Origin of the sequence: Gordonia liuliyuniae (assembly GCF_021738805.1) — a bacterium.
Lineage (GTDB): Bacteria > Actinomycetota > Actinomycetes > Mycobacteriales > Mycobacteriaceae > Gordonia > Gordonia liuliyuniae.
In genome coordinates this window covers 114,686-230,028 of sequence record NZ_JAKKOR010000013.1, presented here as the reverse complement: position 1 = coordinate 230,028, position 115,343 = coordinate 114,686, and the positions used below count along the sequence as shown (strand labels likewise).

Below are 115,343 nucleotides of genomic sequence, written 5' to 3'. Positions count from 1 at the left end.
GACCCGCCGACGAAGGTGGGGACGCGGAACAGGCTGAGGTCGAACATCGGTTCGCGGATCCGCCATTCGATGATCCCGAACGCGATGAGCAGGACGGCTGCGATGCCGAAGCACCAGAGGACTTTGGTGTCGGTCCACGAGTGTTCGCCCGCTTCGGTGAAGCCGAAGACGAGGGCGAAGAGGCCGACGGTGAAGGTGATCATTCCCGCCCAGTCGATGCGGCGGGCGTGCGGCGCCTTTGATTCGCGCATGAAGAAGAAGGTCATGGCGAGCGCGAGGACACCGAACGGAAGGTTCACGTAGAAGATGCCGCGCCAGCTGATGCCGGTGGTGAGCGCGCCGCCGAGAATCGGGCCGAGGGCGGTCGCGATACCGGTGACGGCGCCCCAGACGCCGAATGCGATGCCCCGGTCACGTCCGCTGAAATTGGCGGCCAGGATTGCGAGGCTGGTGGCGAACAGCATTGCGCCGCCGACGCCCTGGGCCGCACGGGATCCGACGAGCATCTCGGCGCTGGTCGCGGCGCCGCACAGTGCCGATCCTGCGGTGAAGATCGTCAGGCCGATCGCGAAAACGAGCCGTCGTCCGAAGCGGTCGGCGAGGGAACCCGCGGTCAACAGCAGCGATGCGAGCGTGAGTGCGTAGGCGTCGGTGATCCACTGGAGTTGGGTGAAGCTCGCACCCAGGTCGCGTTCGATGTCGGGCAGTGCGACGGTCACGATCGTGACGTCCAGCAGGAGCATGAAGGTGCTGATGCAGACGACCACCAGCGTCAACCATTTGCGGTCCACTCGGATTCCCTTCGGTTGCGGTGTCTTTAGCAGTCAACCAGGTTGACGCGAAGAGCGGACCACATCACCTCTCGAAGGCCTGACGACGTGTGTGCACGCCTCGACCTTCTCCTCGGACACAAATGTGCCTGTCGCCTCCCTTGTTCGGGAGGCGACAGGCACGTCACGATGCTTCTGGGCCTACAAGCCTCCGAGAAGCAGGTGCAGCACGCCTCCGACGATTCCGACAAGGCCAGCGACCAAACCCATACTCGATTCCTTTCGTCAAAGCCTGCTCAACGCCGAATTGCGTTGAGTGGCTGTCCCTTTCGGGATACGAGAAACATTATGGCGGTCGTGTTTCGGTGCCGATTCCGTCTCGGAATCGGCCTGTTTCGGTGTAAGGCGGTCGTGTTAACTTCGGTCGCGGCGCATGGACTGCCAGACTGGCATGGGGCGACCCGGTCTCAGATGTACAACGCCGGATCGGCGTACGGATCGGTCGTCGAAGCGCCGGGTCTGGACGTGGCGGCGAGGCCGACGGCGACGTGTCCGGCCGCGACGTCGCGCACCACGACCGCGTTGGCGCCGACTTTGGCGTCGTCGCCGAGGACGATCGGGCCGAGTACTTTGGCGCCTGCGCCGATGAGGACGCGGTCGCCCACGGTGGGGTGGCGTTTGCCCTTGTTCATGCTGACGCCGCCGAGGGTGGAGCCGTGGAACATGACGACGTCTTCGCCGATCACGGTGGTCTCGCCGATGACGACGCCCATCCCGTGGTCGATGAACATCCGCCGCCCGATGCTGGCGCCCGGGTGGATCTCAATGCCGGTGAGGAACCGCGAGAACTGCGAGAGCAGCCGTGCGGGCAGGCGGAGCAGGCCGCCTGCGTTCCACATCCGGTGTGACACTCGGTGGATCCAGAGTGCGTGGACACCAGGGTAGGCGAGCGCGATCTCGATGATCGACCGCGCCGCGGGATCCCGCTCCTGAGCGACCAGCAGATCTTCGCGCAGGTCGCTCAGGAGTCGGGACAGCGAGGACATCAGTCGACCAGGCCTTCGAAGAGGGCAGTCGACAGGTACCGCTCACCGAAGTCGGGGAGGATGACGACGATGGTCTTGCCGGCGAACTCGGGCCGCTTGGCCACCTGGACGGCCGCCGACAGCGCAGCACCTGACGAGATGCCGACGAGCAGTCCTTCTTCGGTCGCCGCGCGGCGGGCCCACTTGAGCGACTCGTCGATGTTGATGTCGATGACCTCGTCGTAGACGTCGCGGTCGAGCACGTCGGGGACGAAGTTGGCGCCGAGGCCCTGGATCTTGTGGGGGCCGGGTGCGCCGCCGTTGAGGATCGCCGACTCTTCGGGTTCGACGGCGAAGATCTTCACTTCGGGCTTGCGGGATTTGATCACCTGGCCGATGCCGGTGATGGTTCCGCCGGTGCCGATGCCGGAGACCACGGCGTCGACGCCGCCGTCTGTGTCGTTCCAAATCTCTTCGGCGGTGGTCTTGCGGTGGATCTCGGCGTTGGCCGGGTTCGCGAACTGGCGGGCGAGGACGGCGCCGGGACGTTCGGCGGCGACCTTCTCGGCGGCGTTGACGGCGCCTGCCATGCCCTCGGACGGCGGGGTGAGGATGAGTTCGGCGCCGAAGGCGCGGAGGAGGGCGCGTCGTTCCTTCGACATCGACTCGGGCATCGTCAGGACGACGTTGTAACCGCGGGCGGCGCCGACCATGGCCAGGGCGATGCCGGTGTTGCCACTGGTGGCTTCGACGACGGTGCCGCCTGCGGGGAGTTCACCGGAGGCTTCGGCTGCGTCGATGATGGCGACGCCGATGCGGTCCTTCACCGAGTTGGTGGGGTTGTAGTACTCGAGCTTGGCGAGGACGGTGGCTTCTGCACCGTCGGTGATGCGGTTGAGGCGGACCAGCGGGGTCCGTCCGATGAGCGCGGTTGCGTCGTCGAAAACATTGGCAGACATGGCAACTCCTATGTTGCTGAGGATCCGATGGAAAGGTCGCGAGAAGAGGTCTCGCGAGAGTTGAGGGGCTCGTGAGCGCCGGGCGTGACACGTCGACGCATCGACGAGGCACTGCTGGAGGCCGGGCGCTCTACCGACAGTGGTCGGTGAGCAGGTGAACCGTGTGTGCGAAGAGAGCGAGGGACAGGCGACGGCTGTGGTCCACCGTGTCCTCCTCGTGATCGTCGGTCCGTCGGCTGATCAGACAGCCGCTGTTCAGTCTAATCCCGTCTGCCGGTCCCGTGCAGCCGCGACCCCTCAGTCGAGTCCGCGCGCGGCCAAGGTCTCGGCGAATCCGTCGGCGGTGTCCAAGGTCGCGAGGATCGCGGGCGCGAACAGCACGCGTGGTCCCGGCCGCAGGCCCCGAGCACGTCGGGCCTCGTCGACCCGGGTGAATACTTCGGTGATGAGCGGGATGCTGCGGATGGTGAGGGCGAACGTCATCGCAATGAGGTCGGTGCGGACGCCGATGCGTGCCAGCGGCGACATCGCCCACGTGAGCGCGGCCAACATGTCGGCGGTCCGGGTGGTTAGGGTGACGACGGCGGCCAGGCAGACGGAGGCGAGCAGAATGGCACAGACGACGAGCGCGTTGCGCCAGTCGGACAGAATCCATTGCAGGACGAAGAGTGCGATGAGTATCCAGACGACTCCGCGTATCTGTGCCCACACCAGCCGGATCGGCACCCAGGCGAGTGCGAACGACACGATCGTCGCCCCGACCGCGATCCCGGCCGCCATCGGTGTGCGCACGACGAAGGTCATCGTGATGATCGACGCCGCGAGCAGGAGGAACTTGAGTCCGGCGGGCAGTCGGTGAAGCACGGAGCGTCCGGGGACGTAGACGCCGATCACGCCATGGCCCGCCGATAGAACGCCAACGCCGGACCTGGTTCGTCATCGGCGACGACCTGGCCGTCGTCGATGACGAGGACGCGGTCGTAGTCGGTGAGGAAGTCAAGGTCGTGCGACAGGACGATCAATTGTTCGCCCAGCCCGGCGAATGTCTCGCGCAGCATCAGCGAGTTCCGCAGATCGAGCATCGTGGTCGGTTCGTCGGCGACGAGGATCGACGGTCCGAGCACCATGACTGACGCCAAAGCCAGTAGCTGCTTCTGCCCGCCGGACAGTTGGTGTGCGGGTTGGTCGGCGTGCCCGTCGAGCCCGAACTCCGACAGCACCGAGAGTGCTCGCGTCTTCCGTTCGGTCTTGTCTTTGATGGTCCGCGACAGGGACAGCTCGATGTCTTCGGCGACGGTCGGCATGATGATCTGCCGGTCGGGGTCGCTGAAGATGAAACCGACGTCGCGTCGGACGGCGCGCTTGTTCTTGCGGACGTCGAGTCCGTTGACGGTGACGGCGCCGCGGTCGGGGATGATCAGGCCGTTGATCATGCGGGCCAACGTCGACTTGCCCGAGCCGTTGGCGCCGACGATGCCGATCCGCCGCTGCGTCAGTTCGAGGGAGATGCCGGACAGAACGCGACGGTCGCCGAAGCTGTGTTCGACGCCGTCGAACACGATCGACGTGTCAGGCATGTCTGCGGACGCGCAGCGGGGTGATGAGCCCTGGTCGGCCGCGGTGGACGGGTGCGGCGATGAGGGCGGCGAGGATGGCTTTGATCAGGTCGCCGACGACGAACGAACTGTTGGTGGCGAGTGCTGCGCCGACGGTCATGTCGGCCTTGATCATGAGGCCGATGGTGCCGCACGCGTAGAGCACGGCCATGCCGCCGATGAGGTTGATGACGATGCCGAGAACGATGTTGTACTTGGGCATCATCATCGCCGTGAGCACGCCGATCACGATGACGGCGGGGAGGAAGCCGACGAAGAATCCGGCGGTCGGCGCACTCAAGGAGACGAGTCCGGTGCGCCCGCCCGACAGGATCGGCAGGCCTGCGATCGCCAGGACCATGAAGATGACGACGGCGAGCGTGCCCTTCTTCGGGCCGAGGACTGCGCCTGCCAGCATGACGCCCAAGCTTTGCAGCGTGATGGGCACGCCCGCGGACAGGTTGATCTGGCCGGGCAGGCCGAGCACGGCGATGAGCGCCGCGAACACGGCGGCCTGCGTCAGGTCGGCGAGCGAGAGCGCCCACGGTCGGGCGGTGGTGGAGGCGTTGATCACCTGGACATCGTATTTCGTCGGGGTGATGCCCTACGCATCGCCCCCTGTACGTCGTACAGGGATGTGGCGTGTTCGTTGCTCATGCAACAGCGAGCGGCCGTCGGTTCGTCATATGTTCGTATGGGCGCGAGGGTAATCGCCTCCACCGTCACCTGGTGTTGGACAGACTGTTTCGGTGAGCGTGACGGAGATTGCCGGGTACCGCGTCCTTCGCCTGCTTGGCGCCGGCGGAATGGGGCAGGTGTTCCTGGCGGAGCATCCTCGTCTCCCGCGCCACGATGCCGTGAAGCTTCTCGACGCAGGGGTGTCGCGCAGCGACGACTTCAAGGAGCGTTTCCGTCGCGAGGCCGACGTGCTCGCGCAGCTCAGTCATCCGAACATCGTCACCCTGTACGACCGCGGTGAGGTCGACGGCCGGCTGTGGATCTCGATGGAGTACGTCGCCGGCACCGACGCGGCGGAGATGGTGGCCAAACGTGGTCCGCTCGACCGAGAACTGGTTCTGGCGCTCGTCGGCGGCGCGGGTGCCGCACTTGATCACGCATGGCGCAAACGCCGCGTGACGCACCGCGACGTGAAACCGGCCAATATCTTGGTCGGGCTGGACGAGAGTGACGGCGACGCTCGGATCGAGTCCGTGAAGTTGGCCGACTTCGGAATCGCGAAAGCTGCGGGTGAGGCGACCTCGCTCACTGCGACCGGGTTGACCGTCGGCACGATGCAGTACACGTCGCCGGAAGCGATCGAAGGTCGGGAACTAAACAACCGGGCCGACGTCTACTCGCTCGGCTGCACGGCGTTCCATCTGCTTACGGGGCGGCCGCCGTACTCGGGGAGTTCGATCACTGCGCTGCTCTCGGCGCACCTGCACCAGGCGCCGCCGCGGGTGAACGACGTCGCGCCGTCGGTCGACGCGGTGTTCGCGAAGGTCTTGGCCAAGGATCCGGCATTGCGGTACGCCTCGTGCGGTGAGTTCGTCGACGACCTGGCGAGGGCCCTCGACGGTGGGGCGGGGCCTGCGTTCGATCGGACGTTGACCGCAGCGTCGATGCCGCCTGGCGATGTCGCCCGCGGTGAGAAGAACCGGACCGCCGTGTACGCCGTCGCGACGCTCGCGGTGGTTCTGGCTGTGGGCGTGGCCGCGGCACTCGGCGTGTACATCGCGCGGGACGATGGTTCGCCGGCGACAGACGCCGCACCAGTGACGTCGTCGTCGCAGCCTACGCGCGTCACGCGAACCGTCACGGCGCCGGCGACGTCGACCACGGCTGCTGCGGTACCGGAAGGCACGTGGACGCCGGAGGAGGCGCTGCCGGTGACGACGACGGAAGACGCGGTGCCGTACGAGGGCAAGCCTTGTGGGCCGGACGAGTTCGGTGCGACGTCGGACGACGGAACGTTGAGATGCAGCGCGCTGGAAGGCGGGTGGGTGGACACGACGCATGAGGGGCATGCGACGGTGCAGTTCGGCGCGCCGTGCTCCGAGCCGGGCGCGCGTGCGAGGGTCACGGCGACCGAGCGGATCGTCACCTGTCGTGCCGCTGCGTCGGGAGGCAGTTACTCGTGGCAGGACTGAAATTTCGCGCTAGCCGGTTGTGATCGGTGAGCGATGCGCGGACGATGAATGTAATCTCTGCCGATCCGGGAGGTTCCCGATGACACTTCGTCTGCCCGGAGCGAATCGTCGCGCGGCGCATCAGGTGTTCAGTCAAGGGTTCTATCCGGACCCCGAGTTCGATTTCACCGTCCGCTGTGTTCTCGGCGGCACCGGATACGGGGCGGCCGAACCGGGCGAAGTGTTCGCGACCATCGACACGGCGCCGTCCGGCGACCACCAGCGTTGGTTCGACGCCTGGTCGGCGACGGGAGAGCGGGCCCGCGCGCTCGCCGACGCAGAGTGGGCGGCGGGTCGGATGGCGGCCTCGGCCGGCGCCTACCTGCGGTCCGCCACGTATTTTTCGGTGGCGGTGGACGCGGCGAGCGCCCTGGACGACGACGAGGCGCTGCACACCGCCTTTCGACGGCACCGTTCGTCCTGGGACGGTTTCGTCGAGGCCTCCGGACCACTGGCTGAAACGGTGGCGATCCCGTACGAGAGCACGGCCATGCCCGGGGTGTTCTTCACACCAGTCGCAGCGCCGGGGCCGCGCCCGACACTGGTGATGGTCAATGGCAGTGACGGCGCAATCAGCAGCATGTGGGGGCTCGGGGCCGCGGGAGCGCTTGAACGCGGTTACAACGCACTCGTGTTCGACGGCCCCGGCCAGCAGTCAATGCTCTTCGAACAAGGAGTGGGTTTCCGGCCGGACTGGGAGGCGGTGCTGACGCCGGTCGTCGACTTTCTGCTCGCCCGCGACGATGTCGATCCGGACCGGCTCGCAGTGTGGGGGATCAGCCAGGGCGGCTTCTGGGTACCGCAGGCTCTGGCATACGAGAAGCGTTTCGCCGCGGCCGTCGCCGATCCGGGGGTGGTGGATGTCTCGACGTCATGGAATGCGCACATTCCCGAGTCGCTGCTCAAGAAGTTCCGGGCCGGCGACCGGAAGGCGTTCGATCGAAATATGGCGTTCGGGATGAAGTTCTCAACCGACAGCCGACGTACCTGGCGTTTCCGGTCGCGGCCGTACGGGCAGGAGAGCTACTTCGACACGCTTGCCGAGGTCAGCCGGTACGCGCTTTCGGACTCTGTGGCCGCGCAGATCAGCACGCCGTTGCTGATCACCGATCCCGAACACGAACAATTCTGGCCGGGGCAGTCCGCGGCCCTGGCCGATCTGGCAGGCGACGCGACCCTGGTCCCGTTCACCGCTTCGGAGGGCGCCGACTTCCACTGTCAACCGATGGCCCGCAAGCTCTGCGACGCGCGCGTCTTCGGATGGCTGGAGACACAGTTTGGGGCGGTGACGGCACCCAGTCGAGACGGTTGACTGCTTTGGGTGTCAGCCTGGCATTGCCGAACAGGGCTCTGATCAGTGCGAGGCCGCCGGAAATGTCGGTGCGGGGTGGTGTCCTTCCGGTATGGAACCGGTCGTAACCATGTGGATCGTCGTGGCGGTCGCTGCGCTCGTCGCGGCGTGGACGTGGTCACGCGGAGTTCCCCTTTCTCTGGTTCGGACGTTCTCGCCTGTCCGAGCGGCGCAGCAGGAGAGCGCGGCCCGGCACCGTCGGCGGACCGCCGAATGTGAACGGTTCGAGGCGAGCGCGCGAGCTTCCGGCCACGCTGTGGAGCAGGGGCACTTCTCGGGCTTCGAGACCCTTGCTGTCGACGTGTGGATGCGGCGGGACTTCACGTTGCGTCACCGCGCGGTCGGCCTGGGCTGGATTCCGTTCGTCCCGAAGCCCGAGCATCACGAGACGCGAGAGGTCACCCGAGGTCGGCTCGAGCGCGCTTACCGGTTGAACGACGAAGAACGGACCGTCGTCCAGGTGTTGCACGCGGATGACGGGGGCCGGATCGCGATTGCCGCCGCGGTCGTCGCGGCACGAATCTATCGGTATCCCGTGTGGCACAGCGGATTGTTCGAAGACGTGTACGCACGAGTCGATCTCGCCGACGAGGTCACTTATCTGACGAGGGCCGCGACCGAGATCCGTGACCAATTCGGCCGCGCCGAAGCGCCTACCGGGCCTATGGCCTCCGACGAGGACGTCGTGGCTCTCTACATTCAGAAGTCGAATCTGTTGCAGAGTCGGCTCGATGCGCTACTCGAGCGTTTGCGCGCGCTCGACGAGCTTCGAACCGTCGTCGCACGGCTTCAGACGCGATCGGACAAGAACGATTGGCTCGATAGCGCCGGCTCGCTCGACGACGTCGACGTCGGTGCCGACGCGGTGGCCGACTCGCTCTATGCCGTCGATATCCGTGATCGGGCGAAGTCGGCCGAGGCGGCTGCGGCGATTCACTTCGAGTCCGCTCGTCTGCCGAAATTGTTGCCGGAAGCCGAGTAGGTGTTTTCCACCGCCACAACCTCCACCGCAGCCAACTCGTCGGCGCGCAGCGTCGCGTCGATCCCGGCGATCGCTCCGGTCGGCGTGAACGTCACGTCCATCACCAGGTAGAGGGCGCCGCCCTCGCCGGACGGATGTGGAACGGCGACGCCAATTGTGCCGTCGATGAGCACGGTCAGCGCGGTCTTGGCGCGGAACATGAACGCTTCGGCGATGGCCGGTGCACCGTCGACGAGTGCGGGCGCTTCGTCGTCGGCGAAGGTGCGGAACACGGCGTCGGGGTCGAGGAGGTCGACGAGAGCCCGGAAATCCCCGTCTCGTGACGCGGACAGGAATGCCGAAACAGTATGAGCACGTGTCGAACTGGCGGTCGGCGGCTGGACGGACACGCGTTTGCGCGCTCGGCTCGCCACCTGACGCGCGGCGGCAGGCGACTTTCCGAGAATCGTCGCTACGTCGTCGAACGGCACACCGAAGACGTCATGCAGCACGAAAGCGACGCGCTCGGGTGGGGCCAGTGTCGCAAGGACCGCATCGAGAGCGGAGCCCACGGCATCGGCGAGTTGCGCCTCGTCGTCGGGGCCGGCATGTCGGTCGACGGCGGTGACAGTCTCGATGGGCACCGTCTCGCGTCGTGCACGCAGCATATCGAGGCAGATGTGGGAGACGACGGTGGTGAGCCATGCCGTCGGATTGTCGATCTCGTCGTCGACTGTGGCGCTCCGAATCCACGCTTGCTGCACAGCATCCTCGGCGTCTGCCTGCGATCCGAGGATCCGGCCCGCCACCGCGAGCAGTCGCGGGCGCGCGTTTTCGAAAATCTCTGTCTGCACTTGTCACATCCTTCTCCGTTGCGGCGTCATATGTATGACGGAGCAACAGCTTCGTCTGTGACACCTGGCCCGGAGCCGGGTCGATATCGAGGAGCTCGACATGACCGCACGTATGACCAATCCCGCGATGCTGCTGCCCGGCGTGTACGACGCGCTGGCCGCGATCCAGAAAGCCGTCGCCGACACCGGACTGCCTCAGGACCTGTGCGAGATGGTGAACATGCGCGCCAGCCAGATCAACGGCTGCAGCACGTGTCTCGACGGCCATTGGCGGATCGCGCGCCGGCTCGGAGTCAGCGACGAGAAGCTGTTCGCTGTCGGCGCGTGGCACGACATGCCGTACTTCACCGACGCCGAACGCATCGCCCTCGAACTGACCGAGGAACTGACCCGGCTGGCAGACAATCCCGAAGCAGTGTCGGACGACCTGTGGGACCGTGCCGCTGACGAGTTCGACGAGGCGCAGCTCGCGGCACTCGTCGTCGCGATCGGGAACATCAACCTCTACAACCGCGTGAACCATGCGACACGGCAGCCCGGCGGTTCGTGGAAGCCGTGAGACGGCCACATCCGCCGACGTCGGTGTACGTTACTTTCAGTCACGGATTCACTGCTGGAAGAGGCATCGATGCGTCGGATCATCCTGCTCGGCGCGACCGGATACACCGGATCGCGTGTGCTCAACGAACTCGCGATCTCAGGCGGTGCCGACGTCGTCCTTGTTGGGCGCAGCCGCGAACGGCTGCAGGCGCAGGCGGACGCGTCCGGCATTGACTGTCAGATCGTGGAAGCCGATACCGCGGCGCGCGGAGCCCTCGATTCACTGCTGTCCGGTGACGACGTCGTCGTCTCGACAGTCGGACCGTTCGGGGAACTGGGTAGGGAAGTCGCACGCAGCGTCGCTCGGATCGGCGGTGTCTACTTCGATTCGACGGGTGAGCCCCCGTTCATCGAGTGGATGTTCCGTGAACTCGACGAGCGTGCTCGCGAGACCGGAGCGTTGCTTGTGCCCGCGTTCGGGTACGACTACGTGCCCGGCAATATCGCGGGCTGGCTCGCCGCACAGGACGGCGGGCCGGAAGTGGCGGCTGTCGAGGTCGGCTACTTCCTGATGCAGGGCAGTCGCGGTGGGTACCGCCCGGTGAGGTTGAGGCATCTGCCGGACGTGACGACACCGGGTACTCGGGAGTCCGCGTTCAAAGTGCTGGCCGAGCCTGCGTTCGCGTTCCGTGCGAGTGCAGGCGACCGCTTCGGTCTGGAACCGCAGCGTTCGGGCTCGAGGATGCTGCGGTTCGGGGTCGACGGTCATGCCTTGAATGCGCTGTCGATCGGCGGGTCCGAGCACTTCGGACTGCCCGAGGTACTGCCCGATATCTGCAGCGTGGACGTCGGTCTGGGCTGGTTCGGACCGGCGGTGGCGCCGGTGCATTATGCGACGCGAGCGGCCGGACCGCTGGTCACGAGTGACCTCTCGCGGCGGGTGACCGCGGCGGCCGCCGAACGCATGCCGTTCAAGAAGCGGTTTCCGAGAGCGCAGGCGCGGACCGTCGTCGTCGGCCGGACCCGAGACACGGCCGATCGTGTGCTGTCGGAGATCGTGATGGACGGGCCGGAACCGTACGCGATGACGGCCGGCCTGTTGAGTCGGGCGGCGCGGATTGTTGCGGCGGGAGACGGCGAGCCGACCGGCGTGCGTGGACCGCTAGCGGCGCTGGGAGCAGAAGAACTGGTCCGAGTCGGCGAGAAGATCGGATTCACTCGGGTGTGATCGCGGGGTGAGCCTGCGAAGTCGGTCGGGGGACACGCGCTTCCCAACGCGCCCGATACCATCGGCCCATGGACGGTGAGGACAGCAGCGAGCAGATCTACTTCGCCGGCGGCTGCCTCTGGGGAGTCCAGGCTTTCATCGCGACGCTGCCCGGAGTGACCTTCACCGAGGCGGGGCGCGCCAACGGTGCCAGCCAGTCGATCGACGGCCCCTACGACGGGTATGCCGAGTGTGTGCGAACGCGCTTCGACCCGGCCGTCGTGAGCGTCGAGCAGTTGATGGCGTACTTCTTCGAGATCATCGACCCGTACAGCGTGGACCGGCAGGGCCCGGACGTCGGTCAGAAGTACCGCACCGGCGTGTACTCCGACAGCCCGTCCCACCTCGACCAGGCGCGGGCGTTCATCGCAGCGCGCGACGACGCCGATCGGATCGCGGTAGAGGTGCTTCCGATCGCCAACTACGTGCGGAGCGCGCAGGAGCACCAGGATCGGCTCGCGCGTTTCCCCGACGATTCTTGTCATCTCCCCGCGGAGTTGCTGACCAAGTACAGCGACTGAACCAGGGGTGCGGTGGCACCAGCATCGGCGATTACCCACCCCGTGGACTTATGACACGATTGCAAGCGTGAACAACGGGTCGAGTGCACGCCGAGGCCGCCCACCCAAGGGCTCGCCGCTGCTGTCCAAGCCCGCCATCGTGCAGGCCACGCTCCAGGTGATCGACGCCGAGGGGGTGGGCGGGGTCAGCATGCGCGCAGTCGCGAGGGTTCTCGGTGTCGACCCCAAGAGCCTCTACAACCACGTCGACGGCAAGGACGGGCTGTTGGATGCGGTGGCCGAAGCGCTGCTGGGCGCACTCGATCTGCCCGATCCGACCGGTGACCTCGCGGCCGATCTGACGGCGATCACCTACGCGTTCCGCGATCGCGCGTTAGCGCAACCGGACGCCGCTGCACTAGTCCTGACCAGGCCGATGTCGTCGCTCGAGGGACTCGCACCCGTCGAAGCGGTACTGAGCGTCTTGCGAACCGCAGGGTTCGATGCGCGGGAGTCGGTGCATCTCCTCCGCGTCGTCCTCGCAACTTTGATCGGCACGCTGCTACGAGAGGTCAACGCGGGGCCGACATTCGGGTCCGATGACGTCGCCGGGCGCACAGCCGTGCTGGAAGCAAGCTGTCTTCCGGCGGTCGCGGGTGCAGCGCCGTATCTGGCGATGTTCGACGCTCAGCGAGAGTTCGACTACGCGGTTGAGCTGTGCGTCGACGCGGTGCTTCGCCGAGTACCGCGCGCGGCCGATCCGAGCGACGGCGACTAGCCGCGTTGTCCCGACGATTCTCGCGCCGCCGCTAGAAGTGTCGGGTCGTGGGCGTTGACGATCTGTAGTCCAGGGGCGTTGGACGCCAACAGTTCCCGGAGCCGCTCATGATTTTCGCGGACTCTCGGCCAGTCGAAGGCGACGGTGCGCTCCATAGCGAGCAGTCCGAGCGGCGCCTTGCCATGGCCGCCGATCTGGCGGGAATGATAGAAGGAGTCGCCTGCGTGCAGGACCCAGCGACCGTGGCCGGCGTCGACGGCGATGGCAGCGTGTCCGCGACTGTGCCCGGGGAGCGCGAGCATGACGATGCCGTCGCCGATCTCGGTCAGCTCGGTGGCGCTCGCGAATCCGCGCCACTGATCACCGGCTGCGGGTTCGTGGCGCACTAGCTCGGGGCGGTGGTCGCGCTGTGCCGGTAGGTAGCGTGACTTTTCCGCGAACGTCCGCGGCGTGAGCGCAGCGTTCGCTTCGTCGCCGGTCAAGTGGATTCGCGCCCACGGGAAGTCGGCGATCCCGCCGACGTGGTCGGCGTCGAAATGAGTCAGGACGATATCGCGGACATCGTGTGGGTCGAACCCGAGAGCCTGAACCTGTCTGACTGCGGCTTCGGCTTCGTCGAACACCGGACGCACGACGAAGCGCGACGGACCGAACAGCTTGCCGGGTTCGCTTCCGTATCGCAGACCGAGACCGGTGTCGACGAGAGCCAGCCCGGTCGGAGTCTCTACCAACAGGACGTGGCAGACCAACCCGCCGGGTGTCGCGAGCGGGCGCATGGTCCCGCAGTTGAGGTGGTGGACTTTCAACGCCGTCATCGCAGATCGTCCGGTGGCGACGTGTCGGTCAGACGCGGATCGGGTTCCGCCCCGGACATGGCCAGCGCGCCTTTGGCGACGCCGAGGAGGGTCGCCAGGTCTCGCGGGCTCTTCTTGTCCAATCCGCCAATCAGCTGTTTGAGAATCGTGAGCTGGTCGAAGTAGATCCGCTCGACGATCAGGTTCTCGTCCTCGTCGAACACGAAGTATGCGGTCATGCGGGTGCGGTGCTTGCTGCCGGTCGGCGGGATAGCGCCCAGCGGCCCCTTGTGGGTGCCGAGCAGCCAGAACTCGACGATCACCGAATCGTGGCTGTGACGGATGTCGATGATTTCGTGGTCTTGGTCGGGGAACGCGACGCGCGTGGCGTTGTAGTAGTCGCGTACCTCGTGATCGCCGTCGTGGACGATCATCTGGGCGATCAGCTCGTAGTGCGGGTGCGGGAACGTCGACAGGGTGGCGTCCCAGTCCTGCACGACCTCGTCGTGGAAGTGGTCGAGGACAAGCTTCTCGCGGGCACGAAGGACGTCTTCGGGAGGGGTGGTGAATCGGTCGGTCATCGCGGTTCTCCTGGATCGAATCGGGGCGGTGATCGGGAGGGGCGCGGTTGCATCGCAAGGAGTGATCCGCGTCGTGGGGTCGCAAGCGATACTATACCCACGATGTGGATTTAAGGCGTGGCGATGGATTGAGGTATTCGCGGCTGGCTCATCGAGTAGGTGCCTTCGACTCCGGAAACTGCTCGAACATCTGCGAGGTGTCCAGGGCTCCGGAAAGGTCGCATTTCATGAGGTCCTCACTAGTTTTGTAGCGTGATCTGGGTCTGGCGTGGTGGCGGCAGGCGTGGGCGATGTTGGTTTCACCGGCCAGGCGAAGGATTCCGATGGCGGTGTTGCGCAGGCTGGCCATGACGTGTGGGGCGTTGCCGGTGCGGACCTGGGAACGGTCTTCGTCGAAGGTGACGTCGCGGACCCAGTGCAGGCGATTCTCGATTCCCCAGTGGTTTTGGACCCATCCGGCGAGTACGGCCGGTGGTGCGTCGGCGAATGGTGCAGAGGTGATGAGGTAGACGATCTCGACGGTGCGGCGGCCGTCGCGGCCGGTGATCGTGCGACGGAGCTGGGCGACTTGGGAGGCGCCGGGGAACTCGATCCACGCCGGGACGTTGGTGCGGGTCTGGGTGGTTCCGCGGCCACGGTCGGTGCTGGTGGTCGAGGGCACGTCGGCCCAGGGCAGAGTTTTGAGTTTGCGGCGCAGAGTCGGGGTGTTGTTCTTGACGGTGAACACGTAGTCGCCGCCGACGGAGTTCGACGAATCCGAACGGACTACATACTCGCGATCCGTGAGCGTCGCCTCACTTACCGCGAGCATATCGACGACATCCGACAGATGCTCAGCCGGATCCCAATCGTGGCTGCATGTGATCTGTGCCGCCGATCCGGGTTGTCGGAGTGGTGTGCCACAGTATGTCGAAGATGTCGGAAGGTGCGAGATATGACTGATTCGTTACGCGACGATGCGACGCGTCGTGAGTTCGATCTGCGCAAGGCGATGGGTAAGGCGCGGTTCGCGATCGAGCTCAATCCCGGACTCGACATGATCGAGGAGATCACTTGCGAGTTCCGCGCCGCGGTGATCGCGTCGGCGCACCCGTCACGGGCCATCCTGCGGTTCCCTTCACTGACGCTGATGACGCTGGTCGGGCATGCGATAACGTCCTATCGGGACTACTGGGATACGTTCTGGGAAGTGGTCGGCGTCGAGCGGAGTCCGGACATCGAGGCGGCCCTTCGCCACTCGTTGAGCGACCTCTTGCAGCGATGCGGACTTGATCCGATGGTCGGCCACGTCAACGACCATCAGTACGTGATGGCTGTCGCTGCGCACGCCGGGATCCCGATGCAGTCGGTAGACGGGCTCCTGACCTCCCTGGAGGACTACGCGCGTGCGGGACACGACCTCGATGCTCCGTCGTTCATCGAATGGCTGACCGACGCGACCGTCGAACATCGGATGAACCGTCTCGACCTCCCGGTGCAGACGTTCATCTCCCGTGGCGAGACGCTCGCGGTGAATGTGATCGACCGGATCATCGACCTCGCGAAATTCACTCTCGAACAGCCTGACGTCTGGCACGAGGTTCCACTCGACACGACCACGACCGGGGTGCCCGATGTCATCCTGACGCAGATCCTGGCTCGGTTCGCTGAGCGGCCGTTCATGTCTGCGAGCGGCCCTGCAGCGGCGATGTCAGTAGTCCGCCCGGCCAAGCTTCGGTATTCGGTTGAGGACAACCAGATCGTCGTCGAGCTACCGTATCCGATCACCGAACCGCACGTACCGTGGCAGGTGAGCAGTGCGAAGGTGACGGTCGACGTGGTGGCCCAGCGTGGTTGGGGTGCACAGGCCGGTCAGCATCCGCCGACTCCTGCGCCGGTCACCGAGGTGTCGGCCGAGATAGGCGTTGCGCACGAGCCGACGCAGACGCGCAAGCGGTTCGAACTGTTCACCTCACACGAACCGTACGTCTTGTTCACCGAGGGCGGCCGTTGGCTCAAGGCGGGCGGAACACTGCCGCGCGGCCCTGTGTTTGTATTGATACCCCAGGACGCGGAGATCCTCGACTCAGAGACGGATGTCCCGATCGAATCGACGCGCCCGGCCTTTAGCCCGAACGGCTGGCGCGGATGGCGGATCCACACCCTGAACCTCGCCGGGCACGACGGCCTCTTCGTCCGCCGTGCGGGCTCGAAGGAGACCGTGGTCCACACCGAGCCGGAGGGGACGGCTGAGTTCTATTTCGAGGGTGCGGTCAGCGGACTGCGGACCGTGACGGGCCGGACCGTGTACAGCGAACGGCCGGTGGTGGACTTCCCACCAGGCCCCAGTGAAGAGCCGCAGACTTGGCTGGTCGGTACGCGACGGGTCGGAGAAATAGAGTGGACCGAGTGTGAATGGGAGTCAGGTGACGAACTGACGTCGATCGACCCGTTCGACGGGATTCCCGCACCGCTGCTTGGCGAGTTCGAGGTCCGTGTTCAGCGTGGCGCGTCGGTATTGACGTGTCGGCTGTTCATCGCGGAAGGCGTCGAATTCGAGTACGGCGAACTGCGTGTCCCGGAGTCGGGCGGTCTGAGTAATAGCGTCGTCAGCATATACTCGGAGGACCCGCTGACCGCGAGCCCAGGCTTGCTCGCATTCGGTCCGACCGAGCGCGACGCCACGATTCGCCTCAGCGACGGAGACCGGACGTTCGATGCCGTCGTCCGACCGCCGGCCGCGGAACTACGTGTCGACCGAGTGGGCCACCCAGCGGACTGGCGCGTGATCCCGGCTGCGCTAACAGTGAAGGACGTCGAAGAGCGGCATGTCATTGCCATCCGGGTTCCGGATGCTAACGCCGTGACGTTCGAGGTTCTCACCCTCGATGGCGAGGTCCGGTGGACCGGCAACGGCAAGCAGAAGACAGCCGGAGTATTCTCCACGAACTCCGAGCGTTTCCGCGACGCAGTCACGGCGTTGGACGACGCGAAAATCGTCGCACACGTGACCCTCAGCGACGGCTCGCACGTGACCGTCGCGGTCTGTAACGTCAGCGCCGTCAAACGCGTCGAAGCTGTGACCATCGTTGACGGAACGCTCCTCTTCGACGGGCTCGCCGACGTCGAGGACCCCGCCGCGTGGATCTGGTCGATGACCGCACCGTGGCGACCTGTGCAGCACGTAGACATCCACGGAGACATCGCCGAGCTGCCCGAGGAGTTGGTCGATGCGGGTGGCGTGATTGTCGACGTCTTCTCCAACGATCCGTTCGGCATCCCCACCGAGCCGAGCCGGCCCGGGCGCGGTGCGGTGATCGTCGAGCATGACGGGTGGGTGCACGAAGACGACCCCGTCCTTGACGAGCTATCGGCGTATCTGGCCGACATCGGCACATTGCCTTCCGTTGACTCGGCCATGCCGCAGGTCTGGGCTGCACTCAAGATCCTGCCGACCGAGACGTCCGATCAGCTTAAGACCCGAGCCGGACTGCTATCGCTCATCGGCCATGATCCGCGGGCCGCGCTGGAAGCGCTTGGCAGCAGCAGTCTCAATGAGACTGAACACGTTTCGATGCTCATCGAGACCTCACTGGTCGATAAGTCGTTCGCCGCGACGATTACCGAGAACCCGCTACACCTGAACCCGTGGATCGGCTCGCTCGTCGAGATCTCCGATCTCCCGTCGCTGCGGGAGCGTGCCGACGAGGTTCTGGAGGAGCGTGCCGAGACGATCGCGTACCTGGCGAAGCAGGGCGGCGCGCCGCTGATCGATCTGTTGCGCACAGGCAATCTCGAGCACCCACTCGATGGCACCTTCGACAAGTACGCACCGGTGTTCGACGTGATGCCGGCCGCCCAGATGGAGTCGTTCATCGAGGCCAGCCGACTGGTGCCCGGGGGGATGCTCGAACGCGACAGTCGGGTGAAGGTGCTTCTTGACGACTTCGGCAACCGTGGAAAATGGTCGCGGAGTCCGGCGTGCGAGAACCTAAATGTGATTCCTCTTCTTACCACGATCCGCCGGAAGCACTCGGAGGTCGCCGACCTGGTCGTGGCGCGGAACGAAGCCCTCGACGGAGTCGATACGGGTGAGTGCCGGTGGGCTACTGTTCCGATGATCTCGATGACCCTCGCCATCGCCGCTCGACTCACCGCGCACCGAATGGCCTACCACCTGGTGACCGCAGAGATCCGGGACGCGTGGGTGACCATGGCGTCGCTGTTCCCAGGCTTGGTCGCCACCGACCTGTTGATCGCAGAAGCCGCTGTCTCACACGCCAAGTACGGCGACTTGATTGGAGATGTCCGATGACCGAGCGCTTGGACCCGCTGCACACCGGCCGTGGAATCGAGAGCGACTACAAGCGTTATCTCAAGACCCTTGTCTCACCGCGGATCCCCGATCTGGCGGCCGCGTTCGATGAGGCGGTCGACTCATCGGACCTCCTGACGAAGGGGCCGCTGCTGGAGCTCACTCCGCCGTACGAGCCGAGTAAGACGGCGCGGGAACTGATCGACGACGGCGTGCTGCACCCCGACTTCGGGGTGCTCGGCGAGGGGTTCAACCTCGACCAACCGTTTTACGCCCACCAGGAATGCGCAATCCGGAAGGTGACCGCCGGGCGGAACCTCGTGGTCAGCACTGGTACGGGCTCGGGTAAGACTGAGAGCTTCTTGGTCCCGATCCTCAACTCGCTTATCGCCGAACGTGCGATGGGGACACTCGGCCCGGGTGTGCGGGCTCTGCTCCTGTACCCGATGAACGCGCTTGCTAACGACCAGTTGAAGCGGCTGCGCGGCTTGCTCGCCGAATGCCCGGAGCTTACGTTCGGCAGGTATACCGGTGAGACCGAGGAGAAGGAGCAGAGGGCCGCAGCAGCGTTCGCCGCGGCGCATCCGGGGGAGCAGCGCCTATCAAACGAGCTGCTCTCACGCGAGGAGATGCGGCGCAACCCGCCCCACATTCTGCTCACCAACTACGCGATGCTCGAGTACCTCTTGCTCCGGCCCGCCGACACGGAATTGTTCGACGGTGCGCATGCTGGCGACTGGCAGTTCGTCGCGTTAGACGAGGCGCACGTCTATGACGGCGCGCAGGGTGCCGAGGTGGCGCTGTTGCTGCGGCGCCTCCATGAGCGCGTGGCGCATGGACGGAGGCTGCAGTACATCGCGACGTCGGCGTCGCTGACCGGCAGATCGCCGGAGACTTCGGGTGTCGAGGCTGCCGGTTTCGCAACTGACCTGTTCGCCGCGCCTTTCGAGTGGGTCGATGGCGACGAGTCGCGGCAGGACGTGGTGACAGCGACTCGGTTGAAGCGTCCGGAGGAGGCGATCTGGGCGCTGTCGCACGACGACATCTTGCAATCGATCGAGGTCGAGGCGGACCGTCTTCACGAGGAAAAGCACATCGTCGCGTTACGGGCTGCGCTAGCAGAAGGGCCGGTGGACGTCGCCGAACTCCGGATGACGATCTTCCCGGGCGCCGAGCGTGCGGCCGAATTGCTCGACGGCCTGGTTGCGATCGGATCTGCGTCGATCGACGACACCGGCAATCCGGTGCTGTCGGCGAGGTATCACATGTTCGTCCGGGCCACCGAGGGCGCGTTCGTCGCGTTCGGCGATGCCGCCCCGAGCGTGCATCTGGGTCGTCATGAAATCGACCCGGTCACCTTGCGGGCGGTCTTCGAGTTCGGCACCTGCCAGCGTTGTGGTGCGGTGCACTTGGCTGGAACGCCGACCAAGGTCGAGGGCCGCGAGTTCTTCAAGCCCGCCAACAATGAGGAGTCGGTACGCTGGCTCGTCTTGACCGAGGACGGCGCCGACGGCGTCGTTGATGAAGACGAAGAGACCTTCGCGGAAGATGAGCGGCGCGGCACCAACCGTAGAACGCTGTGCGGTGGGTGCGGTGTGCTCGCGGATGGTCCGTGCACAAACCCCGCGTGCGTCGGTGGCCCGCTGTTGGCCGTGCGAGAGCATCCACAGAAGACATCGAAGATGGGCACTTGCACGCAGTGCGGTGCACGCGCCCGACAGGTGATTCGGCGGTTGCGGACCGATGTGAACGCCGCTCCGGCCGTGGTGTCGACATCGCTGTACCAAGAGCTGCCGACCGGTGAAATCGGCAGCGAGGAGACCGGCGACGGTCGCAAACTATTGATGTTCTCCGACTCCCGTCAGGCGGCGGCGTTCGCCGCGCCGTACATGGAACGGACGTACGGGCGCCTGCTGCAGCGGCGTTACCTCACCCAGGCGTTGCAGGCGCACGCGCGCAGCGACGACCACCCGGCCGATGTCGAGGACCTCGCCGAGGGCGCGATGAAGCAGGCGCAGAAGGCGTACTACTTTCACGAACTGGACAGCCGGACGACCAAGCTCCGCGCGGTGAACCGGTGGGTTATGGCCGAATTGATGGCCGTCGACCAGCGGCAGACGCTCGAGGGCGTCGGACTGATGTCGGTCGATCTGAAGCGGTTGAGGAAGGCAGTGCTGCCTCGGGGGTTCACCTCGGTTGGGCTCGACGAGGAGCAGGTGTGGGCACTTCTAACCGAACTGGTGAAGACGGTTCGGCTCCAGGGCGCGATGACGCTGCTCGACGACATCGACATCCGCGATGAGATCTTCGAACCGCGGAACGTGTCGGTCCGTATCCGTGCTCACGGCTCGGACAAGGCGTCGCGCATTCTGAGTTGGATGCCGTCGGGCGATGGTCGGTCGACTAACAAGCGCATCCAGCTCGTGACCAAGGTGCTCACGGCGACCGGTGCCACCATGGATCCGGTGCGGTACGCGGAAGGCTGCTGGACGTGGTTGGCCAAGAACGGGTACGTCAAACTCGTCGCCGATCAGCGAAACTCGGACATCTACCAGGTGAGCCACAAGCACCTGGCGTTGCGCTCGGGGCCGGACGTTCCGTGGTTCCGCTGCACCTCCTGCCGGCGTCTGACCCCCCACGATGTCGTCGGAGTCTGTCCCGAGGGAGCCTGCAACGGGACGCTCGAGACGTATGAGATCCCGCGCGTCGACGCCGACCAGAACCACTACCGATCGCTGTACCAGACGATGGTGCCGGCACCGATGTCCGCGATGGAGCACACCGCGCAGTGGCGGTCGGTCAAGGCCGCGGAGATCCAACAGGACTTCGTCGCGGGAAAGGTAAACATCCTGTCGTGCTCGACGACGTTCGAACTCGGTGTGGACGTCGGTGACCTCCAGTCAGTGATGCTGAGGAACATGCCGCCGCGGACGGCCAACTACGTCCAGCGCGCCGGCCGTGCCGGTCGGCGTGCGGCGTCGGCGGCGTTCGTTGTGACGTATGCGCGGCGAAACTCGCACGACCTGTCGAAGTACCAGAACCCGGAGTCAATGATTGCCGGCGAGATGCGGATCCCGTGGATCCCTATCGACAACGAGCGGATAGCGCGCCGTCACGTGCACTCGGTGGCGCTCGCGGCATTCCTCCGCCACAAGGCTGACAACGACGGTATGACCTGGACCTACGCCGGCGACTTCTTCTCACCCGACGCGGATGGCTCGGATGCGCCGTCGACCGAGGTAACTAGGTTCCTCCGTCCGGTGCCTGACGGTGTGGCGCAGGCGATCGACGGCGTGCTGCCGCCGGAGCTGCGCAGCATTCTCGGGATCGACGACGGTACGTGGGTCAACGAGCTCGACTCGCTGCTTGACACCGCGCGGCTGGACATCCGTAACGACATCGAGACGTACGAGCGGTTGATCGAGGAGACCAAGGAGGACAACAAGCTGCTGGGCTTGGCTGCCCGGCTGCAGAAGACGTTGACAACGATCATGCGGCGCCAGTTGATCGGTTACCTTGCCAACACGAACGTGCTCCCGAAGTACGGCTTCCCGGTCGACACCGTCGACTTGCGGACAATCCACTGCGACGGAGACATCGCACGTGAGCTTGAACTGTCACGCGACCTCGCGCAGGCGGTGTATGACTATGCACCTGGCAACCAGGTCGTGGCCGGAGGCAAGCTGATCACTTCGCGTGGCCTCCACAAGCTGCCCAAGCGGGAACTCCGGCGTGTCCAGTACCGTGTCTGCCGCAACTGCGGAGACCTCGAGGCGGGTGTCGTGATCGAAGATCGGGACAGCTGTCCGCAATGTCAGGCAGACCTCGGTCACACCCGCGTTGCAGTGTTTCCGGAGTTCGGATTCGTCGCTGACCATACGGTGCAAGAGGTGCGCCCGGAGCCACCTGAGCGGCGGTGGGGCGGCACCAGCCACGTCGAAAACCTCGGTGAGGTCGGCGATTCCGTCACCTGGCCCGCTGCGAGTGACCCGAAGATCTCGGCGCGGGCGGGTACGCGGGCGCGGATGATGGTGATCTCCGACGGCGGTGGCCCCGGCTTCCACCTGTGCGATTGGTGTGGATGGGCGACGCCGGCTTTGGCGAGAGCTCCGAAGGATCACCGTCATCCGGTCACCAACCAGCCGTGCGTTGGTTTCACGTCGGCGGTGTCACTGGTGCACCGCTACGAGACCGACGTCGCCGAGATCACACTGAACGGGGTCGGCTACACCCGCGACGACGAGCCACAGTGGTTGTCGGCGCTGTATGCGCTCCTCGAAGGCGCTTCTGAGGCGCTGGAGATCAGTGCAGACGACATCGGCGGGACCCTGTCGTGGACGCCCGACGGCGATCGCAGCATCGTCCTGTTCGACACAGTCCCGGCCGGTGCCGGCGCAGTGAAGAAGATCGTCGACAACCTCGACTCCGTCCTCGCGACCGCCCACGCCCGGGTCGACGATTGTGACTGCGGCAAGGAGACGTCCTGCTACGGATGCTTGCGGTCCTTCCGGAACTCGCGGGAGCACGAGCAGCTCAGTCGCGAAGGTGCACTGCGAGTGTTTGCGGAGTTGGGAGTGGGGTGAGTTTCCCGCTGCCCAGCGGGTCGACGAGGGATGCCGGTGGACCGTAGTACGGATGCCGCTGTGGAGCTGACACTTTTGGAGCGGTTTCGTGCGGCCGGCGTGGGAGGGAATCATTTCGCTCGTGTCGAGTGTCACTCTGCTGAGGAACGCTGCGGGCGAAAGCATTCGGCCGGATCGAAATGCGCTGCGCGACGTCTACGCGCGACTGCAGACGCTTGACTACCGACTGATGCCCCTCGGCAGGTCTGGCTTGATGGGTCTGGACTGTTGCCGTTAGATGGGCAGGCTCAGCACTGTGGCCCGGAGCGGTGACCAGTGCCATGCCCCGCCGATAGAGTGTGCGACATGTATGGATGGTGGCCTTCGTTCCAGCACTTCTCGATTCCGGGGTCACACCCAGCAGCTGTGTCTGAGGACCTCGCGTCCGTCGAAGCTCACGCGCGGATGAACTGGAAAGTACTACGCAAAAGCCCCGTGGTCGGTGAGCAGGTCGATGGAGAATGGGTTGTCGCGTATCGGGTCGACAGGGATGGGCTGCATCGGCAGAAGACTTCGCAGCGAAGGCGCTACGACAACGCGCGCAGAGGTGGGAGCCAGGGCACGCTCGCAGATTTGCCGCCGCTGTCTTCCGATGAGCTATTCGTCGCCACAGTCGACCTCGACGCTGGAGAAGCGGCCATTGACGCCGGTCCAGTGTCCGAATACCGATCGGCCGCGGAGAAGTGGGTTGAGCGCATTCCCGTCGAGGCGAGCCTGGCCGCCGTGTTCGGTTACGACTCAGACCGGTCGGTTCTCGCTGTGCGCGGCGAAGCCGACCTCCAAGGACGTCTGCATGCATACCTCACATCGATCGGACACACAGTGGTGCGCCATCGCATCAGGACTACCGATGACGTCGAACTGTTTACCGACCTGTATGACGAGACGAGGGACGTTCTCATAGAGGTGAAGAACGACGTCCAGCGTCAGACGCTCCGCATGGCGCTCGGTCAGATCCTCGACTACCAGCGGTACGTCAACGCCGCGTCGTCGGCGGTGCTGGTGCCGGTTCAGCCGGCGGGCGAGATGATCGCGCTACTCGGGCAGTACGGGGTCGACGTTGTCTGGCCCCACGGGGCTGGATTCGTCTCTGACTCGCACGTTCCGTGGTTGGCACGCTGAGTCGCCGTCTCGACAGCTATCACTCGCAATAGAGGATCCCGTCCCTCGGGGCTCGACGCTCGCAAGGCGCACGATCGAACTTCGCTCCGCCAGGAGCGCGGAGCGTCTAGGAGCGACCGTGTGACGTGATCAGTGGACAGCAGTGTTCGGTCGTAGTGGCTACCCTGACGTGATCGAACCGATACCGCAGCCAGGTGCGCGCTGGATCCTGTCAGTGTGGACGGACCTCTGCGGCGGCGTCTTCAACAAGTGCTTGACGAAGGCGTCGGCCTTTGGCGCCCGTCACGGCTCTTCCGAGCGGAGCCCTGTGTCCCCACCGGGTGACGTGCGCCGTCACATCCCTCGCCACCAGCGTCGATCGTACATTGCTGGACCGATACACTGGCCCCCGTGACGAACCCATCCGCAGACCACTCGCGTCCTGTCCTCGTCGTCGACTTCGGAGCCCAGTACGCCCAGCTCATCGCTCGGCGTGTGCGTGAGGCTCGCATCTACTCGGAGGTCGTCGCTCACGATGCGACGCTCGAGGAGATCACCGCGAAGAATCCGGCGGCACTGATCCTGTCGGGCGGGCCGGCGTCGGTGTACGCCGACGGTGCGCCGACCATCGACGAGAAGCTGTTCGACCTCGGCATCCCCGTGTTCGGTATCTGCTACGGCTTCCAGAAGATGACCGCAGCGCTCGGCGGCGTCGTCGCCAACACCGGTGGACGCGAGTTCGGCCGCACCACGTTGACCGTGTCGGGCAACGGCAAACTGCATCGCGGACTTCCCGAGACGCAGCCGGTCTGGATGAGCCACAACGACGCCGTGCAGAGCCCGCCCGAAGGGTTCGACGTGACCGCGTCGACGCCGGGCGCCCCGGTCGCCGCCTTCGAATGCGTCGAGCGGCAGATGGCCGGCGTCCAGTACCACCCCGAAGTGATGCACAGTCCGCACGGCCAGGAAGTGCTCACCCGCTTCCTCTACGAGGTCGCCGGCCTCGAGCCGACGTGGACCGCGGCCAACATCGCCGACGCACTCATCGCCGATGTGCGCGAACAGGTCGGTGACGACCTCGCGCTCTGTGCACTGTCCGGCGGTGTCGACTCGGCAGTCGCGGGCGCCCTCGTGCAGCGCGCGATCGGTGACCGACTCACCTGCGTGTTCGTCGACCACGGTCTGCTGCGTGCAGGCGAGCGCGAGCAGGTGCAGAACGACTTCGTCGCCGCCACCGGCGCGCGCCTGGTGACCGTCGACGCCGAAGAGACCTTCCTCGGACACCTCGCGGGCGTGTCCGACCCGGAAGAGAAGCGCAAGATCATCGGTCGCGAGTTCATCCGGTCGTTCGAAGACGTCGTGTCCGAAGCACTCGGCGACCGCGCAGCCGAAGGCAAGACCATCGACTACCTCGTCCAGGGCACCCTGTACCCGGACGTCGTCGAATCCGGCGGCGGCAGCGGCACCGCCAACATCAAGAGCCACCACAACGTCGGCGGGCTCCCCGAAGACCTCGAGTTCAAGCTCGTCGAACCTCTCCGCCTCCTGTTCAAGGACGAGGTGCGTGCCGTCGGACGCGAACTCGGACTGCCCGAAGAGATGGTCGCCCGCCAGCCGTTCCCCGGCCCCGGCCTCGCGATCCGCATCGTCGGTGAAGTGACCAAGGATCGGCTCGACCTGCTCCGCCAGGCCGACCTGATCGCACGTGAAGAACTCACCTCGGCCGGGCTCGACGGCCAGATCTGGCAGTGCCCGGTGGTCCTGTTGGCTGATGTTCGCAGCGTCGGTGTGCAGGGCGACGGCCGTACCTACGGCCACCCGATCGTGCTGCGCCCGGTGTCGAGCGAAGACGCCATGACCGCCGACTGGACCCGCGTCCCGTACGAGGTGCTGGAGATCATCTCGACCCGCATCACCAACGAGGTGCCCGACGTGAACCGCGTCGTGCTCGACGTGACGAGCAAGCCGCCGGGGACCATCGAATGGGAGTGAGACTTCCATAGAGTCCTACCGTCAGGCCCTCGCACCTTTGGGTGCGAGGGCCTGATGAGTCTCTCGTCCTTCTCCGGAGGCAGTAACGCTGAAACGGAGTACCGATCGTTGGCCGCGTTGAGCGCAAGAAGGAGGCTACTCAGCCTCGTCTGGCAGTTCCTCGATCTCGGCAATTTCGAACTGCGCCGAGTCCTCGGTCGCATCGTGCCCGATGTCCCGTGGGACGCTCTTACCCATTGCCCCCGCGACTAGATCGCACAGGCGACCGCGCCGTTCGGCGAAATAGAAATCGAAGTCGTCGGCTCGTAACAACTCGGCCGGCACCAAGTGAGCCTCGACCAGGCTGTCGAGCCTGGCACTGTCGATCTGGGCTTTGCGCTCGATTTGAGTAAGGTACGCGGACGGCGCGGCACCGCCGATAGTGCGGTTGGTGACCGCAGAAATCGCGGTCTTATTTACGATGCTCTCACGTCGCTCGTCGTCGATGCTGTGCGCCATACACCACTTCTTGGGGAAGATGTGGTGAATGTCCACAGCCAGATTGGTGTACTGAACTTTGTCGAGCGCCTTGTCTTCCATCCAGTCTCGTGCCTCATTACCCAGCAGCAACGCGTAGATTCCCTTGTAGGCGGCGGCGTTTCGCGTGCGCAGGGAGTGCAGACGAGACTCGACGAATGTCGCGTCGTTGACTGTATTGGGTGTCACGGCATCGGCGTCACCACGACCCCAAGCTGGTACTTGTTCAACGTCGCGGACGAAGCGGGTCTCTATAGCGCCGCCGTAGAGCTCGCCGAGAATCCCACACCAGAGCCAGCGCACCAGCTTTTCCCTCGGCCCGAGGAGGTCTGCGTCACGACCCATCGCAACCCTTATCGCCGCGAGCGGCACCAGTTGCTTCGGGTAAGGCAGGAACTTGGTGTCGAAAATGTGGCGGTCGGCGAGGAAGTCCGATGCCCAGATGAATGCTTCGCGAAGAGGGCCGACCCACTCGAGGTAGTCGGCGAGAGTCAGCTTCAGTACATCTTCTCGCTTGGCTGAAATGGCCGGTGGACGGTTGCCGACATATTCGTGGTTCCGCTTGCGTGTGGTGAGCAGCGTGACGGCCTGGAGGAAGTCCGTGTTCTCCAGCCCCGCCAGCACGGGGTACGCGGCGAACGCCGCCTGAGTTTCCTTCCAGTCGTCGTTGAGGCGGAAGTCTGTGCCGTTGGCCTCGTAGTATTCGGCGTCGCCGGCAAACGTCGCGGTCAGCAGTTCGAACACGTTGAGTGGGAGCCCGCCGACATTGACTTTCTCGAAGACCGTCGCAACTGCGCCCTTGCTCGTGTTCTTGTCGAGCTCGATAGCCGGGATATTGTACGTGCCAGCCGGTTTGAGGACGACATCGTTGAAGTCCTTCATCAGCTCGCGGTCGTCGAGATCGATTAGCCACGTCATTGCGTCATCGAAGATCAGGTTCACCGGGAACATTCCTTCTGCGCGCTGTCTATCTGCGGTGGAGACGTCGCGAACGACGTCCCTGCCAAAGTTGGTGCGTTCGATTCCGTCGGCAGGCAGCGACAGCACTGCATCGTCAATTCGGTCCTCGCCCTGGACCGCGACGCGCATGTCGATGAAGTAGCGACGATCCATCCGCTTTCCACGGCTATCCATCGTGTGCACGATGCCGTCGCCGGTCAACGATTGCGTCAACGATGTCAACCGTTGCTGGCCGTCGAGGAGCAGGGACTCCGCGGTCGCGCCGACCGGTACGTCAACACCTTCGATCGGTCGTGGCTTGAAGCGGATCTGGTCGTTTCCGGTGTTCAGCAGCATAACTACTCCCAGCGGGTGCCCGCGTAGGACTGTGACGAGCAGTTGACGAATCCGCTCGTCCTCCCACTTATAGCCGCGCTGAAAATCCGGGAGCTGGATCTTGCCGGACCCCGCCTTTTTCAAGTACTCGCTCAGCTCGTAGAGCGGCGTTTGAAACCCCATCCGGGACAACTCCTTACGTTGCACTCGACTCGCCTGTCGGCGGCCACGATTACGTGTATTACCACAGAGACACGAGGTACGAGCGGATGATTCGTATAGGCCGTTGCACGCACAGCTCGACCGGCAGGCGGCGGCTACGTTCCGCGCTCGCTGATGATGCGGTCGTAATCCCGCTTCCCGGTGATCTTCATCAGCGGGATGTCGTCGATCTGATCGAACGTGAGGACCGCGTCCGGTCGGGAGAGACGCTCGACGTCGTCCTTCGACGGCTCGGGGACGATGATGGCCGCGTCGCAGAAGTCCCAACCGTCGATCGAGTCGTGGTGCCAACGCCGTTTGCTCTCGTCGAGTTGATGATCGAGCGAGATGAACCAGTTGGCGATCAGACGACGCTGCCCGGGAAGCAACGTCCAGACCTTCTGACGGTCGATCCGAGCGTGCGCCTTGGTGCGCATCACGCCGATCCATTCGAGTTCGTCATCTGTGTTGAAGAACTGCCAGAACCGCCATTTATCCACGTCCACCATGCGTCGGAGCGTAGCCGCGACCGGTGACAATTCCGGGGGAGCGACTCCGCCCGACCGGCGGACGCCTACCGCCGCCGAATACCGCTCATCACGAGGCCGAGCCCCACCACGAGGCCTACGACGAGGATCGTCCACGGTATCGCGCTGGTCTCGGCGATGTCAGGGCCGCCGGCCAGGCCCCACCCCGCGACGAGGAGAGCGAGGACGCCGAGAACCGCGAGGAAGGGGTTGCGGCGGCCTTCGGGAGCTTCGGTGGTCTGCTGCTCGGTCATCGGACTGTCTCCACATTTCCCAGCGCAGTGTGCGCGTCGATCGTCAAAGTCGGGGTCTTCGCGTCGGGGTTCACGACCCCGTCGATGCAGTTCACTTCGCCGACGCCGGCCGAACAATTCGTGCGGACCCGGAGGTCGTTCGGCAGGAGGATCTTGATCTCGCCGACACCCTGACGGACGTCGATCGTCCGGTTCCGGTCCAGGTCGCCGACGTCGCGCAGGTCGAGCGTCGACGAGCCGACCGTCAGTTGGTATTCGTCACGCAGATCGTTGGCCGTCGGCGGATGCCACGTCCGATCGCCCACGCCGCCGTTCGGGAACGCGTCGCCGACGCCCGACAAGCCGGTGCCGATGATCGCGACCACCGCGGCGACCGCTGCGAGTGGCACCAACCCCGAACCGCCGCGACGTCGTTGGAACGACGCAGCGATCAGACCGACACCGAATACCGCGAGGACGAGCGACGCGATCCGGCCGGGCGAGAACCAGTCGACGCCCGCCGCGTTCAAAGCCGCACCGGCAGCACACGTGATCACCGCGAGGCCGAGGAAGATCGGGGTCACCGGCGACCGCGGCACACGCGGGGCAGGCGGCTCGGCGGGAACCGTAGGCTCCGGGAGGTCCCACGCGAACTTGGCTACCCCCAACGGATCCCAGCTCGGCGGCTCGTCCGAGGAACGTTCCAGCGGAACCGTGGGGACCCCATCGGCAGGCGCCTCGGTCTTCGTCATCGAGACGCCGTCGAACGCCGGGACCGTCACCTGCCCGGCGGCGACCTGCGCGTCCACCAGCTGATCGGCCGACGTTCCCGCGGGAGCCTGCGGAGTCCGCTGATACAGCAGCCACCAGCCGGCGGCCATCAACAGCCCGCCCAGCAGGCCGCTCGACCCCCAGAAGTTCTGTGTTCCAACGATCGACACCGCGATGACCGCGAGGATCGCCAACGGAATCCAGCGTGCGTATCCGTTCGCCGTGCGACGTCGCATCCACGGGCCACCGCAGCCCTTCGCCTGGCTGCCAGACGCCTGGTGCGGGTTCCGCTCATCATCGGCGGGGAACGCGATCGCGGCCGCGATGTAGACGATGACGCCGCTGCCGCCGAACAGCGCGGCGACGACGAAGGCGACCTTCACCAGTGTGGGATCCACGCGGTACCGGTCGCCGATACCGACGCACACACCGGCGATGGTGTTGCCGGAACGACGGCGCACCGGCCTGGTGTTCCACATGCTCTGGATAGTCGAAGCGTTCATGCTGATCATCTTTGCGCGCCGACTGTGTGGAGCGAATCGGGCTAAACCCTGAGATCGTCCCTGATGTGCGAACCCGCCCGAACGTGCCACTATCGAATCAATGAAGTCAGAGATTCGCACGGGAGCCGAACCGCGGCTGCAGCGACGCAGCGGCGGCAAGGTGGTAGCCGGGGTGTGCGGCGGTGTCGCCGACCACCTCGGCGTCGACGTGTTCCGTGTCCGCGTCGTCTTCGTCGTCCTCGCCGCCCTCGCAGGCGCGGGCGTCCTCGCCTACGCACTCCTGTGGTTCTTCTGCCCGTCGGGCGACGACACGACCCACGTCGAACCACGCGAACGACGACAGGCATACGGCCTCATCGTGATCGGCGTGATCGCCCTCGCCGCCAACGGAATGGTCGCCACCAGCGCACCCGCCCAATCGATGCTCGCCATCCTGTTCGTCCTCGGCGGCGCGGCGCTCGTCTGGCGCGAAGCCGACGTCACCGGGATCTCGTCGTCCCACTCCCGACTCATCACGTGGACGCGGCTCGTGTTCGGCGCGCTGTTCGTGGTCGGCGGCCTCGTGCTCATGGTCGTCTCGCCCGACACCCCGCTCGCCGGGATGAACCCGATCCTGGTGGCCGTCCTCGTCACCGTCGTCGGCAGCGTCCTGCTCACCGTCCCCGTCTGGATGAAGATGCTGCGCGCCCTCAACGAAGAACGCGCTGCCCGCATCCGCACCGACGAACGCGAAGAGATCGCCTCCCACCTGCACGACTCGGTACTCCAGACCCTCGCCCTGATCCAGAAACAGGCCGACCGACCCGACACCGTCGCGAAACTGGCCCGTCGACAGGAACGCGAACTGCGGCAATGGCTGTTCGGCGACAACGCCCGCCCCAACGAATCGCTCGCCGCCGCGATCAGCGTCGTCGCCGCCGAAGTAGAAGACACGTACGGTCCCGAAATCGAGACCGTGACCGTCGGCGACGTGACCGTCGACGAGCTCCGCGACCCGGCACGCGCACGCGACTGGGGCGCCCTCGTCGCCGCCGCCCGTGAAGCACTCGTCAACGCCGCCAAACACTCCGGCGCCGACACCATCGACGTGTACTGCGAAGTGGCCGACGGCGAAGTGGAAGTGTTCGTGCGCGACCGCGGCGTCGGCTTCGACCTGGACGCCGTCGACCCCGACCGGCAGGGCATCAGCCGGTCGATCCGCGCCCGCATGGAACGCGCAGGCGGGACGGCGCGCGTGACCTCGACGCCGGGACGCGGCACCAACGTCGCCCTCACACTGCCGCGTACGGCCGAGCACACTGCCGCCGATCCGGCCGTCGACAAACCTCGCCCCGAGAACGATCAGGAGATCGCATGAGCCTGTACCGACTGTTCCTCGTCGACGACCACGGAGTGTTCCGCTCCGGGGTGCGCGCCGAACTCGCCGGCGAGGACGGACTCGAGGTAGTCGGCGACGCCGGAACCGTTCCCGAGGCCATCGCACAGATCACCGCGACCCGACCCGACGTGGTGCTGCTCGACGTGCACATGCCCGGCGGGGGAGGCGTCGCCGTCCTGCGCGGCGTGACCGACGCCCTCGGCTCCGAGGCCCCCGTGTTCCTGGCGTTGTCGGTGTCGGACGCGGCCACCGACGTCATCGCCACCATCCGTGCCGGTGCACGCGGTTACGTCACCAAGACCATCGGCGGCGCGGAACTCGCCGACGCGGTACGACGGGTGGCCGAGGGCGACGCTGTGTTCAGTCCGCGGCTCGCGGGGTTCGTTCTCGACTCGTTCACCGGGCGGTCCGCAGTACCCGAACCGCACCTGGATCCCGAACTCGACTCGCTCACCAAACGCGAACTCGAAGTACTGCGACTCCTGGCTCGCGGCTACACCTACCGCGAGATCGCCGAAGAACTCTTCATCTCCGTGAAGACCGTCGAAACCCACGCGTCCAACGTGCTCCGCAAGACCCAGCAGTCGAACCGGAACGCGCTGACCCGGTGGGCGGTCAACCGGCAGTTGGGCTGAGCATCTACATCGTGGGCACTTACACCGTGAGCTCGTAGACCGTGGGCGCTTATACCGTGAGCACGATGATGACGGCGATGATGACCGTCAACAACACCAGCAGCGCGAAGATCGCGGCGGCGAGACCGACGTTGCTGCTCTGCTGCGGAGGCTGCTGGTAGTAGGGCGGGTAGCTCCCTGGACCGGACGGGTAGCCACCGGTCGCCGGGTAGCTCGACTGCACCGGGTACGGGTTCGACGGGTTGGACGGGTACGGCACCGGTTCCGGGGTGGCGCGCGGAGCGTAACCGCTGGCCGTCGGGGCGACGCGTGTCGGCGGGTGCGCGTTCGGACCGGACGTCTGATTCGGCGGAGTCTGGTTCTGGAACGGGCGGGCACCGGGCGTCGACGGCGGGATGATCGTCTCGCGGGCAGGAGCCGATCGTTGCGGTTTGGTCGTGATGAGCCCGGTCAGCACCCGCTCCGTGTTGCCGAGTGTTCCCGCCGCGTACTGGACCAGGAGATCACGAGCCTCCGACATCGTCGGACGAGCGACCGGTGACGGTTCGAGCAACTGCAGCAGTACCGGCTCGAGAGCACCCGCACGCGTCGGCGAATCGATCTGGGCGCTAGCTGCGCGGTGCAGGGTCGCGATGTAGTTCTCGTTGTCGCCGTACGGGGGACGACCCTCGACCATCGTGTACAGCGTGGCGCCCAGCGAGTACACGTCCGACGCCTCGCCCGGTTCGTCGCCACGGGCCACCTCGGGTGCGAAGTAGGCGGGCGTGCCGGTGACGATGCCGGTCTGGGTGAGCGACACGTCGTCCTTGGCGCGTGAGATCCCGAAGTCGGTGATCTTGACCAGTCCCACGTTGCGGCCGGTGTTCGCGATCAGGATGTTCGCAGGTTTGATGTCTCGGTGGATGATGCCCGACGCGTGCGCTTCGGCGATTGCGTCGGCGACCTGCGCGGCGATCTGCGCGGCTTCGATCGTCGGGATGGTCTCGTTGTCGCGGAGCACGTCGGCCACACTGTGCGACGGCAGATACTCCATGACCAGCCACGGATCCTCGCCGTCGAGGGCGACGTCGTGCATGCCGATCGCGTTGCGGTGCGACAGGCGCGCGGCGAGCCGGCCCTCGCGCATCGCGCGCTGACGGTTGGTGAGCGACTCCTCGTCGGACATGCCCGCCGTCGACAGCACCTGCTTCACGGCGACGTCGCGGTCGAGCAGGGTGTCGCGGGCGAGCCAGACGGCCCCCATGCCTCCCTGGCCGATCTGGCGGACCAGGCGATAGCGGCCTGCGACGAGATACGAGGGTGCAGGCGCGGCCGATCCGGTCATAGCGAGAGTCTAGGCCATGGGTGTGACACGTCCTTGACGCCGCTATCGCACATATGTTCGGATGGTTGGCATGAGTGGGTTGCCGGGGCTGGTCGCGGACGACCTCGTGCGGACCCTGCGGATCCCCGAGGCGCCACGCCTCACCGTGCACGAAGTGTTGGCGCCGACCATGCTCCGGTCGGTGACCGGCGATCGCAGGCACACGTACGAGTACGCGGTGGACCCGATGGTGCGCGATGGCGACGACGTGCGGGTGATGCTGAACGCCGCCGCCGTGCTACGCAGGGAGGTCCGACGACGATCGTGGCATCGGTCGACGGTCGCGATCGGGGCGTCCGGGTCCGATCCGTACGGGTCGTTCGAAGATCGATACCGATTGATGCCGGGCGTCATCTCGACGCTCGCCGAGTCGCAGACGCCGTTCGCGCTGCACACCGGGTCGGACCTCGTCGTGCGCGATCTGTCGCTGCTGCGCGTGGTGCGGCACGCGGTCCCGGTGACGGTGGTGGTCGCGGTGCCGTGCCTGGACGTCGACCTGTGTCGACGGGCCGACCCGCAGGGATCGTCGCCGACGGCCAGGATCGAGACCGTCCGACGACTCGCCGAGGCCGGGCTGGCACCGCATGTGCAGATCGCTCCGCTGCTCCCGCTGCTGACCGACTCGACGTCGCAGTTGGACGAGTTGCTCGGCTGGCTCGCGGATGCGGGTGCCGACCGGGTGTCGGTGTCGGTGCTGCAACTGTCCGACGACGGCTACCTCGAATGGATCGCCGACGAGCATCCGGCTCTGCTGCGGCGCTACCGGTCGCTGTACGGGCGTGGATCGTTCGTGCCCGCCGACTATGCGGTCAGGCTCCGGGAACGGATGGGGCCGCTCGTGCAGGCGCACGGATTGACACGGCAGCTCGACGACCGGCCTGCCGTCGCCGTCGCACGGCCGCCCGAGCCGTCCGACGATTCGGCGCTCACTCTGTTCTGAGTCGCGACGAGTAGGCGCAGAGTGCTGCCGTCAACAGCATGACCAGCGTGAGCGGGATGAGGATCGCTTTGCTGGGGGCGGCGAACTCGGCGAGGTCGGGCGCCCCGAGCTGTTCGGGGAGGTCGCCGAAGTACCAGCCGGGCCAGATCATCACCGCCACTGGAACGACGGCGCCGAGAGCGCTGACGACGGCGGCGATCGCGTTCGCCAGACGCGACAGTGGGCGGGCCGACGGCGCGGGCATCAGTGAGATCAACGCCGCGAGGATCGCCACGACGGACGCTGCCACGACCAGCCAACCGCGACCGTCGGGGCCGACTCCGAGGTCGGCGACCTCGGAGTCGCTCATGCCCAACCCGTTCCACGACAGATCGAGGCCGAGGCTCTTCAGGGTCGTCCAAGGCAATGCGGTGAGGGCGATGGCGGTCACGGCGGCCACGATCGTCGCGAACGGGAACAGGCGGGACGGCTGCATGGGTGCCGACTGTAGTGGATGCGGTCGGTGGTAGACGGCGACCGGTGTCGGTGAACTGCGGCGTTGACGATTGTCAGAGGCGAGCCCTAGACTATCGAACAAGAGTTCGAACACCGAGGATTGGGGAGACGATGACTCGGTCAGAGGTTGTCAATGCAGGTCAGCGCGATGTGCCGGGGGAGGTCGAAGAGCTTCGTCGCCGGCTGGCGGGCATGTCGGGAGACACGGTGTCGGAGACATCGGTGCTGCCCGTTCCGGACGCGATGACGCCGTTGTTCCCGCGTGGCGGTCTCTCGCGCGGGACGGTCGTCGCCTCCGCCGGGGCCACCACGGTGCCGATGGCGATCATCGCCGAGACGACCCGAGTGGGAGCGACGGTCGCGCTCGTTGGGTTACCGCGGCTGAACCTGGCGGCGGCCATGGACATGGGAGCCGACCTGAGCCGGGTCGCGGTGGTCACCGAGCCTGGCGTCGACCCGCTCGAAGTGGCCGGGGTGCTGCTCGACGGGATCGACCTGGTGGTGCTCGGTCCGGAACTGGGGCACGGGCGGATGCGCGGCCCGGTCGCGCCGTCGCGGGCGCGTGTGTTGGCGGGGCGGGCCCGCAAACAGTCGTCGACGCTGCTGGTCCTGGGGGACTGGCCGGGCGCCGCGGTCCGCATCTCCAGTGAGGTGACCGACTATCAACACGTTCCCGCCCGACGCAGCGGGTACGGGCGCATCGGCGGATTCGGGGTGGACGTGCAGGTGTCCGCGTCGGGCGCACGGCCGTCGACCGGGCGGTTCGACCTCGTGACCCCGGGCATGGGTGACGAACAGGGAGTTCTGCAGCTGGTGGCGGTCGACGTCGACGTGCGCGCACCAGCACGTCCGAAGCTGGCGGTAGCGAATTGAACGGGGTCGAATCGAACAGGGGCGAGCGGTTCCGGGTCATGGCCGTCTGGTGCCCCGACTGGCCTGCGGTCGCGGCAGCGTCTGCGGTCGGGCTCACCGCCGTCGACCCGATCGCTGTCCTGCACGCGGGCAAGGTGCAGGCGTGTTCGCGGGCGGCGCGAGCGGCCGGTATCCGACGCGGCATGCGGAAACGGCAAGCGCAGTCGCTGTGCCCGGATGTGGTGGTGGCCGACGCCGACCCAGCGCGCGACGGGCGGTTGTTCGATCCGGTGGTGACCGCGGTGACGCAGGTGGTTCCGCTGACCGAGGTGCTGCGTCCGGGGCTGCTCGTGGTGACTGCCGACCGTGCCGCCCGCTACTTCGGCGGTGAGGACGCGCTCGCCGAACAGATCGTCGACGCGGTCGCGGCGACCGGCGTCACCGCGTCGGTCGGGACCGCCGACGAACTGTTCACCGCGGTCCTCGCCGCACGGTCGGGGCAGACCGTGCCGGCCGGGACGGACGCCGCCTACCTGGCGACGCGGCCGATCTCGGACCTGACCGTCGAAGCGGCGCTGTCGGTGCCCGAACGTGCCGACTTGGTGGACTTGTTGTGGCGGTTGGGGATTCGGACTCTCGGGGCGTTCGCCGAACTGTCCGCCGCTGACGTGGCGTCCCGTTTCACCGCGGACGCCATCGGAGCGCACCGGTTGGCCGCCGGACTTCCCGGGCGGCGTCCCAGTCTCGCGCCGATCCCGGTCTCGCTGGAAGTGGAGCACACCTGCGATCCGCCGATCGACCGGATCGACGCGGCCGCATTCCTCGGACGACGCCTCGCCGACGATCTGCACCGTCGTCTGACGGCGGCGTCACTGGCGTGCACCAGATTGACGGTGCACGCGATCACCGAACGTGGACAACGGCATTCGAGGACGTGGCGATGCGCCGAACCGCTCACCCCGGAGGCGACGGCCGCTCGGGTGCGATGGCAGTTGGAAGGCTGGTTGACCGGAACCGCGGGAGGTGCGGGTGCACCGGACTCGCCGATCGCGCGTCTGCTGCTCGAACCCGTCGAAGTCGTCGATCCGGGGACCCTCCAGTACACGTTCGTCGGGGCCGGTCTGCCCGCTGCCGTCGGCGACGGGCTCGGCGATCGCGCCCGACGCGCACTGGTCCGGGTGCAGGGGCTGCTCGGCGGGGAGTCCGTGCGCGTCCCGATCCGCAGCGGCGGGCGCGGCCCTGCCGAACAGGTTGCGCTGGTAGCGCTCGGTGACGAACTCGTCGCCCCGCGCGACCCAGACGCGGCGTGGCCCGACCGGCTGGCCCGGCCGTCGCCCGCACTGCTCTCGCACACCGACGCCGAAGTCCTCGACGCGCAGGGGCGACTCGTCGCCGTGACTCCGCGCGGCGCGTTCACCGCCGAGCCCACCGACGTCCGGATCGGGCGCAGTCTCCACCGTCTGCGGTGGTGGGCCGGGCCGTGGCCGTTCGGCTCCGCTGCCTCCCCCTCTTCTGCGCCCGCTGTCTCCGCGAGAGCCCAAGTGCTGCTGGAAGATTCCCGCGCCTTGCTGCTCTGTTACCGGGAGCAATCGTGGACGGTGGAAGGAGTCTACGAGTAGGTATGCCCAACCAGCGACGGGTGCTTAGCTTTTGCGCCCCAACGCGGCCTCGGATTCGCCGACCATCAGGAACTCCTGGTGCATGATCCGGTTGGTCAGGCGAGGGAAGAGGTGGTGGCCGGCATCGACGAGGTCACCGAGGAATGTGTTGACGCGTTTCGGCCGATTGGCGATCGCGTAGAGGACGCGGGCGGCGGCCTTGTCGACACTCCACACACCGTGCTGAGCCTGGTAGGCATCGGTCGGCGCGATCATCCGGGTCCGCGTCAACGGGAGTCGAACGGTGCTGAACGTGACATGGTCGGACAACGTTTCGGCCGCCGTCGCCGCACTGAACGCTTCGAGGGCGGCCTTCGACGCGCCGTAGGCGCCGAACCGCGGACCGCGGCTCTGTACCGCGATCGACGACACGTTCACCACGTGCCCGGTCTGACGCGCCGTCATATGGGGCAGCAGCGCGAGCGTCATGTAGACGGCGCCGAAATAGTTAACGGCCATCGTGCGCTGGTAGTCGTGCGAACGGTCCACCGAGTTCAACGTCGACCGGCGGATCGAGCGGCCCGCGTTATTAACGAGCACGTCGACGTGGTCATGTTCGGCGATGATCGACTTCACCACGGTCTGCACCGACGACTCATCGGTGATATCGGCCTGGTAGGCGTACGCCCGACCCAGCGGGAGACCGGCAGCCGGAGTCTCGGCTTCCAGTTCGGCGACGGCTTCGGCGAGCCGATCGGAGTCGCGGGCCACGAGAAAGACGTTCGCGCCACGCGTGATGCACATGCGGGCCGTCGCCCGGCCGATGCCTGCCGATGCGCCGGTGATCAGCACGTTCTTGCCGACCAGCGGCCCGCGGGCGTCGGCGCGACGATGCCGCGCCAGATCGAGATGGTCGTACCAGTAGCGCCACAGGCGCGGCCCGTACTCGCAGAGGTCGGGCAGTTCGACGCCGAGGCCGCCGAGTGTTGCGGCCGACTCGTCGCTGCGGAAGTCGACGGGCAGGGAGACGAGGTCGGCCATCGCGGGCGGGATGCCGAGCTGGGTGACGACGATGTCGCGGGCGGCGCGCAACGGTCCGCGCGATCCGGCGGCGAGCACCGGGCGGATCAGCGCGTTGGGAACGGCGTCGAATCCGCGCGGCGCGTCGAAGGCGGGCGCCAACGCGTTCACCATGTCGGTGATCGTGGTGGGGGTCGGATCGGCCAGATGGAACACCAGGCCCGACTCGGCGGGGCGGTGGTCGACGAGCGCGACGATGGAGTCGGCGACATAGTCGACCGGCACCAACTCGATCCGACCCAGATCGGGCATCGGCATCTTCAGGAACGACGGCAGCATGCCGAGCGTCGCGAGCTGCCCGAAGAAGTAGTAGGGGCCGTCGATCTTGTCCATCTCGCCGGTCCGCGAATCGCCGACGACCGCCGTCGGACGGTAGACGCGCCACCGCAGGTCGGGAGTCTCGCGGACGATCTGCTCGGCCTCGAACTTGGTCCGGTGATACGGGGTGGGAAAGCCCTGTCCCTTGTCGAAGTCTGCTTCGGTGAAGACGCCGTCGTAGTCGCCGGACACCGCGATCGACGACACGTGGTGGAGCATGGCGCCGAGATCGACGGACAGTGCCGCGACCCGGCGGGTGCCCTCGGTGTTCGCCTCCTCCTGCGACGCGGCGTCGGCCGCCATGTCGTAGATCGCCGCCAGGTGGACGACGTGGTCGACGTCGCCGAGCCCGCTGATGTCACGGAGGCCGAGTCCGTCCTCGGTGAGATCGCCCGTCACCGTGATCACGCGGTCGCCGCCGTCGATCGATTCGAGCAGCGTCGCGAAGGACGGCACAGAACTCGACCGCACCACCGCGGTGATGCGAGCGTCGGGGTCTGCGGCGAGTAGTCGCTGCAAGACGCGCCGGCCGATGAAGCCGCTTGCGCCTGTCACGAGGTATCCGGTCACTGGAACAGGTTCTCATACATGTGTCTCATGTGGACGAACGAAGGAGTCGGGCGAGGCGGACGCTTGACGCGCCACCGCCCGCGGTGAACCGTGAAGTGCATGCCTGTCGCTGAACTGCTCCGTCTCGGAACCGCCCGCACGATCGTCCGCTGGGGCACCCCGGTCCTGCACCGTCCCGCACGCCCGGTCACCGACTACGGCGACGACCTTCAGGAACTCCTGGCGGACATGTTCGCGACCAACCGGGCGGCGGAGGGCGCGGGCCTGGCCGCTGCGCAGATCGGCGTCGACCTCGCCGTCTTCATCTACGACTGCAGCGACGAGACCGGCCGCAGGCGTACCGGCGTGGTCTGCAACCCCGAGTGCGACCTGCCGGAGGTCGGGGAGCGCCGCCTTGTGTCATACGACGAGGGATGCCTGTCGCTGCCTGGCGCGTTCGTCGAGTTGGCGCGACCGGACGTCGCGACCTGCCGCGGGTACGACCAGTACGGCGAGCCCGTGACCCTGACCGGCGGCGGCACCTTCGGGCGTTGCCTGCAGCACGAGACAGACCACATCAACGGCACCGTCTTCGGAGACCGACTGTCGGCGCGCAGCCGCAAACAGCTCTACCGGCGGTTTGACGCAGTGGCCGCGGAGTATCCCGCAGCCTGGCCCGTGACCTCAGATTCCCCGCTCAGCGTCGAGATGCCTTCGGTGGCCGATGCCGGCTCTGGGCGGGGAATCTGAGGTCAGCACAGTACTAGCCGGCCGTTAGGGCGGCCGATCGACACAAGTATCGAACGTACGTTCTATACTTGTGGGATGGGTTGGAGTAACGGTCCGCCGACCTGGTCGGAGATGGAGAGAGTGCTGTCGGGGCGGGCCCCGGGGGCAGACGACCGGCGCGGTGAGACCTTTCCGCCCACGTTCAACGGGTCCGTTCCCGGCGACGGCGGGGACTCGCCCGCGTGGTCGCGCAAACGCGGCGAGTACGTGGCCGCCGACATCGCCCACGGGACGTCACGCGTCGCCTACGCCGAACTGCACGCGCACAGCTCGTACAGTTTCCTCGACGGCGCATCCATGCCGGAACAGATGGTCGAAGAATCCCAGCGACTCGGTTTGACGGCGCTGGCGTTGACCGACCACGACGGCTTCTACGGTGTCGTCCGATTTGCCGAAGCCGCACGCGAATTCGGCATGCCGACGGTGTTCGGCGCCGAACTGTCGCTGCAGCGCGACGCGCCGCGCGCCGGAGCCGTCGACCCGCCGGGCGATCACCTCCTGGTCCTCGCCCGCGGCGACGAAGGCTATCGACGACTGTCGCGGGTCATCGCCGACGCGCACATGACGGGCGGCGAGAAGGGGCTCCTCCGGTACGACGCTGACGCGATCACGGCCGCCGCGGCGGACGGGCACTGGCAGATCCTCACCGGCTGCCGCAAAGGCGCGGTCCGCCGAGGTCTGGCACGTGCGGGACGAGTCGGCGCGCGGGATGCGCTCGGCGATCTCGTCGACAGGTTCGGCGCGTCGAACGTCGCGGTGGAGCTGACCGCCACCGGCGTCTCCGACGACGACGAACGCAACGCGATCCTCGCCGCGCTCGCCGCCGAGATGCGATTGCCGACGGTCGCGACGACGGGCGCCCACTTCGCGGGGCCGTCGAATCGGAAGCTGGCGACCGCGGTGGCCGCTGTCCGCGCCCGTACTGACATCACGACGATCGACGGCTGGCTGCCCGGCGTCGGCGGAGCGCACCTGCGCAGCGGCGACGAGATGGCGCGTCTGCTGCCCGCGCATCTGGACGCCATCGACAACGCCGTGCAGTTGGCCTCCGACTGCACGTTTTCCCTCGGCCTGATCGCACCGAACCTGCCGCCATTCGACGTCCCCGACGGCCACACCGAAGCCACCTGGCTGCGGCATCTCACCGAGGAGGGCGCGCTGCGCAGGTATGGGACGCGCACCGAACGACCCGACGCGTACCGGCAGCTCGACCACGAGCTCGCGATCATCGAGACGCTGACGTTCCCCGGCTACTTCCTAGTGGTCCATGACATCGTCTCGTTCTGTAAGAGTCACGACATCCTGTGCCAGGGGCGGGGGAGTTCGGCCAACTCGGCCGTCTGCTTCGCGCTCGGCATCACCAACGTCGACCCGGTCGGCAACCACCTGTTGTTCGAACGCTTCCTCTCACCCGAGCGTGATGGCCCGCCCGACATCGACGTCGACATCGAATCGGATCGGCGCGAGGAGGTGATCCAGTACGTGTACTCGCGGCACGGGCGTTCGCACAGCGCCCAGGTCGCCAACGTCATCACCTATCGGGGACGGTCCGCCGTCCGCGACATGGCGCGCGCTCTCGGCTACGCGCCCGGCCAGCAGGACGCGTGGAGCAAGATTCCCGACTCGGCACCCGACGACGTCCGCGACCTCGCATCCCAGATCTCGTCCATGCCAAGACATCTCGGTATCCATTCGGGCGGCATGGTGATCTGCGACCGGCCGATCGCCGACGTGTGTCCCACGGAGTGGGCGCGGATGCCGGGCCGCAGCGTCCTGCAATGGGACAAGGACGACTGTGCCGCCGTCGGCCTCGTGAAGTTCGATCTGCTGGGCCTCGGCATGCTGTCGGCGCTGCACTACGCGATCGACCTCGTCCGTGAGCATAAGGGGATCGACGTGGATCTCGCGCGACTCGACCTCACCGAGGAGGCCGTCTACGACATGCTGTGCCGCGCCGACTCGGTCGGCGTCTTCCAGGTGGAGTCGCGCGCCCAGATGGCGACACTGCCGCGACTGAAACCGCGGAACTTCTACGATCTCGTCGTCGAAGTCGCGCTCATCAGACCGGGACCCATCCAGGGCGGATCGGTGCACCCGTACATCCGACGCCGCGACGGCAAGGAGCCGGTGACCGTCGACCACCCGTCTATGCACAAGTCGCTGGATCGGACGCTCGGCATCCCGTTGTTCCAGGAACAGATGATGCAGGTGGCGGTCGACGTCGCCGGGTTCGACGCGGCCGAAGCCGATCAGTTGCGGCGCGCGATGGGATCCAAACGGTCACCGGAACGGATGGAGCGGCTGCGCAGACGCTTCTACGACGGGATGCGACAGACTCACGGGATCGAGGGCGCGGTGGCCGACCGTATCTACGAGAAGATGGCCGCGTTCGCCAATTTCGGCTTCCCGGAGAGCCATTCGCAGAGTTTCGCGTCGATCGTCTTCTATTCGTCGTGGTTCAAGCTGCATCATCCGGCCGCGTTTTGTGCGGCGCTGCTGCGGGCCCAGCCGATGGGCTTTTACTCGCCGCAGAGCCTCGTCGCCGATGCACGACGCCACGGCGTCCGGGTGCACCGCCCGGATGTGAACGCCTCACGCTCGTACGCGTGGTTGGAGAACGACGGACTCGACGTGCGTATCGGGTTGGCTGCGGTTCGCGGCCTGTCGAGCGACGCCGCGCAACGCGTCGTCGAGGCGCGCGAGTCGGGCCCGTTCACGTCGGTCGCGGACCTGTCTCGTCGCACCGAGTTGACGCTGCCGCAGCTGGAGTCGTTGGCGACGGCGGGTGCATTCGAATGCTTCGGCCTGGACCGTCGCGCCGCACTGTGGGAGGCCGGTGCCGCGGCGGGGCTGCGCGACGACCAACTCGAGGTGACCTCACCCCGCGAGGCCCCGACGCTGCCCGGCATGTCGGAGGTGGAATTGACTGCGGTGGACGCGATCTCGACAGGAATCTCGCCGCGCGCCTACCCGACCCAATACTTGCGCCCCCGGTTGGATGCGATGGGGGTGACGCGGGCCGACGGGCTGCTCGCGGTGCCCGACGGCACGCGGGTGCTCGTCGGGGGAGCGGTGACCCACCGGCAACGGCCGGCCACCGCGTCCGGCGTGACCTTCGTGAACCTCGAAGACGAGACCGGCATGGTCAACGTCGTCTGCTCGGTCGGCCTCTGGTCGCGCTACCGGACGCTCGCTCAGACCGCGTCCGCCTTGCTGATCCGCGGCAAGGTGCAGAACGCGGAGGGTGCGGTGACCGTCGTCGCCGACCGGTTGAGCAAGCTCGATCTAAAGGTCGGGACCAAGTCACGGGACTGGTGTTGATCGCGCGGAGTCGGGATCTCGCCGTCAGCGACGCGGTTCGGGGCCGACGTAGCGGGCGATCGGGCGGATGATCTTGCCTTCGGCAGCCTGCTCCAGGATGTTGGCCGTCCATCCGACGACGCGCGCTGTAGCGAATGTCGGCGTGAACATCTCGGGTGGAAGACCTACCTCGTGCATCAGCACCCCCGCATAGAATTCGACGTTCGCGTATAGCCGTCGTCCCGGCTTCAATTCGTTGATCGCGGCTTCGATCTCAGCTTCGACAGCCGTCGCCTGCCGGACCAGTGGAGAGTCGTAGCGCTGCAGCACAACAGATTTGAGGAGTTCGGCGCGCGGATCACGGGTCCGGTAGACGGCGTGCCCGAAGCCCATGATGACTTCGCCGTGTTCGATCCGATTGCGCACCCAGTCGCGAGTGTTCGACGGGTCGCCGATCTCGTCGAGAGCGGCGAGTGCCCGACTGGGGGCTCCGCCGTGCAGCGGGCCGAGGAACGCTCCGAGCGCGCCGAGCACTGACGACGTCATATCCGACCCGGTGGATGCGACCACCCGGCCGGCGAACGTCGACGCGTTAAATCCGTGGTCGATCGTGGTGACCAGGTATGTGCGCAGGGAGTCCGCCGACTCGGCATCTATCGAACCCGTCGACATCCGCAGATAGTCGGCGACGTGATCTGCATCAGGATCGACGTCGAGAACTTCGAGTCCGCGCGAGATTCGGTGGGCCGCAGCGAGAACCGTCGGAACGACGGACGCCGCGCGTAGAGCGGCGTCGACACGTTCGGTCTCGTCCATGTCGAAGAGCGGCCGGTCGCCGACGCCGAGCGCGGCGAGCGCGACACGCAGTGCGGCGAGCGGTTCGACGTCGCCTGTCACCACCGTGCGTAGCAGGTCGACGGTGGCGCCGTCGACCACACGGAGCGCACCGACACGGCGAGCGAACTCGGCTGACTGCGCCGGTGAGGGGAGCGCCCCGAACACCATCAGATGCCAGACGTCGGTAAAGGTCGCCGACCGCGCCAACTCGGTCGCATCGTATTCGCGGTAGTGGAAGAAGCCCTCCTCCCCTCGGACGTCGCCGATCTCAGTGTCGGTGACGATGACGTTCTTCAGGCCGCGGGGAACGCTGATCGGTGTGCTCATCGCTCGATCATCGCGCTATTGATCAATGTCTGCAATGTTGATTGAATCAACCGGGTGGACCAGTGGATCACCACGTCGGAGGCTGCGGCGCGGCTCGGCGTCAAACGCGGCACGCTCTACTCGTACGTGAGTCGGGGAGTGTTGGTGTCGCGGCGGCAGCCCGGCCAGTCCGAGTCGCTATTCGACCGCACACAGATCGATTCGCTGGCGGCCGCCAAGCATGACGGTCGCCGTGCGGGCGATCGTCTGCTCCGTTTCCGGGCGGTCGCGACGCGAGTGTCCTCTATCCGCGACGACCGTCTCTACCTGCGGGGACGCGACGTCGCCGAGGTGTGCGCGGCGATGGATTTCGCGGCGGCCGCCCGTTTCGTGCTTGCCGTCGACGGGCCGCGCCAGGTGGCGACCGTCGACGACGCGGTGATCGCCGCGGTCGACGTGGAACGCCGCATTCCGCTCGCCGTCGCGTTGATCGCCGCACACGATCCGCTGCGCGTCGATCGGACAGACGCGTCGGCGCGTGTTCTCGGACTCCTCCCGGCCCTGACGCGGGCCGTGCCCGAGATCGACTGGGCGCACCCGTGGGTGGACTTGCTGGCGACGACGTTGATCGACAACGGGCTCGCCGCGTCGACGACGGCGGCGAGGGTCGCGGCGTCCGCGCGGGCCGGGGTGTTCGACGCGTTGCTCGCCGGATACGCGGCGCTGTCTGGACCGCTGCACGGTGGTGCGCCAGCCGCGGCGTACGACATGGTGGATGCGGTCGTCGCAGGCACTCCCGTCGAGCGTGCGCTCGCCGACGCGGTGATCGACGGTCGCCTACCTGGCTTCGGACATGTCGTCTACGGCGGCCCGGATCCGCGTGCGCGGATCGTCTTCGATCGCATCCGCCACGACATGCCCGATTCGCCTGCGCTCGCCGCGGCAGACCAGCTCACCGCGCGCACGGGACGTCCGGTGAACGTCGACCTCGCCAGCGCCGTGGTTGCCCGCGAACTCGAGCTCGGGCCACGAGCAGGCGAAGTCCTGTTCCAGTACGGCAGGACCGTCGGGATGGCTGCGCACGTCGTGGAGGAGTACGGCGAAGCCCCGCTGCGGTGGCGGGGCAGCCCCAACGGAGCTGATCGGGCGACGTCATAGTCGGTCGCATGCCGGACCAGTTCTTCGAACGCCACCTGCGATAGCCACGTGGACGTTCGTTACACCGCGCCGTTGAACCCGTGCTGCCGCCACGCCTCGTACAGTGCGACGCTGGTCGCGTTGGCGAGATTCATCGATCGACGGTCTGGCAGCATCGGGATCCGGATCTGGTCGGTGATGAGTGGATCGCTGAGGACCTCGTCGGGCAGACCGGTCGGTTCGGGGCCGAACAGCAGGATGTCACCCGCCCGGTACTCGACGTCGGTGTGGAAGCGCGTCGCGTGCGAACTGAACGCGAACACACGCTCGGGTTGTAGCCGCTCCCAGGCAGTCGACAGGTCCGGGTGGACCGTCACGTTCGCCATCTCGTGATAATCGAGACCTGCGCGCTTGACCTGCGTATCCGTCATCGTGAAGCCGAGCGGCTCGATCAGGTGGAGCTCGCACCCGGTGTTCGCCGCGATCCGGATCGCATTACCGGTATTGGGCGGGATGCAGGGCTGGTAATACATGATCCGGAACACGGGGAGATTCTATGCGCGCACCCGGCGCGCCTCGTCATCGGCCGGACGCGGCAGTCTGGCCGCGCGGTCATCTCGGACTGTGTAAAACGATCGTGCTACCTTGTGGGTGTGGCACCAACTCGCGAACGTATCCTCACCGCAGTCGAGCCCGTCTTCGATCGGCACGGCTTCGCAGGCGTCGGCGTCGACCGGCTGACCGCGGCCGCCGGCGTCTCGTCGCGGACCCTGTACAAGCATCTAGGCAGCAAGACGGGCCTCGTCGCCGCAGTTCTCGGCGCCCGCGGCGAGCGTTTCGCCCGAGCCTTCGATGTCCTGACGGTGGACGAGCTCTTCAACGCACTGGCGACCTGGGTGCGGACCGAGGGGTCGCACGGATGTCTGTTTCTACGGGCGATGGGGGAGGATGGCGGGTCCGTCCCGGAGATCTCGGCCGCCGTCGCCGAGTACCGCGAACTGCTGTACTCCGTGGTCACACGAGTCGTGGAGTACGAGACCGAGGCCGCGGACGAACTACTTGTTGAGCAATTGCTCGTGCTGTTCGAGGGTGCGACGTCGACAGCCTCGTACCGCGGGCCGCGCGCCGTCGAATCTGCCCGGACCGCAGCGCAGCGACTCGTCGTCACGCGCTGAACCACCACCGATGTGAAACGGAGGCCGCACACGTGCACCTGATGACCGTATTCTCGCACCCGTTCACCGACCACTATCCGGCCGCAGTGATGGACGCCTTCCACGAGCCGTTTCGGCGCGGAGGGCACACCGTCGATGTGCTCGACCTGCACCAGGAAGGCTTCGATCCGCGTTTCACCGAGGCCGACCATGCGCACTTCTGGGGCGGGCCGGCACCGGACGGCATCACTGAGATGCACCAGCGGGTCGAAGCCGCAGATCGGCTGGCGTTCGTCTACCCGGTCTACTGGTGGGGGATGCCTGCCACGATGAAGGGCTGGATCGAACGCGTCTTCACCGGCGGCTGGGCCTACCAGTACGGCAGCGGAGTCGACGACCGTGGAAAGCAGCCGCTCAATGCGCTGCTGCCGAGCATCCCGACCGTGCTCATCGGCATCGGCGGCTCGAAGAAGCGCACGTACGACAAGTACGGCTACGACGAGGCGATGCGCACTCAGATCGACGTCGGCATCTTCGCCTACTGCGGCATCGATGACGTTGCGAGCCATCTCATCTACGACGTCGAAGGCGACCACAACGCACCTCACCGTGACGCAGGACTGCGGCAGGCCCGCGGCATCGCCACCGACTTCCTCGCGCCCGGTCGCCGAGCACGAACGGCGAAAGCTGATCATCTGGCGGCGCGAGCCTCGCTCTCGCCTGTAACCCTTGACATCGGCCGAACTTCCGTGCGAGACTGATATGTTCGCAGCGAACAGCGTCGACCATCTCACGGTCCGCGAGCACTGCTGCGAATCTCCTGAGGACCTCTGGGTCTAGGATCGCGCGCCGGAAGGCGCAGGCGAACCGCGAGAACCTCATTGATGTCTCGACTCCGCTCGATAGCGGAGATGCTCCGCACGACGCGGAGATACGGGCCGACTTTCGGAGCCCAAGACCCACACTTGCACAGCAGTGACGCTTTGTGTCGCTGCCACTTACTCATGCCGAGGAGGCATACCCATGTATACGACGAACGCAATCAACAACGACACGACCGACCTCGATCCGCGCCAGACCGTCTGGTTTCAGATCGACGATGCGACCGGCTTCTACGTGACCGTCGAGGAGTTCCTCGCCGTCGCGCGATCGCAGACCGTAGCCGCCTGATCGGAAGTTTCGCCGCGGCGTGGAACAATGGAACACCGTGACGGCGATTCGACTGGACGGCAAACTCACCCGAGACGAGATCTTCACTGATCTCAAGGCACGCGTGGACGTGCTTCGCGCGGCAGGCATCACCCCCGGACTGGGGACGGTGCTGGTCGGCGACGACCCGGGCTCGCAGAGCTACGTGAAGGGCAAGCACTCCGACTGCGCGAAGGTCGGCATCGCATCGATCCGCAAGGACCTGCCCGCCGACATCACGCAGGAGCAACTCGACGCGACGATCGACGAGCTGAACGCAGATCCGAGCTGCACCGGCTACATCGTCCAGCTGCCGCTCCCGAAGCACCTCGACGAGAACGCGGCGCTCGAACGGATCGCACCCGAGAAGGATGCGGACGGTCTGCACCCGATCAACCTCGGACGGCTCGTCCTCGGCAAGGAGTCGACCCTCCCGTGCACTCCGCGGGGCGTCATCCACCTCCTTCGCCGCTACGACATCCCGCTCAACGGCGCTCACGTGACCGTCGTCGGACGCGGAGTCACCATCGGCCGCCCCATCGGCCTACTCCTGACCCGTCGTAGCGAGAACGCGACCGTCACCCTGTGCCACACCGGTACTCGTGACCTCGCCGCCGAAATCCGCCGCGCCGACATCGTCGTCGCGGCGGCAGGCGTCGCACACCTCATCACCGCCGACATGGTCAAGCCCGGCGCGGCCGTCGTCGACGTGGGCGTGTCCCGCACCGACGACGGACTCAAAGGCGACGTCGCCCCCGACGTGTGGGACGTCGCAGGCGCCGTCTCGCCCAACCCCGGGGGAGTCGGGCCGTTGACACGGGCCTTCCTGCTCGCGAACGTCGTCGAACGGGCCGAGCAACAACTGGCGGCCGCGGGCTCCTGATGACCGACGACCGCGTCGACGAACTCCGGCGAGCACGACGGATCCACGGCTACATCGTGAACATCCCGTTCTACGTGGTGCTCGCGCTCGTCGCCGTGGCAGCGCTCCTGGTGCTCGTCGACCGGTGGCGCCGCGGCGCATTCGTGTTCGGCGCGGCACTCCTCGTCGCCGCGACCATCCGCGCACTCCTGCCGACTACGCGCGTGGGACTGTTGCAGGTCCGCAGCCGGCCGTTCGACGTTGCGACCATGGCAGTACTCGGCGCCTCCGTCCTGTGGCTCGCGACATCGATCGACTCGTTGGGCACTTCCTGAGCGCCATCGGCGAACCGCGCACAACCTTGGCACTCGAACCGCTCCCACGCGACACTTCGAGTGCCAACGTTCTTCAGTGCCCGTGTGACACGGTGGAGTATGCGCGAAACCACCGACACGGATCTGTACCGCCGTTGGATTGACGACCTGTGGAACGGCCCCAAAGACCGCACGAAGCTCGCCGAGATCGCCGAGGAGTTCGTCGATGAGGACTTCGTCGGACATTGGCCGACGACCGACGTGGTGGGCCCCGGTAAGCTCGCGGCCCTCATCGCGGCCGTGAAGGCGACACATAAGGGGCTCGAGTACTCGCTCGAAGTGGAGCCGTTTGGCGGCGACGGCTACGTCGCGGCCCGCTGGATCAGCCACGGAACCGTCGGCGCAGGGGAGAACGTGTACACGTCCGGCAACGACATCCTGCGCATCGCGGACGGGCGCCTCGTCGAATGCTGGGTGGCCTCGCCGGGAGTGTGAGGGCGCGCTATTGCCGCTGAGTGCGGGCCAGCACGAGCGTCTCGCGCAGCAGTTCGCCGATCGGTTCCTTCGCGGTGAGGAACCCGTCGTGTCCGGCGTCGGACGAGATGACGCGGAGACCGCCGACCGTGCCGCCGAGTTCGTCGGCGATCTGCTGCTGCTGATAGATCGGGTACAGCCGGTCGGAGTCGATGCCGCCGACGATCGCCGGGACGCCGCACCCGTTCAACGCGGCTTTCCAACCGCCGCGGCCGCGACCGACATCGTGGTTGCTCAACACCTTCGACAACGCGACATAGCTGCCCGGATCGAAGCGGGTCTTCAACTTCTCCGACTGGTAGTCGAGATAGCTGGCGATCGCATACCGACCGCCGGTCAACGGATCTTCGTCGCCCTGCGCGCTGTTCTCGAAGCGCTCGTCCAACTCGCGGCCGCTCCGGTACGACAGGTGTGCGATCCGGCGGGCGACACCCATCCCCGCCATCGGTGCCCGCGACGTCCCGTAATAGTCGCCGCCCTGCCAGTCGACGTCGTTCTCGATCGCCGCGATCTGGGTGACCTGAGTGCCGATCTGGTCGCCCGACGCATGCGCGCCGACCGCCAGGATCAACGCGGCGTCGACCCTGTCCGGGTGGGTGACGATCCACTCCAGCGCGCGCGCACCGCCCATCGATCCGCCCGCGACCGCGGCGAACCGGGTGATGCCGACCTGTTCGAACGCGATCTGCTCGGAACGGACCAGATCGCGCACGGTCAGGATCGGAAACCGCGAACCCCACGGTTTGCCATCCGGCGCAACCGATCCCGGACCGGTCGATCCGTAGCAGCCGCCGATCGCGTTCGGTGCGACGACGCACCACTCATCGGTGTCGACGGCGCCGTCGGGACCCACCAGACCGTCCCACCAGCCGGTCATCGAGAACCGTTCGTCGGCGGGGCCGGTGACGTGGGAGTTGCCGGTCAACGCGTGCAGCGCGAGCACGATGTTGTCGCGCGCCGCGTTCGGGCGGCCCCACTTCTGGAAGGTGACCGTGACGTCGGCGATGCTCGCCCCCGAATCGAGGTCGAGATCGCCGATGCGCACGGCGACGTGCGTCCCGTCCGGGGCGTCAGCCCAGTCCGGGCCGAACGTCGTAGCGGCCAAATCGGCGCTCACCGACACCCGACGACCCCGCCGTCCACGCCTGCGCCGTGTGCGAGCTTCACTTGGCGGCCTTGAAACCTTCGCCCAGGTCGGCCAAGATGTCGTCGATTCCCTCGATGCCGACGGCCAGACGCACCAGGCCCGGGGTGACGCCCGCGGCGAGCAGCTCGTCCTCGGACAGCTGGCTGTGCGTCGTCGACGCCGGGTGGATGACCAGCGAGCGGACGTCGCCGATGTTCGCGACGTGGCTGTGCAAGGTCAGCGCATTGACGAATTTCTTGCCGGCTTCAACACCGCCGTCGATCTCGAATGCGATGATCGCGCCCTGCCCCTTGGGCAGCAGTTCCTGGCCGCGCTGGTAGTACGGCGACGACGGGAGTCCCGCGTACGAGACCGAGGTGACCTGGTCGTGTCCCTCGAGGAACGCGGCGACCTTCTGCGCGTTGGCGACGTGGCGCTCCACGCGCAGGCTCAACGTCTCGATGCCCTGCGCCAGCAGGAACGCGTTGAACGGGGAGATCGCGGCGCCCGTGTCGCGCAGCAGTTGGGTGCGGGCCTTCAGTGCGTATGCCGGGGCGCCAAGGTCGGCGAAGACGACGCCGTTGTAGCTCGGGTCCGGCGTCGTGAAGCCGGGGAACAGGTCCTGGCCGTCGCGCTGCGCGCGCCAGTCGAACGTGCCGCCGTCGACCAGGACGCCACCGATCGAGTTTCCGTGTCCGCCAAGATATTTAGTGGCCGAGTGGACGACGACGTCGGCGCCGTGCTTGAGCGGGTTCAACAGGTACGGGGTGGCGACGGTGTTGTCGACGATCAGCGGGATGCCCGCGTCGTGAGCGACCTTCGCGACGCCCGCGGTGTCGAGGATCTGGTTGTGCGGGTTCGAGATCGTCTCGGCGAACACGGCGCGCGTGTTCGACTTGATCGCGGACTTCCACGACTCGAGGTCGTCGGGATCCTCCACGAACGACACCTCGATGCCGAACTTCGGCAGCGTGTAGTGGAACAGGTTGAACGTGCCGCCGTAGATACGCGGGCTGGACACGACGTGTCCGCCGTTCTCGACGATGTTCTGGATCGCGTAGGTGGTCGCGGCCATGCCGGAGGCCACGAGCAGTGCGGCGACGCCGCCCTCAAGGGCGGCCACGCGCTGCTCGACAGCGTCCTGCGTCGGGTTCATGATGCGCGTGTAGATGTTGCCCGGCTCGGCGAGTGCGAACAGGTTCGCAGCGTGCTCGGTGTTGTCGAACACGTACGACGTGGTCTGGTAGATCGGCAGGGCGCGAGCGTTGGTGGTTGTGTCGGCCACCTGCCCGGCATGAACCTGGGCGGTCTCGAAGCTCCAGTTCGCGGCGTCAGACATAGACGTCATCACTCTCTCTGTGGTCGGCGGGGCCGAAGCCCGCACTTGGAGGGTCCGACCTTCGGACCCGCGCTTGCGGCGACGAAGCTGCGCCCCGTTGCCGCCAGGTCATCACCCGGAGCACCCCACCGCGGTTGGAGGGTTGCCGGTCAGCAAGCCGGGGCTCTTCGCTGACACTCATGACCTGTCGAGAACAATATCTCACCGGCGCGGGCCCGCGGGAACGCCTCGAGCATCCTGAACTTAAACCCTTTCGCTACGGCAGTGCCGCGTGTTAGAGGGTTGGTGCGGTCAGACGATGGGGCGCCCCTCCTTGCGGGCCTGACGCCATTCCTTGAAGAAGGCCCGCACGATCACGCTCAGGGTGGTCAACGTGACGAGCGGCCACACCAGCACGTAGATGGTCATCCAGAATCCGGTCATTTGCCGTCGTCCTCTCGGGTGGTGGTCACAGGCGGAATCTCCGCTTCGAGGTCGTGCAGTTCGGCGTCGAGGTCGGGTTCGGCCTCACGTTCGTCGAAGTCGCCGGTGCGTACGGCGATGGTGGCGAAGTCGAAGCGCGGGCCGGTGTTGAGCATGGTCAGGCCGACGCACACCATGGTGCTGACCGCGTACGCCACCAGCGATCCGGACAGAACCGCGTACTGGTGCAGGAAGCCGATCGCGAACGGCGCCGCGACCACGGTCGAGACGACGCCGATCACGAGCGCAGGCTTCTTACCGAAGAAGCCGAACGCCATGAGTCCGAGCACCACGCCGATGCCGATGGTCGACAGGACGTCGAAGAAGATGCCGACGCCGCCGTCCATCGAAATCCACGAGAAGCGGACCGGGAGGAAGAAGGCGAGAGCCACGACCACCGCGACGCTGAACGACATGTTGGTGACGCGGTTCCAGTAGAACGACGAGATCACCGGGAACACGAGGGCTCCCCACAGCGCGCCGACGAAGACGAGCAGATCGAGGATGTTCAGGTTGGCGCCGGCGAACACGAGGGCGGCGCAGGTCGCGACGACCATTGTGATGCGGCCGATGAGGACCATGGTCGCGGGGTTCGCCCGCTTCTTGCCCGCGATGTTCTGTCCGTAGATGTCGGCCATCACGATGGACGCGAGCGCGGTCATGTCGGCGTCCGCCGTCGACGCGAGCGAGCCGATGATCATGATGAAGAACAGGCACAGCAGTACGGCGGGCAGATAGGTGGCGGCCATCTGCGGAATCAGGTTGTTGACGTCGCCGTCCATCGGCTCGACACCCGCGTACAGGGCGAGGACGCCGAGCATGCCGATGCCGATGATCGCCGACCCGTAACCGAAGGTCGCGGTGACGAACGTCTTCTTGATCAAATCCTCGCGGACGGCGAACAGGCGCTGAGCGATCGTCTGGTTGCCGATCGCGTACGCGAGGACGGCGGCGATGTACGGCGCGCCCTGGTTGTAGAAGGCGTCCGACGAGAAGAAGTTGCTCTGCGACTCGGTGAGGTTCACCGAGCCCGTGGTGAACAGGTCGGGTCCGCCCGCAGCGAAGAACACCACCGGGATGATGATGACGACCGCGCCGAGCATGAACACGACCTGCACGAAGTCGGTGAGCACCGAGGCGCGGAAGCCGGACCAGAGCGTGTACAGCAGGACGCCGCCGCCGATCGCGATGATGCCCTGCGTGAACGAGAACGGCGAGAGCATGGCGACGAGTGCGCCGCCCGCGATCAGGTTGGAGGTCAAACTGATCAGGCTGCCGAGGATGTTCGATCCGGCGAGCAGGAGCTGGCTCGATCGTCCGTGCCGAGCGAACATCACTTCGGCGATGGTGTGCGCGTTCGGTGCGACCTTTCGGATGCGGCGCCCGAACGGGTAGATGAGGAGGATCATCAGCGCGCCCCACAACCCGTAATGGATGGGTCCGGAGATGCCGTAGGTGTAGCCGGACGTCGCCGAGGCGTACATCGACGACGCCCAGATCCAGGTGGCGGTCATCGATGCGGCCGAGATACCGAAGCCGATCTTGCCGCCGCCGGTCATGTAGCCGTCGGCGTTCTCCTTGCGCTTGCTGATCCGCAGCGCGATGTAGAGGCTCGTCCCGAAGAACGCCACATAGAGCAGGATGACGATCGGGCCGGAGAGGGTTGTCATGTCGGTCATGGGTGAATCACTTTCACGTCGGGCGACGCTGACGCGTCGCGACCAGGCGGTCGGTCGGGATTCGTCCCACGTCAGATGTCCGGCGGCTCCGCGGGGCCGGGCGCAGCGGCTCGTGCGGCGACGGGAGCCCAAGGCATGATGGTGCGAAACATGACTGGGAGGCCGGTGACGCTGCAAGCCGTCGGCAACTGATTCCCCTTCTCTCGGGTGGTGTCACGTGGTGACATAGGCATTGGTCCTTGTACCCAACCTGCGCCGGACAAGCCAATTCATCCGGTTGGGGGACAACGCGAGAAAAGCGCGTCCTCACAGGTGGGCCGTGGTTCCGGTGAGGATTGTTCGAGTGTCGCAACTCACACAAGGTGCGACGTGGAGCGCGCCGCGGACGGCCGGTGACTGACATCACCGACGCGGCCGGGATGGACTGTCCGGGCGCACACGTTATGGCACTGTGCGTGAATCAGCTGTGAGCCTCGAAACGACCGACGTCAGGCCCGACCGAACCGTCGAACCGGCCAAGCCCCCGGTGCCTCTCGCGGTCGTCATCATCGTCCTCGCGCTCGGTGGCTTCGGTATCGGCACCACCGAATTCGTCGCCATGGGATTGCTGCCGAACATCGCGGACGACCTCGGGATCGACGAGCCGACGGCCGGGCACTTGATCTCCGCCTACGCGATCGGCGTCGTCATCGGTGCGCCCGTGATCGCGGTCGCCGCGGCGCGCATGTCCCGTCGGACGCTGCTCATCTCGCTGATGGTGGCGTTCACTGTCGGCAACGCGCTCAGCCTGGTGGCGCAGTCGTACGGGATGCTGATGGTCGCGCGAGTGATCGCCGGACTCCCGCACGGTGCGTACTTTGGTGTCGCCGCACTGGTCGCGGCACACCTGGCGGGGCCGGGACGGCGCGCGCAGGCGGTCGGCCAGGTGATGCTGGGACTGTCGGTCGCCAACGTCCTCGGCGTGCCCGCAGCCACCTGGCTCGGCCAGCACTTCGGGTGGCGCAGCGCCGTTGCGATGGTCGTCGTGATCGGTGTCGTCACCGTCGCCGCGCTCTGGAAAGTGGTGCCGAGCCTGAGTGACATGGTGACCACCGATCCACGGACGGAACTCGCCGGTCTCAAGAGTCGACAGATCTGGTTGACGCTGGTCGTCGGCATGGTCGGATTCGGTGGCTTCTTCGCGTTCTACACCTATCTCAACACGGCGCTCACCTCGCTCGGCGGACTCGCCGAGTGGACCGTCCCGATCGCGCTCGCTCTGTTCGGTCTCGGCATGGTGACCGGCAACATCGTCGGCGGTGCCCTCGCTGACCGTTTCGGCGACCGTGCCATCGCGATCGGCATGATCGGCGCTGCGCTCGCACTCGGACTGTTCGCGCTCGTCGTCACCACCGGCTGGCCCGCGCTCATCGTCGCCTTCCTCGTCGGCTCGGCGGGATCGACGGCCATCCCCGGACTGCAGACCCGGTTGATGGATGTCGCGCAGGAGGCGCAGACCATCGCCGCGGCGCTCAACCATTCGGCGCTCAACGTCGCGAACGCTCTCGGCGCGTGGGTCGGCGGTGTCGTCATCGCGGCGGGGTACGGCTACCGTGCGCCCTCGCTCGTCGGCGCACTGTTCGCGCTCGGTGGCGCCGTCGTGCTCGCGGTGGCCGTCCTTATCAAACGGCGCGAGGACGCTGCTGTCGTATCGACCGGCTAGGTGTACTCGGTCAAGACAACTAGGGTCGGTCACCGTGACTGATTCTCCCGTGTCTGATTCTTCTGGCGGCTCGTTCGCCATCACCACCGTCAACGTCAACGGCATCCGCGCCGCGGTGAAGACCCGCAACGAGAACAACCACGGAATGCTGCCGTGGCTGTCCGCGCATTCCACGGACGTGGTGCTGTTGCAGGAGGTCCGGGCCTCCGAAGCGCTCACCCGCAAGGCTCTTGCTCCGGCGCTGGACGACGGCTGGCATCTGGTGATGACCGAGTCGGCCGTCAAAGGTCGTTCGGGTGTCGGCATCCTCTCGCGCACCGAGCCGGCCGCGGTCCGGATCGGTTTCGGCAGCGACGAATTCGACCCCCTCGGCCGCTACGTGGAAGCAGACTTCGATCTCGGTGGCGCCACGGTCACCGCGGCGAGTCTCTACCTGCCGTCGGGCGCAGCGCTCACCGACGACCCGAAGGACGTCGAGAAGTATGAGGAGAAGAATCGATTCCTCGACGAGTTCGGGCCGTACCTCGACCGACTGCTGACGAGCGGCCGGCAGGTCGTCGTCGCGGGCGACTGGAACATCGCGCACACCGAGCGCGACATCAAGAACTGGAAGGGCAACCGCAAGAACTCCGGTTTCCTGCCGCACGAACGTGAGTGGGTCGGCGCCCGCATCGACTCCGGGTGGGTCGACGTCGCACGCCGCCACCACGGCGACGTCGACGGTCCGTACGCGTGGTGGTCGTGGCGTGGCAAGGCGTTCGACAACGATTCGGGCTGGCGGATCGACTACCACCTGGCGACGCCGACGCTCGCTGACCGGCTCACCCGCACCTGGGTGGATCGCCCCGACGCGTACGACCGCCGCTGGTCCGACCACGCCCCGGTCACCGCCGAGTTCGCGTGACGCCGGGCGAAAACCCGGTTGAGCCGATCTGAAAGAATCGGTGCATGACCTCTCCCGCACAGCCCACCCCGTGTCGCCGCGTCCTGTCCGGCATCCAGCCGACGAGCGATTCGTTCCACCTCGGCAACTACCTGGGCGCGGTCAAGCAGTGGGTGGAGTTGCAGGAGGACTTCGACGCGTTCTACTTCATCCCCGACATGCACGCGATCACCGTGCCGTTCGAGCCGAAGCAGTTGCGGGAGCGGACGCGCCGCAGCATCGCGCAGTTGTTGGCAGTCGGCGTCGACCCCGATCGGGCGACGATCTACGCGCAGTCTCAGGTCCCCGAGATCGCGCAGCTGACCTGGGTGCTCACCTGCATCACCGGCTTTGGCGAAGCGAGCCGGATGACCCAGTTCAAAGACAAGGCTGCCAAGGCCGGGCAGGACGCCGCGGGTGTCGGACTGTTCACCTATCCGGTCCTGATGGCCGCGGACATCCTCGCGTTCCAGGTGGACGCGGTGCCGGTCGGCGAGGACCAGCGCCAGCACCTCGAACTGACACGCGACCTCGCGGAGCGGTTCAACAAGCGCTTCGGTAAGGCGTTGACGGTCCCTAAACCGCACATCGTGCAGGAGTTCGCGAAGATCTACGACCTGCAGAATCCGACCGCGAAGATGAGCAAATCGGCAGAGAGCGACTCGGGGCTGATCAATCTGCTCGACGACCCGAAGCGGTCGGCCAAGAAGATCCGGTCGGCCGTCACCGACAACGATCGAGTCATCGCGTTCGACCGTGAGAACAAGCCCGGCGTGTCGAACCTGCTGACCATCCAAGCAGCACTGACCGGTCGCGGCGTCGACGAGATCGTCCGAACCTACGAAGGCAAGGGCTACGGTGACCTGAAGGTCGAGACGGCGGAGATCCTCACTGACTTCGTGTCGCCGTTGCGCGGCAAGGTCGATGAGATCCTCGCCGACACGGCCTACCTGGACACGATCATGGCCGACGGCGCCGCCCGCGCCCGCGAGATCGCGGCGACGACGCTCGCCGACGTCTACGACAAGGTAGGGTTCGTCGCGCCGAAGGGGTGATCCGCGGGGGCGGCCCGTGTGAGGATGTGCCCATGTGACGATATGCACATCTGACGATGTGATGGCCCGGCACAGGTGACAACCCGACGACAAGAGGAATGTGTGGACCGCATCAAAGCCCTTATCGCCCGATTGAAGGCCTTCTTCGCGACTGTCATGGAGTGGCCGCCCGTTGCACGCCTGATGGCGATGCAGGACCATTACAACCAGCGACGGGGCAACACGTACGCGGCGGCGATCAGTTTCATCGGCATCCTCTCGCTTGTGCCGGTTCTGATGGTCGCGTTCTCGGTGGCCGCTTTCGTACTCGCCAGCCGTCCGGAACTGATCCAGGACATCACCGACGCCGTCGTGGAGAACGTGCCGGGCGAACTCGGAACGCAGCTCAACGACATCATCGGTTCGGCGATCGAATCTCGCCGGGCCGTCGGTGTCATCGGTCTGTTGAGCGCGGCTCTCACCGGGCTGGGGTGGATGGCGTTGGTGCGCATGGGCCTCAGCGAGATGTGGGGTGGTCGGCAGCAGCGCAGCGCGGTGATGGGCAAGGTCTACGACCTCATCAACTTCGTCCTCCTCGGCGTCCTGTTCGTCGGCACCATCGCGATCACCGTCTTCGCTTCCGGACCGGTGGGCAAGTGGGTGCTCGGCCTCGTCGGCGTCGAGGAGACGTGGTGGGGCAAATGGATCCTGAAGATCGCCGCGGTCATCATCTCGGTCGTCGCCACCTGGCTGCTCTTCAGCTTTGTGCTCGCGAAACTGCCGTTGCAGAAGCTGCCCATCCGCGTCGTGATGCCCGGCGCGTTCGTGACGGCGATCGTGTTCGAGATCCTCAAATCGCTCGGATCGGTATACCTGCAGTCGGTGATGAGCAGCCCCGCCGGTGCGGCGTTCGGTCCGATCATCGGTGTGATGGTGTTCGCCTACCTCGCGTCCAGGATCGTCCTGTACGCATCGGCCTGGAACGCCACCAACCCGGACAACGAGAAGTACCTGACCGTCGACGAGGTGGAGAACCCCGACGACGACGAGAAGGGGCCCGTCTACCTCGCGCCCATCCAGAAGGTCTCCAGTGGCCCGAAGGCGCGGGAGATCCTGACCGCGGCCGGACTCGGAGCAGCGGCAGGTGCGGTCGCATCCGCAGTTACCAGTAAGCGGCGCGAAAAGTAGTCCGGGCGAACAGTAGTCAGGGCGAAAAGGAATCAGCGCCGTCTGCGACCGAACCGGACGGCGATCCATGCGGCGGCACCGACGATCAGCACCACCGCGGCCACCCCGATCCAGGAGATATTCCACGCGGTGTGGACATCGTCGCCGGTGGGCGAGCGTTCGGTCCCGGCATCGTCGGGCGCGGCATCGGCCAGCGACCCGATCGAGGTCCCGGCCGGTGCGGCGAACCCGTAGTCGAGCAGGCGGACCGCCTGGTCCGAGTACAGATTGTCGAGCTGGTTCACGCCATACATCTGGACGATGAGCAGTGTGCGGCCGGCGCGTTCGACGGCGCCGACGAATGTCTTCAACGCGTCGTCGGTGTAGCCGGTCTTGCCGCCGAGCATGCCGGGGAAGCCGTCGCGGAGCAGGGTGTTGCTGGTGCCCATCGTGTACCCGGGGTGCGGCTTGTCGCCGGGAACGTCCTTGAGCGGCGGGAAGCCGGGGAACGGGTAGGTCGTCAACGAAACGATGTGGCGGAACGTCTCGTTCGCCATGGCGTCACGGAAGATGAGGGCTTCGTCGTACGGGGACGTCGACATGCCTGCCGCGTCGAGCCCGGACGGGGTGGTCGCGCGGGTGTCCTTCGCGCCGAGCGACGCGGCCTTCGCATTCATCGCGGCCAACGTCTGGTCGTGCCCGCCGAGCTCGCGAGCGAGGGCGTTGGCGCAGTCGTTGCCCGACACCATCAGCAGGCCGGTCAACAGGTCACGGACGGTGTACTTGCCGCCCGGCCCGATCCCGCACGAGTCGCCTTCCATCCCGTAGTCGTTGAGCGTCCCCGTCACCGTCGTGTCGAGGTCCAGCTCGTCGAGCACGGTCAGCGCGAGCAGGACTTTGACGGTCGACGCGGGCCGGTACCGTCCGTGCGGATCCTTGGCGGCGATGACGTCGCCGCTGTCGAGGTCGGCGATCAACCATCCCGCACTCGTCAGGTTCGTCGGGAGTGGGCCGGCGGCCGGATCGTGGACGACGTCGCAGCCGCTCAACTTCTCGCCGCCGACCGCCGGGGTGGGCACCGGCAGGGGAGTGGGCGTCGTCTCACCCGGTGCCACGGCCTCGGACGTGTCGACCGCGGGTGGGGTGTGCACCTGGTGCGGACAGTCGGCGGTGTCCGGGTGCGCGGCAGGCACGAACTCGGTCGGATACACGGCGTCCGGGTCGGCATGCGCCCAGGTGTTCCCGACCACGGCGGGGAGCGCGACGAGGACGGCTGCGGTGAGGAGGCTCGCAAGCCGCCCGGCGGGTGATCTGGACATCGCATAAGACGGTACCTGCCGCTCGTCGGAGCTTGGCTCGACGTTCCCCGCAGTCTCAACTCTCCGGGTTGCCCCCTCAATGCGGCTTAGCAGGCTGGGCGCAGGCTGCTAGCACGCACTGAAGCTGCGACAAGGGAGCTGAGGTTGCGAGAGAGCCCCGACTGGTATGGTCGGGGCTCTCTCGGGGCTGCAGAGAAAGGTCTGCGGTTTCTAGCGCGAGAACATCAGGGCGCGTTTGACTTCCTGAATGGCCTGCGTCACCTGGATGCCGCGGGGGCATGCGTCGGTGCAGTTGAAGGTCGTGCGGCAACGCCACACGCCGTCGACGTCGTTCAGGATGTCGAGACGCTCGGCTGCGGCCTCGTCACGGCTGTCGAAGATGAACCGGTGAGCGTTGACGATGGCGGCCGGACCGAAGTACGAGCCCTCGTTCCAGAACACCGGGCAGCTCGTCGTGCAGCAGGCACAGAGGATGCACTTGGTGGTGTCGTCGAAGCGGGCGCGGTCGGCCTGGCTCTGCAGACGCTCGGCGGTCGGCTCGTTACCCGACGTGATCAAGAACGGCTTGATCGCGCGGTACGCGTCGAAGAACGGCTCCATGTCGACGACCAGGTCCTTCTCCACGGGGAGGCCCTTGATCGGCTCGATGGAGATCGTGATCTCCTTCGACGAGTCCTTCGGCAGCAGATCCTTCATGAGGAGCTTGCAGGCCAGACGGTTGACGCCGTTCACACGCATCGCGTCCGAGCCGCACACGCCGTGCGCGCAGCTGCGGCGGAACGTCAGCGAACCGTCCAGGTAGCCCTTCACGTAGAGGAGCAGGTTGAGCAGGCGGTCGGTCGGCAACGCCGGGACGCGAAAGCTCTCGAAACCCTGCGCGTCCGGATCCTCCGGGTTGAACCGATAGATCTTCAGCGTGACCATGGTCGCCTCGGCGGGGACGTCGGGCAACGGTGGCTCGCTGGTCGCTGGGTTCTCCAAAGTGGCAGTCATCAGTACTTACGCTCCATTGGCTCGTAGCGGGTCTGGACGACGGGCTTGTAGTCGAGCTCGATGTCGGCGAGCAGGCCCAAGCCCTTCTTGTACGCCATGGTGTGCACCAGGAAGTTCTCGTCGTCGCGCTTCGGGAAGTCCTCGCGGGCGTGTCCGCCGCGCGACTCCTTGCGGTTGATCGCACCGGCGACGGTGACCTCGGCCATCTCCAACAGGAAGCCGAGTTCGACGGCCTCGAGGAGGTCGGTGTTGAACCGCTTGCCCTTGTCGTGGACGCGGACGTGGTTGTACCGCTCCTTGAGCGCGCGGACGCCGTCGAGCGCGGTGGTCAACGTCTCCTCGGTGCGGAACACCGACGCGTTGTTGTCCATCAGCTGCTGCAACTCGGTGCGGATGTCCGCGACGCGCTCGTTGCCGTGCTCGGAGAGCAGCCCGGCGAGCCACTCGTCGACCAGCTTGGTCGGCGTCTCTTCGATCTCACTGAACGCCGCGGAGTTCGCGTAGTCGGCGGCGGCGATGCCCGCACGACGACCGAACACGTTGATGTCGAGCAGCGAATTGGTGCCGAGACGGTTCGCTCCGTGCACCGAGACGCACGCGCACTCGCCCGCGGCGAACAAGCCGTGGACGATCTGCTCGTTGTTGCTGAGGACCTGACCGTTGACGTTGGTCGGGATGCCGCCCATCACGTAGTGGCAGGTCGGGTACACCGGGACGAGCTCGGTGACCGGGTCGACACCCAGGTAGGTGCGCGCGAACTCGGTGATGTCGGGGAGCTTCTCGTTGAGCACATCCTCGCCGAGGTGGCGGACGTCGATGTAGACGTAATCCTTGTTGGGGCCGGCACCGCGACCTTCGAGGACCTCCAGCACCATCGAGCGGGCGACGATGTCGCGTGGCGCAAGGTCCTTGATGGTCGGGGCGTATCGCTCCATGAATCGTTCGCCGTCGGCGTTGCGGAGGATGCCGCCCTCGCCGCGGACCGCTTCGGAGATCAGGATGCCCAGACCGGCGAGGCCAGTCGGATGGAACTGGTGGAACTCCATGTCCTCGAGCGGCAGACCCTTGCGGAAGATGATGCCCATGCCGTCACCGGTGAGGGTGTGCGCATTGGACGTCGTCTTGTACATGCGTCCCGAGCCGCCCGTGGCGAACACGATCGACTTCGCGTGGAAGACGTGGATCTCGCCGGTGGCCAGCTCGTAGGCGACGACGCCGTTGGCGACGGGCTCGCCGTTCTCGTCGGTCGTCATGTTGATGTCGAGCGCGTAGAACTCGTTGTAGAACTCGACGTCGTGCTTGACGCAGTTCTGGTACAGGGTCTGAAGGATCATGTGGCCGGTGCGGTCGGCGGCGTAGCAGGCGCGGCGGACCGGGGCCTTACCGTGATCGCGTGTGTGGCCGCCGAATCGACGCTGGTCGATCTTGCCCTCAGGGGTGCGGTTGAAGGGGAGACCCATCTTCTCCAGGTCGAGCACCGCATCGATGGCCTCCTTGGCCATGATCTCGGCTGCGTCCTGGTCGACGATGTAGTCGCCGCCCTTGACCGTGTCGAAGGTGTGCCATTCCCAGTTGTCCTCTTCGACGTTGGCGAGTGCGGCACACATGCCGCCCTGCGCCGCGCCGGTGTGGCTGCGAGTCGGGTACAGCTTGGTCAGCACTGCGGTGCGGGCGCGGGGCGCGGCCTCGATGGCCGCGCGCATGCCTGCGCCACCTGCACCGACGATGACGACGTCATAGCGATGTTCCTGCATGGTGTTTCTCAGTACTCCTTAGCTGCGGCCGAAGGTGAGGATCGCGTAGGTGCCCAAGACGAGGATCAAGATCATCGAGAGGCCGAGCAGCACGTTGAGCCAGAAGCGGGTGCTGTCCTTGCGTGAATAGTCGGCGATGATTGTGCGGACACCGTTGGCGCCGTGGATTTCGGCGAGCCACAGCATGAAGAGGTCCCAGACCTGCCAGAACGGCTGCTTCCAACGATCGGCCACGAAGCTCGCGTCGATGCGGTGCACCCCGTCGTCGACCATGAGCATGATGAACATGTGGCCGAACGTGAGGATGATCAGGGCGATGCCCGAGAAACGCATGAACATCCACGCGTACTTCTCGAAGTTGCCGCCCTTGTGCGGACGCGGGCTGCGGGGGTTGTCCAGGCTGGCGGGACGGTCGTACTCGGTACCGAGTGTCTTGACTTCAGTCATTGTTTTCTCCCGGTCCTAGAACGCGTGGGTGATCAGGATCTGCAGCAGGCGGGCCGCAGCAGCGATGAACACGATGGCGAAGACGGTCAGGACGGTCCAGAGCATCTGGCGCTGGTACTTGGCGCCCTTGCCCCAGAAGTCGACCAGGATGACGCGAAGGCCGTTCAGTGCGTGGTACAGGACGCAGAACACCAGACCGATCTCCATGAGGCCGATCAGCGGCGTCTTGTAGGTCTCGATGATCTCGGTGTACGTGTTCTCGTTGACCGAGATCACGGCCGTGTCGAGGACGTGCACGAAGAGGAAGAAGAATATGGAGACGCCGGTGATGCGGTGCAACACCCACGACCACATTCCTGGGTCACCTCGGTAGAGAGATCGTTTGCGCACCGGTGCTGGTGCGACCTCGGTGGGGGTGCTCATCGCGAAACTACGCCTCCAAAGTCGTTGTCATTTACTGGTGTCTCGAGGCGTGCGAGCGACGACGCGGCGGGACCCATCGCACCTGACTTTAAACCTAAGCTGAGGCCTATCGTGAATTGCCCGAACAATGTGATCAGGGTCCTCGAATTTCTTTAGGTATGCCTTACCTTTTGTATTTGACAGCTCGGCGAGAGGGAATTGTGACGCCCATAGACTTCGAAGTTCTTCGAAAGGCGGCTGCGACCGCGATGACCAGGGCGTATGCGCCGTACTCCCGGTTCCCGGTGGGGGCCGCCGCTCTCACTGGGTCTGGCGAATTGATCACCGCAGCCAATGTGGAAAATGTCTCATATGGTCTCGGTCTCTGCGCCGAGGTGGCTTTGGTCTCAGTCGGTGTTTCCCGAGGTGCCCTAGACGGCCCGCCCGGCAGCGGGAACAAGAGTCTCGCCGCTGTCGCAGTGTGCGACGGCGACGGCCGGGCGCTGACCCCCTGTGGACGATGTCGTCAGGTGCTGCTGGAGTTCGGCGGCCCGGATCTGCTCGTCGACGGTGCCCGCGGGCCGCGACCGCTCGGCGACCTGCTGCCCGACGCGTTCGGGCCCGGCGACCTCGACCGCGTGTGGAGGCCCTGATGGACCCGATAACGGTGATCGCGGCCAAACGCGACGGCGGGGAACTGTCCACCGAGCAGATCCGGGAGGTGATCGCCGGGTACACGTCCGGCGGCGTCGCACCCGAGCAGATGTCGTCGCTGCTCATGGCGATCGTGCTCAACGGGATGGGACGACGGGAGATCGCTGACTGGACCGCCGCGATGATCGACTCCGGTGTCCGGCTGGATCTGACCGGGCTGCGGACGGTCGACAAGCATTCGACGGGCGGTGTCGGCGACAAGATCACGCTGCCGTTGACGCCGCTGGTGGCGTCGTACGGCTTGGCTGTTCCGCAGTTGTCGGGGCGGGGTCTGGGTCATACCGGTGGCACTCTCGACAAGCTCGAGTCCATCCCGGGGTGGCGCGCCGATCTCACCGTCGACGAGATGCGGGCGCAGCTGCGCGAGGTCGGGGCCGTCGTCTGCGCGGCCACCGCCGACCTCGCGCCCGCCGACCGCAAGCTGTACGCGCTGCGCGACGTGACCGGGACCGTGGCGTCGATCCCGCTGATCGCCAGCAGCATCATGAGCAAGAAGATCGCCGAGGGGACGGGCGCTCTCGTCCTCGACGTGAAAGTCGGATCGGGGGCCTTCATGAAGACCTACGCCGACGCTGCGGAACTCGCCGAAGCGATGGTCGAGCTGGGCGCGGATGCAGGCGTCGACACGCGGGCCCTGCTCACCGACATGTCGTCGCCGCTCGGCCGGACCGCGGGCAACGCCGTCGAGGTCGCCGAATCGCTCGAGGTTCTCGCGGGCGGCGGACCGTCCGACGTCGTCGAGCTGACGGTGGCGTTGGCGCGCGAGATGCTCGACGCAGGTGGGCTCGGTGAGGTGGACGTGGCAGAGAACCTGCGCAACGGCCGCGCGATGGACACGTGGCGCTCGATGATCATCGCGCAGGGCGGTGACCCGGACGCCCCGCTGCCCGCGCCGCGACACACCCACGTCGTCACCGCGACCGGTGACGGACACCTCGGCGCCCTCGACGCGCTGGCGGTCGGCGAAGCCGCCTGGCTGTTGGGAGCAGGCCGGTCACGTCCCGGCGACGCCGTCTCCTACGCCGCGGGCGTCACCTGGCATGCGGGCGTCGGTGACCCGGTCCGCGCCGGCGAACCGCTGTTCACGCTCGCCTGCGACGACGAGTCGCGCCTGGAACGGGCCGTCGAGCGGCTCGATGACGCGGTGCAGATCGTCGCGCCGGCGGCCCGGCCAGGCCCGCGCGTGCTCGGGCGAGTGGGCGACCGAGCTCAACCCCGCCGGTAGGCCTTCGGCAGCGCGATCCCCTCGGCCCGGAACACCGAACGCAGGCGGGTCGGGTAGTCGGTGATGATGCCGTCGACGCCGTAGGAGAGCTGCGCACGCATGTCGGACTTCTCGTTCACCGTCCACGGGATCACCCGTAGGTCTGCGGCGTGGGCGTCGGCGACGAGGGCGGCGTTCGACAGCGCGAAGGCAGGGGACAGGACGTCGAAGCCCGCGGACTTGACGGCGGCGACGACGTCGCCGCCCGAACGGTCGTAGTCGACGGGGCCGAGCCAGCGCGAGTCCGACTTCCACGTCGTGTCGTCGTAGAGGGCCACCAGCGGGATGCTCGGCTCCTGCGCGCGAACCAAGGGGAGGCTGCGCCAGTCGAAGCTCTGGATCTCGACGCGGTCGGTGAGGTGCGCCTTGCGGACTTCGCGCAGGATCGACGCGACGAACACGGCGGGCTGCGCGCTTCGGTCACGTTCTTCGGCTTCGATCTTGGTCTCGATGTTGAACCGGACCTTGTTGTTCTTGTATTTCGCGGCCAGCGCGAACACCTGGGGGAGGGTCGCGATACGGTTTCCCGGTACCGGCTTCGCAGTCGGAAAGTCTGCGAGCTTCTTGTCGCAGATCAGCGTCTGGATCTGACGGTTGGTCAGATCATGGACGTCCTTGCCGACGTACGGGAACTGGCGGTCGCCGACGAACGCGGGCAGCGTGTCACGGCACTTGTCGGCTTGGATCTGTGGGTCGTGCCAGACCACGGGGACCGAGTCCTTGGTCATGACAACGTCGAGTTCGAGCGTGGTGACGCCCAACTCGAGCGAACGGGCGAAGCCGTACAGCGATTCCTCGGCGTGCTCGCCGCGTCCACCGCGGTGCGATTGGAGTTCGACGCTCGTGTCGGTGGTGGGTTCAGCATGGACGGGGCCGGCGAGCACGGCGCCTGCGGCGATCGCGGCCGTCACGGCGGCGGTGGTGAGGCGGGCGAGTCGAGAAGTCATGGCGCAGACGCTAACGACGCCACGGGAACGTTCGGCGACCCAGGAGTTGCGTGCGGCTGACCGGATCGTGTCATCGACGGGCGGGGCGCTCGCGCCGTCGTTCATCCGGCGAGCGAGTCGATGCTCGGCCGGATACGGTCGAGCCATGATCACCGTCGAACAATGCCGACTGGCGCCCAAGGTACTTCTGCACGATCACCTCGACGGCGGGCTGCGCCCGGCGACGGTCCTGGATCTCGCGCGCGAGACCGGTTACGACAAGCTGCCGGCGGACGATGCCGTCGCGCTCGCCCGCTGGTTCCGCACGGCCGCCGACAGCGGTTCGCTGGAGAAGTACCTGGAGACGTTCGCGCACACGGTCGGCGTCATGCAGACGAGGATCGCACTGGAGCGGGTGGCGCGCGAATGCGTGGAGGACCTCGCCGCCGACGGCGTCGTCTACGCGGAGATCAGGTTCGCGCCGGAACAGCATCTCGAGGCGGGGTTGACGCTCGACGAGGTGGTCGACGCTGTTCTCGCCGGGTTCGAGGAGGGACGAGTGGCTGCACGCGCGTCGGGGCGCGGCATCGTGGTCGGCGCTCTGCTGACCGCGATGCGGCATGCGGCGCGCTCCCGCGAGATCGCTGAACTCGCCGTCCGATTCCGAGACCGCGGGGTTGTCGGCTTCGACATCGCGGGCGCAGAAGCGGGCAACCCGCCGAGCAGGCACCTCGACGCGTTCGAGTATCTACGCGCCGAATGCGCCCACTTCACGATCCACGCGGGTGAAGCGTTCGGACTGCCGTCGATCCACGAGGCGATCGCGTTCTGCGGCGCCGACCGGCTGGGCCACGGGGTGCGCGTCACCGATGACATCGATCTGACCGCCGGACTCGGCTCGGCGCGCCTCGGACGTGTCGCGAACTATGTGCGCGACAAGCGGATCCCTCTCGAGATGTGCCCGAGTAGCAATGTCCAGACCGGCGCGGTCGCGTCGATGGCCGACCACCCGTTCGACAAACTCGCTCGACTGAGGTTCCGCGTCACCGTCAACACCGACAACCGGTTGATGAGCGACACCACCATGAGCCGCGAGTTCATGGTCTTGCACGAGCAGTTCGGCTACGGGTGGGCCGACTTCGAACGCTTCACCGTCAACGCCATGAAATCGGCGTTCCTCCCGTTCGGGGAGCGTCTCGCACTCATCGACGACGTGATCAAACCCGGGTTCCGAGTGCTGATGGGCTAGCGCCGGCGACGCACGCGCCGCCGAACGTTGGCACTCGAACCGTTCTCCAGGAGCGGTTCGAGTGCCAACGTTTCGTCGTTGACCGCTATCCGCGCTTGACGAGCCGGTCTTCGAAGTCGTGCACGAGGGCGGTCCAGACTTCGGCTTCGTTGTCGTACGGTCCGGACGGGGCCAGCCGCTTCGGATCCGGGTTGATCGCATAGTCGACGAGCCAGCCGAGCGGAGTGGTCGACGCGAGCTGCTCGTTGACGGTCTCGATGCCCGCGTAGTCGGCGGCGTCGGTGAGCAGCTCGACGGCCAGGTCGATCTGGCGAGACTCGACGCGGCGAGGGCCGTCGAGAATGTCCTCGTCGATGCCCTGGAGCGCGTACACGTTCTCCGGCAGCACCTGGTACTCGATCTCGGCGGTCTCGGCGGCGCTGCGCACGTCGGCGAACGTCGACAGCTTGGACAGATCGTGCTCGGAGTCGCCCGCCAGGAAGCGGGTCAATGCACGCTCGGAGCCGAACCCGAAGATCTGCCCCTTGGAGCCGAGGAACAACGGGTCGTCGCCGAGGTAGCAGCGCAGCGTCAGGAACTCACCGGCATCGGTGTAGATGCGGATCGGGTCGATGCCGACGGCCGCCCAGAAATCGTCCTCGTCTACTTCATCGTCGTCGTCTTCGTCGTCGGAGTCCTCCTCATCGGAGTCTTCGTCGGAGGCTTCGTCGTCGTCATCCGAGTCGACGTCCGCTCCGACCAACTCGTCGATGTCGTCGTCCGGTTCGTCCTCGTCCTCGGCCGATGCCGCGGCGGCCAGCTCCTCCTCGGCCTCCTCGACGGCTTTCGCGTCGACCTTCGGCTTGGCGACGACGTCGTCGAGCGCGTCGATGACGTCGTCCCAGTGCTTGGCGATGATGCGGCCGATGCGGACCCACAGGTCGATACCGTCACGGCCGGCGAAGTCGTTGGTGCCGACCGCTACCGCGCCGAGAATCGGGTTGCCGGTGAAGAACTTGACGACCGGCTCCAGGTCGCATACCTCGCCGATGATCCGCACGATCTCGAGAGCGTCCTCGAGTTCGGCGATCACCTCGGGCTTCGGGTCCTCAGCGGCCAGTTCGGGCACGCCGATCAGGTCGTAGGAGTGCCGGTCGTCGGGAATGAGTTCCTCGGCCTGCAACTTCTTGATCGTGTCCCACGCGGGGTGGTCGGCGAGGTCGTTGTCGTCGTCCCCGCGCACGAAAGCAGCGAGTTCTGCGACAGAGTCGAGAACGTACAGATCCTCGTCGAGCCCAAGGAAGGCCTCCCACTCGTCGTCGCCCTCGCGCCATCGCGGGGCCCACAGAGTGAAGAGGTTGCCTTCGGTGAGTCCGAGTTCAATGGGGACAATGTCTCCGGCCATGATCACAGAGCGTAGTCATGTTCGGCCGATCCTGCTCAACGCCCCCGCCTCAACGGCCCGACAGCCCGATCTCCGGCGACTCTGGGCACTGTCGCGACACGCCGACGGTGATGGAACCGAACCCGCGTCCGGCGCGTCTGACTGAGTATGAAGACAGTCACAGTTGAACCAGCATCAGTCGGTCAGGCGGTGCAGACGCAACAGCGCGCGGCAGACCAGGTGGCGACGCAGGCGAACGCCGAACGCATCGACACGGGAGCACTCGCGGCGACATTCGGTCTGATCGGGGCAGGTTTCCTGTCGGCGCTCGCCGACGTCGGCGCGCAACGCACCCGGACCCTCGACGGCCTGAGCGCCGCGCACTCGTCGACGGCGTCGAAGACGGTGACCGCCGACCGTGCGTACTGCGGCTGCGACGAGGCCTGCGCGCAGGCGGTGGCGGTATGAGCGCCGCACTGTTGATCGCACCGCTCAAGATGCTGGTGTCGGTGCTCGGCACCGGAGTGCTCCCGCCCGGTGCGACGACGGCCCTCGGCAACGCGGAGACGACCCTCACCGCAGCGTCGGACGAGTCGGCGCGGACCGTCGCCGCGGTAAAGACCGGATGGAAGGGCGACGGCGGAATGGCCGCCGCGTCGACGGCGACGACGCTCGCCGCCGCCGACTCCGCGGTCGGCCGGGCCGGCACCGACGTCGCGACGACCATCGAATCGGCGGCCGGACACGTGCGGACCGCGAACATGGCCCTGAACGCGCTCGTCGAATCGTTCGTGACGGCAGCGTCGGCAGTGCCAGCGATCGCGACACCGGCCGGACTGGCCACGCTGATCCCACTCGCGCTCGACCACATCGCACGCGGCGTCCAGGTGATTCAAAAGGCGCAGACCGAACTCGAGGCCGACACGGCTGCTCTCGGCAGGCACAACGCGCCCGCCGAGGTGACGACGGGTTCCACGCAGACGACCGCCACGAGCGGAGAGGGAACCAAGATCGTGCTGCCCGACGGGTCGACGGTGTACGCGCCGAACGAGCGCGCCGCGACCGCCGTCCGCGCCGCCCTCAGCGTGCAAGGCACCCCGTACGTGTGGGGCGGGACCACCACCGACGGCTTCGACTGCAGTGGCCTCACCCAGTGGGCGTACCAGCAGGCGGGCGTCGACCTACCGCGACTCGCGCAGGACCAGGACACCGCGGGCGTCGCGGTGTCCCAGTCGGACCTGCAACCCGGTGACCTCGCCGTCTGGTCCGGTCATGTCGCGATGTACATCGGCAACGGCCAGTACGTCGAAACGGGCGGCGACCCCGTCGGTGTGTCGCCGCTCTACACGAACAACGCGGGACAGTCGTTCGAAGGCTTCTACCGTCCCAACACGTGAATCCGTGGCGGTCGTGCACGTCCTACACTTCTCCTATGACGACGGCTTCTTCTCTTGACGTCCGCGTCGTCGACCATCCCGCTACTCGCGCGTGGTTGACGATCCTGCGGGACAAACGGACCGACAACCCCGGATTCCGCGGCGCGCTCGCACGGCTCTCGTCGATGCTCGTCTACGAGGCGCTGCGGGACGCGCCCGTGGACGAGTTTGACGTGCAGACTCCCGTCGCTGTCGCACCGGGCGCCCGAATCCAGTCTCCGCCGCTGTTCGTGCCGGTCCTGCGGGCCGGTCTCGGCATGCTCGACGCCGCACTCGACGTGGTGCCCGACGCGCGCATCGGCTTCATCGGGGTCGCCCGCGACGAGGAGACGGCGCTGCCCGTCGAATACCTCGCATCGCTGCCGGACGACCTGTCGGGTCAACCCGTGTACGTCCTCGACCCGATGCTCGCGACCGGCGGATCGCTGGTCCACACACTCGATCTGCTTGCCGCGCGCGGCGCCGACGATCTGACCGCGGTGTGCGTCGTCGGGGCTCCGCAGGGCATCGCGGCTCTGGAGGCCAGCCCTCACCGGGTTCGCGTGGTGATCGGAGCCGTGGACCAGGGTCTTGACGACCACTCGTTTATCGTCCCCGGACTCGGGGACGCGGGAGACCGCCAGTTCGGCCCCCGCTAGCCGGCCCGGCTCGATGCAGAACATTCGTCGTCGCGAGTGGACGCTCGCGATGGTCCTGGCCGCCGTAGCGGGTGGACTCGATGCGATCGGTTTTCTCGAACTCGGCGGGTACTTCGTATCGTTCATGAGCGGGAACACGACGCGGATGTCTGCCGAAGCCGTCGACGTCGGCTGGAGTGTCGCCTGGCATGCGGTCGCACTCATCGGCCTGTTCTTCGTCGGCGCCGTGGCGGGTGCGATTCTCGCGCAGTATCGCGACGGGCGGGTGACGGTTCTCGTGGCGTCGACGCTGCTCGTCGGGAGCGCCGCCGCACTCGGCTTGCTCCCGTCACCGCCGTTCCCGCCGGTGCTGGTCGTGGCGATCGCGATGGGCGTGATGAACGCGACGTTCCTGCGTGACGGCGAGGTGTCGATCGGCGTCACCTACATGACCGGAACCCTGGTGAAGGCGGCGCAACGCCTCGGCCTGGCGCTGCTCGGCGGACCGCGTTGGCTGTGGGTGCGTTACCTCAGCATGTGGGCGGCGCTGGCCGCCGGGTCACTGCTCGGCGCGTGGGTCTATAGCTGGTGGCCCCTGGTCGCGCTCTGGGCGGTGTTCGCAGTGCTGATCGGCACGACCGCGGTCACGTGGGCGCTTCGACGTCAGTCCACCCACGCCTGAATCATCGATTCGACGTGTGGGCCGTCGCCCGCCGGAGTGATGACGAGCGCCGATGTGCTGACCTCGTAGGTCGTTCCGCCGTTGACCGCGGTGAAAGTGTTGCCTGAACGGGTCGGGTATCCGATCTCGATGGATCCGCCGTCGGCTGAACCCTTGTAGTAGTTGCGGCCCACCTGTGAACCGACCTGGCAGACGACGACCTGAGACCGATCGGTGTAGCCGACGAAGACTGCGGCGTCGTCGGCGTTGCACCGCGCGGACGATCCGCTGAATCCCTGCCAGTCCGCTCCCGACACTGTCGGCGACGAATGCGAGGTCGTCGGCGGTGGCGCGGTGGTCGGGATGGGGTCCTGCGCGGTGGGTCCCTGCTGCGGCTGCTGGGTGACGGTCACCGTCGAACCCGACTGCGCCGGCTTCGGCGATGAGGATTCGCTCGAGGATCCTGCGCTCGCTGTCTCGTCCGAGTGCGAGTTCGCGTATACGAGGGCGCCGGTGACGCCGCCGATCAGCACGAGCACGCCGATGACGATGGCGACGATCACGGCGGGCGACGCCCAGGGCGACCGCTGAGGACCTCGGGGCGGCATCGGGTACGTCATCGGTTACGGTCCTCCCTGAGTTCGACGGTCGCGACCTCGTCCAGCGCGCGCTGGAGTTCCCCCGACACGTCGGCGCGTACGCGACCAACACTAGTGCCTGCGGCGGAGCGGGTCATTTGTCCGTAGATCTTCACCTTCGGCTCCGTCCCGCTCGGCCGTACGAACACGCGGAGTCGCTCGGTCGAGTCGAGTCGAAACCCCACGAACTCCACGCCATCGGTCCGCAGTCCGTCGTCGCGCGACGCGTAGTCGGCGCCGGTGACGTCGAAGCCAGCGAGGACGCGCGGCGGGTGGGCGCGAAGCCAGGACATGTACGCGGTGATCTGCGCGGGGTCGTCGAAGCGGAGGGAGCGCTGCGCGGTGACGTAGACGCCGCGCCGTTCGGCGAGCCGGTCGAGCGCGGCCGACAGTCCGCCGCGATCGGCCCAGTCGCGTGCGATGCGGGCACAGGCGAGCGCCGCGCTGATCCCGTCCTTGTCGCGGACGGCGTCGGGGTCGACACAGTGACCGATCGCCTCCTCGTACGCGTAGACGAGTGGTTCGCCCGCCCGCACCAGCCATTTGAAACCGGTGAGCGTGCGGCGGGCGTCGGCGCCGCGGGCGAGCGCGTCGTCGTGCATCAGCGTGCCGGAGACGACGGAGCTCGCTACGACGGGGCGTGGTCCACTGCGGACCAGCGCGTCGTCGAGGATCGTCGCGCCGAGCAGCGCGCCCGTCTCGTCGCCGGTCAGCATCCGCCACGTCTGTCCGTCGGAGACGCCGACCGCACACCGATCGGCGTCCGGGTCGAGTGCGATCGCCAGGTCGGCGTCGACCCGCGCCGCGGTCGCCAACAGGAGGTCGACGGCGCCCGGCTCCTCCGGGTTCGGGAAGGCGACGGTGGGGAAGTCGGGGTCGGGGTCGAACTGTTCGGGTACCGGGTGCACGTCGGGGAATCCGGCGTCGCGGAGCGCGTCGACGACGAGAGTTCCGCCGACTCCGTGCATCGCGGTCACCGCGATGCGGACGTTCGGGCCGTCGGACGCGGGGAACCGCACGCGCAGCCGCGCGAGGTAGTCGTCGCGGATCCGGTGCGCCCGCGCATCGGGTGTGACGGGCGTGCGCGGGACGTCGTCGCCGACGGCGCGGATCGCCTGTTCTATCGCTCGGTCGGCGGGTTCGACGAGTTGGGCTCCACCGTCGAGATACACCTTGTAGCCGTTGTCGCCGGGCGGATTGTGCGACGCGGTCACCATCACCCCGGCCACGGCGTCGAGGGCTCGGCACGCGAACGAGACGAGCGGGGTCGGGCCAGGGTCCGGGAGTGCGACGACATCGAATCCACACGCCGCCAACACTTCTCGCGTAGCAGCCGCGAACTCTTCGGACCCGTGTCGACCGTCTCGTCCCACGACGACGGTCCCGCCCGCGTGCCCGTTCGCGGTCAACCAGGCGGCCAGGCCGGCCGTCGCACGTGTCACGGTTCGCACGTTCATACCGTCTGGGCCGTCGTGGACGGGGCCGCGCAGCCCCGCGGTGCCGAACGTGAGCATCAGCCGCGGTCGCCGATCTCGCGAATCACGGACGCGAGGAGTTCACCCATCCGGGACGCAGATGCGCGACCGACGGCGAGGACTTCGGCGTGATCGAGCGCCTCGCCGGTGATCCCGGCCGCGAGGTTGGTGACCAACGAGAGACCGAGCACGTCGAGGCCCGCCGCTCGCGCGGCGATCGTCTCGTGGACCGTCGACATGCCGACGAGGTCGGCGCCCAGCACACCGAGCATGGTGATCTCGGCCGGCGTCTCGTACTGGGGGCCCGGCAGCCCCGCGTACACGCCCTCGGCGAGGGTCGGGTCGATGCGGCGCGCCGCGGCGCGCAGGGCAGGCGAGTACGCGTCGACCATGTTCACGAAGTGCGCGCCCCGCAGCGGTGACCGGCCGGTCAGGTTGATCTGGTCGGCGATCAGGACCGGCTGGCCGACGGACATGTAGGGGCGCATGCCGCCCGCCGCATTCGTCACGACCACGGTGTGGACGCCGGCCGCGGCGGCGGTCCGGATCGGGTGGACGACCCGCGCCAGGTCGTGTCCTTCGTAGGCGTGGATCCGGCCGAGCATGACGAGCACCCGGACGCCGTCGACGTCGATCGACGCGATGGTGCCCGCGTGGCCCTGTGCGGACGGCGGCGCGAAGCCGGGGAGGTCGAGCATGTCGATCTCGGCGGACGGTGTGCCGATGGCGGTGGCCGCGGGCGCCCACCCCGACCCGAGGACGACCGCCACATCGTGTCGAGGGCAAGCGGTCTGGGCGGCGAGAGCGTCGGCGGCGGCAGCCGCAGCGGAGTCGGGGTCGATGGTCGGATCCATGCGACAACCCTAAGATAAGGTTTTCAGCTATGCCGTACTTGAACGTGACTGACGACGCCGCTGAACTGTTCCTCGGAGCCGAAGGCGTCGAACTGGACGAGTCGAACCCGGAGAACCGTTTCGCGCTGGCGTGGCTCGACCAGGTCACCGCCCTCCTCGACGAGGCGTTCGCCGCCCGCAAGCCGCTGATCGTGTCGGCGACGGGCAAGTTCTTCTCCAACGGCCTCGACACCGACTACATCGCCGCCAACGCAGGCGACCTGCCCGGGTACCTGGACACCATCCACCAGCTGTACGTGAAGGTCCTGACCGCTCCGGCACCGGTGATCGCCGCGGTCAACGGGCACGCCTTCGGCGGAGGCGCGATGCTCGCGCTGTGCGCCGACTACCGCGTCATGCGCTCGGACCGGGGGTTCTTCTCGCTGCCCGAAGCCGCGCTGAACATGCCGTTCACGCGGGGGATGGCGTCGCTGATCCGCACCCGCATGTCGGACACGACCGCCACCGAGGCGATGCTGACCAGCCGACGCTACGGCGGCGACGACGCGCGGGCCGCGGGCATCGTCGACGAGTCCGTTCCTGCGGACGCGATCCTCGGCCGGGCCCGCGAGGTGGCGCGTGAACGGGCGGCGCTGGTCGGTGACAACCTCTCCACCATCAAACGCGGACTGCGACTGCCGCTTCTGGAGGATCTGAACACGGCGACTCCTGTCACCCTGCTCTGATGCTTCCGGTCATCTCCGATTGGTTGGACGCCAACCTCGATCGAGTGATCGGCTGGCGGCGCGAACTGCACGCGTCGCCAGAACTGTCGATGCACGAGACGAAGACGACGGCGACCGTCGTCCGAATCCTCACCGCTGCCGGGCTCGCTCCGCGCATCCTGCCCAAGGGCACGGGCGTCGTCTGTGATCTGGGGCCCATCGATCAGCCGCGCATCGGGCTGCGGGCCGACCTGGACGGTCTGCCGATTCCGGAGCAGACGGGGCTGCCGTTCGCCTCCCGCAACGAGGGCGTCTCCCATTCATGTGGGCACGACGCGCACTCGGCGATCCTGATGGGCGTGGGACTCCTGCTCGCCGAGATCGACCGTGACGGCGGGCTGCCGTTCGGGGTTCGGCTCCTGTTCCAGGCCGCGGAGGAGGTGATGCCCGGCGGTGCGCTCGACGCCATCGACGCCGGGGTCACCGACGGACTGAGTCGCATCTTCGCGCTGCACTGCGATCCGCATCTGCAGGTCGGCACCGTCGGACTGCGGGCGGGGCCGCTGACGTCGGCCGCCGACCGCGTCGAGGTGCATCTGCACGGGCCGGGCGGACACAGTTCGCGGCCACACCTGACCAATGATCTGGTGTACGCGATGGGCGCGATCATCACCGGAGTGCCGGGGATCTTGTCACGACGCATCGATCCGCGGTCTGGCACTGTCGTCACGTGGGGCGCGGTCCACTCGGGGAACGCGCCGAATGCCATCCCGCAGGAGGGGCGGATGCGCGGCACCGTCCGCACCGGCGACCACGACACCTGGCGGAAGTTGGAACCGTTGGTACGCAGCGTGATCGGTGAGATCGCTGCGCCTCTCGGCGTCGCCTGCGACATCACGTACTTCCGCGGTGTGCCGCCCGTGGTGAACGAGGCCGACAGCGTCGCGCTGCTGCGTCGAGCCGTCGAAGCACTCGGTCCCGGCGCCGATGTCGACACCCCGCAGTCTGCGGGCGGTGAAGACTTCGCCTGGTACCTCGAACGGGTGCCGGGCGCGATGGCGCGACTCGGCGTGTGGAGTGGTTCGGGCCCGATGTGCGACCTGCACCAGCCGAACTTCGACATCGACGAGCGTGCGCTCGGCATCGGCATCGCAATGTTGGCCGGAGCCGCGCTCGGCGTCTGACCGTCACTCCGGCACTACTGACACGTATGCGGTATGTACTCGGCCGAATTCGCCGATTCGGGCCGAATATGTGCTAATAAATCCGCGATGCGAGGGGTGTCAGTCGTCGTCGAGCGGTGCGTCAGGGCCAGGACCCACGTTGCGGGCCTCGTGCAGGCGGAGCCGTTCGACGTAGTCGGCCGGGGCGCCCGCGACCTCCGCGGCGTCGGCCATCACGCCGAGATAGCGGGCCGACGGCAGACCGCCCTCGTACCCGTCGATCACGTACAGCCAGGCCAGAACCGGGCCGTCCGCAGTGTCGACTCGGGCGCGGATCTTGCGGTGGACGCCGAGTTCGGTGCCCTCCCAGCGGTCGAGGTTCTTCTCATCCTCGGGCGGGACGTCGTACAGGACGACGAAGACGCACGCACCGGGGTCGTCGCGATCCTCGGTGACGGTGGCGAGCGAGCCCTCCCAGCCGATGTCGTCTCCGGCGAAGGTCAGCCGCCATCCTTTCAACCACCCCGTCGACGACATGGGGGAGTGGGGCGCCCGCTGCAGCATCTGCGCGGGATCCATGTTCGAGGCGTAGGCGGCGTAGATCGGCACGGGCCAAGCCTATGCGCTCACGCAATGCGTCGCAGCCGTGACCCGGCTAAGTTTGTACAGGCGGCCCCGTCGAATCAGCAATTGGGGCGCAACAGCAATAGGAGAGTGCCACTGTGTCCAGAATCGTGATCATCGGCGGAGGCCCCGCGGGCTACGAAGCGGCCCTGGCGGGAGCCGCGTACGGCGCCGACATCACGATGATCGACGCGGACGGTCCCGGCGGAGCCTGCGTCCTGTGGGACTGTGTGCCTTCCAAGACCTTCATCGCGTCGACCGGTATCCGCACCGACGTCCGACGCGCACGCGACCTCGGCGTCCACGTCCAGGTCGACGCGTCGGCGATCGATCTGCCACGCATCCACCAGCGGGTGAAGGATCTGGCGTTCGCGCAATCGGCCGACATCCGGGCCCGTCTGACCAGCGAGGGCGTGAAGATCGTCGCCGGTCGTGCACGTCTGGCGCAGGCCCAGCCCGGTATCGGCGCGCACACGGTCATCGCGACCGCACCGGACGGTACCGAGCAGGAGTACGAGGGCGACGTCGTCCTCATCTCGACGGGTGCGTCGCCGCGGGTCCTGCCGTCGGCGGTGCCCGACGGCGAACGGATCCTCAACTGGCGTCAGCTGTACGACCTGCAGGTGCTGCCCGACCACCTGGTCATTGTCGGCTCGGGTGTCACCGGCGCCGAGTTCGCGCACGCCTACACCGAGTTGGGCGTCAAGGTCACTCTGGTGTCCAGCCGTGACCGGGTGCTGCCCCATGAGGACGAGGATGCTGCGCTCGTCCTCGAGGACGTGTTCTCGGAGCGCGGTGTGACGCTCATCAAGCATGCGCGCGCCGACCGGGTGACGCGCGACGCGGACTCCGCCACCGTGCACCTGGCCGACGGCCAGCAGGTGACCGGATCGCATGTGTTGATGACGGTCGGTTCGGTTCCCAACACCGACGGTCTCGGGCTCGACGACGCGGGAGTCGTCACCGACCGCAACGGCTACATCACCGTCGACCGGGTGAGCCGCACGTCGGTGCCCGGCGTCTACGCTGCGGGCGACTGCACGGGCCTGCTCCCGTTGGCGTCGGTCGCCGCCATGCAAGGCCGTATCGCGATGTACCACTCGTTGGGCGAAGGCGTCAGTCCCCTGCGGCTCAAGACGGTCGCGTCGGCCATCTTCACGCGACCGGAGATCGCGAATGTCGGTGTGTCCCAGAAGGCGATCGATGCGGGCGAGTATCCGGCCCGCACCGTGATGCTCCCGCTCAAAACGAACCCGCGCGCCAAGATGAGCGGCCTGCGTCGCGGCTTCGTCAAGATCTTCTGCCGACCAGCCACGGGGGTGGTGATCGGCGGCGTCGTCGTCGCGCCGAATGCGTCCGAGCTGATCCTGCCGATCGCGTTGGCCGTCGAGAACAAGCTGCAGGTGTCCGAGGTCGCGAACACCTTCTCGGTGTACCCGTCGCTGTCCGGGTCGGTCGCCGAAGCGGCGCGCCAACTTGTGCGCCACGACGATCTGGATTGATGGTCGACGTTGGCTTCTTGGTCTGAGCTGGCCGCCCGCGAACACCGTGCATCGGTGATCGTGCTCGCGGGCGGCGTCGCTCTCTATGCGATCAATGTCTATCTGACGACGAGTCTGCTGCCGAACGCCGTCGTCGACATCGGCGGTGAAGAGCTGTACTCGTGGACGATGACGGTGTTCCTCGTCGCATCCGTTATCTCGTCGATGTTGGTCAGCCGGGTGCTGTCCCGGTTCGGCGCCCGCTGGTCGTACGTGGCGGGCTTCGTTGGCTTCGCGGCGGGCACGGTGGTCGCGGGTGCGGCGCCGACGATGGTCGTGATGCTCGTGGGGCGCGGCGTGCAGGGTTTCGCGGGCGGGATCCTCGTCGGACTCGGTTTCGCCGTGGTGCGGACCGTGCTGCCTGCACGTCTATGGCAACGGTCGATCGCGTTGATGTCGGCGATGTGGGGTGTCGGGAACGTGATCGGCCCGATCGTGGGTGGCTTCTTCGCTCAGATCGGCGCGTGGCGGGCGGCGTTCGCTCTGCTCGCGGTGATTGCGGTCGCGTTGGTGGCGCTCACGTTCCGCGCGTTGCCCGCGGGCGCGGGGGAGGCGTCGGCCGACGCGGTCCCGTGGGGGTCGCTCGTGCTGTTGACGGGCGCGGCGGCCGCAGTGTCGATCGCGTCGATCGTCGACGGCGCGGCGACCGTGATCCTCCTGGTGGTCGCACTGCTCGCGGGCGTCGTGTTCGTCTGGTACGAGCGTGGCGCGGCGAACCGGGTGCTGCCGGAGATGACCTATCGTGGCCGGTCGCCGCTGCGATGGATCTACCTCGGCATCATCGTCCTGGCCATGGTGTCGACGGTCGAGATGTTCATCCCGCTGTTCGGCCAGCGGATCGGCGGACTGGGACCGCTCGCCGCGGGACTGCTCGGTGCAGCGATCTCGTGGGGATGGACGGTCGGCACGTTGTCGAGCAGCGGCGCAGAGACCGACCGGATGCGCCGCGTCGTCCGCGTCGCCGGCCCGCTGATCCTGGCGGCCGGACTGGCCGCCTACGGCCTCCTGCAGGTGAACGATCCGTCGACCTGGGTGATCGTCGGCTGGTATGTGACCCTGCTGTTCGCCGGAACCGGCATCGGCATGGCGATTTCGCACTGGTTCACCGCCGGGATGCGGGTGAGTACGGACGACGCCGAGGCCGCGCAGGCATCCGCGGGTCTCAACACGAGCCAGTTGATCGCGAACGCCTTCGGCTCGGCGATCGCAGGTGTCCTCGTCTCGCTCGGCGGTCCGGACGTCGTCGGCTCGGCACGGGTGCTGACCTTCGGTTTCGCCGCGCTCGCTCTGGTCGGCGTCGTCGTCGCGTTCCGTGAGTTCGCCGCCGCGAAGTCGTGGCGGGTCGAACCCACCCGCGCTGAGCACGACGTCCGACTGTGACGCCTTAACCCTCTACGTGGTGTCACCACTGACACCGACGAGAGGGTTAAGGCATCACTGTCGCGTCACGCGGCGAGTAGTGCGTCGATCTGGTTGATGGCGCCCGACGCGCCTTCGACGACGCCCATGTCGAGGACCTTCTGCAATTCGTCGGCGCTCGTGTACGACGACTTATAGACAGCACGCGTCCCGTTGTCGGTCGACGAGAACGTGTATGTGTTCACCGAGACTGGCATCGAGTCGACCGGGTTGAGGTCGGTGTCGGCGAACCCGTCGCGGAACGAGAACGACGACGTCGGGTCGATCGTGACGAACTCCCACCAGCCGCCGAACTTCTCGCCCTCCGGGGACGTCATGTAATAGGTGGCGCGCCCGCCGGGCGTGAAGTCGTGCTCGACGAACGTCGCCGGGAAAGTCGGCGGGCCCCAGATCTTCTCGAGTTGGCGGGGATCGGCGTAGATCTGCCACACGCGTTCGACCGGTGCGGAGAACTCCGCGGTGATCGTGAGGCTGAGGGCGTCGGTGTCGGTGGTGACGTCGATGACAGGCATGATGTGCTCCTAGGCGTGGAATGCTTTGCGTTTCAGGTGTTCTCGGACTCTTCATCGGCGAGTAGCTCGTCGATCCGGTTGATCCGGCCGCGCCAGATCTGTTCGATGTCGCTCAACATCGAGGACACCGATCGCACAGCCGCCACGTCGCCGGACGCCAACTGCCTGCGCCCGTCCCGTCGTTTGGTGATCAATCCCGCCTTCGTCAGGACTGCGACGTGCTTCTGTACCGCGGCGAAGCTCATGTCGTACTTCTCCGCCAACGCGCTGACCGAGTGCTCGCCGGCCAGGACACGCCGCAGGATGTCGCGACGTGTCCGGTCCGACAACGCGTGGAACAGTGCGTCTGCCCTGTCCTCGTCGTCCTCGGCCATGCATTAAACATACAACCAAAGAGTTGTATGTCAAGGCCGGGGAGACGACGAAGACGGGGTGAGGGGCGGGCGATCGACCCTTAGGCCAGCCCGAAACTATGCTCGACCGCCTGATTCCAGCCAGCGAACAATTCGTCCCGCTGCTCGTTCGGCATCCGCGGATCCCAACGCCCACCCTCGGCCCAGTTGGCGCGGATGTCGTCGGTCGACTCCCAGTAGCCGACGGCGAGACCGGCCGCGTACGCGGCGCCGAGGGCGGTCGTCTCGTTGACGACCGGTCGGACGACGGGCACGTCGAGGATGTCCGACTGGAACTGCATCAGCAGTTCGTTCACCACCATCCCGCCGTCGACCTTCAACGTGTTCAAGGTGACGCCGGAGTCGGCTTCCATCGCCTCGATGACCTCACGTGTCTGGTAGGCGCTCGCCTCCAGGACGGCGCGGGCGATGTGGTTGCGGTTCGCGAATCGGGTGAGGCCGACGATGACGCCGCGCGCGTCGGCACGCCAGCGCGGCGCGAACAGTCCGGAGAACGCGGGCACGAAGTAGACGCCGCCGTTGTCGTCGACGGCCCGCGCCAACTCTTCGACCTGGGCGGCGTCCGAAATGAGGCCCAGATTGTCGCGCAACCACTGGACGAGGGAGCCGGTCACCGCGATCGATCCTTCGAGCGCGTAACGGGCGTCGTCGTCACCGATCCGGTAACAGACCGTCGTCAGCAGTCCGTGATCGGAGTAGACGGGCTCGGTCCCGGTGTTGAGCAGCAGAAAATTGCCGGTGCCGTACGTATTCTTCGCTTCGCCCGGGTCCAGGCACGCCTGCCCGAACATCGCGGCTTGCTGGTCACCGAGGATCCCGGCCAACGGCACACCGGGAAGGGCGCCTTCCGCGCGCAGCGGTGCGATGACCTCCGAGCTGCTGCGGATCTCCGGCAGCATCGATACCGGGACGCCCATCTCGGCGCAGATCTGCTCATCCCACGCCAACGCGTGCAGGTCCATCAGCATGGTCCGGGACGCATTCGTCACGTCGGTCACGTGGAGTCCGCCGTCGACGCCGCCGGTCATGTGCCACGCCAGCCAGCAGTCCATGGTGCCGAATGCGAGCTCGCCGCGCTCGGCGCGTTCGCGGGCGCCGTCGACGTTGTCGAGGATCCACCGAATCTTGGGTCCAGCGAAATAGGCCGCGAGGGGGAGCCCGGTGCGCGTGCGGTACCGATCGACGCCCTCGTCGCCCGCCAGCTCCTCGCACAGGGCGTCGGTGCGGGTGTCCTGCCAGACGATCGCGTTGTGCACGGGTACGCCGGTAGCCCGATCCCACACCACTGTCGTCTCCCGTTGGTTGGTGATGCCGCACGCGACGATGTCGCCGGGAAGCAGTTCGACGGCCGCCATCGCGGCCGCGGCGACGCGGCGGGTGTTGCGCCAGATCTCGACCGGATCGTGCTCGACCCATCCGGCGCGCGGGAAGATCTGTTGGTGTTCGAGCTGCTCGGACGCGACCACTCGGCCCGCCCGGTCGAACACCATGGCGCGTGTGGACGTGGTTCCCTGATCGATTGCGACGACGTACTTTCCGCGTGAACTCACGGCCACAGTGTGTCATGTCACATCGTGACTGCGGTGCCGCACCTGCGTCATAGTAGGCTCGCGCGCATGGAGACCGAGTTCAATCCGGACCGACCTGCCGACCTCACCCCCGCCTACCGGAACGAAGCGTGGCGTCGGCTGGGCAGCGAGCAGTTCGACATCGTGGTGGTCGGCGGCGGCGTCGTCGGTGTCGGTGCGGCACTCGACGCGGCGACACGCGGTCTGCGCGTCGCGCTCGTCGAAGCCCGTGACATCGCGTCCGGGACGTCGAGCCGTTCGTCGAAGATGTTCCACGGCGGGCTCCGCTACCTCGAGCAACTCGAGTTCGGTCTGGTCCGGGAAGCGCTCCACGAGCGCGAGCTGTCGCTGCGGCTGCTGGCGCCGCACCTGGTGAAGCCGCTGCCGTTCCTCTACCCGTTGACCCGACGGATCTGGGAGCGCCCCTACGTCGCGGCCGGCCTGTTTCTCTACGACCGGATGGGCGGCGCGAAATCGGTTCCGGGACAACGCCACGTCTCCCGGTCGGGCGCACTGCGCGTGGCGCCGGGACTCAAGCGCCGAGCGCTCATCGGCGGCATCCGCTACTACGACACCGTCGTCGACGACGCCCGCCACAGCCTGACGTTGGCGCGGACCGCGTCGAACTACGGTGCGGTGATCCGCACGTCGACCCAGGCCGTCGGTTTCCTCACCGAAGCCGACCGGATCAAGGGTGTGAAGGTCCGCGACAGTGAGACCGGGGAGACCACCGAGGTCAAGGCGCACTGTGTGATCAACGCGGGCGGCGTGTGGACCGACGAAGTGCAGGCACTATCGAAACAACGCGGGCACTTCACGGTTCGCGCCTCTAAAGGCGTCCACATCGTGGTGCCACGCGACCGGATCGTCAGCGAGTCCGCAATCATCCTGCGCACCGCGAACTCGGTGCTGTTCGTCATCCCGTGGGAGACGCACTGGATCATCGGGACCACCGACACCGACTGGAACCTCGATCTCGCGCATCCGGCGGCGACCCGCAAGGACATCGACTACATCCTCGACCGAGTGAACACCGAGCTCGTCACCGCGCTGACGCACGACGACATCGAAGGCGTCTACGCCGGGCTGCGGCCGCTGCTGGCGGGCGAGGACGAGGGCACGTCGACGCTGTCGCGCGAGCATGCCGTCGCCGTCGTCGCTCCCGGACTCGTGTCGATCGCAGGCGGCAAATACACCACCTACCGGGTGATGGGCGCCGACGCCATCGACGCGTGCATCGACTACCTGCCGTCGCGGGTCGCGTCGTCAATCACCGAGCGGGTGCCGCTCGTCGGCGCGGACGGATACTTCGCGCTGATCAACCAGTGCGAGCACCTCGGACAGCGGTTCGATCTGCACCCGTACCGGATCCGCCGTCTCCTCAACCGGTACGGCTCGATGTTCGACGACGTGCTGCACTTCAGCGACGAGGATCCGTCGCTGCTGCGGCCGCTCGCCGCCGCACCCCAGTATCTGCGCGCCGAGATCGTCTATGCGGTCGCCGTCGAAGGCGCGCTGCACCTGGAAGACGTGTTGGCGAGGCGCACCCGGATCGCGATCGAGTACAGCCATCGCGGCGTCGACTGCGCTGTGGAAGTCGCCGAGCTCATGGCCCCGTACCTCGGGTGGGACGAGGCCGACGCGGCGCAGGAGGTCGCCACCTACACAGCACGGGTCGAAGCGGAGATCGCTTCGCAGCGCCAGCCGGACGACGAGTCGGCCGATGCTCTTCGCGCCGCAGCTCCCGAAGCCCGCGCCGAGATCCTGGAACCGGTGCCGGTCCCGGACTGATCAGCTGATGACGCGGTCGGGTTCCGGGCCGATAGTGAAGCGTCGACCGCTGATCTCGTCGACGGTGATCCGCACGTAGATCGTCTTGAGTGTCGGAATCCACGGGCGCAGGGGCGCCTGGTCGGCTTCGGCGATCTCGTCGGTCCCCGTCAGGATGTGGGCGGATCCTTTGGCGATGACGCTCCACCCGACCCGGCTCGTGAACGCGTCCGTCTCGAAGCACACGCGTTCGTTGACGGCCAACGACGACAGCTTGGTGCCTTCTGCTGTCCGCAACAGGATGGTGCGGTCGTCGACGTGGACGTTGAGGGGGAAGATCTCCGGCTGATTGTCGACACTTACCGCTAGACGTCCGAATACGGTGCCGCTCAACAGTTCCCAGGCCTGGGCCTCGGACATCTCGGTCACTGAGTCGTTATGCGTGGTCATACGCCCCATCCTTCCCCGCCACAGTGCCCGTGGCTAGGGACTTACGGCTGCTGGCATCGGGGACAGAAGTACGCGCTCCGCTCGCCCTGCCCGTCGAGCCCGCCGAGCATGTCCCGGACCACGGTGGTGCCGCACCTGCGGCAGGGGCGTCGATCCCGCCCGTATACCCACAGTTCGCGGCCCCGCGCGGTGACGCCGGTGGTCGACCGGATCGGCCGCAGCCGGTTCTCCCACAACAGGCGATGCGCAGTCTCGACGATCCCGGGCAGATCGACGTCGGCGACGCGCGCCGTCGGACGGACACGGTGCAGAAAGCAGATCTCGCTGCGGTACACGTTGCCGATGCCTGCGAGAAGGCGCTGGTCGAGGAGCGCGACGCCGATCGGAGTGTCGGGCGACCGAGCCAGGTTCGCGACGGCCGTGGCGGCGTCCCAGTTGTCGCCGAGCAGATCGGGCCCGAGGTGTGCGACAGCGGTCGCCGGGTCGGCAAGGACCTCGACGACCCCGAGATCGAACCCGACCGCTTCGACATCGTCGGTGCACAGGACGACGCGCGCGGTGTGCCCGGGCCTGCGCCATCGCGTACCGAGCGGCCCGACCTGCCAGCGGCCCTCCATCTTCAGGTGCGAGTGGATCGAGGCGGTGCGCTCGCCCGCGGATACGTCGATGAACAGGTGCTTTCCCACCGAGCGGACGCCGGTGACCGCCCACCCGGACAGGTCGGTGGTCGCATAGCGGGGCACTCGGAAGTCGGTGCGGGTCAGGGGTTTTCCGGCCAAACCGGCGCGGAGCCGGTGCGCGGCGGCGAACACGGTGTCGCCTTCGGGCACGCCTCAGCCCATCCTCGGGTCGTAGTTCATCCGGAGTCCGCGCGGCGTCGACGAGAATCCCGCGGCGCTCAACTCGCGGCCGAAGTCTGTCGACAGCACCGGTTGGCCGTCCACCTGATCGACGTGGATGCGTGGCACGCGGCCGGCGCGGACTGCGGCGACCACCGTGCGAGCCGCTGCCGCCAAGAGTTCGGCGTCGTCGGTGAACGTCAATACCGTCTTCCCACCGCGTTCGATGAACACGGCGAGATCGCCTGCGACGAGCGCGACGACCGCGCCGGCCTTGCGGCCCGGGCGGTGACCGGTGTCCTCGCGCGAAGGCCAGTCCAGTGCCGCGCCGTGCGGGTTCGCCGGGTCGGTCGACGCCAGCAGCACCGCCTCGGTCCGGCGGTCGCGGGGCACGTCGACCTCGTCGCGCAGCCGGTCAACGGTGTGTCCGGCCGCGAACTGGGCACCGCCCAGTCCGTCGACGTAGTAGCCGCGCCGCACCTGCCCGCTGTCTTCGAAGACGGTGAGCGCCTTGTACATCCGGGAGAAGCCGCCGTCGATCTCACTGACGGTCACCGCGCCCTTCGTGACGACACCGAACCGGTCGAGCAGGATCTCGCAGGTGGCGGCGGCCTGCGTCGTGGCGTCGATCGTCGGACGCTGCAGCGCCGACCACCGTCCGCCGAGCAGCGGTGGGACCGCCGCGGCGACACCGTCGACGCCCGCGAGGTATCGCGCCGAGAGTCGGGCGGTGCGCAGGCGCGGCGCGCGGCCCCGTGACGCGTGCGACGGCGACGACGGGCGGCTCCGTGTCGGATTCAGCGCCGCTCGGACCACCGAGAACGAGTCGTTCGTGACACGCCCGGCCCACACCAGGTCCCACAGTGCCGCCTGCATAGCCGAGTCGTCGGTTGCGGCGACGTCCCGCAGTTCGGGGGCCCGCAGCGCGTGGCCGCCGTCGAGGGCCGCGACGATCCGCTCGTGGAGTTCGGTGAGCTCGAGGTCGTCGGCGGGCCGCAGCGTGAGCGGCGCCGCGTCGGACAGGTGCAGCGCGATCCAGCCGTCCGACCCACCGATCGCGCCGTGCCCAGACCAGGTGACCTCGCCTGCGGCGAGCAGCTCGTCGAGCATTGCCGGCGTGTAGTTGCGGACCCGGGTCGGCAGGACGAGCGTCTCCCACGCCGACGCCGGGATCGGGTGCCCGGCGAGCTGTTCGACGACCTCGGCGACACCCGACACCCCCGTCAGCCGGGCCCGGTCCACCACATGCTGCCGGTCGAGCAGGAAGCGGGAGAACGCTTGCGTCGACACAGGTTCGACTTCGGCGCGCCCCGCGGCGAGCGACCCGCGGCGTAACTGGCCGAGTACCTCGTTGTGGCACCACTGCCGTTGCGCCGGCCCGTCGTAGGGAACGAACTCGCCGTCGAGAACGATGCGGCGGCCGGCCAGTGCGTCGAGGGCTCCGGCGACGACGGCGACCGCCATGCCGAGCGATTCGGCGGCCTCGTCCACCGTGAACGGTCCGTGCGTGCGCGCGAAGCGGTGCACCAGATCGCCGATCGGGTCGCCGACCGCGACGAGGAAGTCGGCGGGCACGCCGAGCGGGAGTGGGACGCCGAGCCCATCGCGCAGGCGGGCCGCATCCTCGACGGCCGCGAACAGTTCCCGGCCCCGATGGCGCACGGCGATCGCGCGGCCCGTCGTCGCGAGTTCGTCGAGTGCGGCCGCCGCGTCGACGTCGTCGCGGCACCTGGCGGCCACGTCGTCGACAGTCAGCGGTCCGAGCCAACGCAGTAGGTCTCCGACGTCCTCGGTGTCGCGGGCTCGGCGGTCGGGAGCGAGCCGTTGCAGGCGAGCCGTGACAGCGGCGATGACGTCGGGGTCGAGGAGTTCACGCAGGTCGACGCGGCCGAGGAGCTGCGAGAGCAGAGCAGTGTCGAGGGCGAGCGCGGTCGCGCGCCGCTCGGCCAACGGCGCGTCGTCGTCGTAGATGAACGCGCCGACATAGCCCAGCAGCATCGACGCCGCGAACGGCGACGGCGACGCCGTCTCGACTTCGACCACCCGGACCTTCCGTGAGCGGATCCGGGTCAGCAGCTCGATCAGCGCAGGCAGGTCGTACACGTCGGCGAGACATTCGCGGACCGTCTCCAAGACGATCGGGAAGTCGGGGAACTGGGCGGCGACCGCGAGGAGTTGCGCGCTGCGCTGGCGCTGCTGCCAGAGAGGCGCGCGTCGACCCGGATCGCGCCGGGGCAGCAGCAGGGCGCGGGCGGCGCACTCCCGGAACCGGGACGCGAACATCGACGAACCCGCCAACGCCTGCGTCACCTGGTCTTCGACGTCGTCCGGGTCGGCGAGGAACACGTCGGCACCGGGCGGCGCATCGTCGGTGTCGGGCAGTCGGACGATGATCCCGTCATCGGTCGCGGTGGTCGCGCCGTCGATCCCGAGACGCGACGACAACTGCGCTCCGATCGCCGATGCCCACGGCGCGTGCACGCGCAGCCCGTACGGGGAGTGCAAGACCAGCCGCCAGTCGCCGAGTTCGTCACGGAACCGTTCGACGACCAGTGTGCGGTCGGTGGGGAGCGTGCCGGTGGCCTCGCGCTGCTCGTGCAGAAGCGACGACAGGTTTCCGCGGGCACGATCGGTCAAACCCAGCCGCTCGGCCTGCTTCGCGAGCTTGTCGTCGTCGGAGATCGATCCGATGAACGCGCCGATCGCGGCACCGAGTTCGGCTGGCCTGCCCTGCGAGTCACCGATCCAGAACGGGAGTCGGCCCGGCATCCCGAACGCCGGGGTCACCAGCACGCGGTCGTGCGTGATCTCCTCGATCCGCCAACTCGACGCGCCCAACGCGAACACGTCGCCTACCCGCGACTCGTAGACCATCTCCTCATCGAGCTCACCGACTCGCCGAAGCTGACCGGAGTCGCTGCCCGAACCCGTCCCGTCGGGCCCGACCGTTCGGTTCCCGGCCCCCGCCAAGAACACCCCGAACAGTCCGCGGTCGGGGATGGTTCCGCCGGAGGTGACGGCCAGCCGCAGGGTGCCGCGCCGGGCGGTCAGGACACCCGCGGCGCGGTCGTAGTCGACACGCGGGCGGAGCTCGGCGAACTCGTCCGACGGATAGCGGCCCGAGATCAGGTCCAGGACGCCGTCGTAGACGTCGCGCGTCAACTCCTTGTACGGCATCGACCGGGTGACGGTCGCGTACCAGTCATTGACGTTCACGTCGTGCGCCGCAGTCTCGGCGATCGTCTGCTGCGCGAGGACGTCGAGCGGATTGGTCGGGACAGCGAGCGACTCGATCTGGCCGCGACCCATCCGATCGACCGTCACAGTCGCATGGATCAGGTCGGTGCGGTGTTTCGGATACAGGATGCCCCGGCTGATCTCGCCGACCTGATGCCCGGCACGCCCGATGCGCTGCAGACCGGACGCGACCGACGGCGGCGACTCCACCTGAACCACCAGGTCGACCGCACCCATGTCGATGCCCAATTCCAACGAACTCGTCGCCACGACGCACCGAAGACGACCCGACTTCAGGTCGTCCTCGATCGACGCCCGCTGATCCTTACTCACCGACCCGTGATGCGCCCGAGCGAGCACGCTCCCGGCTTCGGAAGTTTTGGGCCCGCTCGCTGCGCTCCCGGCGCCCGAATAGATGGGCCCGCTCGCTGCGCTCCCGGCGCCCGAGGTATTCCCGGATCCCGACTGGTACGACGGCATCCCGCCGGGCACAGACGGATTCGCCTTCGCAGGGTCGTGGGGTGCGCCCGCGCGGGCGGCGGCGATCTCGTTGAGCCGCGCCGTCAACCGTTCGGCGAGGCGCCGCGAGTTCACGAACACGATCGTCGACCGGTTCCGGCCGATCTCGTCGACGATCGACTCCTCGATGAACGGCCATAACGATCCGGCGGTCGGGGAGAACGCGTCGTCGAGGTCGGCCCCGGCAGTGGGGACTGGTGCCGGCAGGTTCGCCATGTCGTCGACGGGCACCTCGACGCGGAGGTCGAACGTCTTGGCGGCACGTGGTTTCACAATGGTGCACGGCGTCGCCCCGGACAGGAAGCCTGCGATCCGCTCCTCGGGGCGGACCGTGGCTGAGAGTCCGATGCGTTGCGCGCGGCGGGGGAGCAGGTCGTTGAGTCGTTCGAGCGACAGCGCCAGGTGCGTACCGCGTTTGGTGGCGGCCACGGCGTGCACCTCGTCGACGATGACCGTGTGGACGCTCGTCAATGTCTCCCGTGCCGATGACGTCAGCATCAGATACAACGATTCGGGCGTCGTGATCAGGATGTCCGGGGGCGTGCGTTGCAGGGCCCGACGGTCCGCCGCCGGGGTGTCGCCCGACCGCACGCCGACCGTCACCGACGGCGGCGGCGCCCCGAGCTCGGCGGCGGCGTGCGCGATGCCGGTCAGCGGCGCCGCCAGGTTGCGTTCGACGTCGACGCCGAGCGCCTTCAACGGCGAGATGTACAGGACGCTGACCCCCGAGCGCTCGGTGTCAGGGTCGCGGGTCAGCGTGTCGATCGCCCACAGGAATGCCGCGAGCGTCTTACCTGATCCGGTGGGTGCGACGACCAGTGTGTCGTCGCCGTTCGCGATCGCGTCCCACGCGCCGGACTGCACCGGCGTCGGGCGTGCGAAAGCCCCGGTGAACCAGCGTCGGGTGGCTGGCTGCATCCGGTCCAGTGCGGAGTCGCGGGTGGCCACATGACCATTCAATCGCATGGCACCGACAATCCGCGTCTGCCGCAGCCTCACCTACGTTCCCGCCTGCTCGTCTCGTCTCAGCAGCCTGCGCCCAGGCTGCTAGGACGGATCAAGGGGGCGGCAGCGTCGGTGAGGTTGCGCGAACGTACCTGAGGCTGTGGGGTGCGCCCAGGAGTATGGTCCTTTTCATCCCGGTGCGGGGAATTCGGTGAGAATCCGAAGCGGTCGCGCCACTGTGAGTTCTCGCCTGCGGGCGGGACGAGCCAGATCACCGGCCGGGTGTACCGCCACTACGACCCGGACGCCCGATCCGGAGGACAGGACGATCTGATCCATGACGCTTTCCGCCGTCTCACCCCAGGACGCGACCCGCGCCCTCGCTCTCCCCGATGTCTCCGTCGTCAGCACCGCACTGGTGCTGACTGCGACCGTGCTGGTCGCGGCGTTGGCCTACTACTTCCTCGGCTACGACCAGGGCGCCGTCTCGATCTTCGGAGACGACACCCACGTCCACGAGTTCATCCATGACTCGCGGCACTTCCTCGGCTTCCCCTGCCACTAGAACGAGGAAGAGACTCAGGACTGAGGAAGAGAACAGAACATGGAACGCAAATTCATCGGCGCAGGCCTGCTCTCCGGTCTGGTCGCCGGGCTCATCGCATATGCCTACGCACGCATTTTCATCGAACCGCAGGTCGCGAAGGCCATCGACTACGAAGGCGTCCGGTCCGACGCCGAAGCGATGCTGAGCGGCGAACACGAGCACGAGCACGAATTGTTCACGCGATCCGTGCAGGAGAACATCGGTGCGGGCATCGGCACTGTCGTCTTCGCCCTCGCGATCGGTGCGCTGTTCGCGGTCGCATTCACGGTGGCGTGGGCGTACGTCGGACGGCGTCGACCGTCGACCGACCCCCGTGCGCTGGCCGCCGCGCTGGCGGGGGTCGCATTCGTCGCGGTCATCGCCGTCCCGTTCTTCGTGTACCCGCCGAATCCGCCCGCCGTCGGTGAAGAGGACACGATCGGTTCGCGATCGAGTTCGTATCTGACAATCACGATCGTGTCGATCGTCCTGGCGATCGTCGGCGTCCTGGTCGCCACCTCGTTGTCGTCTCGGATCGGCGCCTGGTGGTCGAGCATCGTCGGCGCTGTCGTGTACCTGGTCGGCGTGAGCATCACCGCGTCGCTGCTACCGGAGTTCTCAGAGGTCCCGGGCCCGGTCATGGACGGCGATCGGATCGTCGCACCAGGCTTTCCCGGCCAAGTGGTCGCCGACTTCCGCGTCTACGCGATCGCCAACCAGGTGCTGTTGTGGGTGGTGCTGACCACCGTGTTCATCGGACTCCTCGGTCTGATGATGCGTCGCACCCGGTCGACGGTCGCGGCGGCCGAGAGAGTGTCGGCCTGAGCGTCACCGTTGTGGTCGCGGGCCGGACCGCGCCCAACCGTACGGTCCGGTTCGGCGGCGAACACGACGACCTCGACGTACGCGGGCAGCGCGACGTCGCCCGCCTCGCGGTGCCCGCGGCACCGACCTACCGCGTCGGGCCGGAGACCTCTGCGGTCCAGACCGCCGAGATCCTCGGTGTGCGCGCCGAAGTCGATCCGGCCCTCACGACCCTCGACGTCGGGCGGTGGCGCGGCCTCGCACCTGAGGAAGTCGAAGCAGAGGCGGACGCAGTCGAACTGTGGCAGTGGTTCACTGACCCGGACACGGCACCGCACGGAGGCGAGACGGTCCGCGACTTCGTCGCACGAATCCGGTCCGTCGTCCGTGACGGCGACGCGCTGATCGTCGCATCGCCCGTCGCGCAAGCAGTGGCCTGCGCGAGCGCTGCGACGTACTTCGCCGTCGACGTCCGTCCGTCGTCCGTGCTGTCGGTGAATCTGTCGTAGTCTTCGGAATCATCCCAGCAGGAATTGTCCCAGCAGAAATTGTCCCAGCAGGAATTGTCCCAGCAGGAATTGTCATAGCCGCGTGCCATCCTGCAGGTATGAAGCGGGGTGACGAGAAGCTGGTGGTGCCGAAAGACTGTGTTCACTGGTGTCACCGCCAGCCGTACGCGGAAACGGTCTTGGACGATTACGCCGAGGTCGACCTGGACAAGTGGAATCGGCAGTTGGAGGCGCTGCGCATCCCGGCGCGCGTCTACGCGGTGAACGCCGATGGTAGCCAGATCGAGTCGGGGGTCGGACACATCCGCCGAGGCGACCTCGACGCGGCGAGCACCACGCTCGACCTCGGTTCCGAGCCCGCGTTGAACAGGTTGTACCTGTGCGCCGCATGGCTCCGCTCGCACCGGGACCGGGGCGGCTACCGGCGCTTCCTGGATGTGCGCGATCCGCACGACGGTTACCGCCCGTTCGATCTCATCGCGCGAGCGCTCGACGCGTGCGAGGCCGAGCCCGCGCTGGTCCAGACTGGCGCGTTCCGCACCTGGTCGGGGTGGCCGGTCGCGCCGGGTGTCGGACACTCGCTGATGTCGCTGTACTGCTGGGCCGTCCACGGGGCGAAACCTGACCGGCCCCAGCTGCTCGACAAGTTCAGCGCGTCGAGCATGATCCGGTACGGCTGGATGGAGGACGGCGGGGCCTCCCAGTTCTCGGTGCGGACGTACGCCCGGTACTCCAACCTCATCCACCGCTGGGCCGGCCAGGCAGGCACTAAGCCTGAAATCGTGGAACTCTGGCTCAACCGCGACTGGCATCGGCGCCTCGACCGCGGCGTTCGGCAGGACGATCTGGCCCTGTGGTGACGATGCCCCGAAGCCGGTCGGGGCACGTTAGGCGTGCTCGTGTCGTGGACGCTACTGTCGTGAGCAAGGTAGAACACGTTTCAATTGCTTGGAGGTCGCATGTTCGAGTGGTCCGACGAAGACGTGATGGTGCGGGACGCCATCCGCGGGTTCATCGCGAAGGAGGTCAGCCCGCACATCGAGGAGCTTGAGAGCGGCGAACTCCCTCCGTACGACATCATTCGCAAGATGCTGGCGACGTTCGGCATGGACGCGATGAACGCCGAGAGCCTGGAGAAGGAACTCGCGGCGGAGGAGGCCGGCGAGAAGCGAGCGCCGAGCGGAGGGTCGTCGAGCCTGGGAAGTTCGATGTTCCTCATCCTCAACATGGAGATGGCGGGCGTCAGCTTGGGCACGATCGGCTCGATGGGCGTCTCGATGGGGCTGACGGCGTCGACGATCCGCAGCCGCGGCACACTCGCACAGAAGCGGCGGTGGCTGCCCGACCTGGTCACGATGCGCAAGGTCGGTGCCTGGGCGATCACCGAGCCCGACAGCGGCTCGGACGCGCTCGGCGGCATGAAGACCACCGTCCGGCGCGACGGCGACGACTACATCCTCCGCGGTAACAAGACGTTCATCACCAACGGGCCGTACGCAGACACGATCGTCGTGTTCGCCAAACTCGACGAGGGCGACGGAACTCCGATGCGTGAGCGGAAGGTGTTGACGTTCGTCCTCGACGGCGACATGCCGGGCCTGACGCGCGGCAAGCCCTTCAAGAAGATGGGCATGATGAGTTCGCCGACCGGCGAGTTGTTCTTCGACGAGATCCGGTTGACGCCGGACCGCCTCCTCGGCGAGACCGAGGACACCGGAGCCGACAAGCGTGGCGGCGACAGCGCGAAGTCGGGCTTCACCGCCGAGCGGATCGGCATCGCAGCACTCTCGCTCGGCATCATCAACGAGGCGCAACGACTGTCGATCGACTATGCGCGCAAGCGCACGCTGTGGGGACAGGAGATCGCGAAATTCCAGCTCATCCAGCTCAAGCTCGCCGAGATGGAGGTGGCGCGACTCAACGTGCAGAACATGCTGTTCGTCGCGATGGAGGCGTCGAAGGCAGGCAAGCCGCCGACTCTCGCGCAGGCGTCGGCGATGAAGCTGTACTCGTCCCGGGCGGCCACCGAGGTCGCCATGGAGGCCGTGCAACTGTTCGGCGGTAACGGCTACATGGCCGAATACAAGGTCGAGCGGCTGGCCCGCGACGCGAAGTCGTTGATGATCTACGCAGGATCGAACGAGATCCAGGTGACGCATGTCGCGAAGGGGCTCCTCGCTGACTGACAACAGTCGACTGGGGAAACACTAAGCAGGGCCGGGGCGACGACCGCCCCGGCCCTGCTCGTGATCTGAGTGCCTGCTTGTGAGGTGAGTGCCTGCTCGTGAGGTGAGTGTCAGACGGCCGCAGTCTCGGCGGGCACGCTCACGCGACGGTAATCGAGGTAGTCGTCGACGATGTCGCCCTTGCGGAGCTGCTTGACGTCGGCCGAGACGGCCATGGTCATCGTCCACGGGGCTTCGGTGCCCTGCTTGGGCAGCCAGTTCAGCGCCCGCTGGACGTAGCCCGCGCCGAAGTCGAGGAGTGGGCGCGTATCCATGTTCTTGTCGGCGACGGCACGGACCGAGGTGTACTCGCTCGCGTCCATGTAGGTCAGCATGCGGCAGAAGTATTCGCAGAGCAGCCCGATCTTCAACGTCCACGATGAATTCGTGTAGCCGATCGCCATGGCGAAGTTCGGTACGCCCGACAGCATCATGCCGCGATAGGCGACGGTGTCCGAGAGGTCGACCGTCTCGCCGTCGACCTTGATCTCCATGCCGCCGAACAACTGCAGGTTGAGGCCGGTCGCGGTGACGACGATGTCGGCGTCGAGTTCGGTGCCGTCCTCCAGGAGGATGCCGTTCTCGGTGAACGTCTTGATGCGGCCGGTTTCGATCGACGCGGTGCCCTTGCTGATGGCCTTGAACAGGTCGCCGTCGGGCACGACGCAGAGCCGCTGGTCCCACGGGTTGTACGGCGGGTTGAAGTGGGTGTCGACGTCGAAGTCCTTCGGCAGCAGCGCCGTGTTGGTCGCCCGGATGATCTTGCGAGCGGGCTTCGGGTACCGCTGGCAGAGGTTGAAGACGATCTTCTGCTGAAGAATGTTCTTCTGGCGGCTCAGCGCATAGCCACGATCGGCGCCGAGGACCTTCTTCATGAAGTTCGAGATCGCGTCCTCGCGGGGGAGCGGGATCACGTAGGTGGGAGTGCGCTGCAGCATCGTGATGTGTTCGGTCTCGCCTGCCATCGACGGGACCAGGGTGACGGCCGTCGCGCCGGAACCGATGACGACCACCTTCTTACCCGCGTAGTCCAGGTCCTCGGGCCAGTGCTGCGGGTGGACCACCTGGCCGGCGAACTTCTCGATGCCCGGGAACTCGGGGGTGAACCCTTCGGCGTAGTTGTAGTAGCCGGTGCCCGAGAACAGCCAGCGGGCCTGGATCACGAAGTCGTCATCGGTGTCGTTGCGGTGGACGGTCACGTTCCACACCTGCTCGGCCTCGGACCAGTCGACGGAGGTGGCGCGACGGTTGTACACGATGACTTCTTCGAGGCGGTCCTCGGTGATCGCCTCGTGCAGGTAGTCGAGGATGCGTGGAGCGTCGGCGATCGCCTGTGGGTCGCGCCACGGTTTGAACTCGTAGCCGAAGGTGTTCAGGTCCGAGTCCGAACGGATGCCCGGGTACTTGAACAGGTTCCAGGTGCCGCCCGCGACGTCGCGGGACTCGATGATCGCGAAGCTCTTCGACGGGTGCTCGGTGCGCAGGTAGTGTCCCGCGCCGATCCCGGAGATTCCTGCTCCCAGGACGAGCACGTCGAGCGGGCCGTCAGTGAGGATGGCGTCAGTGGTCATGGCCTGTCCGTTCTTGTCGAGATTCTCCGGCGGTCCCGTGCCGATGCAGTGGTCCGTCGACGATCAGTGTGTATCAATGATCGTTGTTACAGTGGCCCCTGTGCAAGGGTGAATCGCATCAGTTGTGCGCGGGGTGCAGTGCATAATGCACCACATGGACTTGTTTCCTGTGGATACTCCAGTGACCCCTGCCGTCGCCGAACTGATCCGGACGGGAGTGCGGGCCGTTCTCGATGCGCCGCCGGAGTGGATCGCCGAGCTCAACTCGGCCGCGACCAGCGGGGCGGGCATGGAGGGCGTCGCTGGCGATTCGCCGCTTCTGGAAGTCGCTTTGCGGATCAACGCCGGGAATCTCTCGCATTGGGCGGCGGTCAACATGGTCGAGCCGGGGGCTCGCGTCCCCGTCGCGATCACTGAGGAGGCGCGAGCCTACATCCGCGATCTCGCACGTCGAGGGTTCGACTCGCGGGCACTCGATTCGTTTCGGACCGCTCAGAATGTCGCGTGGCGGTTGTGGATGCAAATCTGCTTCGGCCTCACCGACGATCCCGAACTCCTGCGCGAACTGCTCGAGGTCACGTCGACGTCGATCGCCAGATTCATCGACGACACGGTCCGCGAACTCGCGGAACTGATCGAGACGGCTCGTGCCGAACTCGCCGCTGACACGCACGCCCAGCGGCGAGCAGCCGTCGCGCTGGTGCTCGAAGGCGCGCCGATTACCGCCGAACGAGCGGAGAGCCAGCTGCGGTACCGACTGGACGGCCCGCACACCGCGCTGGTGCTGGTCGGCGACCCGGGGACGCCGCCGGAGGACCTCGAGGCGACATGCGAGTCGATCATGGAGGCGAGCGGTGTGACGCGGCGGCTCGTCGTCATCTCCGGAGCGTCGGAACTGTGGGTGTGGCTGCCGACGGCGACGGTGGCTGCCGACGACGCTGTGTCGGCTCATCCCGGGGTCCGCGTCGCGATCGGATCGGCGGGGGAGGCGCGGGACGGGTTCCGCACCAGTCATTTCCAGGCACTCACTGTGCGACGGCTGCTGGGGCGTCCGCGGTCCTCGAGACGGGTGGCCCGGTACGAGCAGGTGCGACTGGTCGCGCTGCTGGGGGAGGACCGGGCAGCTGCCGACGAGTTCGTGACGTCCACACTCGGCGAGTTGAAAGGCGCCGACGTCCAGGTCCTGGAGTGCGTCCGCGCGTGGTTCGCCGCGGGGTGCCGAGTTAGTGAGACGGCCGCGGTGCTGTACACGCACCGCAACACCGTCCTCCGTCGGCTCGCGCGTGCGGATGCTCTGCTACCGGTCCCCGTTCGCGAGAACCCCGTCCACGTCGCTGTCGCACTGGAATTGCTCGACTGGATCGTGTGAGTGCGGCCGCGCTAGCTCCCTCAGGCAGGACGGTACGGGACTGAGTCGCTGACGAGTTCGTCGACGTGGATTCCGTGGCCGAGCATCGGGAAGGCGCGTTGCGGGCAGGCCGGGCGGTCGCACACCTTGCAGCCGCCGCCGATGGGGACGACGGTGCGGGGATCGGTGAAGTCGATGCCGGTCGTGTACACGAGTTCGTCGGCGTGCGCGAGGTCGCAGCCGAGGCCAATCGCGAACTCGGCAGCCGTCGACAGGTGGCCCGGCGCGGACGTGTCGGTGGTCCGCGCCAGCCAGAAGTACTTGCGGCCGTCGGGCATCTCCGAGACCTGCGTGCGGATGCGGCCCGGTGTCGAGAATGCGTCGTGGACCACCCAGAGCGGACAGTTGCCACCGACACGAGAGAAGTGAAACGCCGTCGCCGATTGCCGTTTCGAGATGTTCCCGGCTCGATCGACGCGGACGAAGATGAACGGAATCCCGCGGTCGCCTGGCCGCTGCAGCGTCGACAGCCGGTGGCAGACCGTCTCGAACCCGACCTCGAACCGTCGGGCGAGGAGTCCGATGTCATAACGGAGTTCCCGTGCGGCCGAGGCGAAGCGACCATAGGGGAGCACGAGCGCGCCCGCGAAGTAGCTCGCCAACCCGACTCGGAGGACGGCTCGGGAACCCTCGGCCACCGACGACGCCGCGATCAACGCATCGATCTGCTCGCGGTGGGACAGCAGAGCCACCTGGGTGGCCAACGCGAAGGCGCGTTGCCCGGCCGTCAGATGTCGCGCCAGAGTGACGGTCGACGACTCCGGATCGAAACGGCGTTTCGCCGTCGACGGGTCCGTCGACGAACCGATCACCACACGGACGCCGAAGACGTCGTCGAGATGATCGGCCAACTGCAGGTCGAGGCCGCCGACGGTGAAGCGGGCGTCGGTGAACAGGTCCTCTGCGGCGACGTCCAGCTCAGCGATGTGATTGCGGCGATCGTAGAAGTAGTCGCGGACCTGCTCGAACGGCGTCACTGGGGCGTCGGGGGCCACGGTGTCGGCGGATCGACGGTCTTCGAGCGCGGTGGTCGCCGCGCTGAGTCTGCGATGCAGCGTGACCAGTGTCCGACCTACGGACGGCATCCGCGAGACCAACTCGGCGATCTCGGCGCGATCGGCCGGGTCGCCGTGCGCGAGAAGCGCATCGGCGACGTCCGCCGACAGTCGGGCATCACCTGAGTCGGCGAAGAAGTCTGCCGGCAGGTCGAACGTTGACGTGAGGTTCAACAGCACCGGCACAGTGATCGGACGCTGGTCGTTTTCCAACTGGTTCACATAGGTCGTCGACAGGTCGACGCGTCGCGCGAGAGCTGCCTGCGAGATGCCGAGATCGGCGCGCAATCGGCGCAGTCGCGCGCCGACGAAGGTCTTCGCCATGAGAGTGACTCTACGTCACCGCGTGTACGCAACATACGCATAAATCCATCAAAGAATCCGCAGAAATACGCATCTGCCAGGTCTTTCTATCGATACCTCGTCGTGCGTACGGTGCAAATATGATCAATCACGAAGTACGTACACGTCGCAGTGCAGAGGATTTCCCGATCGAGGAGCACCTGGCGTACAAGATCGCCCAGGTCGCGGTCGACCCGGTGGAGGTGCCTCCCGAGACTGCCGAGATGATCGTCAACCGGATCATCGACAACGCCGCGGTGAGTGCGGCGTCCGTGGCCCGTCGACCGGTCACGAGCGCGCGACGTCAAGCGCAGTGCCGCCCGCTGACCGGCGGCTCAACCGTGTTCGGCGTCGACGGTGAGTACGCACCAGAATGGGCGGCGTGGGCCAACGGGGTCGCCGTCCGCGAACTCGACTTCCACGACACGTTCCTCGCGGCCGAATACTCACATCCCGGCGACAACATCCCGCCGCTCGTCGCCGTCGCGCAGCGCACGGGAGCCAGTGGAGGCGATCTGATCCGCGGACTGGCCACCGCGTATGAGATCCAGATCGACCTCGTTCGGGGGATGTGCCTGCATGAGCACAAGATCGACCACGTCGCACACCTCGGGCCGTCGGTCGCCGCGGGCATCGGCACCATGCTCGGCCTCGACGTCGACACCGTCTACCAGGCCGTCGGCCAGGCGCTTCACCTGACGACCGCCACCCGCCAGTCGCGCAAGGGTCTCATCTCCAGCTGGAAGGCCTACGCGCCGGCGCACGCGGGCAAGATCGCCGTCGAAGCCGTCGACCGTGCGATGCGCGGCGAGGGCGCCCCCGCTCCGATCTGGGAAGGCGAAGACGGGGTGATCGCCTGGCTGCTCGGCGGGCCCGACGCGCGCTACACGGTGCCGCTCCCCGGCCCCGGTGAAGCCAAGCGCGCGATCTGTGACAGCTACACCAAGGAGCACTCGGCCGAATACCAGAGCCAGGCCCCGATCGACCTGGCGCGGCGCATGCGGGGCCGGATCGGCGATCTCGATCAGATCGCGTCCATCGTCCTGCACACCAGCCATCACACGCACTATGTGATCGGCACCGGTTCGAACGACCCGCAGAAGTTCGATCCGACCGCCAGCCGCGAGACGCTCGACCACTCGGTCATGTACATCTTCGCCGTCGCGCTCCAGGACGGCGAGTGGGATCACGAGCGCTCCTACGCACCGGAGCGAGCGGCGCACGCCGACACCGTCGAACTGTGGAAGAAGATCTCGACTGTCGAAGACCCCGAGTGGACGCGCCGCTATCACTCGACCGACCCGAACGAGAAGGCGTTCGGCGCACGCGCCGTCGTCACCCTCAAAAGCGGCGAGGTCATCGAAGACGAGCTCGCCGTCGCCGACGCGCACCCGCTCGGCGCCCGCCCGTTCGCCCGTACGCAGTACCTCGACAAGTTCGCCCGCATGGCCGACGGCGTGGTCGAGCCCGCCGAGCAGGCACGGTTCACCGCCGCCGCCACCGGACTACAGTCCCTCGCCGCCGATGCCCTCGGTGGACTGAACGTCCGTGTGCTCGACGACGTGCTCGCCTCCGCGCCCGCCACCGGTGCGGGACTCCTCTGATGGCGGGACAGACCACCGGGCTCTTCAGCTCCGGCGTAAGCGACGCCGTCAAGCGCGCGAATCTGCGCGCCGCTCTCGACTCCGGCGATCTGCAGCGGTGGCCCGGCGCATTCAGCCCGCTCGTCGCGAAGATCGTCGCCGACGCCGGCTTCGAGGGCGTGTATGTCTCCGGCGCGGCGCTGGCCGCTGATCTCGGGCTGCCCGACATCGGCTTGACGACCCTCACCGAGGTCGCTGCGCGCGGCGGATCGATCGCCCGGGCGACCGATCTCCCGACGCTCATCGACGCGGACACCGGGTTCGGTGAGCCGATGAGCGCCGCCCGCACCATCACCACGCTTGAGGACGCGGGGCTGGCCGGCTGCCACCTGGAAGACCAGGTGAATCCGAAACGGTGCGGTCACCTCGACGGCAAGGAAGTCGTCCCGACCGAGGACATGCTCCGGCGCATCGCGGCGGCCGTCGGCGCCCGGCGCGACCCGAACTTCATCATCTGCGCGCGCACCGACGCCCGCGGTGTGGAGGGGCTTGACGCCGCCATCGACCGGGCGAAGGCCTACGTCGACGCGGGCGCCGACCTCATCTTCACCGAGGCGCTCGCCGATGAATGGGAGTTCGAGACCTTCCGCAGGGCGGTCGACGCCCCGCTCCTGGCCAACATGACCGAGTTCGGAAAATCGGAGCTGCTCACCACAGATCAGTTGCGCGACCTCGGATTCAATGTCGTGATCTACCCGGTCACCACACTCCGGCTCGCGATGGGCGCCGTCGAATCCGGACTGGCCGCCATCGCGGAGACCGGCACACAGGCGGGGCAGCTCGACGTCATGCAGCACCGAGCGCGGCTCTACGAGTTCCTCCGCTACTCCGACTACAACGCCTTCGATCAGAACCTCTTCACCTACACCAGACCGCGCTCCGACCGCAGATCAGGGAAGTGACCCCCATGAGTACTGAATCAACTCTGAATACCGAATCAACCCCGCGTACTGAATCAACCCCGCGTACTGAATCAACCCCCACCATCTACAAGGGGCTCGCCGGGGTCGTCGTCGATACGACGGCCGTCTCTAAAGTGGTGCCCGAAACCAACTCGCTGACCTACCGCGGCTACGCCGTGCAGGAGTTGGCGGGGAACTGCTCGTTCGAGCAGGTCGCGTACCTGCTGTGGTATGGCGAACTGCCGACCGATGCGCAGTTGGCGCAGTTCACCCAGCGTGAACGGGCCAGCCGTCGGCTGGACCGGTCCGCGCAGGCTGTGTTGGCGCGGACACCGGACACCTGCCACCCGATGGACGTGGTCCGCACCATGATCAGCTACCTGGGCACCGAGGATCCCGACGAGGACTCCACCGATTCGGCGACGCTCATGGCCAAGGCACAGCGGATGTTCGCGATCCTCCCGACGATCGTGGCGGCGGACATGCGACGGCGCCGCGGCCTCGACCCGATCGAACCACACCACGCACTCGGATATGCCGAGAACTTTCTGACGATGTGTTTCGGCGAGATCCCGGATCCGGCGATCGTGCGGGCCTTCGAGAAGTCGATGATCCTGTACGCGGAGCACAGCTTCAACGCGTCGACGTTCTCCGCGCGGGTCGTGACCTCGACCGGGTCGGACATGTATAGCGCCGTCACCGCGGCGATCGGCGCTCTGAAGGGCTCGCTGCACGGCGGCGCGAACGAGGCGGTCATGTACGACATGATCGAGATCGACAGTCCGGAACGCGCGCGGCCGTGGCTCGCCGCCAAGCTCGACGCCAAGGAGAAGGTGATGGGTTTCGGCCACCGTGTCTACAAGAACGGCGACTCCCGCGTTCCTACCATGTACGACGCTCTCGTCGAGGTGTCCGAGCATCTCGGACAGAGCAAATGGCTGCGGATCTACCGCGAACTCGAAGCGGAGATGACCTCACGCACGGGCATTCTGCCGAACCTAGACTTCCCGACCGGCCCCGCCTACCACCTGATGGGCTTCGACATCGGCGCCTTCACCCCGATCTTCGTGATGAGCCGGATCACCGGGTGGACCGCCCACATCATGGAGCAGTCTGCGTCCAACGCGCTGATCCGTCCGCTGTCGGCCTACAACGGTCCGCAGCAGCGCCGGATGCCTGCGTGACGTCAGATTCCCCGCTCAGGGGCGCCGACCGCTTGTGCGGCCGGTGTCGGTGCTGAGCGGGGAATCTGAGGTCACTGGCCGTCAGCGCACGGCGTGCGCGGCGGCGACCATGTTGGTCAGCGCCTCGGCGACCTCATCGGTGGTCCGGGTTTTGAGACCGCAGTCGGGGTTGACCCACAGGCGGTCCGCCGGAACGGCGGAGAGCGCCTCACGCAGCGACGCGGTGACCTCGTCGGCGGCAGGAACGCGCGGTGAGTGGATGTCGTAGACGCCCGGCCCCACCTGGTTGGCGAATCCGATCCCGTTGAGGTCGGCGAGGACCTCCATGTGCGAGCGTGCTGCCTCGATCGACGTCACGTCGGCGTCGAGGTCGGCGATCGCCCCGATCACCTCGCCAAACTCCGAATAGCACAGATGCGTGTGGATCTGGGTGGCGTCGGCGACCCCGGACGTCGACAGACGGAAGGCAGTGACCGCCCACGCCAGATACGCCGCGCGGTCGGCCGCCCGCAGCGGTAGCAACTCACGCAGCGCGGGCTCGTCGACCTGAATGATCGCCGCCCCCGACTGCTCGAGGTCGATGGTCTCGTCGCGGATCGCGAACGCCACCTGGTTCGCGGTCTCGGCGAGCGGCTGATCGTCGCGCACGAACGACCACGCGAGGATCGTCACCGGACCGGTGAGCATGCCCTTAACCGGCTTGGCCGTCAACGATTGGGCGTACGCGGTCCAGTCGACCGTCATCGGGGTCGGGCGGACGACGTCACCGAACAGGATCGGCGGACGCACACAGCGCGAACCGTACGACTGGACCCAGCCATTCGAGGTCGCGAAGAAGCCGTCGAGCTGCTCGGCGAAGTACTGGACCATGTCGTTGCGCTCGGGCTCGCCGTGCACGAGGACGTCGAGCCCGATCGTCTCCTGCAGTGCGATGACGTCGGCGATCTCGGCCCGCATGCGCCGGGTGTACTCGGCGTCGTCGATGGCTCCGGTGCGCAGTGCCTGCCGGGCCTTCCGGATGTCGGTGGTCTGCGGGTACGAGCCGATGGTCGTGGTCGCCAGGGCAGGCAGGTTCAACGCCGCGTGCTGCACGGCGCGTCGCGCCGCAGAGTCCGGACGCGTCCAGTCGGCCGACGACAGCCCGGCCAGGCGGGTGCGGACCGAGTCGACGTGCAGTCTCGGGTCGTTCGTGCGGCTCGCCAGTGCGGTGGCTGCCGCATCGAACGCCTCGTCCTGGTCGGCGCGGCCGTTCGCGTACGCGCGGGCCAGTGCAACGACCTCGTCATGCTTCTCACTCGCGAAGGCCAGCCAGCCGCGGAGTGCGTCATCGAGACCGTCCTCGCCTGCCAGGGTGTACGGCACGTGCAGGGTGGAGCACGACGTCGAGACCGCCAGCGAGCCGACCGATCCGCGCAGCGACTCGAGCGTCGCGAGGGCGGCGTCCAGGTCGGTGCGCCACACATTGCGTCCGTCGACGACACCGGCGACGACGACCTTGTCGCCGAGTCCGGCAGACTTCACACTCTCGACTCCGCCCGCGACGACGTCGACGCCGACGCCTTCCACACCGGTGCGGGCCAGAGCCGCGAGCGACTCGCGCGCGTCGCCGAAATACGTCTGGACCAGAATCGACGGCCGCGTCGCCACCTCAGACAGCGTCGAGTAGACGCTCTCGGCGAGTGCCGGGAGGTTCTCGACGGCGTCGGTCACCAGGATGGGCTCGTCGATCTGTACCCACTGGGCGCCGGCCTCGGCGAGACGGCCGAGAAGGTCGGCGTACAGCGCGACGACCTCGTCCAGACGGGCCAGCGGCGCGTCCGCTCCGTCGACGGCCTTCGACAGCGCGAGGAATGTGATCGGGCCGATGACCACCGGGCGTCCGTGCACCCCGTCGGCTGCCGCCTCTGCGAGTTCGGCCAGAACTTTGGTCGCGTCGAGAACGAATGACGTGTCCGGGCCGATCTCCGGCACGATGTAGTGGTAGTTCGTGTCGAACCACTTGGTCATCTCCAGCGGTGCGACGCTGTCTGTGTCGCTGTGATCTGGGCCGCTGTGGCCGGCGCCGCCGCGTGCGGCGGCGAAGTAGCGGTCGAGCGGATCGCTGATCGCCTCGACGCGCGGTGGCAGCGCACCGAGCATCACCGCGGTGTCGAGTACCTGGTCGTAGTACGAGAACGTGTTGACCGGAACCGAGTCGATGCCGGAGTCGGTCAGGGCGCGCCTGCTCGTCGCCCGCAGATCGGCGGCGACGGCTTCGAGAGCGGCGCGGTCGGAACGACCGGCCCAATAGGCTTCGACGGCTCGTTTGAGTTCTCGATTCGCGCCGATACGGGCGGTGCCCGGGACAGTCGCAATGAACGGTGCGGTGGTCTGTGTCGTCGTGTCGACGGACATGGATGCTTCTTCTCCTGCAAACAGTGGTGACGACCGTCGCCCGACAGGAGATGCGCTCCATCGGGGTGCGAGCATGCTCGCACCCGACCGGAGCCATCGCCCGATCCACGAGGCGGACAGCCACCGAGCGCGGCGCGCCCGGTACGACAGGCAGGTCTTCGGGCTTGTCGGCGTGCGCTGTGCGCTCCTACTGGTCGTCGCTTCCCAGAACCGGTTCACGGATCCAGTGCATGTGACGGCGGTCGTTCCGACATACCGCTGCGGGTCAGCTCCGGATTCTCACCGGATTCCCTCTTTCGACGCCCGGAACGACGAATCGCCGGGCGAACCTGTTGCGAGGCTGATTCTATCGATGCGTCGGCGCTTTCCACATTCGCGAGATCGTGTGCGTTAAACCCTGGCGTCGACCGGTGTGGCCTCATCGCCGGGCTTGCCGACACCACCGGTCTTCGCCAACCGCTTCGCGGCGTCGAACTCGGCGTCGATCTCCGGGTTCGGCCGGTACGTGATCAGGCTGACGACGATGGCGGCGAGGAAGCTCGCGGCAACGCCCGGCACGATCTCGTACATGTCGTCGCTCAACGACGACTGGCCCCACGCGTAGGCGACCACTGCGCCCACCACAATGCCCACGAGTGCGCCCCACGAGGTGAGTCGGCGCCAGTACAGCGAGAGCACGATGGCCGGTCCGAACGCCGCGCCGAAGCCCGCCCACGCGAACGCGACGAGGTCGAGGATGCTGTTGGACGGCGAGATCGCGAGAACGGCGGCGATCACAGCGATCGCGAGGACGCCGAGACGGCCGAGGCGGACGTACGTGGTGTCGCTGAGTTCACGTCGACCGGTCTTCGCCGCGACCAGCTTGTACAGGTCTTCGATCAGCGCAGACGAGCAGACGATCAACTGCGACGAGATGGTCGACATGATCGCGGCGAGCACAGCGGCCAGGACGAGGCCCGCGATGAACGGGTGGAACAGGATCTGGGACAGCGCGAGGAAGACGGTCTCGGAGTCCTCGGGAGCCTCCGTGGTGTGTTCGGCGAAGTAGGCGATGCCGACCAGGGCTGTGCCGACGGCGCCGAGCGCGCAGGCGAACATCCAGGCGATGCCGATGCGCCGGGCGGTGCCCGCCTCGGCGGGCGAGCGCAGCGCCATGAAGCGCACGATGATGTGCGGTTGCCCGAAGTAGCCGAGACCCCATGCCGCCGACGAGATGATTGCGATGGCCGAACTGCCTGCGAAGAAGCTCAGATCGTCGGGATCGACCGCGCGGACCCCGTCGATCGTCGCGCCGACGCCGCCCAGGTTGATGACGCCGATGATCGGCACCGCCAGGAGCGCGATGACCACCAGTACGCCCTGCGCGACGTCGGTCAACGACGCGCCGAGGAACCCGCCGAACAGCGTGTAGAGCATCGTCACGCCGGCGACGATCAACATGCCGACCGTGTAGTCGATGCCGAACGCGCTGTCGAAGAACTTGCCGGACGCGACCATTCCACTGGAGACGTAGAAGGTGAAGAACACGAGGATGATGACGCCGCAGGTGATGCGCAGGATGCGCGACGAGTCGCGCAGGCGCGTCTCGAAGAAGCTCGGGATGGTGATCGCGTCACCGGCCACCTCGGTGTACGCGCGCAGCCGTGGCGCGGTGATCTTCCAGTTGGTCCACGCGCCGATCAGCAGACCGATCATGATCCACGCTTCGGAGAGCCCCGACAGGTACATCGCGCCGGGCAGACCCATCAGTAGCCATCCGGACATGTCGGAGGCACCCGCGCTCAGCGCGGCGATCCACGGTTTGAGCCCGCGATCGGCGAGCATGTACCCGTCGAGGTCGTTCTTGGTCTTGCGGTACGCGTAGTACCCGATGCCGAGCATCGCCGCGAAGTACAGGACGACGGCGAAGATCTGAAACGCTCTGCCGTCGGACGCTACTGACATCGGGGCTCCCTCTGGTGTTGGTCGAAGACGTGGATGCGATCACCTGTCTGCCATCCGACCACACGACTGGGCGTATGTGATCCACATCTCGTACCTCGGGAATTCTGCCGCCCCGCGCACGCGTCACTAATGTGGATCCGAACGAATCGGTTCGACGATATTCGTTCGCGTGCACGAAGCGTCAGGCGGGGAGCGTCATCGGGGCGTCGTCAGCTCGGTTGCGAGCAGGTGGAACGGCCGGTTCGGATTCCCGAACCGGTGCAACGTCATCGACACCGCCTGTTCGTTGAGCCAGTACCGTAGCTCGACCCGCCCCGACGAGGTGACTGCGTCGTCGAGCAGTGCGACGTCCGGCCGTGCCGCGGCTGCAGCCAGGACCGCGGCGGGCGCCGAACCGACGAGCCGGATCCGCGGCGCGCCGATAGTCCTGATCGAAGCGGCGAAGTCCGTGTCGGAGGCCGACGCCGCCGGTATGCCCTGCGATGTCGCGACACCCACGACCTGTGCGGTCGCCGACCCGACGTCCGGTGACACGCTGACCCGTACTCGTGCGCCCGACGTCGCCGCGGCCGCGAGTAGCCGGGCGGTCGGCGCGGGACCCGCGTCGGCGGACACGCGCAGGACGAGGTCCGCGGGTCGGTAGCGGAACACGTTCGCCTCCGCCGCCAGCCCGGACTCGTCACGGCCGGCGCCGAACTCTGCGGCCCAGGCGCGGTCGTCGTCGGCGAGCGCGTGCGCCAACCACTGCTTCTCGGCGTCGGTGAGGCAGGACGCAACCGACCGGGCCAGCGAGGCGACCGCCGGTGTACGCGGTGCCGAGACCGCTGCGTCCGTCGAGGCATCCGTCTCGCTTGCCGGGGCATCGGCCCAGGACCCCAACAGCATCAGATAGTTCGGCCCGCCCGCCTTGGAACCCAGCCCGACCGACGAGCGCTTCCAGCCGCCGAACGACTGGCGGCGCACGATGGCCCCGGTGATGCCGCGGTTGACGTAGACGTTGCCCGCATTGACCTCCGCGAGCCAGGTTCGGACCTCGGCAGTGTCGAGCGAGTGGAGTCCCGCGGTGAGCCCGAAGTCGGTGGCGTTCTGCAGCGCGAGTGCCTCGGTGAGGTCGTCTGCGCGCATCAACCCGAGGACCGGGCCGAAGCATTCGGTGAGATGGAAGAACGATCCCGGCGCCACGCCGTCCTTGATGCCGGGCGACCAGAGTCGGCCGGAGTCGTCGAGCATCCGCGGCTTCAACAGCCAGGATTCGCCCGGCTCCAATGTGGTGAGGGCGCGGCGCAGCTTCTCGCTCGGCGGCTCGGTCAACGGTCCGACGGTGGCGGCCAGGTCGGTCGGCCATCCGACGACCATCGACGAGGCAGCGTCGATCAATTGCCTGCGGAACCGCGTCGACGAGTAGGTACTGCCGACGAGAATGCCGAGCGACGCAGCCGAGCACTTCTGCCCGGCATGACCGAACGCACTGTGCACGAGATCGGCGATCGCCAAGTCGCGATCCGCCGACGGGGTGACGATCATGGCGTTCTTGCCGGATGTCTCCGCGTTGATCCGCAGGTCCGTCCGCCAGGACGCGAACAGTGCCGCCGTGTCCGACGCGCCCGTCAAGATGACGCGGTCGACGTCCGGGTGACTGATGAGAGCGCGGCCGGCGTCGCCCTCGTCCGGGAACACACCGAGACATGCCTCGCGCGGAACTCCGGCGTCCCACAGTGCTTCCAGCACCGCCATCGAGCACCGGGGGGTGGGTGCCGCCGGTTTGTGGATCACCGCTGCACCGACCGCGAGAGCGGCGAACGTCCCACCCGCGGGGATGGCGAGGGGGAAGTTCCACGGCGGCGTCACCACGATCACGCGGTCGGGGGTGAATCTTGCCCCGTCGATCCGGTCGAGTTCGAGCGCCCGGTGCGCGTAGTAGCGGGCGAAATCGATGGCCTCGGAGATCTCCGGATCTGATTGCGCGACCGACTTGCCTGCCTCCGCGGCGGCGATCGACACGAGGTGGCCCCGACGACGCGACAGCAGGTCGGCGGCGCGATACAGGATCGCCGCGCGCTCGGCGGCGGGCCGGGCAGACCAGGCGACCGCCGCAGTGCGGGCCCGTCCGACGAGGTCGTCGACGTCGGATGCGGCCAGCGTCGGCGGAACACTCTGCGCGTCGAGCCACCCCGGCGCCGCGCTGCGGGCGATCGCCGCTCGCGCCCACGCCTGGTTCGCGTACAGCGACGGATCGGTATCGGGCTCATTCGTGAACGAGGGGAGCGTGCCGGAGAACGGCAGCGACGGGCGTTCGGCTGCGGACTCCTCGGCCGCGCGGTCCTGGCGGTGATTGGGCAGCGGCGGCTGCTCGCCGCGCTCGTCGAGCAGGCGCTGCAACCCGTGGACGGCAGTGGTGAACCGGCCGGCCTCGCGTCGGTGGACGTCGCTGTCCGGCGCGAGATCGAAGATGCCGGACATGAAGTTCTCCGACGCGGCGTTCTCCTCGAGTCGGCGAACCAGATACGAGATCGCGACGTCGAACTCGGTGGGCTTGACGGTCGGCACGTACAGCAGCAGACGTCCGACGTCGAGGCTCACCACCTCGGCCTGCTCGGTGGCCATGCCCTGCAGCATCTCGAACTCCACGCGGTCGCTTACGCCCCGCGAATCGGCGAGCAGGTGGGCGAACGCGATGTCGAAGAGGTTGTGTCCGGCGACGCCGAGCCGAAGTCCTGCCGTCCGCTCACGCGTGCACACCCAGTGCAGGACGAGTTTGTAGTTGGCATCCGTCGCAGCCTTCGACTCGCATGTCGCCGTCGGCCAGCCCGCAACCTCCGCGTGGACGGTCTCCATCGCCAGGTTCGCGCCCTTGACCAAGCGGACCTTGATGCCCGCACCGCCCGTTGCTACCCGTTCCGCGCCGAACGCGGCCAGACGCTGCATCGCGCCGAGCGCATCGGGCAGATAGGCCTGCAGGACGATGCCCGCCTCGTAGTCATGCAGCTCAGGCCGCGACAGGAGGCGGGTGAACACGGCGATCGTCAGTTCCAGATCGCGGTACTCCTCCATGTCGAGGTTGATGAACTTGCTGCCGGCAGGTGCCGCTGCGGCCTCGGTGTACATCGGCGCCAGCCGCTCGACGACGTAGTCGACCGTCTCGTCGAACGCCCACATCGAGATCTGGGACGCGATCGACGAGACTTTGATCGACACGTAGTCGACGTCGTCGCGACGCAACAGCGCCCGCGCGTCGGCGAGATGGTTGTCGGCTTCGGCGTCGCCGAGAACGGCTTCGCCGAGGGGATTGACGTTGAGGCGGTGGTCGCCTGCGCGCAAGGTCGTGACCGCCTTCGCGAACGGCTTCTCGCGGGCGTCGACGATCATGTGGCCGACCATCGCGCGCATACGTGCGCGGGCGATGGGGATCACGACCTTCGGGATCCGCTGGGAGAGGGCTGCGCCGGCGCGCAGTTGCAGCAGGTCGAGTGCGCCGAGCGAATCAGGTGCGTCGGCGACGATCTCGGCGAGCGCAGCTCCCGCGGCTGCGGTGTCCTCGGTGCCGATGACGCGGTCGACGAAGCCGACGGTGAAGTCGAGGCCCTTCGGGTCGGACAGGACCGCGGCCAGGCGTCGTGCGGAGGCATCCGGGCGGTCGCCCCGAGAAGCGGCGTCGGTGAGCCACCGGGTGACCAGATGGTCGGCCCGGACTGCGAGGTCGGCGAGAGTCGCCGGCTCGGCGGCGTCCGTCGCGGACGTGTCGTGGTGGGAGTCGTGCGCAGTGGTCATGTCTGCCAGTACAGTCTGCGAGCCGCCGACCCGCCTCGTGCATTCTCACAACAACGACGTCTATTCGTTGTTCGAATCTCTGAAGGTGCTGTCAGGATGTGAGCATGCCGGAATTTCAGGGAGCCCCGTTGGGTGATGTGATCGATGCCCTCGACACCGCCGTCGACTGGGCGGTGACCGGGGCCGATGGCGTCGTGGTCGCCGATGTCGCGCTGCTCGACGCAGACGATGTGGCGGCGGGAGCCGATGCGTCGACCGATCTCATCGTCCTCGTGGGGGTCGACGGCGATCGGATGCGCGAGTGGCTGCTGCGCGAGCACCGGGGCCGTCTGCCGCGCGCGATCCTCACGAAGGCGTTCACGGGGCCGGCCGAGGCGCAGCCGATCGTCGACGAGTCGGGTGTCGCCGTCGTCGGCGTCCACGCGCGAGCGCGGTGGGACCGGATCCTGAGCCTGGTGCAGGCCGACCTGCACCGTGGGCGCGAGGCCGCCGGGCACCCCGGAGATCCGGACGTGCTCGCCGACGTCGATCTGATCGGGCTCGTCGGCCTGGTGGCGCGCGGGACGGGCGGGCTGGTGTCGATCGAGGACGCGACGAGTGCGCGGGTCCTGGCCTACTCGCCGTCCAACGGAGAGGCCGACGATCTGCGTGTGCAGACGATCCTCGGGCGGGAGGGCCCGCCGAGCTACCTCGCACTGCTGCGCAGGTGGGGTGTCTTCGACGCGATCCGTCGCGGGGGAGAAGTGGTCGACGTGCCCGCTGACGCCGAGCACGCGATGCGGCGGCGGCTCGTGATCGGCGTGCACAGCGCCACCGGTCGGCATCTCGGCTCGATCTGGGTCCAGGAAGGCGCGACCGCGTTGGTCGCGGACTCGGTCGACGTGCTGACCGGCGCCGCGTCGGTCGCGTCACGGATCCTGACCCGGTCGATGGCGGCGCCGTCGGCGGAAGCTCAACTGCTGCAGCGACTCTTCGGCGAGCACGGCGGGGTCGACGCATCGTCGGCCGGCGCATATCTCGGGTGGCCGGTGACCGAGCGCGCGGCGGTGATCGGTATCGCCGCGGAGGGCGGGTCGCTCACGCCCACCGACGCGATCGCCGCCGTCGGCGGAGCCGTTCGGCTGCACGCGAGCGCGTACGCGACGTCGGCGCTCACCACGTTGATCGCCGAGCGCGCGTACATCCTGGTGCCCGCCGCCGACGTCGCGCCGATCACCCGCTGGGTCGGTCAGCTGGTCGCCCGGTTCGACGGCGACCCGGTGTTGGGCGGCGGCCGCCTGCACGCGACCGTCGTATTCCCGGTCGACGGGCTGGCCGAGGTCGCCCGGGCTCGCCGCGAGGTCGATCGCGTGTTCGCCGCGACCCGCGTGGGCGGAGCCGATCGGGTGACGACGCTCGCCCAGGCGCGCACCGCGGTACTGCTCGGCGAGATCCTCGACGCGCTCGTCGACCGCGACCAACTCGTCGACCCCAGGGTGACCGCCATGGTCGCGTACGACACCCAACGCACTGCGCACCTGGAGGAGAGCGTTCGCGCCTACCTCGACGCCCACGGCAACGTCCGCGATGCGGCGAACCGGATCGGCGTCCACCCGAACACACTCCGCTACCGCGTCGACCGAGCCCGTCAGGTGTCCGGACTCAATCTGGACGACCCGGCCGAGCGTTTGTTGAGCGCCTTGCAGCTCGCGTTGCTGGACCGCCGTCGGCTCACCGCAGGTTGAGCGAGGCAACTACTCAGACAAGCTGAGAACTACTCCTCAGACAAGTGCTACTGTTTCGCCGTGAAGAATGCGGAATGGACAGGCGTCGAGGCGGGCATCGGATTCACCGGCGGAGCGATCGGAGGACTCCTCGGCGGTGGCAGTGGCGTGTTCTACGTACCGGCGCTCGAACGCACGACGACGCTGTCTCGGCACGCGCTGCACGGCACGGCGGGAGCAGCGAACATCGCGGTCACCGGCGTCGGTGCGGCGGTGTTCGCTGCAATCGGCGGATCGGTCGACCTGCGCGCAGGGGCGGGGATGGCGCTCGGTGCGACCGTCGGCGGACTGTTCGGCGCTCGACTGGTCGTCGCGGTCCCGCAGCGTCCGCTGCGTTGGCTGTTCGTCGCGATCCTCGTGGCTACTGGGGTCAAACTCATCCTCGATGCGACGGGTCTGGGATTGTCGTCGGGGTCGGCTCTCATCTCCGACGAGATGATCGCGAATCTCGCGTACACGATCCCGGTGTCGCTGGCGTTCGGTGCGGTGATCGGTGCGTGGGCCGCCGGTATGGGGTTGGGCGGCGGTCTCCTCGCCGTTCCCGTCCTGATGCTGTTCTTCGGCTCCGACCTACCGACGGCGGAAGGCACGTCGCTGCTGATGTTCTTCCCGAACGCGATCGTCGGGACTTACGGGCACATGCGGCAGGGCACAGTCGACCGCAGGCTGGCGACGATTCTGAATCTCGGGGCGCTTCCGGGGGCGGCGGTCGGCGTGCTGTGCGCGCTCGCCGTCGACGCCGCAGTGTTGTCGATCATCTTCGCAGCGTTCGCCATGGTCATCGCGGTGCGCGAGGTCCGGCGACTCATCGGGGACCTGCACACGTGACGGTGTCGTACGTACGGTCGACACCATGACTACTCAATCGCTCGCATTCGAATGGACGGACACCAACCGAACGTGGCTGATCGAGACGCCGATCAGGATCGTCTGCTTCATCGTCGCCGCGCTCGTGGTGCGATGGCTGTTGTTCCGTGTGATCGACCGCGTGACGAAGCCGCGCGCGTCGCGGGACGACGGTGGCAAACGCCTCGTCCGCGGCTTACGGGAGCGGACCGGGGCGCGCAGCAGCCCGAAGGCGAACGCACGCCGCGCGCAGCGCGCCAAGACGATCGGCTCGGTCCTCAAATCGACTGTGTCGGTCGTCATCCTCGTCTGGCTGGTCTTGTCGATCCTGTCCGAGCTGGACGTGAACATCGCTCCGTTCATCGCGTCGGCCGGCATTCTCGGACTCGCCATCGGTTTCGGCGCTCAGCACCTGGTGGCCGATGTCGTGTCCGGTGTGTTCATGATGATGGAGGACCAGTACGGGGTCGGCGACATCGCCGACTTCGGTGAGGTCATCGGCGAGATCGAATCCGTCGGCCTCCGCATCACGACTGTGCGCGACATGGACGGCACGCTCTGGTACATCCGCAACGGCGAGATCCAGCGGGTCGGCAACATGAGTCAGGACTTCGCCGTCGCCCGCCTGGAAGTCCCTGTCGCCGTCGACGCAGACCTCGAGCGGGCGCAGGACGTCGCGCTGAGTGCGGCGCTGCGTGCTGCGCGCGACGCCGAGATCGTCGAGGAGGTCCTCGGCGAACCCGAGATGCTCGGCGTCCAAGAGGTCACGTCGTCCCACGCGATGCTGCGCATGACGGTGACCACGAAGCCTGGTGCGCAGTGGGGTGTGCAGCGCCATCTGCGCAGCCGGGTACTCGGAGAGTTCGAACGAGAGTCGATCAGGCTGCCGATGCAGTCCTGGGGCGCCGCCTTGGCCGGGGCCGCCCGGTAGTCGGGCCGGAATCGCGTTGCACAACGGTCGCCAGGCAACCGTTGTGCAACGCGATTCGGCGGTGGTACCTACTTCGCGAAGGCGTCGATGATCCGGGGACGGAGTTCGGCTGCGGCGATCACCGCATCGACCGAGCCGACACGCACCGCGCGGTGGATGTCGTGGACGCCGTCGAACTCGGCGGCCATCTCGGAGATCTTCTCGGCCCGCACGGATGCGCGCAGCTCGTCGAGTTCGGCGCTCAACTCCGCACGCTCGGCGCCCGACGCGTCGGCCGCCTGCGCGACGAGCTCTTGGACCCGCGGGTCCTTCGCAGTCCGCACGCCGACCTCACCGGCGAACACGACCGCCGCGGCGGGGGCTCCGCCGAGGACGGACGCGAACGACCCGTCG

General features: G+C 67.1%; 99 protein-coding genes and 3 riboswitches (2 of these 102 running past the window's edge). Of the genes, 53 read left to right on the top strand and 46 right to left on the bottom strand.

What is annotated here, in order from left to right; all coding sequences use genetic code 11:
* The 6 genes from L5G33_RS18230 to L5G33_RS18205 all read right to left on the bottom strand — a co-directional run.
* Positions 1–791, bottom strand: partial view of an MFS transporter gene (locus tag L5G33_RS18230; protein ID WP_236999587.1) — the 5' portion only. 718 nt of this gene lie to the left of the window's left edge; only the first 791 of its 1,509 coding nucleotides appear in the window; the start codon lies at positions 789–791; its stop codon lies off the left edge, out of view.
* Positions 792–1,237: 446 nt separating this feature from the next.
* Positions 1,238–1,816: a serine O-acetyltransferase EpsC gene (epsC, locus tag L5G33_RS18225; RefSeq protein WP_236999586.1), complete on the bottom strand. Its 579-nt coding sequence runs from the start codon at positions 1,814–1,816 to the stop codon at positions 1,238–1,240.
* Complete coding sequence (gene cysK, locus L5G33_RS18220; RefSeq protein WP_236999585.1) at positions 1,816–2,754, bottom strand: cysteine synthase A; 939 nt, start codon at positions 2,752–2,754, stop codon at positions 1,816–1,818. The genes epsC and cysK overlap by 1 nt, the downstream gene beginning before the upstream one ends.
* Before the next feature lie 297 nt (positions 2,755–3,051).
* Positions 3,052–3,648: an energy-coupling factor transporter transmembrane component T family protein gene (locus L5G33_RS18215; protein ID WP_236999584.1), complete on the bottom strand. Its 597-nt coding sequence runs from the start codon at positions 3,646–3,648 to the stop codon at positions 3,052–3,054.
* Complete coding sequence (locus L5G33_RS18210; RefSeq protein WP_236999583.1) at positions 3,645–4,331, bottom strand: energy-coupling factor ABC transporter ATP-binding protein; 687 nt, start codon at positions 4,329–4,331, stop codon at positions 3,645–3,647. Before L5G33_RS18210 ends, L5G33_RS18215 begins: the two co-directional genes overlap by 4 nt.
* Positions 4,324–4,923 (bottom strand): biotin transporter BioY, encoded by a 600-nt coding sequence (locus L5G33_RS18205; RefSeq protein ID WP_236999582.1) that lies wholly within the window; start codon positions 4,921–4,923, stop codon positions 4,324–4,326. Before L5G33_RS18205 ends, L5G33_RS18210 begins: the two co-directional genes overlap by 8 nt.
* Positions 4,924–5,098: 175 nt before the next feature.
* Between L5G33_RS18205 and L5G33_RS18200 the strand changes: the two genes are divergently transcribed.
* The 3 genes from L5G33_RS18200 to L5G33_RS18190 all read left to right on the top strand — a co-directional run bounded on the left by L5G33_RS18200 (position 5,099) and on the right by L5G33_RS18190 (position 8,871).
* Positions 5,099–6,499 (top strand): serine/threonine-protein kinase, encoded by a 1,401-nt coding sequence (locus L5G33_RS18200; protein WP_236999581.1) that lies wholly within the window; start codon positions 5,099–5,101, stop codon positions 6,497–6,499.
* 79 nt (positions 6,500–6,578) lie between these two features.
* The gene (locus tag L5G33_RS18195) at positions 6,579–7,850 is read left to right on the top strand and encodes an alpha/beta hydrolase family protein (RefSeq protein WP_236999580.1); all 1,272 of its coding nucleotides are present in this window, start codon (positions 6,579–6,581) and stop codon (positions 7,848–7,850) included.
* Positions 7,851–7,941: 91 nt separating this feature from the next.
* Positions 7,942–8,871, top strand: coding sequence for a hypothetical protein (locus L5G33_RS18190; protein WP_236999579.1), 930 nt, complete (start codon positions 7,942–7,944; stop codon positions 8,869–8,871).
* Here the strand turns inward: L5G33_RS18190 and L5G33_RS18185 are convergent.
* Positions 8,823–9,704 (bottom strand): sigma-70 family RNA polymerase sigma factor, encoded by an 882-nt coding sequence (locus tag L5G33_RS18185; protein ID WP_236999578.1) that lies wholly within the window; start codon positions 9,702–9,704, stop codon positions 8,823–8,825. The genes L5G33_RS18190 and L5G33_RS18185 overlap by 49 nt on opposite strands.
* A 100-nt stretch (positions 9,705–9,804) precedes the next feature.
* On the opposite strand from L5G33_RS18185, the gene L5G33_RS18180 reads away from it, so the two are divergent.
* From L5G33_RS18180 to L5G33_RS18165, 4 genes are all read left to right on the top strand, one after another.
* Entirely contained in the window at positions 9,805–10,263 is a 459-nt protein-coding gene (locus L5G33_RS18180) for a carboxymuconolactone decarboxylase family protein (RefSeq protein WP_236999577.1), read from the top strand.
* A 69-nt stretch (positions 10,264–10,332) separates the two neighbouring features.
* Positions 10,333–11,472, top strand: coding sequence for a saccharopine dehydrogenase NADP-binding domain-containing protein (locus L5G33_RS18175; protein ID WP_236999576.1), 1,140 nt, complete (start codon positions 10,333–10,335; stop codon positions 11,470–11,472).
* A gap of 68 nt (positions 11,473–11,540) precedes the next feature.
* A complete protein-coding gene (locus tag L5G33_RS18170) occupies positions 11,541–12,032 on the top strand; it encodes a peptide-methionine (S)-S-oxide reductase (RefSeq protein WP_236999575.1) in 492 nt (163 codons plus the stop codon).
* A 67-nt stretch (positions 12,033–12,099) separates the two neighbouring features.
* The gene (locus tag L5G33_RS18165) at positions 12,100–12,789 is read left to right on the top strand and encodes a TetR/AcrR family transcriptional regulator (RefSeq protein WP_236999574.1); all 690 of its coding nucleotides are present in this window, start codon (positions 12,100–12,102) and stop codon (positions 12,787–12,789) included.
* On the opposite strand, the gene L5G33_RS18160 is transcribed toward L5G33_RS18165, so the two are convergent.
* From L5G33_RS18160 to L5G33_RS18150, 3 genes are all read right to left on the bottom strand, one after another.
* Complete coding sequence (locus tag L5G33_RS18160) at positions 12,786–13,604, bottom strand: MBL fold metallo-hydrolase (RefSeq protein WP_308191598.1); 819 nt, start codon at positions 13,602–13,604, stop codon at positions 12,786–12,788. The two genes, L5G33_RS18165 and L5G33_RS18160, sit on opposite strands and share 4 nt — an antisense overlap.
* Positions 13,601–14,164 carry an ester cyclase gene (locus L5G33_RS18155; protein WP_236999573.1) on the bottom strand — a complete coding sequence of 188 codons (564 nt, stop codon included), beginning with the start codon at positions 14,162–14,164 and terminating at the stop codon, positions 13,601–13,603. The genes L5G33_RS18160 and L5G33_RS18155 overlap by 4 nt, the downstream gene beginning before the upstream one ends.
* A 148-nt stretch (positions 14,165–14,312) precedes the next feature.
* Positions 14,313–14,993, bottom strand: coding sequence for an ISAs1 family transposase (locus L5G33_RS18150; RefSeq protein WP_265743171.1), 681 nt, complete (start codon positions 14,991–14,993; stop codon positions 14,313–14,315).
* Positions 14,994–15,098: 105 nt separating this feature from the next.
* Between L5G33_RS18150 and L5G33_RS18145 the strand changes: the two genes are divergently transcribed.
* From L5G33_RS18145 to guaA, 4 genes are all read left to right on the top strand, one after another.
* Entirely contained in the window at positions 15,099–18,458 is a 3,360-nt protein-coding gene (locus L5G33_RS18145) for a hypothetical protein (RefSeq protein ID WP_236999571.1), read from the top strand.
* A complete protein-coding gene (locus tag L5G33_RS18140; RefSeq protein WP_236999570.1) occupies positions 18,455–23,041 on the top strand; it encodes a DEAD/DEAH box helicase family protein in 4,587 nt (1,528 codons plus the stop codon). Before L5G33_RS18145 ends, L5G33_RS18140 begins: the two co-directional genes overlap by 4 nt.
* A 612-nt stretch (positions 23,042–23,653) precedes the next feature.
* A complete protein-coding gene (locus tag L5G33_RS18135) occupies positions 23,654–24,202 on the top strand; it encodes a hypothetical protein (RefSeq protein ID WP_236999569.1) in 549 nt (182 codons plus the stop codon).
* Positions 24,203–24,592: 390 nt separating this feature from the next.
* Positions 24,593–26,173 carry a glutamine-hydrolyzing GMP synthase gene (gene guaA / locus L5G33_RS18130; protein WP_236999568.1) on the top strand — a complete coding sequence of 527 codons (1,581 nt, stop codon included), beginning with the start codon at positions 24,593–24,595 and terminating at the stop codon, positions 26,171–26,173.
* Positions 26,174–26,308: 135 nt separating this feature from the next.
* On the opposite strand, the gene L5G33_RS18125 is transcribed toward guaA, so the two are convergent.
* The 4 genes from L5G33_RS18125 to L5G33_RS18110 form a co-directional block, all read right to left on the bottom strand.
* The gene (locus L5G33_RS18125) at positions 26,309–28,147 is read right to left on the bottom strand and encodes a GmrSD restriction endonuclease domain-containing protein (RefSeq protein ID WP_236999567.1); all 1,839 of its coding nucleotides are present in this window, start codon (positions 28,145–28,147) and stop codon (positions 26,309–26,311) included.
* A gap of 134 nt (positions 28,148–28,281) precedes the next feature.
* A complete protein-coding gene (locus L5G33_RS18120; protein ID WP_236999566.1) occupies positions 28,282–28,674 on the bottom strand; it encodes a hypothetical protein in 393 nt (130 codons plus the stop codon).
* 65 nt (positions 28,675–28,739) lie between these two features.
* Complete coding sequence (locus tag L5G33_RS18115; RefSeq protein WP_236999565.1) at positions 28,740–28,946, bottom strand: hypothetical protein; 207 nt, start codon at positions 28,944–28,946, stop codon at positions 28,740–28,742.
* Positions 28,943–30,199: a PspC domain-containing protein gene (locus L5G33_RS18110; protein WP_236999564.1), complete on the bottom strand. Its 1,257-nt coding sequence runs from the start codon at positions 30,197–30,199 to the stop codon at positions 28,943–28,945. Before L5G33_RS18110 ends, L5G33_RS18115 begins: the two co-directional genes overlap by 4 nt.
* A gap of 100 nt (positions 30,200–30,299) precedes the next feature.
* On the opposite strand from L5G33_RS18110, the gene L5G33_RS18105 reads away from it, so the two are divergent.
* Positions 30,300–31,556 (top strand): ATP-binding protein, encoded by a 1,257-nt coding sequence (locus tag L5G33_RS18105; protein WP_236999563.1) that lies wholly within the window; start codon positions 30,300–30,302, stop codon positions 31,554–31,556.
* Entirely contained in the window at positions 31,553–32,212 is a 660-nt protein-coding gene (locus tag L5G33_RS18100; protein ID WP_308191597.1) for a LuxR C-terminal-related transcriptional regulator, read from the top strand. The genes L5G33_RS18105 and L5G33_RS18100 overlap by 4 nt, the downstream gene beginning before the upstream one ends.
* A 49-nt stretch (positions 32,213–32,261) precedes the next feature.
* On the opposite strand, the gene L5G33_RS18095 is transcribed toward L5G33_RS18100, so the two are convergent.
* Positions 32,262–33,536, bottom strand: a complete 1,275-nt coding sequence (locus tag L5G33_RS18095; protein ID WP_236999562.1) for a serine/threonine-protein kinase — start codon at positions 33,534–33,536, stop codon at positions 32,262–32,264.
* A 70-nt stretch (positions 33,537–33,606) separates the two neighbouring features.
* Between L5G33_RS18095 and L5G33_RS18090 the strand changes: the two genes are divergently transcribed.
* Complete coding sequence (locus tag L5G33_RS18090; protein ID WP_236999561.1) at positions 33,607–34,515, top strand: radical SAM family protein; 909 nt, start codon at positions 33,607–33,609, stop codon at positions 34,513–34,515.
* Here the strand turns inward: L5G33_RS18090 and L5G33_RS18085 are convergent.
* Positions 34,502–34,990 (bottom strand): hypothetical protein, encoded by a 489-nt coding sequence (locus L5G33_RS18085; protein WP_236999560.1) that lies wholly within the window; start codon positions 34,988–34,990, stop codon positions 34,502–34,504. The genes L5G33_RS18090 and L5G33_RS18085 overlap by 14 nt on opposite strands.
* 131 nt (positions 34,991–35,121) lie before the next feature.
* Between L5G33_RS18085 and imuA' the strand changes: the two genes are divergently transcribed.
* Both imuA' and L5G33_RS18075 read left to right on the top strand, forming a co-directional pair.
* Positions 35,122–35,883: a DnaE2-dependent mutagenesis accessory factor ImuA' gene (gene imuA', locus L5G33_RS18080; RefSeq protein ID WP_236999559.1), complete on the top strand. Its 762-nt coding sequence runs from the start codon at positions 35,122–35,124 to the stop codon at positions 35,881–35,883.
* 38 nt (positions 35,884–35,921) lie between these two features.
* Complete coding sequence (locus tag L5G33_RS18075; RefSeq protein ID WP_236999558.1) at positions 35,922–37,481, top strand: DNA polymerase Y family protein; 1,560 nt, start codon at positions 35,922–35,924, stop codon at positions 37,479–37,481.
* Between the two features lie 24 nt (positions 37,482–37,505).
* On the opposite strand, the gene L5G33_RS18070 is transcribed toward L5G33_RS18075, so the two are convergent.
* Complete coding sequence (locus L5G33_RS18070) at positions 37,506–39,428, bottom strand: SDR family oxidoreductase (RefSeq protein ID WP_236999557.1); 1,923 nt, start codon at positions 39,426–39,428, stop codon at positions 37,506–37,508.
* Positions 39,429–39,527: 99 nt separating this feature from the next.
* Between L5G33_RS18070 and def the strand changes: the two genes are divergently transcribed.
* Positions 39,528–40,157 (top strand): peptide deformylase, encoded by a 630-nt coding sequence (gene def / locus L5G33_RS18065; RefSeq protein ID WP_236999556.1) that lies wholly within the window; start codon positions 39,528–39,530, stop codon positions 40,155–40,157.
* Between the two features lie 75 nt (positions 40,158–40,232).
* Positions 40,233–43,517, top strand: coding sequence for an error-prone DNA polymerase (locus tag L5G33_RS18060; RefSeq protein ID WP_236999555.1), 3,285 nt, complete (start codon positions 40,233–40,235; stop codon positions 43,515–43,517).
* 24 nt (positions 43,518–43,541) lie between these two features.
* On the opposite strand, the gene L5G33_RS18055 is transcribed toward L5G33_RS18060, so the two are convergent.
* Positions 43,542–44,660 (bottom strand): citrate/2-methylcitrate synthase, encoded by a 1,119-nt coding sequence (locus L5G33_RS18055; protein ID WP_236999554.1) that lies wholly within the window; start codon positions 44,658–44,660, stop codon positions 43,542–43,544.
* A 54-nt stretch (positions 44,661–44,714) separates the two neighbouring features.
* Here L5G33_RS18055 and L5G33_RS18050 point away from each other — a divergent pair, with 54 nt between their 5' ends.
* Positions 44,715–45,797, top strand: a complete 1,083-nt coding sequence (locus L5G33_RS18050; RefSeq protein WP_236999553.1) for a citrate synthase — start codon at positions 44,715–44,717, stop codon at positions 45,795–45,797.
* A gap of 59 nt (positions 45,798–45,856) precedes the next feature.
* Here L5G33_RS18050 and L5G33_RS18045 read toward each other — a convergent pair whose 3' ends face one another.
* Positions 45,857–46,321, bottom strand: coding sequence for a tRNA (cytidine(34)-2'-O)-methyltransferase (locus tag L5G33_RS18045; RefSeq protein ID WP_236999552.1), 465 nt, complete (start codon positions 46,319–46,321; stop codon positions 45,857–45,859).
* 108 nt (positions 46,322–46,429) lie between these two features.
* On the opposite strand from L5G33_RS18045, the gene L5G33_RS18040 reads away from it, so the two are divergent.
* The 6 genes from L5G33_RS18040 to L5G33_RS18015 all read left to right on the top strand — a co-directional run bounded on the left by L5G33_RS18040 (position 46,430) and on the right by L5G33_RS18015 (position 49,789).
* Complete coding sequence (locus L5G33_RS18040; protein WP_236999551.1) at positions 46,430–46,951, top strand: TetR/AcrR family transcriptional regulator; 522 nt, start codon at positions 46,430–46,432, stop codon at positions 46,949–46,951.
* 41 nt (positions 46,952–46,992) lie between these two features.
* Positions 46,993–47,691: an NAD(P)H-dependent oxidoreductase gene (locus L5G33_RS18035; protein ID WP_236999550.1), complete on the top strand. Its 699-nt coding sequence runs from the start codon at positions 46,993–46,995 to the stop codon at positions 47,689–47,691.
* 262 nt (positions 47,692–47,953) lie between these two features.
* Positions 47,954–48,100, top strand: a complete 147-nt coding sequence (locus tag L5G33_RS18030) for a hypothetical protein (RefSeq protein WP_236999549.1) — start codon at positions 47,954–47,956, stop codon at positions 48,098–48,100.
* Between the two features lie 37 nt (positions 48,101–48,137).
* Complete coding sequence (locus tag L5G33_RS18025; protein WP_236999548.1) at positions 48,138–49,001, top strand: bifunctional methylenetetrahydrofolate dehydrogenase/methenyltetrahydrofolate cyclohydrolase; 864 nt, start codon at positions 48,138–48,140, stop codon at positions 48,999–49,001.
* Entirely contained in the window at positions 49,001–49,315 is a 315-nt protein-coding gene (locus L5G33_RS18020) for a DUF3017 domain-containing protein (protein ID WP_236999547.1), read from the top strand. The genes L5G33_RS18025 and L5G33_RS18020 overlap by 1 nt, the downstream gene beginning before the upstream one ends.
* Before the next feature lie 99 nt (positions 49,316–49,414).
* A complete protein-coding gene (locus L5G33_RS18015; RefSeq protein WP_236999546.1) occupies positions 49,415–49,789 on the top strand; it encodes an ester cyclase in 375 nt (124 codons plus the stop codon).
* Between the two features lie 7 nt (positions 49,790–49,796).
* Here L5G33_RS18015 and metX read toward each other — a convergent pair whose 3' ends face one another.
* The 4 genes from metX to L5G33_RS17995 all read right to left on the bottom strand — a co-directional run bounded on the left by metX (position 49,797) and on the right by L5G33_RS17995 (position 54,434).
* On the bottom strand, positions 49,797–50,951 hold the full coding sequence (gene metX, locus L5G33_RS18010; RefSeq protein ID WP_236999545.1) for a homoserine O-acetyltransferase MetX: 1,155 nt from the start codon (positions 50,949–50,951) through the stop codon (positions 49,797–49,799).
* Between the two features lie 40 nt (positions 50,952–50,991).
* Entirely contained in the window at positions 50,992–52,302 is a 1,311-nt protein-coding gene (locus L5G33_RS18005) for a bifunctional o-acetylhomoserine/o-acetylserine sulfhydrylase (protein ID WP_265743139.1), read from the bottom strand.
* Between the two features lie 55 nt (positions 52,303–52,357).
* Positions 52,358–52,478, bottom strand: a riboswitch (SAM riboswitch).
* A 106-nt stretch (positions 52,479–52,584) separates the two neighbouring features.
* Positions 52,585–52,716: a putative transporter small subunit gene (locus tag L5G33_RS18000; protein WP_236999544.1), complete on the bottom strand. Its 132-nt coding sequence runs from the start codon at positions 52,714–52,716 to the stop codon at positions 52,585–52,587.
* On the bottom strand, positions 52,713–54,434 hold the full coding sequence (locus L5G33_RS17995) for a sodium:solute symporter family protein (RefSeq protein ID WP_236999543.1): 1,722 nt from the start codon (positions 54,432–54,434) through the stop codon (positions 52,713–52,715). The genes L5G33_RS18000 and L5G33_RS17995 overlap by 4 nt, the downstream gene beginning before the upstream one ends.
* A 466-nt stretch (positions 54,435–54,900) precedes the next feature.
* Between L5G33_RS17995 and L5G33_RS17990 the strand changes: the two genes are divergently transcribed.
* The 4 genes from L5G33_RS17990 (at position 54,901) to L5G33_RS17975 (ending at position 59,280) form a co-directional block, all read left to right on the top strand.
* Positions 54,901–56,136: an MFS transporter gene (locus L5G33_RS17990; protein ID WP_372476937.1), complete on the top strand. Its 1,236-nt coding sequence runs from the start codon at positions 54,901–54,903 to the stop codon at positions 56,134–56,136.
* A 34-nt stretch (positions 56,137–56,170) separates the two neighbouring features.
* Entirely contained in the window at positions 56,171–57,040 is an 870-nt protein-coding gene (locus L5G33_RS17985) for an exodeoxyribonuclease III (protein WP_236999542.1), read from the top strand.
* 44 nt (positions 57,041–57,084) lie between these two features.
* Complete coding sequence (gene trpS / locus L5G33_RS17980; protein ID WP_236999541.1) at positions 57,085–58,113, top strand: tryptophan--tRNA ligase; 1,029 nt, start codon at positions 57,085–57,087, stop codon at positions 58,111–58,113.
* A 102-nt stretch (positions 58,114–58,215) separates the two neighbouring features.
* Positions 58,216–59,280: a YhjD/YihY/BrkB family envelope integrity protein gene (locus tag L5G33_RS17975; RefSeq protein WP_236999540.1), complete on the top strand. Its 1,065-nt coding sequence runs from the start codon at positions 58,216–58,218 to the stop codon at positions 59,278–59,280.
* 32 nt (positions 59,281–59,312) lie between these two features.
* Here L5G33_RS17975 and L5G33_RS17970 read toward each other — a convergent pair whose 3' ends face one another.
* The 5 genes from L5G33_RS17970 to sdhC all read right to left on the bottom strand — a co-directional run bounded on the left by L5G33_RS17970 (position 59,313) and on the right by sdhC (position 64,195).
* On the bottom strand, positions 59,313–60,578 hold the full coding sequence (locus tag L5G33_RS17970) for a D-alanyl-D-alanine carboxypeptidase family protein (RefSeq protein ID WP_236999539.1): 1,266 nt from the start codon (positions 60,576–60,578) through the stop codon (positions 59,313–59,315).
* Between the two features lie 210 nt (positions 60,579–60,788).
* Positions 60,789–61,571, bottom strand: coding sequence for a succinate dehydrogenase iron-sulfur subunit (locus L5G33_RS17965; RefSeq protein ID WP_236999538.1), 783 nt, complete (start codon positions 61,569–61,571; stop codon positions 60,789–60,791).
* Positions 61,571–63,325 carry a succinate dehydrogenase flavoprotein subunit gene (sdhA, locus tag L5G33_RS17960; RefSeq protein ID WP_236999537.1) on the bottom strand — a complete coding sequence of 585 codons (1,755 nt, stop codon included), beginning with the start codon at positions 63,323–63,325 and terminating at the stop codon, positions 61,571–61,573. The genes L5G33_RS17965 and sdhA overlap by 1 nt, the downstream gene beginning before the upstream one ends.
* A gap of 18 nt (positions 63,326–63,343) precedes the next feature.
* Positions 63,344–63,772 (bottom strand): succinate dehydrogenase hydrophobic membrane anchor subunit, encoded by a 429-nt coding sequence (locus L5G33_RS17955; RefSeq protein WP_236999536.1) that lies wholly within the window; start codon positions 63,770–63,772, stop codon positions 63,344–63,346.
* 15 nt (positions 63,773–63,787) lie between these two features.
* On the bottom strand, positions 63,788–64,195 hold the full coding sequence (sdhC, locus tag L5G33_RS17950) for a succinate dehydrogenase, cytochrome b556 subunit (protein WP_236999535.1): 408 nt from the start codon (positions 64,193–64,195) through the stop codon (positions 63,788–63,790).
* A 197-nt stretch (positions 64,196–64,392) separates the two neighbouring features.
* Here sdhC and L5G33_RS17945 point away from each other — a divergent pair, with 197 nt between their 5' ends.
* Positions 64,393–64,827: a cytidine deaminase gene (locus L5G33_RS17945; RefSeq protein WP_236999623.1), complete on the top strand. Its 435-nt coding sequence runs from the start codon at positions 64,393–64,395 to the stop codon at positions 64,825–64,827.
* Positions 64,827–66,113 (top strand): thymidine phosphorylase, encoded by a 1,287-nt coding sequence (locus L5G33_RS17940; RefSeq protein ID WP_236999534.1) that lies wholly within the window; start codon positions 64,827–64,829, stop codon positions 66,111–66,113. Before L5G33_RS17945 ends, L5G33_RS17940 begins: the two co-directional genes overlap by 1 nt.
* Here the strand turns inward: L5G33_RS17940 and L5G33_RS17935 are convergent.
* Complete coding sequence (locus L5G33_RS17935; RefSeq protein WP_236999533.1) at positions 66,098–67,099, bottom strand: glycerophosphodiester phosphodiesterase; 1,002 nt, start codon at positions 67,097–67,099, stop codon at positions 66,098–66,100. The two genes, L5G33_RS17940 and L5G33_RS17935, sit on opposite strands and share 16 nt — an antisense overlap.
* A gap of 145 nt (positions 67,100–67,244) precedes the next feature.
* On the opposite strand from L5G33_RS17935, the gene L5G33_RS17930 reads away from it, so the two are divergent.
* Entirely contained in the window at positions 67,245–68,327 is a 1,083-nt protein-coding gene (locus tag L5G33_RS17930) for an adenosine deaminase (protein ID WP_236999622.1), read from the top strand.
* 85 nt (positions 68,328–68,412) lie between these two features.
* On the opposite strand, the gene L5G33_RS17925 is transcribed toward L5G33_RS17930, so the two are convergent.
* On the bottom strand, positions 68,413–69,711 hold the full coding sequence (locus L5G33_RS17925) for a SatS C-terminal domain-containing protein (protein ID WP_236999532.1): 1,299 nt from the start codon (positions 69,709–69,711) through the stop codon (positions 68,413–68,415).
* A 147-nt stretch (positions 69,712–69,858) separates the two neighbouring features.
* Between L5G33_RS17925 and L5G33_RS17920 the strand changes: the two genes are divergently transcribed.
* Genes L5G33_RS17920 through L5G33_RS17905 form a run of 4 tightly spaced genes read left to right on the top strand, consistent with a single transcriptional unit; the run spans position 69,859 to position 72,425 of the window.
* Complete coding sequence (locus L5G33_RS17920) at positions 69,859–70,158, top strand: type VII secretion target (RefSeq protein WP_265743136.1); 300 nt, start codon at positions 69,859–69,861, stop codon at positions 70,156–70,158.
* A complete protein-coding gene (locus L5G33_RS17915) occupies positions 70,155–71,087 on the top strand; it encodes a C40 family peptidase (protein ID WP_236999530.1) in 933 nt (310 codons plus the stop codon). Before L5G33_RS17920 ends, L5G33_RS17915 begins: the two co-directional genes overlap by 4 nt.
* Before the next feature lie 35 nt (positions 71,088–71,122).
* The gene (gene upp, locus L5G33_RS17910) at positions 71,123–71,764 is read left to right on the top strand and encodes a uracil phosphoribosyltransferase (RefSeq protein WP_236999529.1); all 642 of its coding nucleotides are present in this window, start codon (positions 71,123–71,125) and stop codon (positions 71,762–71,764) included.
* 13 nt (positions 71,765–71,777) lie between these two features.
* Positions 71,778–72,425, top strand: coding sequence for a YoaK family protein (locus L5G33_RS17905; protein ID WP_236999528.1), 648 nt, complete (start codon positions 71,778–71,780; stop codon positions 72,423–72,425).
* Here L5G33_RS17905 and L5G33_RS17900 read toward each other — a convergent pair.
* Genes L5G33_RS17900 through L5G33_RS17890 form a run of 3 tightly spaced genes read right to left on the bottom strand, consistent with a single transcriptional unit; the run spans position 72,407 to position 75,371 of the window.
* Positions 72,407–73,024: a hypothetical protein gene (locus L5G33_RS17900; protein ID WP_236999527.1), complete on the bottom strand. Its 618-nt coding sequence runs from the start codon at positions 73,022–73,024 to the stop codon at positions 72,407–72,409. The genes L5G33_RS17905 and L5G33_RS17900 overlap by 19 nt on opposite strands.
* Positions 73,021–74,556 carry a phospho-sugar mutase gene (locus L5G33_RS17895; RefSeq protein WP_236999526.1) on the bottom strand — a complete coding sequence of 512 codons (1,536 nt, stop codon included), beginning with the start codon at positions 74,554–74,556 and terminating at the stop codon, positions 73,021–73,023. Before L5G33_RS17895 ends, L5G33_RS17900 begins: the two co-directional genes overlap by 4 nt.
* Positions 74,556–75,371 carry a purine-nucleoside phosphorylase gene (locus tag L5G33_RS17890; RefSeq protein WP_236999525.1) on the bottom strand — a complete coding sequence of 272 codons (816 nt, stop codon included), beginning with the start codon at positions 75,369–75,371 and terminating at the stop codon, positions 74,556–74,558. Before L5G33_RS17890 ends, L5G33_RS17895 begins: the two co-directional genes overlap by 1 nt.
* 29 nt (positions 75,372–75,400) lie before the next feature.
* Here L5G33_RS17890 and L5G33_RS17885 point away from each other — a divergent pair, with 29 nt between their 5' ends.
* Both L5G33_RS17885 and L5G33_RS17880 read left to right on the top strand, forming a co-directional pair.
* A complete protein-coding gene (locus L5G33_RS17885) occupies positions 75,401–76,096 on the top strand; it encodes an enoyl-CoA hydratase/isomerase family protein (RefSeq protein WP_236999524.1) in 696 nt (231 codons plus the stop codon).
* Positions 76,096–77,259: an amidohydrolase gene (locus tag L5G33_RS17880; protein ID WP_236999523.1), complete on the top strand. Its 1,164-nt coding sequence runs from the start codon at positions 76,096–76,098 to the stop codon at positions 77,257–77,259. Before L5G33_RS17885 ends, L5G33_RS17880 begins: the two co-directional genes overlap by 1 nt.
* A 99-nt stretch (positions 77,260–77,358) precedes the next feature.
* On the opposite strand, the gene L5G33_RS17875 is transcribed toward L5G33_RS17880, so the two are convergent.
* Positions 77,359–77,847, bottom strand: a complete 489-nt coding sequence (locus tag L5G33_RS17875; protein ID WP_236999522.1) for a gamma-glutamylcyclotransferase family protein — start codon at positions 77,845–77,847, stop codon at positions 77,359–77,361.
* Between the two features lie 113 nt (positions 77,848–77,960).
* Between L5G33_RS17875 and L5G33_RS17870 the strand changes: the two genes are divergently transcribed.
* Together L5G33_RS17870 and L5G33_RS17865 are read left to right on the top strand one after the other, a co-directional pair.
* Entirely contained in the window at positions 77,961–79,364 is a 1,404-nt protein-coding gene (locus L5G33_RS17870) for an NAD(P)H-quinone dehydrogenase (protein WP_236999521.1), read from the top strand.
* Positions 79,365–79,373: 9 nt separating this feature from the next.
* The gene (locus tag L5G33_RS17865) at positions 79,374–80,783 is read left to right on the top strand and encodes an MFS transporter (RefSeq protein ID WP_236999520.1); all 1,410 of its coding nucleotides are present in this window, start codon (positions 79,374–79,376) and stop codon (positions 80,781–80,783) included.
* Positions 80,784–80,848: 65 nt separating this feature from the next.
* Here L5G33_RS17865 and L5G33_RS17860 read toward each other — a convergent pair whose 3' ends face one another.
* The 3 genes from L5G33_RS17860 to glpK form a co-directional block, all read right to left on the bottom strand.
* Complete coding sequence (locus tag L5G33_RS17860; protein ID WP_236999519.1) at positions 80,849–81,334, bottom strand: SRPBCC family protein; 486 nt, start codon at positions 81,332–81,334, stop codon at positions 80,849–80,851.
* 32 nt (positions 81,335–81,366) lie between these two features.
* Positions 81,367–81,708 (bottom strand): ArsR/SmtB family transcription factor, encoded by a 342-nt coding sequence (locus L5G33_RS17855; RefSeq protein WP_236999518.1) that lies wholly within the window; start codon positions 81,706–81,708, stop codon positions 81,367–81,369.
* 80 nt (positions 81,709–81,788) lie between these two features.
* Positions 81,789–83,297 carry a glycerol kinase GlpK gene (gene glpK, locus L5G33_RS17850; RefSeq protein WP_308191596.1) on the bottom strand — a complete coding sequence of 503 codons (1,509 nt, stop codon included), beginning with the start codon at positions 83,295–83,297 and terminating at the stop codon, positions 81,789–81,791.
* Positions 83,298–83,363: 66 nt separating this feature from the next.
* Between glpK and L5G33_RS17845 the strand changes: the two genes are divergently transcribed.
* On the top strand, positions 83,364–85,106 hold the full coding sequence (locus L5G33_RS17845) for a glycerol-3-phosphate dehydrogenase/oxidase (RefSeq protein ID WP_236999517.1): 1,743 nt from the start codon (positions 83,364–83,366) through the stop codon (positions 85,104–85,106).
* On the opposite strand, the gene L5G33_RS17840 is transcribed toward L5G33_RS17845, so the two are convergent.
* The 3 genes from L5G33_RS17840 to L5G33_RS17830 are packed head-to-tail and all read right to left on the bottom strand — an operon-like array spanning position 85,107 to position 91,096.
* Entirely contained in the window at positions 85,107–85,535 is a 429-nt protein-coding gene (locus L5G33_RS17840; protein ID WP_236999516.1) for a pyridoxamine 5'-phosphate oxidase family protein, read from the bottom strand. It lies immediately after the preceding gene.
* A gap of 41 nt (positions 85,536–85,576) precedes the next feature.
* Positions 85,577–86,365 (bottom strand): DNA-formamidopyrimidine glycosylase family protein, encoded by a 789-nt coding sequence (locus L5G33_RS17835; RefSeq protein WP_236999515.1) that lies wholly within the window; start codon positions 86,363–86,365, stop codon positions 85,577–85,579.
* A 3-nt stretch (positions 86,366–86,368) separates the two neighbouring features.
* The gene (locus L5G33_RS17830; protein WP_443669349.1) at positions 86,369–91,096 is read right to left on the bottom strand and encodes an ATP-dependent helicase; all 4,728 of its coding nucleotides are present in this window, start codon (positions 91,094–91,096) and stop codon (positions 86,369–86,371) included.
* Positions 91,097–91,253: 157 nt separating this feature from the next.
* Positions 91,254–91,372: riboswitch (cobalamin riboswitch) on the top strand.
* Between the two features lie 40 nt (positions 91,373–91,412).
* On the opposite strand from L5G33_RS17830, the gene L5G33_RS17825 reads away from it, so the two are divergent.
* From L5G33_RS17825 to L5G33_RS17805, 5 genes are all read left to right on the top strand, one after another.
* The gene (locus tag L5G33_RS17825; protein WP_236999514.1) at positions 91,413–91,640 is read left to right on the top strand and encodes a CbtB domain-containing protein; all 228 of its coding nucleotides are present in this window, start codon (positions 91,413–91,415) and stop codon (positions 91,638–91,640) included.
* 39 nt (positions 91,641–91,679) lie between these two features.
* Positions 91,680–92,486 carry a CbtA family protein gene (locus L5G33_RS17820; protein WP_236999513.1) on the top strand — a complete coding sequence of 269 codons (807 nt, stop codon included), beginning with the start codon at positions 91,680–91,682 and terminating at the stop codon, positions 92,484–92,486.
* Positions 92,487–92,497: 11 nt separating this feature from the next.
* The gene (locus L5G33_RS17815; protein ID WP_236999512.1) at positions 92,498–92,974 is read left to right on the top strand and encodes a histidine phosphatase family protein; all 477 of its coding nucleotides are present in this window, start codon (positions 92,498–92,500) and stop codon (positions 92,972–92,974) included.
* 98 nt (positions 92,975–93,072) lie between these two features.
* A complete protein-coding gene (locus tag L5G33_RS17810; RefSeq protein WP_236999511.1) occupies positions 93,073–93,834 on the top strand; it encodes an 8-oxoguanine DNA glycosylase OGG fold protein in 762 nt (253 codons plus the stop codon).
* A gap of 99 nt (positions 93,835–93,933) precedes the next feature.
* On the top strand, positions 93,934–95,160 hold the full coding sequence (locus tag L5G33_RS17805; protein WP_236999510.1) for an acyl-CoA dehydrogenase family protein: 1,227 nt from the start codon (positions 93,934–93,936) through the stop codon (positions 95,158–95,160).
* A gap of 110 nt (positions 95,161–95,270) precedes the next feature.
* Here the strand turns inward: L5G33_RS17805 and L5G33_RS17800 are convergent, their stop codons facing one another.
* Positions 95,271–96,770, bottom strand: coding sequence for a flavin-containing monooxygenase (locus tag L5G33_RS17800; RefSeq protein WP_236999509.1), 1,500 nt, complete (start codon positions 96,768–96,770; stop codon positions 95,271–95,273).
* A gap of 154 nt (positions 96,771–96,924) precedes the next feature.
* Here L5G33_RS17800 and L5G33_RS17795 point away from each other — a divergent pair, with 154 nt between their 5' ends.
* Complete coding sequence (locus L5G33_RS17795; RefSeq protein ID WP_308191595.1) at positions 96,925–98,139, top strand: PucR family transcriptional regulator; 1,215 nt, start codon at positions 96,925–96,927, stop codon at positions 98,137–98,139.
* A gap of 20 nt (positions 98,140–98,159) precedes the next feature.
* On the opposite strand, the gene L5G33_RS17790 is transcribed toward L5G33_RS17795, so the two are convergent.
* Positions 98,160–99,557: a short-chain fatty acyl-CoA regulator family protein gene (locus L5G33_RS17790; protein ID WP_236999507.1), complete on the bottom strand. Its 1,398-nt coding sequence runs from the start codon at positions 99,555–99,557 to the stop codon at positions 98,160–98,162.
* 119 nt (positions 99,558–99,676) lie between these two features.
* On the opposite strand from L5G33_RS17790, the gene prpD reads away from it, so the two are divergent.
* The 3 genes from prpD to L5G33_RS17775 are packed head-to-tail and all read left to right on the top strand — an operon-like array spanning position 99,677 to position 103,304.
* Positions 99,677–101,179, top strand: coding sequence for a 2-methylcitrate dehydratase PrpD (prpD, locus tag L5G33_RS17785; RefSeq protein WP_236999506.1), 1,503 nt, complete (start codon positions 99,677–99,679; stop codon positions 101,177–101,179).
* Complete coding sequence (prpB, locus tag L5G33_RS17780) at positions 101,179–102,120, top strand: methylisocitrate lyase (protein ID WP_236999505.1); 942 nt, start codon at positions 101,179–101,181, stop codon at positions 102,118–102,120. Before prpD ends, prpB begins: the two co-directional genes overlap by 1 nt.
* A 5-nt stretch (positions 102,121–102,125) precedes the next feature.
* Positions 102,126–103,304, top strand: a complete 1,179-nt coding sequence (locus L5G33_RS17775; protein WP_236999504.1) for a bifunctional 2-methylcitrate synthase/citrate synthase — start codon at positions 102,126–102,128, stop codon at positions 103,302–103,304.
* Positions 103,305–103,385: 81 nt separating this feature from the next.
* On the opposite strand, the gene metE is transcribed toward L5G33_RS17775, so the two are convergent.
* From metE to L5G33_RS17760, 3 genes are all read right to left on the bottom strand, one after another.
* Complete coding sequence (gene metE, locus L5G33_RS17770; protein ID WP_236999503.1) at positions 103,386–105,698, bottom strand: 5-methyltetrahydropteroyltriglutamate--homocysteine S-methyltransferase; 2,313 nt, start codon at positions 105,696–105,698, stop codon at positions 103,386–103,388.
* Positions 105,699–105,830: 132 nt separating this feature from the next.
* Positions 105,831–106,046, bottom strand: a riboswitch (cobalamin riboswitch).
* A 42-nt stretch (positions 106,047–106,088) separates the two neighbouring features.
* Positions 106,089–107,642 carry a sodium/proline symporter PutP gene (gene putP / locus L5G33_RS17765; RefSeq protein WP_236999502.1) on the bottom strand — a complete coding sequence of 518 codons (1,554 nt, stop codon included), beginning with the start codon at positions 107,640–107,642 and terminating at the stop codon, positions 106,089–106,091.
* A 195-nt stretch (positions 107,643–107,837) separates the two neighbouring features.
* Entirely contained in the window at positions 107,838–111,410 is a 3,573-nt protein-coding gene (locus L5G33_RS17760; RefSeq protein ID WP_236999501.1) for a proline dehydrogenase family protein, read from the bottom strand.
* A gap of 104 nt (positions 111,411–111,514) precedes the next feature.
* Between L5G33_RS17760 and L5G33_RS17755 the strand changes: the two genes are divergently transcribed.
* The 3 genes from L5G33_RS17755 to L5G33_RS17745 are packed head-to-tail and all read left to right on the top strand — an operon-like array spanning position 111,515 to position 114,950.
* On the top strand, positions 111,515–113,134 hold the full coding sequence (locus L5G33_RS17755) for a PucR family transcriptional regulator (RefSeq protein ID WP_236999500.1): 1,620 nt from the start codon (positions 111,515–111,517) through the stop codon (positions 113,132–113,134).
* Positions 113,135–113,194: 60 nt separating this feature from the next.
* Positions 113,195–114,001: a sulfite exporter TauE/SafE family protein gene (locus L5G33_RS19470; protein ID WP_236999499.1), complete on the top strand. Its 807-nt coding sequence runs from the start codon at positions 113,195–113,197 to the stop codon at positions 113,999–114,001.
* A gap of 25 nt (positions 114,002–114,026) precedes the next feature.
* Complete coding sequence (locus L5G33_RS17745) at positions 114,027–114,950, top strand: mechanosensitive ion channel family protein (RefSeq protein ID WP_236999498.1); 924 nt, start codon at positions 114,027–114,029, stop codon at positions 114,948–114,950.
* A gap of 68 nt (positions 114,951–115,018) precedes the next feature.
* Here the strand turns inward: L5G33_RS17745 and L5G33_RS17740 are convergent, their stop codons facing one another.
* Positions 115,019–115,343: the 3' end of an ATP-binding protein gene (locus L5G33_RS17740; protein ID WP_236999497.1), read on the bottom strand. 5,126 nt of this gene lie beyond the right edge of the window; the window shows 325 of its 5,451 coding nt (coding positions 5,127–5,451); the start codon falls outside the window, past its right edge — the gene reads right to left on this strand; the stop codon is at positions 115,019–115,021.

Coding starts and splice junctions, on each gene's coding strand:
- L5G33_RS17795 (WP_308191595.1), top strand. CDS start 96,925: ATGGACTTGTTTCCTGTGGATACTCCAGTGACCCCTGCCGTCGCCGAA.
- L5G33_RS18075 (WP_236999558.1), top strand. CDS start 35,922: ATGGCCGTCTGGTGCCCCGACTGGCCTGCGGTCGCGGCAGCGTCTGCG.
- imuA' (WP_236999559.1), top strand. CDS start 35,122: ATGACTCGGTCAGAGGTTGTCAATGCAGGTCAGCGCGATGTGCCGGGG.
- L5G33_RS18020 (WP_236999547.1), top strand. CDS start 49,001: ATGACCGACGACCGCGTCGACGAACTCCGGCGAGCACGACGGATCCAC.
- L5G33_RS17800 (WP_236999509.1), bottom strand. CDS start 96,770: ATGACCACTGACGCCATCCTCACTGACGGCCCGCTCGACGTGCTCGTC.
- L5G33_RS17955 (WP_236999536.1), bottom strand. CDS start 63,772: ATGACTGAAGTCAAGACACTCGGTACCGAGTACGACCGTCCCGCCAGC.
- L5G33_RS18105 (WP_236999563.1), top strand. CDS start 30,300: ATGAAGTCAGAGATTCGCACGGGAGCCGAACCGCGGCTGCAGCGACGC.
- L5G33_RS18110 (WP_236999564.1), bottom strand. CDS start 30,199: ATGAACGCTTCGACTATCCAGAGCATGTGGAACACCAGGCCGGTGCGC.
- L5G33_RS17820 (WP_236999513.1), top strand. CDS start 91,680: ATGGAACGCAAATTCATCGGCGCAGGCCTGCTCTCCGGTCTGGTCGCC.
- L5G33_RS17805 (WP_236999510.1), top strand. CDS start 93,934: ATGTTCGAGTGGTCCGACGAAGACGTGATGGTGCGGGACGCCATCCGC.
- L5G33_RS18125 (WP_236999567.1), bottom strand. CDS start 28,147: ATGGGGTTTCAAACGCCGCTCTACGAGCTGAGCGAGTACTTGAAAAAG.
- sdhA (WP_236999537.1), bottom strand. CDS start 63,325: ATGCAGGAACATCGCTATGACGTCGTCATCGTCGGTGCAGGTGGCGCA.
- putP (WP_236999502.1), bottom strand. CDS start 107,642: ATGTCAGTAGCGTCCGACGGCAGAGCGTTTCAGATCTTCGCCGTCGTC.
- L5G33_RS18060 (WP_236999555.1), top strand. CDS start 40,233: ATGGGTTGGAGTAACGGTCCGCCGACCTGGTCGGAGATGGAGAGAGTG.
- L5G33_RS17830 (WP_443669349.1), bottom strand. CDS start 91,096: ATGCGATTGAATGGTCATGTGGCCACCCGCGACTCCGCACTGGACCGG.
- L5G33_RS18055 (WP_236999554.1), bottom strand. CDS start 44,660: ATGAGCACACCGATCAGCGTTCCCCGCGGCCTGAAGAACGTCATCGTC.
- L5G33_RS18180 (WP_236999577.1), top strand. CDS start 9,805: ATGACCGCACGTATGACCAATCCCGCGATGCTGCTGCCCGGCGTGTAC.
- L5G33_RS18210 (WP_236999583.1), bottom strand. CDS start 4,331: ATGCCTGACACGTCGATCGTGTTCGACGGCGTCGAACACAGCTTCGGC.
- L5G33_RS17925 (WP_236999532.1), bottom strand. CDS start 69,711: ATGGCCGGAGACATTGTCCCCATTGAACTCGGACTCACCGAAGGCAAC.
- L5G33_RS17790 (WP_236999507.1), bottom strand. CDS start 99,557: ATGGCGAAGACCTTCGTCGGCGCGCGACTGCGCCGATTGCGCGCCGAT.
- L5G33_RS17760 (WP_236999501.1), bottom strand. CDS start 111,410: ATGACCACTGCGCACGACTCCCACCACGACACGTCCGCGACGGACGCC.
- L5G33_RS17935 (WP_236999533.1), bottom strand. CDS start 67,099: ATGACTTCTCGACTCGCCCGCCTCACCACCGCCGCCGTGACGGCCGCG.
- L5G33_RS17755 (WP_236999500.1), top strand. CDS start 111,515: ATGCCGGAATTTCAGGGAGCCCCGTTGGGTGATGTGATCGATGCCCTC.
- L5G33_RS18145 (WP_236999571.1), top strand. CDS start 15,099: ATGACTGATTCGTTACGCGACGATGCGACGCGTCGTGAGTTCGATCTG.
- L5G33_RS18115 (WP_236999565.1), bottom strand. CDS start 28,946: ATGACCGAGCAGCAGACCACCGAAGCTCCCGAAGGCCGCCGCAACCCC.
- L5G33_RS17880 (WP_236999523.1), top strand. CDS start 76,096: ATGCTTCCGGTCATCTCCGATTGGTTGGACGCCAACCTCGATCGAGTG.
- L5G33_RS18175 (WP_236999576.1), top strand. CDS start 10,333: ATGCGTCGGATCATCCTGCTCGGCGCGACCGGATACACCGGATCGCGT.
- L5G33_RS18015 (WP_236999546.1), top strand. CDS start 49,415: ATGCGCGAAACCACCGACACGGATCTGTACCGCCGTTGGATTGACGAC.
- L5G33_RS18195 (WP_236999580.1), top strand. CDS start 6,579: ATGACACTTCGTCTGCCCGGAGCGAATCGTCGCGCGGCGCATCAGGTG.
- L5G33_RS18035 (WP_236999550.1), top strand. CDS start 46,993: ATGACCGTATTCTCGCACCCGTTCACCGACCACTATCCGGCCGCAGTG.
- L5G33_RS17775 (WP_236999504.1), top strand. CDS start 102,126: ATGAGTACTGAATCAACTCTGAATACCGAATCAACCCCGCGTACTGAA.
- L5G33_RS18085 (WP_236999560.1), bottom strand. CDS start 34,990: ATGCAGCCGTCCCGCCTGTTCCCGTTCGCGACGATCGTGGCCGCCGTG.
- def (WP_236999556.1), top strand. CDS start 39,528: ATGCCTGTCGCTGAACTGCTCCGTCTCGGAACCGCCCGCACGATCGTC.
- metE (WP_236999503.1), bottom strand. CDS start 105,698: ATGTCCGTCGACACGACGACACAGACCACCGCACCGTTCATTGCGACT.
- trpS (WP_236999541.1), top strand. CDS start 57,085: ATGACCTCTCCCGCACAGCCCACCCCGTGTCGCCGCGTCCTGTCCGGC.
- L5G33_RS17900 (WP_236999527.1), bottom strand. CDS start 73,024: ATGACGTACCCGATGCCGCCCCGAGGTCCTCAGCGGTCGCCCTGGGCG.
- L5G33_RS17995 (WP_236999543.1), bottom strand. CDS start 54,434: ATGACCGACATGACAACCCTCTCCGGCCCGATCGTCATCCTGCTCTAT.
- L5G33_RS18100 (WP_308191597.1), top strand. CDS start 31,553: ATGAGCCTGTACCGACTGTTCCTCGTCGACGACCACGGAGTGTTCCGC.
- prpD (WP_236999506.1), top strand. CDS start 99,677: ATGATCAATCACGAAGTACGTACACGTCGCAGTGCAGAGGATTTCCCG.
- L5G33_RS17840 (WP_236999516.1), bottom strand. CDS start 85,535: ATGACCACGCATAACGACTCAGTGACCGAGATGTCCGAGGCCCAGGCC.
- L5G33_RS18005 (WP_265743139.1), bottom strand. CDS start 52,302: ATGACGTCTATGTCTGACGCCGCGAACTGGAGCTTCGAGACCGCCCAG.
- L5G33_RS18170 (WP_236999575.1), top strand. CDS start 11,541: ATGGACGGTGAGGACAGCAGCGAGCAGATCTACTTCGCCGGCGGCTGC.
- L5G33_RS17970 (WP_236999539.1), bottom strand. CDS start 60,578: ATGTCCAGATCACCCGCCGGGCGGCTTGCGAGCCTCCTCACCGCAGCC.
- L5G33_RS17940 (WP_236999534.1), top strand. CDS start 64,827: ATGGACCCGATAACGGTGATCGCGGCCAAACGCGACGGCGGGGAACTG.
- L5G33_RS18030 (WP_236999549.1), top strand. CDS start 47,954: ATGTATACGACGAACGCAATCAACAACGACACGACCGACCTCGATCCG.
- L5G33_RS17860 (WP_236999519.1), bottom strand. CDS start 81,334: ATGCCTGTCATCGACGTCACCACCGACACCGACGCCCTCAGCCTCACG.
- L5G33_RS18190 (WP_236999579.1), top strand. CDS start 7,942: ATGGAACCGGTCGTAACCATGTGGATCGTCGTGGCGGTCGCTGCGCTC.
- L5G33_RS18140 (WP_236999570.1), top strand. CDS start 18,455: ATGACCGAGCGCTTGGACCCGCTGCACACCGGCCGTGGAATCGAGAGC.
- L5G33_RS17915 (WP_236999530.1), top strand. CDS start 70,155: ATGAGCGCCGCACTGTTGATCGCACCGCTCAAGATGCTGGTGTCGGTG.
- epsC (WP_236999586.1), bottom strand. CDS start 1,816: ATGTCCTCGCTGTCCCGACTCCTGAGCGACCTGCGCGAAGATCTGCTG.
- L5G33_RS18120 (WP_236999566.1), bottom strand. CDS start 28,674: ATGGTGGACGTGGATAAATGGCGGTTCTGGCAGTTCTTCAACACAGAT.
- cysK (WP_236999585.1), bottom strand. CDS start 2,754: ATGTCTGCCAATGTTTTCGACGACGCAACCGCGCTCATCGGACGGACC.
- L5G33_RS17885 (WP_236999524.1), top strand. CDS start 75,401: ATGCCGTACTTGAACGTGACTGACGACGCCGCTGAACTGTTCCTCGGA.
- prpB (WP_236999505.1), top strand. CDS start 101,179: ATGGCGGGACAGACCACCGGGCTCTTCAGCTCCGGCGTAAGCGACGCC.
- L5G33_RS18000 (WP_236999544.1), bottom strand. CDS start 52,716: ATGACCGGATTCTGGATGACCATCTACGTGCTGGTGTGGCCGCTCGTC.
- L5G33_RS18160 (WP_308191598.1), bottom strand. CDS start 13,604: ATGACGGCGTTGAAAGTCCACCACCTCAACTGCGGGACCATGCGCCCG.
- L5G33_RS17855 (WP_236999518.1), bottom strand. CDS start 81,708: ATGGCCGAGGACGACGAGGACAGGGCAGACGCACTGTTCCACGCGTTG.
- L5G33_RS17825 (WP_236999514.1), top strand. CDS start 91,413: ATGACGCTTTCCGCCGTCTCACCCCAGGACGCGACCCGCGCCCTCGCT.
- L5G33_RS17895 (WP_236999526.1), bottom strand. CDS start 74,556: ATGCTCACGTTCGGCACCGCGGGGCTGCGCGGCCCCGTCCACGACGGC.
- L5G33_RS17905 (WP_236999528.1), top strand. CDS start 71,778: ATGCAGAACATTCGTCGTCGCGAGTGGACGCTCGCGATGGTCCTGGCC.
- L5G33_RS18095 (WP_236999562.1), bottom strand. CDS start 33,536: ATGACCGGATCGGCCGCGCCTGCACCCTCGTATCTCGTCGCAGGCCGC.
- L5G33_RS17745 (WP_236999498.1), top strand. CDS start 114,027: ATGACTACTCAATCGCTCGCATTCGAATGGACGGACACCAACCGAACG.
- L5G33_RS17930 (WP_236999622.1), top strand. CDS start 67,245: ATGATCACCGTCGAACAATGCCGACTGGCGCCCAAGGTACTTCTGCAC.
- sdhC (WP_236999535.1), bottom strand. CDS start 64,195: ATGAGCACCCCCACCGAGGTCGCACCAGCACCGGTGCGCAAACGATCT.
- L5G33_RS17810 (WP_236999511.1), top strand. CDS start 93,073: ATGAAGCGGGGTGACGAGAAGCTGGTGGTGCCGAAAGACTGTGTTCAC.
- L5G33_RS18090 (WP_236999561.1), top strand. CDS start 33,607: ATGAGTGGGTTGCCGGGGCTGGTCGCGGACGACCTCGTGCGGACCCTG.
- L5G33_RS17920 (WP_265743136.1), top strand. CDS start 69,859: ATGAAGACAGTCACAGTTGAACCAGCATCAGTCGGTCAGGCGGTGCAG.
- L5G33_RS17845 (WP_236999517.1), top strand. CDS start 83,364: ATGGAGACCGAGTTCAATCCGGACCGACCTGCCGACCTCACCCCCGCC.
- upp (WP_236999529.1), top strand. CDS start 71,123: ATGACGACGGCTTCTTCTCTTGACGTCCGCGTCGTCGACCATCCCGCT.
- L5G33_RS17890 (WP_236999525.1), bottom strand. CDS start 75,371: ATGGATCCGACCATCGACCCCGACTCCGCTGCGGCTGCCGCCGCCGAC.
- L5G33_RS17965 (WP_236999538.1), bottom strand. CDS start 61,571: ATGACTGCCACTTTGGAGAACCCAGCGACCAGCGAGCCACCGTTGCCC.
- L5G33_RS18155 (WP_236999573.1), bottom strand. CDS start 14,164: ATGACCGACCGATTCACCACCCCTCCCGAAGACGTCCTTCGTGCCCGC.